Here is a 107313-nt window from a genome sequence, read left to right on the forward strand (position 1 = left end):
AGTGGGCGTCGTCCGGATTCGAACAGGCGACCACGCGAAGCCCCGCGACGTGCGCGAACAGCGACTCGGGGGACTCGCTGTGGTGCTCGACCGCCCCGATCCCGCCGCCGAACGGGATCCGCACGACCACCGGCATGGGCACCTTGCCCTGCGACCGGAACCGCACCTTGGCCAGCTGGGAGACGATCTGGTCGTAGCCGGGGAAGACGAACCCGTCGAACTGGATCTCGCACACCGGCCGGAAGCCGCGGATCGCCAGCCCCACCGCGGTGCCGATGATCCCGCTCTCGGACAGCGGGGTGTCCAGCACGCGCTGGTCGCCGAAGTCCTTGGCCAACCCGTCGGTGACCCGGAAGACCCCGCCCAGCTTGCCGACGTCCTCCCCCATCACCAGGACCTTCGGGTCCTCCTCCATCGCAGCGCGCAGCCCGGAGTTCAGCGCCTTGGCGAGCGTCATCGTCGTCATCTCACGCCTCCGATCCGAAGGACGCGTGGTACTCGAGGTACGCCGCCTGCTGCGCCTCCAGCTGGGGCGAGAGCTCCGCGTAGACCTCGGAGAACATCCGCTCCGGACCCGGCGTGGGCATCGCCAGGCAGAAGGACCGGAAGCGGGCGGCCAGCTCGTCCGACTCCTGCTGCACCGACTCGAAGAACCCCGGCTCGACGCCGAGCTCTCGGACCAGGTGCACCCGCACCCGTTCGATCGGGTCCTTCAGCTTCCACAGCTCCAGCTCGTCCGCGAGTCGGTACCGCGACGGATCGTCCGACGTCGTGTGGGCGTCCATCCGGTACGTGTACGCCTCGATCAGCACCGGCCCGTTGCCCGTGCGGCACTCCTCGAGGGCCCAGCGGGACACGGCCAGGCAGGCGAGCACGTCGTTGCCGTCCACCCGGACGCCGGGGAAGCCGTAGCCGCGGGCCCGCTGGTAGAGCGGCACGCGGGTCTGGCGCTCCAGGGGCACCGAGATCGCCCACTGGTTGTTCTGGCAGTAGAAGACGACGGGCGCGTCGTACGCAGCGGCCCAGACGAAGCCCTCGTGGACGTCCCCCTGCGAGGTGGCGCCGTCCCCGAAGAAGCACATCGTGGCCTCGGCGTCCTCCCCGTCACCGACCTTGCCCTCGAACTTCTGGCCCATCGCGTAGCCTGCGGCGTTGAGGCACTGATTGCCGATGACGATCGTGTAGAGGTGGAACCGGGCCTCGATGGGGTCCCAGGAGCCGTGGTCGGTGCCCCGGAAGATGCCCAGCAGGTCCGTGGGGTCGATGCCGCGGGCCCACGCCACTCCGTGCTCGCGGTAGCTCGGGAACGCCATGTCCCGCGCGGCCAACGCCCGCCCGGCCCCGATCTGGGCGGCCTCCTGGCCGAGCAGCGGGACCCAGATGCCGAGCTGGCCCTGGCGCTGCAGCGCGTTGCCCTCCCGGTCGAACCGGCGGACCAGGACCATGTCCCGGTAGTAGCCCTTGAGCTCCTCGACGCCGACGTCCGCCGCCCAGCCGCCGAACCGCTCGTCCGGCACCCGCACGCCCTCGGGGGTGAGCAGCTGGACCAGCTCGGCGCCGCCCTCGTCCAGGCCCTTCAGGCCGGACAGGACGTGCTCGCGGGTCGGAACCGACCGGGGATCGGTGGGGACCCAACTCTGTGGACTGGACACCCAGACCTCCTCGTGCTCGCTCGGCACAGGGGTGGCGTGCCGATCGACGCCCGCGACGGCCCACTCGGGTGGGTGGCCCGCCCTGCACCGGGCGTCTTCGCTCCCGCCGATAGTGGCACGGGACACGTCCGGGCGGGGACCGTGCGGGACCACACGATCGACGCGTCGGTTCTGCGGGCGGCAACACGATCATTCGGCGTCCGATGCTCGGAGCGCCGACCTGCGGACCACCGACCTCGCGACGGACGACGGGCCCGGCCCCCGCGTGGGGGACCGGGCCCGGGCCGGGTTCGTCAGTAGCCGCGGTTCGGGGCGGTCGGCGGCTCGCCGTAGCCCCGCCGGATGCCCGCGGCGTTCTTCGCCTTGTCCGTGGCGCCCTTGATCTGGCCCGAGTACTTGCCCTTCGTCTGCTTGTCGACGAACCCGGCCGCCTGGTCCAGATACTTCGCCGCCTGGTCCGGGTTCTTCTGCGCGTAGCGGCGCGCGGCCTCGGCCGCACCCGCCAGCACGGCCAGCTTCTTGAACATGCCCGCCATCTCGCGTTCCCTTCGTCAGGCTGTCGTCCCGTCAACGCACGGGGGATGTGTCCTGGTTCCCCGGCGGTTGGTGAGCCAACCATGTGACTGTCGCGTAACGGGCATCCGTTCCAGGATGTCGAGGTCGCACGGGGATGGCAGCATCCCGGAATCCGCGCCACCGCGCGGCGCTCGAGTAGTCCAGGAGGTACCGCACGTGTCCGTCCGAACCCGATCGATCCCCGCGGCACTGGCGGCCGCCACCCTCGCCGTCGTGCTGGCAGGCTGCGGCGCGGGTGGCGACGGCTCCGGTGGTGCCGCCGGGCCCAGCGCCTCGGCCGTGCCCGCCCCCACCAAGGACGACGCGCTCGCCGCCATGGTCCCGGCGGCCGTCTCCGCGGACGGCAAGCTCGTCTTCGGCACGGACGCCTCGTACCCGCCGAACGAGTTCACCGACACCGACGGCACCACCGTCATCGGCATGGACGTGGACCTGGGCACCGCGGTCGCGCAGAAGCTCGGGCTCACCGCGCAGTTCGAGAACAGCCAGTTCTCCGGGATCATCCCGGGCATCGACGGCGCCCGCTACGAGGCGGGCATCTCCTCGTTCTCCATCACCCCGGAGCGCACCGCGACCGTCGACATGGTCAGCTACTTCACCGCCGGGACCAGCCTCGCGGTCAAGGCGGGCAACCCGGACGGGCTCGATCCCGAGCGGCTCTGCGGCCGCGCGATCGGCGTGCAGGCCGGCACCACGCAGGCGGACGAGATCACCCAGCGCCAGGCGGACTGCGCGGCGCAGGGCCAGCCGCCGATCCAGGTGACCGAGCTCCAGCAGCAGACGGACGTCACGCTCGCGCTGACCTCGAACCGCATCGTCGGGATGCTGGCGGACTCTCCGGTCGCGGCGTACGCGGTGACCACGACCTCGAATGCCGTCGAAGTCGTGGGCGACCCCTACGACACCGCCCCGTACGGCGTGGTGATCAAGAAGAACTCGGGGCAGTTCGCGCAGGCCGTGCAGGGCGCGATCCAGTCGCTGATCGCGGACGGCACCTACAAGTCCATCCTCGACAAGTGGAACGTGGCCAACGGCGCCATCCCCACCTCGCAGATCAACGCGTAGATGCCGGAACGTCCCCCACCGCTGAACGCCGTCCCGGTCCGGCACCCGGGCCGGTGGGTCGCCGTCGCCGTGCTGGCGGTGCTCGCCGCCATGCTGGTGCACAGCGTGCTGACCAACGACGGGTTCCGCTGGCCCGTCGTCGGGCAGTACCTGTTCTCCGGCCCGGTGCTCAACGGGCTCAAGAACACGCTGCTGCTCACGGTCCTGTCCATGGTGATCGGCATCGTCGGCGGGATCCTGCTCGCGATCATGCGGCTGTCGCCCAACCCCATCCTGAGCTGGGTGGCGGCGCTCTACATCTGGGTGTTCCGCGGCACCCCGCTGATCGCGCAGCTGCTGTTCTGGAACTTCCTCTCCGCGCTGTACCCCCGGCTCTCGCTGGGGGTCCCGTTCGGCCCGGAGCTCGTCTCGTTCGACACCAACGTGCTGATCAACCAGTTCGCGGCCTGCCTGCTCGGGCTGGGGCTCAACGAGGCCGCGTACATGGCGGAGATCGTCCGCGGCGGCATCGCGTCCGTGGACCACGGGCAGACCGAGGCGGCGGGCGCGCTGGGCATGTCCCGGGCGCAGACGCTGCGCCGGATCGTGCTGCCGCAGGCCATGCGGGTGATCATCCCGCCCACCGGCAACGAGACGATCTCCATGCTCAAGACGTCCTCGCTGGTCGTGGTGATCGGCTACTTCGAGCTGCTCACCTCCGTGCAGCGGATCTACTCGACGAACTTCCAGACGATCCCGCTGCTCATCGTGGCCGCGCTCTGGTACCTGGCGCTGACCTCGGTGCTGTCGGTGGGGCAGGGCTTCATCGAGCGGCGGTACGGGCGCGGCCTGGCGACCGGGCCGCCGGGTCCGTCCCTGCTGGGCTTCCTGCGACGGGAGAAGGCGACGACATGACGCCGATGGTCGAGGCCCTGGCCATCCACAAGCGCTTCGGCAGCACCGAGGTGTTGCGCGGAGTGGACCTGGTCGTGGGGCCCGGGGCGGTGAGCTGCGTGATCGGGCCGTCCGGCTCGGGCAAGTCCACGCTGCTGCGCTGCATCAACCACCTCGAGCGGATCGACTCCGGCAGCCTGCGGGTCGATGGGCACCTGGTCGGCTACCGGGAGCGCGGCGGGAAGCTCTACGAGATGCGCGAGAGCGAGGTCGCGCAGCAGCGTCGGGACATCGGCATGGTGTTCCAGCGGTTCAACCTGTTCCCGCACAAGACGGCGCTGGAGAACGTCATGGAGGCGCCGCTGGTCGTCCGGCGGCACGCCCGCGGCAAGGCGCGGGACCGGGCGGTCGAGCTGCTGGACCGGGTGGGGCTGGCGGACCGGCGGGACAACTATCCCGCCCAGCTCTCCGGCGGGCAGCAGCAGCGGGTGGCCATCGCCCGGGCGCTGGCCATGGACCCGCGCCTGATGCTGTTCGACGAGCCCACCTCGGCGCTGGACCCCGAGCTCGTCGGCGAGGTGCTCGACGTGATGCGCGGGCTCGCGCGGGAGGGCATGACCATGGTCGTGGTCACCCACGAGATGGGCTTCGCCCGCGAGGTCGGGGACGACCTGGTGTTCATGGACGAGGGCGTGATCGTGGAGCAGGGCGACCCGCGCGAGGTGCTCGCGGCGCCGCGGCACGAGCGGACGAAGGCGTTCCTGTCGAAGGTGCTGTGAACCGGCCGAAACGGACATGACACGATCGGGTCCGTGCGAGTCCGCGGCGTGATCCCCCTGGTCCTGGCCGGGGCGGTGCTCGCCGGGTGCGCGGGCGCCGCGCCCCCGCCGCTCGGTGTGGTGTAGCCCGACCCGCCCGCGGTGGCCGCGGATCCCGCCGTCGCCGGAGCTCGCCCCGCCGGAGCTCGCGCGCCCGAGATCGTCCCCGTGACGGGCGCGGTCGGCGCCGCCCGCCTGCTGCTCGACGGCAGCGACGACGACGGCATCGGCTGCGAGTAGCCCGGTCAGCCGCGGGGCAGCCGGCCCATGAGGAAGAACTCCGCGTTGGGCTTCAGCGCGGTCAGATGCGCCATGCGGTTGGAGAGGGCGAAGAGGGCGGTGATGGCGCCGACGTCCCAGATCTCGTCCTCGGTGAGGCCCGCGGCGCGGGCGTCGTCCAGCTCGTTGTCGGTCAGCGCGGAGGACTCCGTGGCGATCAGCAGGGCGAGGTCGACGATCGCGCGCTCGCGGGGGCTCAGCTCCACGCCGTAGGGGTTGGTGGCGACCCGGTCGGCGATCTCCGCGTCCTTCGTGCGGACCCGCAGGATCGCCCCGTGCGCCACGACGCAGTACGTGCAGTGGTTCGCCCCGGACGTCGCGACCACGACGAGCTCGCGCTCGGCCTTGCTCAGGCCGTCGTCGGAGTCCATCAGCGCGTCGTGGTAGTCGAGGAACGCCCGCAGCTCGCGCGGGCGGCGGGCCAGCGCGAGGAACACGTTCGGGACGAAACCGGACCGCTCGGCGATCGCGCCGATGCGCTGCTGCAGGTCCGCGGGCATGTCCGCGACCTCGACGTGCCCGAAGCGGCTGATCCTGTCCTGTGCCATGCCCGGGACGTTACAGCTCGGCCGCAGCCCTTCCACCCGGCGAACGGGCGCGCCATCATCCCCGGGTATGGCCGTGCCTGCGGAGATTCGTACCCGGGTGACCGACTGGTGCGCGCAGTGTCTGCCCGCCGAGGAGCGGGAGCGGCGCCGGATCGCGTTCACCGCGGTGGGCGACACCCTGACCATCCTCGACCGGCGCCCGCCCGCCTTCCCGGAGCTGGGCGCGGTGTGGTCCTCGGTGCCGCTCGCACGGCTGCGCGCCGAGCAGGACCGGTGGGTGCTGTTCGTGCCCTCGGTCGGCGGCGAGCGCTGGGAGCGCCGGGAACCCGCCGCGGCGGACCCCCTCGAGCTGCTCGCGAGGATCGAGCCCGCGGTCCGCGGCGCGGGATGATCAGGCGCTGTTCTCCGACGGGCGCCGGGCCGTGGGAAGCGTGACGAGCCGACCCGCCGGGCCTCGCGCCGACCGGAGCCGCGGGGCCGCGGCACGCTGCAGGGCGCCGAGCAGGGTCCCGTCGCCCGGGTGGGACTCCCACTCCGCGACCGCCAGCAGCCGCGGGGCCGCGGCGGCGACGAGGAGACGTTCGGCGGCGAGCTCCGCGGCGTCGAGGACGATCACCGCGTCCAGCTGGTCGGGGCCGGGCAGGCGGGTGAGCAGGGCCTCCAGCGGGACCGTCCAGACGAACCCGCGGGCGCCCTCGTCCCACGACCGGGCGAGACCCGCGTCCGCGGACCGCAGGGCGGCCAGCAGCGCATCGCAGCGCGCCTGGTCCACGGCCTGACGACGGGCGGGCACCAGCGCGGCCAGCGCCTCCGCGTAGGCCGCCGGGTCCCGGTCCCGCAGCGCGTCGACCGCGGCGCGCAGCTCGGCGGGCAGCGCCTCCGCCGGACCGGAGCCCTCGAGGGCGGTGGCGTAGGAGTCCAGCCGGGCGGCGGCCTCCGGGGCGGAGCCGTGTTCGGCGACGTCCCCGATCCCCTCGGCGATCTGCTCGGCGGCCTCCAGGTCCGGCACCTGCACGGGCGAGCTGGGGTGCAGGAACAGCACGTCGTGGCGGAGCCTGCCGACCGTGCGGACGGCGTGGTCGACCCGCTCCAGCCCGTCGACCAGTGCGCGCAGGTCCCCGACCGCGTGCGGGGTCGGGACGAGCAGGGCGCGGCAGCCCTCGTCCACAGCGGTGAGCGCCGCGGCCAGCTCCAGGTGCAGCACGACCGCGCGGACGGCCTGCGGGTCGCCCGGCACCGCGCCGCCCACCCGGACGAGGTCCAGGACGGGCGCCACGTCCCGACGGAACCGGCGCGGGACCCGGCCGCCGCCGTCGAGGTGCGCGCGGTACTCGGTGAGCAGGGCGACGGCCCCCGGCGGCAGCTCGCCGCCGAGGGTGACCCGGGGCAGGTCCCGGGAGGCGTCGGCGAGGGAGAGGCTGTGGCCTGCGGCGACCCGCAGCGCGTCGAAATCCTGCCTGCGCAGGCCGTGCACCAGGTCCGCGACCAGCGGCCAGGCCCACGAGTCGGCGCGGGGGCCGAGGTGGTCCAGCGCGGTGCGGGTCTCCCTGGCCACCGCGGCGACGGCGGCGAACCGCTCCTCGTCCAGGGTGTTCAGCACGTCCCGCAGCACGTCCGGACCGCGCGAGACGCGGTGGCCGCCGCTGCCCGCGTGGGCGCAGAGGGCCGCCACGTCGGCGGGGGAGGGCAACAGGGGCGCCGGCGGCAGGGTCTGGCCCGACCGGGCGGTGCGTTCGGGGGTGGCGGTGGCCAGCAGCAGCCGCAGCTCGCGCTGTTCGGCGCCGCTGAGCCCCGGGAGCCCCCCGACGGTCGCGGGCACGGCGTCCAGCCGCGCGGCGTCCGCCGCCGTGACCGCGACCCGGAGACCGGCCCCGGCCAGCGCGGACGCGGCGGCCGCGACCTCCTCCGGGCCGTACCCGTCCAGGATCAGGAAGGACTCGCTGCGGGCGGCGGCCACGACGTCCGCGGGCGCAGCGTCCTCCTCCCCGCGGGGCGCCGGGGTCTCGGGCTGCTCGGCCACGGCCTCCGCGAGCGCCCGCAGCCCGACGGGTGCGGCGCCGGCGTCGATCCACGTGCGGACCTGCTCGGCCGCGGCGGCGGTGGCCGGGTCGGTATGCGGGGCCGGCTCGGGATCGGGCGCGCGCTCGGCCAGCCGCTCGACGAACTCGCCGAGGTCGGTGACCTCGCCGCCGGCATCGTCCTCCGGCTCGGAGCGTTCGTGGGCCGCGGCCCCGACGTCCACCTGCACCGCACTCACCTCCATCCGGCCACCGCTCCCGATCGACGGTCACCGGATGTATCGGTCGCGCGGGCCCGATGTTCCACCCCGAACGAGTGGCACTGCAACCGATGGCGCGCGAATCACCACACTCTGCGCTCGAACGGCGGCACGAACGCGTGAACGGGCGTCTGTGTGGGTGTCGGGCGGACCGCCCTCGGTCCCGACCTTCCCGCAGGTCGGGACCGGGGTGGTCACGCTGAGCAGTCGCCCTCAGCTCACGGGCGTCTCGGCCATGGGCTTGATCCGCGTCGAGTCCTCGTCGGCGTGGTAGTCGGCGCCGTCGGTGGCGTCCGTGCCGGGCGCGACCTCGGCCGCGTGCAGCGCGACGGACACGAGCACGGCCACGATCAGGTTGAGCACCAGCGCCACGAACCCGACGTAGATCTGCACGGTGGAGCCCGCGAACGGGTGCCAGCCGAAGACCGTCAGCTTGTCCAGGGTCAGCGCGGACCCGCCGAAGTGGGCCTTGCCCGCGGCGGGGTTCGGGATCAGGTAGAGCAGGTACATCCCGTACCCCATGCCGACGACCCAGCCCGCCACCAGCGCCCAGCGGTGCAGCCAGCGGGTGTAGAGCGCGATCGCCACGGCGGGCAGCGTCTGCAGGATGATCACGCCGCCGATGAGCTGCAGGTCGATGGAGAACTGCGGGTCCACGAACAGCACGAACGCGACCGCGCCGAACTTCACCACGAGCGAGGCGAGCTTGGCCTGCCGCGCCTCCTGACCGGGCGTCGCCGACTTGTGCAGGTACTCCTTGTAGATGTTGCGCGTCCACAGGTTCGCGGCGGCGATGGACATGATCGCCGCGGGCACCAGGGCCCCGATGCCGATGGCGGCGTAGGCGATGCCTGCGAACCAGTCCGGGAACTGGCCGTCGAACAGCACCGGGACGATCGTGTTGGTGTCCGGCCTGCCGGTGGCGTTGTTGGTGATGGGCTTGCTGCCCGCCGCGATCGCGACGAAGCCCAGCAACGCCAGCAGGCCCAGCAGCAGCGAGTACGCGGGAAGCGCCACCATGTTCTTCTTCAGCACGTCCCGGCCGCGGGAGGCGAGCACCCCGGTGAGCGAGTGCGGGTAGAGGAACAGCGCGAGCGCCGACCCGAGGGCCAGGGTGATGTACTGCAGCTGGTTGTTGCCGGTCAGCAGGATCGAGCCCTGCGGGTTGCCGGTGGTCGGGTTGGGCTGGGCCAGCTTCTGCTCCGCGGCCCCGAAGATCGCGGACCAGCCGCCGAGCCTCGTCGGCAGGTAGATCACCGCGACCAGGATGACCAGGTAGATCAGGATGTCCTTGACGAAGGCGATCAACGCCGGCGCGCGCAGCCCGGACTGGTAGGTGTAGACCGCCAGGATCACGAACGCGACGAGCAGGGGCAGGTGCCCGGCGATGCCGGTCCCGTTGAGCCCCATGGTGCGCAGCACGGCCTCGAGCCCGACGAGCTGCAGCGCGATGTACGGCATCGTCGCGACGATCCCGGTGATGGCCACGATGAAGGCCAGCAGCGAGCTGCCGTAGCGACCGCGCACGAAGTCCGCAGGCGTGACGTACCCGTGCACCCGGGAGACCGACCACAACCGCAGCACCGGCAGGAAGACGATCGGGTACAGCACCACCGTGTAGGGCAGGGCGTAGAAGCCGAGCGCGCCCGCGCCGAACATCAGCGCCGGGACCGCGACGAAGGTGTAGGCGGTGTAGAGGTCACCACCGACGAGGAACCAGGTGATCCAGGCGCCGAACTTGCGCCCGCCCAGGCCCCACTCGTCGAGGTGGTCCAGGCCCGCGCCGCTGCTCTGCCAGCGGGACGCGACGAACCCCAGGACGGTGACCACCAGGAACAGCACGCCGAAGACGATGAGCTCGGTCCACTGGATCATCGCCGGGCCCCCTCGTCCAGGTCGTCGACCTGCGGGTCGGCGTCCGGCGCGGGCACGCCGTCGTCCCTCGTCTTGAGGTAGACGACGAGCACGCAGACCACGCCGACCGGCACCCACAGGAACTGGGACCAGTAGAAGAACGGCATTCCCCACACCACCGGTTCCTTGGAGTTGAACCAGGGCGTGACGAGCATGAGCAGCGGAACCAGCAAGAGCAGGTTCCACGGGCTCCAACGTAAGCCCGATCGGTCGGCCATGACCCCTCCCCCGAGTAGGTGGCTGCGGGAAGGGTAGGCGTTCACAGCCGAAACGCACGACGACCCGCCCCGGAAAGACCGGGACGGGTCGTCGTGGCGGTTCTCAGAGACCCAGGCGCTGCTTCAGGGCCTCGAGCTCGTCCCGCATCGACGTGGGGAGCTTGTCGCCGACCTTGGCGAACCACTCCTCGATCAGCGGGATCTCCTGCTTCCACTCCTCGACGTCCACGGCCAGGGCCGCGGCGACGTCCTCGGCCGTGGCGTCCACGCCCTCGAGGTCCATCTGGTCCGGGGTGGGGACGTAGCCGATCGGGGTCTCGACCGCGGCGGCCTTGCCCTCGATCCGCTCGATGATCCACTTCAGCACGCGGCTGTTCTCACCGAACCCGGGCCACAGGAAGCGGCCGTCCGCGCCACGGCGGAACCAGTTGACGTAGTAGATCGCGGGCAGCTGGTGGGCGTTGGCGCCCTTGCCGACGTTCACCCAGTGCTGGAAGTAGTCGCCGACGTTGTAGCCCAGGAAGGGCAGCATCGCCATCGGGTCGCGGCGGACCTGGCCGAGGCCACCGGCCGCGGCGGCGGTCTTCTCGCTCGACATGGTCGCGCCGAGGAAGGTGCCGTGCTGCCAGTCGCGGGCCTCGGAGACCAGCGGGACGGTGGTCTTGCGCCGCCCGCCGAACAGGATCGCCGAGATCGGCACGCCCTGCGGGTCCTGCCACTCGGGCGCGACGACCGGGCACTGCGAGATCGGCACGGTGTAGCGCGAGTTCGGGTGCGCGGCCGGGGTGCCCGACTCGGGCGTCCAGTCGTTGCCCTTCCAGTCGGTGAGGTGCTGGGGGTCTCCCTCCAGGTCCTCCCACCAGACGTCCCCGTCGTCCGTCAGCGCGACGTTGGTGAACAGGGCGTTGCCCGCCTCCATCGTGCGCATGGCGTTGGGGTTGGTCTTCCAGTTGGTGCCCGGCGCGACGCCGAAGAACCCGAACTCCGGGTTGACGGCGTAGAGCCGCCCGTCCGCCCCGAAGCGCATCCAGGCGATGTCGTCCCCGACGGTCTCGGCGCGCCAGCCCGGGATCGTGGGCTGGAGCATCGCGAGGTTGGTCTTGCCACAGGCGCTCGGGAAGGCTGCGGCGACGTAGTACGCCTTGTCCTCCGGGCTGATCAGCTTGAGGATCAGCATGTGCTCGGCGAGCCAGCCCTCGTCGTGCGCGATGGCGGAGGCGATCCGCAGCGCGTAGCACTTCTTGCCCAGCAGCGCGTTGCCGCCGTATCCGGAGCCGAAGCTCCAGATCTCCCGGGTCTCCGGGTAGTGGACGATGTACTTCGTCTCGTTGCAGGGCCAGGGGACGTCCGCCTGGCCCTCCGCCAGGGGCGCACCGACCGAGTGCACCGCGGGGACGAACTTGTCACCGGCCGGGCCGTCCAGCAGCGGCAGGACCGAGGCACCCATGCGGGTCATGATCTTCATCGAGACCACGACGTACTCGGAGTCGGTGATCTCGACGCCGAGCATCGGCTCGTCGGCGTCCAGCGGGCCCATGCAGAAGGGCACCACGTACATCGTGCGGCCGCGCATCGAGCCTGCGAACAGGGGCTTCAGCGTCTCGCGCATCTCGGCCGGGTCGGCCCAGTTGTTCGTCGGTCCGGCACCGTCCTCGGTGGCGGAGCAGATGAAGGTGCGCTCCTCGACCCGCGCGACGTCGTCCGGGTCCGAGGCGGCGTAGAAGCTGTTCGGCTTCTTCTCCTCGTTCAGCTTCGTGAAGGTGCCCGCCTCGACCAGCTTGCTGGTCAGTCGGTCCCACTCGGCGTCCGAGCCGTCCGCCCACACGACCGCGTCCGGCTGGGTCAGCTCGGCGATCTCACGCACCCATGACAGCAGGCGCGCGTTGGTCGTGGGCGCATCGTCGATCCCTGGAACGGTCGCTGCGGTCATCCGTGTCTCCTGCCCGGCCGGCCCCCGTCAACCGGCCCGCGGAAATGCTGGCTCAACCTCGCCTGGTCGGGACGAGGCTGTAACGGGGAAAGATGACTACGGAGGTTACCGGTCGAATCCGAACACTGACATGGGCGCGAACTGTCGATCGGCTCACAACACCGATCATGGAATCGATACAGATTGTGCGGACAAACCCACTCACCACCGTCTTCGCAGCTCAGTATCGGTCCGGCCCGGCGACGGGGCAGTCGGTCGCGGAGGTGCGGGTGGGTCCTCGGTGCGACGTGACCATGACGGCGGTGTGAAATCGGACATCGCACTTATGAATTCGAAATACGCAACCATGCCCGCCGGAACAGCAATTGCCGCCCTCTTCAGGCCGACCGTAACACTCCCGATCGGACGTTCGAACGCGCGGGAGCGTGCGCGATCGCGGGCAGCAGGATCGGCAGCCGGTGCGCCTGCACCTGCCAGAAACGGGTCTCCGGCTCGACCGCACGCCAGGCGTCGGCGAGCCGGGCCGCGGCGTCCGGGTCGGTGATCCGGCGCGGCCGCGGGCGCATCCCGCAACGGAGCCGGATCTCGGCGTCGAGGGCCTGCCAGGCGGCATCGGCGGAGCTGTGGACCTGCACGTCGGCAGGGCCGTCCTCGTCACCGATCACCAGTGTGTACGCGCTCACGGCGTCCAGGGACACGGTCCGACCTCCTCGCACTCTTCGCCCGCGACGCCGGTGGCGCGGCCTGCTCGTTGAACTTCGTCCGACCGAGGTTCAACGGACATGGTGCTGGCCCCGGTGCGCCCGGCCCGGCGCGACGCGCCGGGCGGACCCCCTCACACGACGGCCGGATGCGCCGAACGGAGGTTTCGACACCCGACGAGCGGGGTAGTCGGATCGGTTCCGTGCTGCCCCTTCGCGCGAGCACCGCCGGGCACCCTCATGAGGACTTGGTGACCGAGCCCACGGGCGAGCAGGGTGATCACGACTCCCTGACGCAGGTCACCTGCGGGTGCGGAGGCCTCGGACCACGGTCAGCGCCACCAGGAGCAGGGCCGCGGTGCCGACGCCCGCGGTGACGTCCACGCCCAGCGCGAAGGCTTCGCGGGCGGAGCCGAGCAGCGCCTCACCCACCGGGCCGGGCAGCCCGGCGGCGACGTCGGCCGCGCCGCCGAGGGTCTGCGTCGCGGTCTCCCGCGCGTCGGCTCCGAGTGCCACACCCGGCGCGGCGTCGGCGGGTACCACCACGGCAGCCCGGTAGACCGCGCTCAGCACGCTGCCCAGCACGGCCGTGCCCAGCACCGCGCCGAGCTCGTACGCCGTCTCGGAGACCGCGGACGCCGCCCCGGCCCGGTCGGCGGGCGCCGCGGCGAGGATCGCGTCGTTGGTGATCGTCTCCGACAGGCCGATGCCCGCGCCGATCAGCACCGCGGCGACGAGCAACACCGCCTCGGCCGACCCGACGCCGAGCTGCGTGCACAGCAGGTACCCGGCAGCGGTGATGCCGAGTCCGGCGGGTACCAGCGCCCGCAGCGGGAAGCGGCGCGCCAGGGCGGCGGCGCCCAGGCCGGACACGATCGTCGCGACCATCCCCGGCACCAGCACGAGCCCGGCCTGCAGCGGCGAGCGCCCGAGCACGAGCTGCAGGTACTGCGCGGAGAAGAACAGCAGACCGGTGAAGGCGAACATCGTGGTGGCGTTGGCGAGCACCGACACCCGCACGACCGGCGTCGCGAACAGCGAGAGGTCGATCAGCGGCTGCCTGCCCGCCGCGGCCAGGGTCCGACACCGGCGCACGAACAGCGCGCCCGCCGCCGCCGCGACCGTCGCCGAGACGATCGAGCAGACGGCGAACCCGTGCTCGCCCACCAGCTTGATCGCCAGTACGCCGGGCACGGCGGCGAGCAGCGACAGCAGCACGCCGAGGAGGTCGAGCCTGCCGGGCGCCGGCATCCGCGACTCCGGCAGCACCAGCGGGACGGCCACCAGCACGATGGCGACGACCGGCACGTTCACCAGGAACACCGAGCCCCACCGGAAATGCTGCAGCAGCAGGCCGCCGACGATCGGGCCGAGCGCGGCCCCCGCGGCGAACGCGGTGGCCCACACCGCCAGGGCGAGCCTGCGCTGGGTGCGGTCGACGAAGACCGTGCGCAGGATCGCCAGCACCGACGGCATCAGCATGGCCCCGAAGAGGCCCAGGGCGGCGCGGGCGGCGACGAGCTGGACGCCGTCGGTCGCGAAGGCCGCCGCCGCGGACACCGCGCCGAACCCGACCAGCCCGACGGCCAGCAGCCTGCGGCGCCCGATCCGGTCGCCGAGGGTGCCCATGGTGACCAGCAGGCCTGCCAGCACGAGGGCGTAGGCGTCGACGATCCACAGCAGGGTGGTCGCCTCGGGTCGCAGGGTGCGGCTGATCGCGGGGAGCGCGAAGCCGAGCACGGTGTTGTCCATGGCGACCAGCAGCGTCGGGAGGAACAGCACGGCGAGCGCGAGCCAGGCGCGGACGCCCGCGCGCTCCGGGGCCGGAGCGACGGTGCGGGTCGTGGGGAGGGTGGCGGTCATGGGAATTCGTCCTTGCGCGCGCCGCATCGGCGCGATCGAGCGTGAATGGGTCAACCGTCCGGACGGTCAAGTAAACCGTCCAGACGGTACAGTAATCCAGGCGTGCCGACGACGCCGGCTTTTCCCGGGGTGAGCCCGCGCACGGCGGATAGGGTGCGGCCGTGTCGACCGCCCGCGATCGCGTCCTGGACGCCTACGAGACGCTGCTGATCGACGAGGGTCCGGCGAGCGCCACGCTCGAGGCGGTCGCCGCCGCCGCAGAGGTCTCGAAGGGCGGACTGCTCTACCACTTCGGCAGCAAGGACGCGCTGGCCGAGGGCCTGCTGGGCAGGTTGCGCGAGCGCAGCGCCACGGACGTCGCACTCATGCGCGAGGACCCCGGCGGCGCGGTGGCCTACTACCTCAAGACGTCCGTGCCCGGCGCCGAGTCGCCCGCGGGCCTGACCCGCACGTACCTCGCCACCCTGCGGATCGCCGACGGCAGCACCACCGGCGAGGCGGCCCGCCGCGCCCTCGCCGGGGTGGACGCCGACGGCCTCGCCGCCCTGCGCACGCAGATCGACGACCCGGTGCTGGCCTGGCTCGTGCAGCTGGTCGGCGACGGGCTCTACCTGCGCACCCTCACCGGCGCCCCGCTGACCGGCGACGCCCGGGTGGACGACCTGCTCGACCGGCTCAACGACCTGCTGGGTTAACGGCACCCGAACGCCTCACGAACCCCCAGCCCGGGGGGTTCACGAGGAATGGTGCTGGTGAGACGGGGTGTCGTCGAGGTCGACATGGACCGCGAGGGCGCAGGCCCGCCGGTCCTGCTGCTCGGCGGGGCCGCACGGGGATGGTTGTGGTCCGGGCTGACCGCCCGGTTGGCCGACCGCTACCGGGTGCTGACCCTGGACGTGCACGGCCAGGGGGACACCCCGGCGTGGCCCGCCGGGCTGCGGCAGACGCTCAGCCACCAGGTCCGGCTGGTGCACGCCCTGACCGCGGGCCACGAGGAGCGGATCGGGGTCGTGGGGCACTCGCTCGGCGGGGCCATAGCGCTGCGCGCGGCCGTGGAGCTCGACGAGCGCGTGGCCGCCCTCGTGGTCCTGGAGCCGACCCCGTTCGCCCTGCTCGAGCAGGCCGGGCGCACCGCGGCCTGGGAGGTCGTCGTGGCCGAGCGGGAGCGGCTGCGCGCCAGCCTCGCCGCGGGGGACGACGAGGAGGCGGCGCGGGGCGCGGCGGACTTCTGGTTGGGCCCGGGGACCTGGGCCGGGATGGGACCCGAGGACCGCGCGCGCGTCCGGTTCGGCCTGGAGAGCAGGATCGCGGAGTGGGAGGCCATGACCGATCCGGGCCTGACCCTGGCGGAGGTGGCCACCGCGCCCGCCCCCACCCTGCTGGCGGTCGACCCGGACACCCTGCCACCGGTGCGCGAGGTCGCGGACCTGCTGAGCGCGGCCCGCCCCGACTGGCGCCGCGTCGAGCTCCCGGGCGCCGGGCACCTGGCCCCGTACACCCGGCCCGACCTGGTCGGCCCGCTCGTCGAGGACTTCCTCGACGAGCACCTCGGCCGCCGCCGTTAGCGGCCCAGCGACACCGAGCTCATGCGGAAGTCCGGCACCCGCATCGGCGGGAAGCGACACCGGGTGAACCAGTCCTTCCACTCCCGCGGCAGTGCGGGCGCCGTGGCACCGACCTCGGTGGCCCGGCGCAGCATGTCCAGCGGGGAGTAGTTGAACCGGAAGTTGTGGTCGACCTCCGCGGTGACCTCGCCGTTCTCCACGAGGTACACGCCGTCTCGGGTCAGCCCGGTGAGCAGCAGCGTGGCCGGGTCCACCTCGCGGATGTACCAGAGGCAGGTCAACAGCAGACCGCGCTCGGTGCCCGCCACCATCTCCTCGACCGACGCCGCGGACCCGCCGGTGAGCAGCATGTTGTCCCCACCGGGGGTGAACGTCGTGCCGAACTCCGCGGCCTCCGCGCGGGTGTACTGCAGCTCGTGCACCACGCCCTCGCGGATCCAGTCCACCCGACGGGTGGGGGCGCCGTTGTCGAACACCGAGGTGCCGCCGCCCGCGATCACCACCGGCTCGTACTCCAGCCCCGGTTCCGCCGGGTCCGAGTAGAGCGTGAGCGGCAGGTCGGTGAGCCGCTCGCCCACCGCCGCCTTCCCGGTGAAGGCGCTGTGCCCCTCCTGCGCGGCCCGCCCCTCCATGGACCAGCCCAGGTAGACGAGCATGTCCGACACCGCCGACGGCGGCAGGAGGGTCTCGTACCGGCCGGGCTCGAGCGTGACCTTCCGACCACCCCAGGCCAGCCGCTGCTCGGCCTCCGCCGCCAGCGCGCGGATGTCGACGTCCGCGTAGTCCACGGTGGCCTTGCCCGTCCACGCCGAGGAGTCGGCGGACTTCGCGTTCAGCTCCACCGAGCCGGTCGGCTGCACCCAGCGCCGCCGCACGCCCGTGGACGTGCCCAGCCAGCTGGTGGTCAGCGAGTGGTCGGCGAACCCGAAGTGCCGCACCGGGCCCGCGAGCACCTCCGCCAAGCCCTCGGCGAGGTCCGCGTAGACCGCGATCGAGGTGCGCGCGCCGGGCTCCGCCCACGCCGGGTCGGTGTCGACGGGCTCGGGCAGCGGGGCGGAGTCCTTGGCGGGCCCGGCCTCGCGGGCACTGCGCTCGGCCGCCGCGACGAGGTCGGCGAGCCGGGCGGGATCCGCGACGAGCTCGCCGAGCCGCACCGTGCCCGCCGCGAGACCCTCCGGCAGGTCGACGAACGCCACCACGGTGACGGCCGAGGACAGGCTGAGCCCGTTGGTGGTCATCGTGGAGTTGGCCCAGCGCACCACCGCCTCGCTGGTCTCGGTGACGATCACCACGCACCCGGCGAGGTGGCCCGCCGCGGCGAGCGTGCGCTCCACGATCTCCTGGGGCGTCATTCGCCTTCCTCCTGCGTGTTGAGCACCGAGATCCCGTGGAAGAGGGCGCTGGGGCAGCCGTGGCTGACCGGGGCGATCTGGCCGGGTTGGGCCTTGCCGCAGTTCATCGCGCCGCCCAGGCGCCAGGTGGACGGACCGCCGATGCCGGCGAGCGACCCCCAGAAGTCCGTGGTCGTGGCCTGGTACGCGACGTCTCGCAGCTGGCCCGCCAGCCGCCCGCCCTCGATCCGGAAGAACCGCTGCCCCGTGAACTGGAAGTTGTAGCGCTGCATGTCGATGGACCAGGACCGGTCGCCGACGACGTAGATCCCCCGGTCGACCTGGGAGATCAGCTCCGCGGTCGTGGTGTCCCGCACCGGGTCCGGCGCCAGCGAGACGTTCGCCATGCGCTGGATCGGCACGTGGTGCGGGGAGTCGGCGAAGGCGCAGCCGTTCGACCGGTCCAGGCCCAGTCGGGGCGCGAACGTGCGGTCCAGCTGGTAGCCGACGAGGGTGCCGCCGCGGACGAGGTCCCACTCCCGGGTGGCCACACCGTCGTCGTCGAAGCCGATGGTGGCCAACCCGTGCGGGACGGTCCGGTCCCCGGTGACGTGCATGAGCTCCGAGCCGTACCGCAGTGTGCCGAGCAGGTCCGGCGTGGCGAACGAGCCGCCGGCGTAGGCCGCCTCGTAGCCGATCGCGCGGTCGTACTCCGTGGCGTGCCCGACGGACTCGTGGATGGTGAGCCACAGGTTCGTGGGATCGATCACCAGGTCGTAGACGCCGGCCTCCACCGAGGGCGCCTTCGTCTTCTCCGCCAACAGCTCCGGGAGCTCGGCGAGCTCGGCCTCCCAGTCCCAGGCGGTCCCGGTGAGGTACTCCCAGCCGCGGCCCGCGGGCGGGGCCAGCGTGCTCATGGTCTCGAAGGTGCCCGCGCCGGGATCGACGGTGGTGACGGTGAGCCCCGGCTCGATCCGGACCCGCTGCTGCAGCGTGGTCGTGCCCGCGGTGTCCGCGTAGAACTTGCACTCCCGCACCTGCGTGACGCCCGCCTGCACGTGGTCGATCCTGTCGCTCGCCAGCAGCCGCCGGGACCGCTCGGTGAGCAGCTCCACCTTGTCCCGGGTGGGCACGGTGAACGGGTCGAGCTCGTAGGCCGAGACCCACTCCGCACCCGCGTGCACGGGCTCGGCGGCGCGCTCCACCCGCTCCCGCGCGACGGGCGCGAGCGTGCGCGCAACCTCCACGGCCCGGGCCGCGGTGGCCTCGGCCTGCCGCGGGGTGGGCTCGACGTGCGAGGCGAAGCCCCACACCCCGTCCACCAGCACGCGGACCGCGAGGCCGGTGCTCACCCCGTCCGACACGCCGGTGACCTCACCGTCCCGCAGCGAGATGCGCTGGGACACCAGCCGCTCGACCCGCAGGTCGGCGTGCTCGGCGCCCAGCGCGCGGGCGCGGGTGAGCGCCGCCTCGGCCAGCGCGGCGAGCGGCAGGGCCCGGAACTCGGGATCGACCTGGGGAGCGGACACGGACGACACCGTAGCGACGCCGACCGACCCGCCGGCCCCCGAAGGGCCGGAGACCGCCGGGTCGTCCACAGGTCAGTCGTCGCCGAACCACGTCCAGGGAGCCCACCAGTGCACCTCGCGCGGGGCGAGGGTCGCGGGCCCCAGGCGCAGGGTGCGGTCGGCGAGGCCGTCCCCGTCCAGGTCGGTGTGCAGCACCAGGTCCGGCCCCTCGACGACGGCGACGGTGTCCGGCACCCCGTCGGCGTCCGTGTCCAGGTCCTCCGGCCCGATCCCGCGCCGCACCACCGGCTCCGAGTCCACCGGGCCCACCGGTCCGGGCGCCACGGGCTCGACCCACACCGGCTCGGACCCTCCCGGCGCGGACGTCACCAGCGCGGACGTCACCGGCGCGGACACAGCCGGTCCGGGGCCCGTGGCCCGGAGGGGTGACGGGTGGTCAGGGCGCATCGAGGCCTCCCAGGGCACGCAGTTCCGTGGTGATCGCCGCCCGCCGCGCCGCGGCGGCGTCCGCGAGGAGCCGCGCCGACCGCTGTTCCAGGGTGATCAGCGCGGTGTCCAGCTCCGCCCGCACCGCCGCGGCCGTGGCGTCGAGCACGGCGTCCACCCAACGCGCCCACCGCTCCCGCTCCACCGCCGCCCGTCGGTGCCGGGCCAGCACCGCCACGGCGACCAGGGCCATCCCGACGGCCAACGGCAGCAGCATCCGACCGCCGGCGACGGTGAGCCCCAGGGCGGGCGCCCCCGCGGCGAGCACCAGCGCCACCCGCACCGCCCCACCTCCGCCGGACCGTACGACGGCCTCCACCCACCCCACCGGCCGCGGCGGGCGGGGCAGCGCGCCGACGACACGGTGATCACGGTGTGCCGCATCGGAGACCAGCTCCGCGGGCAGTGGTTCGGGCCCACACACCCCACCCGCCACCCGACACACCGCTGCGGCGGCCTCGGCGAGGGCGGACCCGATGAGCCGCACCCGCATCCGCTCGAGGGCGGGCGCCAGCGCGGCGGGCAGCGCGGCCCTACCGATCCACGGCCCGCACCGGTCCCGCTGCCGCCGCAGCGCCGCGGCGACCTCGCCCCGGGAGCCCACCGCGACCAGCGCGAGCTCGGCGCGCAGGGCGGCCCGCCAGCCGTCGAGCGCGCGGAGCTCGGAGCCGAGCTCGGATCGCCTGGCGGACAAGGCCTCCGCGTACCGCGCGGCCGGGTCGACGAGAGCGGTCACCGGGGCAGCATCGCGGCGGACGCCGACGTGCGGGCCCGATCCACCGAGACCGTTCACGATCGTGAACGCGACGGTCACGCCGCGCCGACCCCGCACGCCTCCGGGTGATCCCCGGACCACCCGAGCGTCGGGATCGTGCGACCCGAGACTCGCCCCGCGGCGGCCGGTGCGTCAGAGTGGTGGGTCGGACCGGGGCAGGCGTGAGGGGGTGGCGGCGGTGGAGCTCGAGGCGGCCGTCGATCCCGCGGCCTGGACGCCGCTGGACCCCCGGACGGTGCCCGTGTCGGCGGTACTGGCCACGGTGACCGTCGCGGTCGCGGGCGCCGCGGCCGTCGTGACGGTCGCGGCGCGGGAGCCCGCGGCCGCGGGCACCGCCGCGCTGGGGACCCTCGCCGCGGCGATCGCCCTGGTCACGGTCACGGTGCTGGTCTCGTGGGCGCGCTGGCGCTGCTGTGCGTACCGGGTCACCGCGGACCGCGTGGAGCTGCGGACCGGCGTGCTGGTGCAGCGCAGGCGGAGCATGCCGCTGGAGCGCGCCCGTGCCGTCGACGTGACCGCGGGCCCGGTACTGCGGGCGTTCGGGCTGGTGGCGCTGCGGATCGGCACCGGGCAGCAGCGCGGCCGCGGCGAGGCCACTCTCGCCCTGCGTCCGGTTGACCGGATGGACGCCGAGCGGCTGCGCACGCTGCTGCTCGACCGGATGCGGTCCGCGGGTGGGCCGCCCGCCGGCCCGGCGGACGGCCGGATCGCCGAGCTGGACCCCCGGTGGCTGCGCTACGGCCCGCTGTCGCTCGCCACCCCCGTCCTCGGGCTCGGCCTGACCGCCGTGCTCGTCGGGCTGCTGGACCCGCCGGTGTGGGTCGCCGCGGTGGCGGTCCTGCCGGTGGGCGCGCTGGTCGCGGTGCTGCTCTACGTCGAGACCTGGAGTGGTTTCCGGCTCGACCGCGAGCCCGGGGACGTGCTGCGGGTCCGCCGCGGCGGGCTCGTCACCCGGTCGATCTCGCTGGAGGAGCGCAGGCTGGTCGGGATCGAGCTGGTCGAACCGCTGGGGGTGCGGCTGTCCGGGGCCGCCCGGGTGGACGCCGTCGCGACGGGCCTGCTGGTCGGCGGCACCGAGAGCACCGAGCACCGCACCCTGTTGCCGACGGCCCCGCGCAGGCTCGCCGAGCGCGTCGCGGCCGTGGTGCTGGGCCAGTCCCCGGCGCCCACCGCCGCCCCGCTGACCGGCCATCCGCGGGCCGCGCGCGACCGCAGGCTGCGACGGGGGGCGCTCGCCGCCGTCGGGCCCGCGGCGGTCCTGGTCGTGGTCGGCGTGCTCACCGGGATCGACGCGCTGCTGCTCGCCGGGATCGGAGTGCTCGTCCTCGGGGTGCCGGTCGGGGTGCTCTGGGCCCTGGACACCTACCGGGGGCTGGGCCACGGGCAGGCGGGGGAGTACCTCGTCGTCCGGGCGGGCTCGCTGCGGCGCAGCACCGTCGCCCTGCACCGGGACGGGGTGATCGGCTGGACCGTGCGCCAGTCGGTGCTGCAGCGGCGCCGCGGGCTCGCCACGGTCGTCGCGACCACGGCCGCGGGCCGGGGCGCCTTCCAGGCCCGGGACGTCGACGCGGGCACCGGACTGCGCTGGGCCGCGACCGCCACTCCGGGCCTAGTGGGCCCGTTCGCGGCGCGCGACGAGCCGGGCGTACCGGCTGCCCGCCGCGAGCAGCACCAGCCCGGCGCCCAGGAACGCCCCGACCCGGGCGAGCCCGTCCAGCGCCACCAGGTCGAAGAGCACGAGCTTGCCGACGGCGGCCGCCACCAGCACCAGGCCCGCCACCCGTAGCGCGGGGCGGGCCAGCCCGCGGGCGAGCAGCACCAGCGCCGCGACCGTCCAGGAGACGGTGACCAGGGCATGGCCCGCGAGGAACCCGGTCCGGGTGTCCGAGACGAGCAGGGCCGCGGCCACGACGGTGCCGGTCGCGCCGTAGAGCGCGACCAGGGCGAGCGGCGCCCAGATCAGCGCGGTGCCCGCGTCGGCGCGGACCAGGCCGACCCGCCCCGCACCGACCAGCGCGGCGACGGCGGCGGCCAGCAGCAGTACGCCCGCCGCGAGCCCGGCGGGCAGGTCGGCGAAGCGACCGGCCCGGACCAGCGCCTCGACGGGCAGCTCGTCGGCCAGCACGGCGATCAGCCCGACCAGCCCGATCGCGCCCCCGACGGCGAGCAGCGGCCGGTTCCGCAGGCCCGCGGCGGCGGTGAGCAGGACGACCCCCTCGCCGAGCAGCACCAGGTGCTGGGCCGTGCCGTCCAGCGCGGTGACGGTCGCGACCAGCAGGCTCAGCCCCGCCAGCGCGACCGCGGTGGCCCGGACCCCGCCCGCGAGCCGACGCCACCCGGCGAACCCGGCCGTGACCACGGCCGCGGCCAGGGCGGGCCATACGAGGTCCTCGCCCCCGGCCACGGCGAGCGCGGGCAGCGGGGCACCGGCCAGGATCGCGGCGACCGGGGCCACCCGGACCCGGCCGAACGACGCCCCCAGCGCGGCCGCCGAGCCGACGACCAGCGCCGCGAGGCCGACGGCGAGGAGCTCCGGCCACGCCTCGGCCGAGTTCGCGGCCGCCCCCGCACCGAACAACGCCGCCCACACCGCGGCGACCACCCCCGGCGCGGCCCAGCCCCGGCGGAGCAGGACGGGCACCACCGCGAGCTGCAGGGCGAGGACGAGGGCCGCGGCGAACGCCGTCGGGCCGTCGGCGACGACGGGGGTGAGCAGACCCGCGCCGACCACCGCCCCGACGGCCAGCGGCTGCGACCCCCACCGGTCCGCGACGGCGAGCGCGGCGCAGGCGACGACCAGGGCGAGAACGCCGCCGAGCAGGTCCGGCAGCAGGGCGTAGAGGGCGGTGCCCGCCGCGACGGACAGGAACAGCGCGGCGAACCCGGTGGCCGCCAACGCCTGCGCGCCCACCTGCTGGTCGCGGCGGCGCAGCCACGCCCCCAGCCCGACGAGCACGATCCCGAGCGCCGCGCCCGCGGCGACCCGCGCCTCGGGTCCGAACCAGCCGCGCGAGGCGGCGAGCACGAGCAGCAGCACGACGCCGAGCAGCGTCACCGCACCGCCGATCGTCGCCAGCAGGGCCGCGCTCGACACCGTGCGGAGCCGGTCCACCCAGGTGGGCCTGCGCGGGCCGATCGGGAAGGCGTGGGGGAGGCCGCCGGGTGGCGCGGGCCATGCCGCCGGCGTCGGGGGCGCGTCCGACACGCGCGGTGGGACCGGCGGTCGTGTGGGGTCGACGGACGGTCCGACCGGCACCCCGACGGCTCCTGCCGAGCGCTCGGCGGCGGCGTCCGCAGCTCCGGGACGCAGCTCTCCGACCAGCGCGTTCAAGGTCATCGAGAGGGTGCCGACCCGGTCGCCGAGCCAGCGCAGCTCGGCGGCCACGGCGGCCACCCGTTCGTCGACGGCGGGCGGACGACCGGTCGGAGAGGACATACCGGTGAGACTGCCGTCCGGAGGCCCGTGCAGGATGCGTACGACTACGAGCATCGAATCACGAAACGGTCACGCTCCCCGCAGGCCGCGACCCCGATCGGGTGAGTTCGCTCCTCACTCGTCGCCCCCGTCGCGGCCGATCGTTGATCCGGTGCAGCGGACCTGTCTGTGTGGAGGTTGTGTGAGCGCCGTAACGCCCGCCCGTTCGGGCCCGCCCCACGGGGCCGGACCGACCACGCAGCCGTACCGTGGCCCGCGGCCCGGCGGCCCCGGGCAGCAGCCGTACCCGCCACAGGGCCCGCCGCCCGCGCCGTACGGCCCCCCGCCCGCCGGCTACCGGCCGGGCCCGCCCGCCGCGATGCCGCCGGTCCCGGGCCTCGGGACGCGGCCCACGCCGCCCCCGCCGCCGGACCTGGAGCGCAGGCCCCGGCCGCGGCACGCGCCGCGCCGCTCGGGCAACCCCGCGGTCACCGTGGTGGTGCCGACCCGCAACGAGGCACGCAACCTCGAGGTCGTGCTGCCGCTGATCGCGGCCGTGCGCCCCGCGGTGCACGAGATCATCGTCGTGGACGGCAACTCCACGGACGGCACGATCGAGACGGCCCGCCGGACGCTGCCCTGGGTCCGCTGCATCACCCAGACCCGCAAGGGCAAGGGCAACGCCATGGCCTGCGGGTTCGCCGCGGCCACCGGCGACGTCATCGTCATGTTCGACGCGGACGGCTCGGCCGACCCCGGAGAGATCCCGGCCTTCGTCTCGGCGCTGGTCGCGGGCGCCGACTTCGCCAAGGGCAGCCGGTTCGCCAAGGGCGGCGGCAGCGAGGACATCACGCTGCTGCGCAAGACCGGCAACGCCGGGCTGAACACGGTCGCCAACGCGCTGTTCGGCACGACCTACACCGACCTCTGCTACGGCTACAACGCCTTCTGGGCGGACCTGGTCCCGATGCTGGAGCTGCCGGACCCGAGCATCCCGCAGCCCGAGGACGGCACCATGGTCTGGGGCGACGGGTTCGAGATCGAGACCGTGCTCAACTGCCGGATCGCCGCGGCGGGCCTCAAGATCACCGAGGTGCCGTCGGTCGAGAAGGAGCGCATGTTCGGCGAGACGAACCTGAGGACCTTCGCGGACGGCACGAGGGTGTTGCGTACGCTGCTGTCGGAGCACCGGCGCGCCGACAAGCGGAAGTAGCCCGCCTCGGCGCATCCAGGAGGGACCCCCGCCCCGTGAACCTGTTCGAGCCGACCGTCGAGCCCCCGGTCACCGCGACGGTGGTGGTGTGCGTCTACACGGACAAGCGCTGGGCGGACATCGTCGCCGCCGTGGAGTCCGTGCGGACGCAGGACGTCCTGCCGGTCGAGACGATCGTCGTCGTCGACCACAACGAGGCGCTGTACGAGCGCTGCCGGGCCGAGCTCGCGGGCGTCACCGTCCTGCCGAACGCGCACAAGCAGGGCCTGTCCGGTGCACGGAACACCGCGATCGAGGTCGCCACCGGCGAGGTCGTCGTCTTCCTGGACGACGACGCGACCGCCCGCCCCGGCTGGCTGCGCGCCCTGCTCACCCCGTACGCCGATCCCGACGTCATCGGCGTCGGCGGCATCGCGCACCCGCGCTGGCCGGTCTCGCGCACCGCGATCCACGACTCCGGCCGCCCGTCCACGCTGCCCGGCGGGACCACCCGGGACGCCACCGGCGAGCTGGACTGGATCGTCGGCTGCACCTACACCGGCCAGCCCACCGAGCAGGCCGAGATCCGCAACCTCATGGGCTGCAACATGTCCCTGCGCGCCGAGGTGTTCAAGCGGGTCGGCGGGTTCGCCGAGGACATCGGCCGGATCGGCAGGAACCCGCTGGGCTGCGAGGAGACCGAGCTCTGCATCCGCGCCCGCCAGGCGTACAAGGCGGACGGGCGTGAGGTGCGGATCCTCTTCGAGCCCGCCGCCGCCGTCGACCACCGGGTGTCGGACGACCGCGTCGACTGGTCCTACCTGCGCCGCCGCAGCTGGGCGGAGGGGCTGTCGAAGGCCGCCGTGTCCAAGCTGGTCGGACAGGGGGACGCGCTGTCCACCGAGTCCAAGTACGTCGCGACGGTGCTGCCGAAGGCGCTGCTGCGCGAGGTCAAGGCGAAGCGACCGGCCTCCGCGGCCGCCGTCGTCACGGCGCTGGGGTTCACCGCGGCCGGGTACGTCCGCGGCAAGCTCCCCGGCGCGACCGCCCACGTGCAGCTCCCCGCCGAGTCGACGGCCGGCTCCGCGAGCTCCGTCTCCCACGATGGGGCCTGACACCCGCATCCGGTCGTTCGTCCCGCAGCGGGTCCGGCTCACCGAGGGCCAGCAGAACGCCTGGGACGCACTCTGGCCACGGTTCGGCGCGGACGTCGAGTCGGTCGACCGGCTCGAGATCCCGGGTCCGACGGTCCTGGAGATCGGCTCCGGCAACGGCGAGGCCACCGCGCTCATGGCCGCCGCGGCGCCGGAGGTCCACCACGTCGCCGTCGAGGTCTACGAGCCCGGCCTGGCGCACCTGCTGATCCGGCTGCGCGCGGCGGAGCTGGAGAACCTGCGGCTGCTGCGCGGGGATGCCGTGGACCTGCTCGAGCGAGCCGTGCCGGAGCGGTCGCTGGAGGGCATCCGGATCTTCTTCCCGGACCCCTGGCCGAAGCGTCGGCACCACAAGAGACGGCTGGTGCAGCCCGCCTTCGTCGCGCTCGCGGCCTCCCGGCTGCGGCCCGGCGGATGGCTGCACCTGGCCACCGACTGGGCGCACTACGCGGACCAGATGCTCGCGGTGTGCGAGGCGAGCCCGGCGCTGACCCGGGACCCGGCGTCCGATCCCTGGTACCCCCGTCCGGACTCCCGCCCGCTGACCAAGTTCGAGGAACGGGCCGTGCGCGAGGGTCGGGAGATCCGGGACCTGCGCTACACCGCGTAGGGCGGCGGCAGGTTCGGGACGGCCCGGGAGCGGCCGCGGAACTCGGCCACGACCTCGGCGCCCGAGGAGGGGGAGCCCGCGGACCCGACCCTCGACGCGGTCACCGTGACGTCGTAGATCCCCGACCGTCCGGACAGCGCGGTCTCGCGGGCCTCGGCCACGAGCTCGTCGCCCAGCCGGGCCGCCCGCAGGAAGGCGATGTCCCCGCCCGCGGCCACGGTGGACACCCCGTGGCTGTTGCAGGCGAAGGAGAACGCCGCGTCGGCGAGGAAGAACAGGTAGCCGCCGTGGGCGATCCCGTGCCCGTTGACGTGGGCGGCGGTCACGGTCAACGCCGTCCGCGCGCGGCCAGGGCCGATGTCGACCAACCGGATCCCCGCGTCCCGGATCGCCCGGTCGTGTTCGGTCATGGCCGCACCGACGCGGTCCGCCGTCTCCTGGTCGTTCACCGCCCCAGTGTCCGGGATAGGGTTCGCGGTTGTGACGTCGCCCGGCCCGCTGCCACGCGTACTCCTCGTGTGGGACGCGCCCAACATGGACATGAGCCTCGGCTCCCTGCTGGGCGCCCGGCCCACCTCGGCGTTCCGGCCGCGGTTCGACGCCGTCGGTCGCTGGCTGCTGGACCTCGCCGGTCCGGACGCCGTCGCCGAGGCCTGTGTGTTCACCAACGTGGCCCCCTCCTCGGCGGACGTGATCCGGCCGTGGGTCGAGGCGCTGCGGAACGTCGGCTTCGCCGTCTTCGCCAAACCCAAGATCTCCGAAGACAGCGACATCGATGACGACATGCTCGCCCACATCCGGATGCGGGAGCAGGAGGGGCACCTGCGCCACGTCGTCGTCGCCTCCGGGGACGGGCGGGCGTTCCGCGAGCCGCTCGAGAAGCTGATCGACGACCACATCGACGTCACGGTGATCGGCTTCCGGGAGTACGCGAACTTCGCGCTGAACTCCGAGACGATCTCCTTCCTCGACCTCGAGGACATGGACGGGGTGTTCCGCGAGCCGCTGCCGCGGATGACGCTGGAGACGCTGCCGGACGAGGGCGCGTGGCTGCCGCCGTTTCGGTCGTTGCGGTCGCTGCTCGACTCCCGCAGGTGAGGTTCACCGCCCCCGTCGTCCTGACCTGCGGAGACGGGTTCCCGGTCGTGCGGGACGGGGTCGTGGACGTCCTCGGCTCGGGTCGCCTGGGCTACGTGGGGCCCCGCGCGGGGGCGCCCGCGTGGGACGGGCCGGTGCAGGCGCTGTCCGGCCTGCTCATGCCCGGTCTGGTCAACACGCACTGCCACACCCCGATGGCGCCGCTGCGCGGGATGGGCGGGGACCTGCCGCTGCTGTCCTGGCTGCAGGACGTCATGTGGCCCGCCGAGGGCAGGCTGGAGTCGGAGGACGTCCGGGTCGCCATGACCGCGGGTGCGGTCGAGCTGTTGCGCACCGGCTGCACCACCAGCGTGGAGATGTACTTCTTCACCGACGCCGTGCTGTCCGCCGTGGACGCCGTCGGGTCGCGGGTGGTGCTGACCCCGGGGATCATCGCCGCGCCCGGCTGGGACCGGCTCGGCTCCTGGGAGGAGATGCGAGACGACGTCTCCGCCCGCATCGACGCCGACGGCCTCGTCTTCGGTCCCCACGACCGCTTCGAGCTGGGCTACGGCCCGCACTCCGCGTACACCCTGTCCCCGGAGGCGCTGCGGTCGATCGCCGCCGCCGCCCGGGAGCGGGGGGCGTTGATGCACGTCCACGTCGCGGAGTCGCGGCAGGAGGATCTCGCGGTGCGCGCCGCGCACGGGTCGGTGCCCGCGCTGCTGGACTCGCTGGGCGCGCTGTCCGGGCGGGTGCTGGCCGCGCACTCCATCCAGCTCTCGGACGCCGACGTCGCGCTGTTCGCGCGGGCGGGCGTCGCGGTGGCGCACTGCCCCGGCTCGAACGCTAAGCTCGCGGCCGGGGTCGCGCGGGTCTCGGACCTGCGGCGCTCCGGCGTGCGGGTGGGTCTGGGCACCGACGGCCCCGCATCGGGGGACGATCTCGACCTCTGGCACCAGGCCCGGCTCGCCGCGCTCCTGGCCCGGGTCCGGGAGGACGACGCGGCGGCCCTCACGGCGGCGGACGTGATCCTGATGGCCACCAGGGACGGCGCCGCCGCGATCGACCGCGCCGACCTCGGCGTCCTGGAGACCGGCCGCTGGGCCGACCTCGTGCACGTCGACCTGGAGGACCAGGCCTTCGTCAACCCCGCGGACGACGCGACACTGCTGTCCAACCTGGTCTGGGCCGGCGGGTCACGCCTGGTCCAGGACGTGTGGGTGGCGGGCGAACGGGTGCTCGAGGACCGGGTGCCGGTCCTGGTGGACGCCGAACGCACGAGAGCCGACCTGCGCACCGTCGCGGCCCGCCTCACCCGCTGACCCTGCCCGGCCCGGCACGTTTCGTGCCGTCAGCGCGGCATGATCACCGTTCCGTTCACCCGCTGACCCTGCCCGGCCCGGCACGTTTCGTGCCGTCAGCGCGGCATGATCACCGTTTCCGTGCGCAGAGGGCTCTCCCGGCAGCGCTGGACGCACGAGACGTGCACGGGACCGCGGGCGGCGGCGGACGGACCGGGACCATAGGGTCGAGGGGATGTGGACGAACTGGTCGGGCGGGCAGCAGTGCCGGCCCCAGCGCACCGACCGCCCCCTCGACGAGGCCGGGGTGGCGTCGGCGGTCCGGCGCGCGGCGGAGCGCGGCCTCACCGTGCGACCGGTCGGCGCCGGGTACTCGGACAGCACCCTCGCGCTGACCGGTGACGTCCACCTCGACTGCTCCGCGCTCACCGGGATCGTCGGGCTGAAGGACGACGTGGTGCGCGTCCGGGCGGGCGCCCGGCTCGCCGAGGTGCACACCGCACTGGCCGCCCAGGGCCGCGCGCTGGCGACCGTCCCCCACGGACCCGCCGCGACGGTCGCCGGCGCGATCGCGACGGGTGTCCACGGCGGGTCGCGGCGCGGCGGGTCGCTCTCGGCGCAGGTCGTCGGGGCGCGGTTCGTGGACGGCCACGGGGTCCTGCGCGTCGCCGACGACGCCGAGCTGGACGCGCTGCGCTGCCATCTCGGGGTGCTCGGCGTCCTCACCGTCGTCGCGCTGCGGACCGTCCCCGCCGAGCGGATCGACGCGCACGAGGAGGTAGTCGACATCGCCGAGGCGGTCGCGCCCGGCGGGCCGCTCGACACCCGTCCCTGGGCCACCCTCGAGCTCCACCAGCCCAGCGGGGAGGCGCTGCTGCGGTGGGCGGGCCCCGCCGAGCACCGGGTGCCCGCGGTGGAGGCGACGGGCCCGCTGGAGGCGATCGGACGCGTCGTCACGCGGGTGGGGCACTCGGCGTCGGCCCAGTGGTCGGCGCAGCGGTCCCGGCCCACGCCGCGCTGGGAGGGCGTGCCGACGGGTGCGCCCTACGAGCTGCTCCCGGGTCCCGACCCGAGCCGAGCCGCGTACACGGAGTGGGCCGTCCCCCGGGAGGCGCTGCCCGCGGCGCTGCGCGAGCTCGGCTCGGCGGCGGCCGCCCGCGAGCTGGAGATCCGGCGGCCGGTCGAGGTGCGGGTGGGGCCCGCGGAGAGCGGGTGGCTGCATCCGGCGTACGGCCGGGAGACCGGGTGGATCGCCGTGCGCAGCCCGCGGGGGGACGGGCACGGGCCCTTGTTCCGGCTGGTCGGCTCGGTGCTCGAGGGGATGGGCGGGCGGCCGCACTGGGCCGGGCGGCACGACTGGACGGCCGCGGACATCACCGTCGCCTACCCGCGGTTCGCCGACTTCCGCGCGGTGCGGGACCGGCTCGATCCCGACCGCCTGTTCGCCGGGGCCCACATCGAGGAGCTCCTCGGCCCCTGAGCGGGGGTCCGGAGGGTCGCGGGTACGACGAAGGGCCGGTGGTTCCGCGGTCCGGTCACTCCCCCGGACCCCGGGCCACCGGCCCCTGGTCGACGCCTCTCGACTCCCCAGCCGATCGACGTCGTCCCGCGACCCGAAGCTGCCGCAGGTCGTTTCCTTACCCTTCCCCGGGACTCCCCAGCCCCGGGAAAACCATGACCCCCTAGAACGAGAGGTGGTGGTGCCCCGACCCCGAGCCGACGGCGCGGCGGTGGTGGCGGCCCTGGTGCGAGGACAGCTCGCCCAGCGCCTGCGGTCCGGTGTCGGTCAACGACGTGTAGGCCGGTGCGGCGGGGGCGTACGCGGGCACGTGCGCCGCGTACAGCGGAGCGTGCGACGGCCCTCCGGAGTACTCCGGCGTGGTCCGCGACGCGGCGGCCGGAGTCGCCTGCGGCGCGGCCTGAGCGCTCGCGGGTAGGGCGGGGGCCGGGGTGAGGGCCGGGGTGAGGGAGCTGTAGGCCTGGACCGGGATGGGCGCGGTCAGCGGGTCCCGACGGAACTCGTCGAGCGCCTCCGCCGACCGCCGGGGCGGACGCGGGTTCTCGCGACGGCCCTCGCGGGCACTCGGCTCGTGCTGCCTGCTACGCCACCCGCCGACCGTCAGCGCGTGGAAGATCGGCGTCTCCGCCGCGATCTCGGTGCGGCTCGCGTGCCGCCCGGGGAACGGCCCGGTGTCCTCGACGCCACGCACTCTCACCGTGCTGTTCCGTCGTCTACCCGCCGCCCCGTCGAGGGCTCGCTCCCTGTCGCTCACTCCCCGCACCTCCGTCTCTCGTCCGTCGTGTGCGGCGAGATGGTGCCATCGGACCTATCCGCACAGGGCCGTTCGGCCGCACACACCACCCACAACGGGGTCACCTGCTCGGGGAAACGGGTCCGGCGGCCCCGTTACGCGGATTCGGGCGAGGTCAAGCCATTCGAGTGGTGTAGCTGTGCCGCCGTGAGCGCGTTGTCGCTCTCCGCAGCCAGCCACGACACTTTCGAGACGCTCCGTGACCTGTCGACCAGGCCTCGGGAGGCGTTCCGGCGCCGACGGAGGCCATCCGACATGCAGTCGCACCGACTCCTCACCCGAACGGGAGGAGGCCGCGCGCGGCCCCCGCCGACGCCCTCCCGAGCACCCTGCAGCGGATCTTGTCCGACGGCAGGATCCGACCCTCTCGCCCAGGTCACAGGCATGTCACGGCGTCCCGGTCCCCACTCTTTCGGGGGCGATGGACCCGCCTCGGCGTGTTCCGCGCGGGCCGGCGCCGACGGGCTCACTACTGTCGCCCGCAACAACAGAAGATCATCGGATGTCACCGATCGTCACCGACCTGCCCCCCCGGCGTGCACCTGCACCCTCAGGCGATGGTCAACTACATGAGTGTCATTCGACTACGAGTGATCGCACTGCTCCGTCTCGGTGGCCTCCGCGCGGCCGGCTCACCGCAACGGAGCAGCGCGATCACCTCGGCCGTTCGCGGACGCCGAGCTGTCCCGTTCGCCGAGGGGACTCGACCGCCGCGGTGTCCGACTCGCAGGCGGGGATGTCCGACTCGCGGGCGGGGATGTCTCACTCGCGGGCGGGGGTGGCGGGATGTGCGGGCGGGGAGGGGCTGGTGGGGCTACCGTGCCCGGGTGAGCGACGATCCCGAGGCCGGAGCCGCCCCGGATCCGGCGGCCCCGATCGTGCCCGAGCAGGGCGCGCACCACGCGGCACCCCCGCCCACCCCGCCGGACCGGGACGCGGTCGTGCATGCGGCCGACCGGGAGACCCGGGCGGCGGCCGCCATCCCGACGGCCCTGCGGGTGACCTCGGAGGTCTGCGCGCGGGCGCTGATCATCGCCGCCGCCCTGGGCCTGCTGGTGTTCCTGATCATCCAGCTGCGGGTGGTCGTGGTGCCGGTGGCGATCTCGCTGCTGGTCTCCGCGCTGCTGGCGCCCGTCGTGGCGCTGCTGGCGCGCAACCGGGTGCCCCGCGGGGTGGCGGTGGCGATCACCATGATCGGCGGGCTCGCGCTGCTCGGGGGCCTGCTGTCGTTCGTCGTCAACACCTTCATCGGCGGCTTCCCGGACCTGCAGCGCCAGCTCACCTCCAGCCTGCAGGCCATCCAGCAGTTCCTGGCCGCGCCGCCGTTCAACCTGACGTCGGAGCAGCTGCGCGACCTACCCGCCCAGATCGGCCAGGCGATCACGAACAGCCAGGACGCGCTGACGTCCGGGGTGCTCACCACCGCCGCGACCGTCACCGAGGTCGGCGCGGGCCTCGCGCTGACCGTCTTCACGTTGATCTTCTTCCTCTACGACGGCGCGCGGATCTGGCGGTTCCTGCTCAAGGCGGCGCCCCGTCGTCGTCGGGAGGAGGTGGACGTCGCGGGGCGGCGGGCGTTCGCGACGCTCGTCGGGTACACCCGGGCGACGGTGCTGGTCGCCTTCGTCGACGCCATCGGCATCGGCATCGGGCTCTGGGCGGTCGGTGTCCCGCTGGTCATCCCGCTGTCCGCGCTGGTGTTCCTGGGTGCGTTCATCCCCACCGTCGGCGCCGTCGTGTCAGGTGCGGTCGCCGTGCTGATCGCCCTGGTCGCCAACGGGCTGATCCCCGCGTTGATCATCCTGGCCGTCGTCATCGGCGTGCAGCAGCTCGAGGGACACGTGCTGCAGCCGCTGCTGCTCGGTCGGGCCGTGAAGCTGCACCCGCTCGCCGTGGTGCTGGCCGTGGCCGGGGGCGTCGTCATCGGCGGGATCCCCGGGGCGCTGCTGGCGGTGCCGCTCCTCGCGGTGGTCAGCGCGGCCGTGCGCTCACTGGTCCGGGACGACGAACCGCCGCCGCACACCATCGACCCGGTCGACCCGCACGAGGGCAACCCGGACGTCGCCCGTCGGATCAAGGTGCCGTCCTGGTGGTCGAGGCTGTTCCGCCGAGGTGCCGAAAGGTCGCGCTGACGGGAGGATCGGCGGGGTGCGATACCTGATCACCGGCGCCACCGGGTACATCGGCGGCCGACTGGCCCCCCGCCTCGTCGACAAGGGCGAGGGCGACACGGTGCGCTGCCTCGTCCGCGACCCGGGCAAGCTGCGGGACGTCCCGTGGGCCGCGCACGCGGAGATCGTCCAGGGCGACCTGCTCGACCCGGAGAGCGTGCGGGCGGCCTGCCGGGACGTCGACGTCGTCTACTTCCTGGTGCACTCCCTGTCCGACAAGGGGTTCGCGGGCCTGGACCGCAGGGCCGCGCTGATCCTCGCGGAGGCCGCCCGCGAGGCGGGTGTGACGCGGATTGTCTACCTCGGCGGGCTGCACCCGGACGGGCCGCTGTCGGAGCACCTGGCCTCGCGCGCGGAGGTGGGGGAGATCCTGCTCCGCAGCGGCGTCCCGACGGCGGCGCTGCAGGCGGCGGTCATCCTCGGCTCCGGCTCGGCGAGCTTCGAGATGCTGCGCTACCTCACCGAGCGGCTGCCGGTGATGCTCACCCCGAGCTGGGTGCGCAACCGCATCCAGCCGATCGCCGTGCGGGACGTACTGCGCTACCTCGTCGCCGCCGCCGAGCTGCCCCCGGAGGTCAACCGCACCTTCGACATCGGCGGTCCGGACGTTCTGACCTATGTGGACATGATGCAGCGCTACGCGGCCGTCGCACGGCTGCCGCGGCGGCGGGTCGTGGCCGTGCCGGTGCTGACGCCGCGGCTGTCGGCGCACTGGGTCAACGTGGTGACGCCGGTGCCGAAGGGCATCGCCGCCCCGCTGATCGAATCGCTGGTGCACGAGGTGGTGTGCCGCGAGAACGACATCCTGGAGTACGTGCCGGGGGACTGCCTGGGATACGAGCGGGCCGTCGAGCTGGCGCTGGCCCGGATCACCGACGGGGAGGTCGAGACCCACTGGTCCGGCGCGGCCGTCGCCGGGGCGCCCTCGGACCCGCTGCCGAGCGACCCGGACTGGTCCGGCGGCACGGTCTACACCGACGACCGGGAGCAGCAGTGCACCGCGCCGGCGGCGGACCTGTGGAAGGTCGTGACCGGGATCGGCGGCGAGCGCGGGTGGTACTCGTTCCCGCTGGCCTGGTCGGTGCGCGGGTGGATGGACCGGCTGGTCGGCGGGGTCGGGCTGGCGCGCGGGCGGCGCGACCCGGACCGGCTGCACGTGGGGGACGCGCTGGACTGGTGGCGCGTCGAGACCCTCGAGGAGGGGACCCTGCTCCGCCTGCGCGCGGAGATGAAGGTCCCCGGGCTCGCCTGGTTGGAGATGCGGGTGGAACCCGCCCCGAGTGGGTCGCGGTACACCCAGCGCGCCGTCTTCGTGCCGCACGGGCTCGGCGGCCACCTCTACTGGTGGTCGGTGGCGCCCTTCCACGGCATCGTGTTCGGCGGGATGGTCCGCAACATCACCCGCACCGCGGAGCGCGCGCGGACCGAGCCGGTCAGAGCGCCGTCAGCACCTCGTCGAGCGAGCTGATCTCGGCGAGGGTGAGCTCCAGCTCGGCGGCGTGGCAGTTGTCCTCGAGGTGGCCGAGGTCCGAGGTGCCCGGGATCGGCAGCATCACCGACGAGCGCTGCAGCAGCCACGCGAGCGCGACCTGGGTCGTGCTGACCCCGTGCGCCCACGCGATCTCCGAGACGACGCCCGGGGCGCTCGCGGTACCGTCCGCCACCGGCCGCCACGGCAGGAAGCCGATGCCGTTCTCGGTGCAGTAGCGGAGCACGTCGTCGCTCGCGCGGTCGACGAGGTTGTAGCGGTTCTGCACCGTGGCGATCTCGACGATCCCGCGGGCCTGCTCGATCGTCTCGACCGAGACCTCGGACAGCCCCACGTGCGCGACCTTGCCCTCGGCCTGCAGCTCGGCGAGCACGCCGAACTGGTCCGCGGCGGGCACGGTCGGGTCCACGCGGTGCAGCTGGAACAGGTTGATCCGCTCGACGTCCAGCCTGCGCAGGGACAGCTCGCACTGCTGGCGCAGGTAGTCCGGTCGCCCGCAGGGCGTCCACCTGCCCGGCCCCGGGCGGAGCTGGCCCGCCTTGGTGGCGACGGTCAGCCCGTCGTACGGGTGCAGTGCCTCGCGGATCAGCTCCTCGGAGGTGCCCGGGCCGTAGGAGTCCGCGGTGTCGATCAGGTCCACGCCGAGCTCGACGGCGCGGCGGAGCACCTCCACCGCCGCCTTCGGGTCGGCGGGCGGGCCCCAGACGCCGGGACCGGTGATCCGCATCGCGCCGAAGCCGAGCCGGCGGACCTCCGGGCCCTCCCCGATCCGGAAGGTGCCCGCGGCGGCCGCCGGGCCTGCCGAGTGGGTGATGGCGCTGCTCATGGCACGAGCGTGACACCGTCGGTGCCCGCGTCGCCGCCGATCGTGACCAGTACCGCACGCCGGTAACGTTCCGCGCGTGGCCGACGCGGACGACGTGCGGCGCCTCGCCCTGGCGCTCGCGGATGTCGTGGAGATCGACAGCGACGGGTTCGACTTCCGGGTCGGGGGGCGGGGCTTCGTCTGGTCCTATCCGGACCGCAGCAGCGGCCGTCGGGTCCTCCGTACCGACGTCGCCGTGCTCTACGTGGGCGACGAGGCCGAGAAGCAGGCGCTGCTGCTCGGCGAGCCCGCGCTGTTCTTCACCACGCCGAGCTACGACGGGCTGGCGTTCGTCCTGGTCCGGCTGCCCGAGGTGTCCGTGGCGCGGCTCGAGGAGCTGGTGACCGACGCGTGGCGGATGCGGGGGGAGGACTAGGGTTCCCCCTGATCCGCACTGCCTCGGCCGCTCGGCCACCTCAGCGCGAGGTCAGCGGAGCTGACCGGTGAAGAACATGGGCTCGTTGAAGCTGTCCGTGACGGCGATCTGCAGCGCCCCCGTCGTGCCCTTCGGGACCTTGAAGTGGAAGGGGATCGCGAGGGACTGGCCCGGGGCAATCTGTTGGGTCGCGAACGAGGCCTGGCTGTAGACCTCGGCTGCTGGTGCCCCGGCGACGGTGGCGGTGATGCTGATCAGCGCGGCGCCGACCGGGTCCTTCGTGCCGTTCGTGACGGTCACAGTCGACTCATAGCCCTGCTCGTTCCGGCCGACCTCGAACTCGTTGTCGGCTTTCCACGGGGCCGGGACCGAGGCGGAGATGCCGAGGCCGGACGCGTACGTGAGGGTCTGACCGACCGCGGTGGTCCCGCCCGTGCGGGCGTTGTCGATGGCGGTGGCCGCGCCGCCGAGCAGGGCCATGCACCCGCCCATGAACAGGACGGGCACGAGGACGAGCGCGCCCACGATCCACGGCCACTTCCTCCGCTTCGGCTTCGGCAGTTGGGCAGGCACGTTGGTGGGGTGCGGTTGGCGCTGCTGCGGCGCGAACCCGAACTCCTGGTGCGCCTGCTGCTGGGGCGCCCACTGCTGGCCATACTGCTGGGGCTGAGGCTGCTGCTGGTAGGGGCCGGGCTGCTGTTGGCCGTAGGGGTTCTGGCCCCCATAGGGCTGAAACGGCGACTGCTGCGACATGGGGAAGCTCCTGCTTTCGTGCTCTTCAGGTCATGGGGTAGTGGGGTCCCGCTCGGCCTCAGCCGGCCGTCGAACCGGTGACCTCGATGTTCGTGATCAGCAGCATCGGCACCGTGGTCTTCCCGCCGATCTGCGTGTCGTAGGAGTACGAACCGACCACGGTCACCTCAGCCTTGAAGAGGTCGTCCTGCACCACCTCGGCCAGTGACACCCCCGTCCCTGCGCCGAGCACGGTGTTCGTCTCGTAGTTCGCGTAGCCGTACTTCACCGGGTGCACCACACCATCGACGTTCGCCCGGAACCCGGACGGGCCAGTCGCCGAGTCGAACTGCCTGACCTCGCCGTAGACGATGACCCGCTCGCCCTGGTGCGCGTCCGGGTCCTTCGCGATGAGCAGCCACTCCCGCGCGGTGATCGCCTTCGCGGGGCCGGACGCGACCACCGCGGTCGTGGTCGGTGCAGCGGTCGTCACCACCCCGGTCTGCGACGCCCAGGTACGGGATGGGCAGAAGTACTGCACCGCCGCCGTCACGATGGTTCCAGCCGCTCCGGTGCTGATGCTGCGGTAGGACGCCATGTCCGTGATCAGCAGCTGTCGGCTCTGGGAAGACGGCTGGCTGCACACCGCCCGGCCGATCGTCGCCAGCGTCGGGTCGTCGAACTTCGACAGCTCGGGGGCAACGGCCCGGACGGTCTGGAGGTAGCCGGCCTCCCCGACTGCTGGCGCACTCGCCGGGGCAGCAACCGTGGTCGAGTCCCCGCTCGTGGTGAGGACGGCGAGGACGGTCACAACGGCGATCACGGCCAGGACGGCGACGACCGGAATCCACCACCGCTTCCGCCGGGGCGGCTCGGGCTGCCGCTGCTGCGGTATGCCGGTGCCGTACCCCGGTGCACCCTGGTACGGGAACCCGGCGGTCGGGCCGTACGCGCCGATCTGCTGAGTCCCGTACGGCTGTTGCTGGGGCGGCTGCGTCACGCCCCAGGATCGGCGGCTCGATTCGTCCCGTTACGGAGGCTCACCATTTCTGATGATCGCCTCGGCGCGGTCGAGAGTCCGCTCCCGGGAGGTCGGGACGGCGGGCCGCCCAGCCGAGCACGGCGAGCCCGACTCCAGAAGGATCGCGACAGGGCCCTCCCTCACGATCACGCCGCGGCGAACTGATCCGGGAGTCCTTCGGTGCCGCCTGGCCGAGGTCGGTGACCGGCTCACCGCCGAGCATCACCCGACCCGCGCGGTGGTACTGCTCCAGCCGGCTTGGTGACGTCCGGCGCAGCCCTCTCACCTGCGGACGGTCCCGGGTCGGCACCGCGAACCTCGACTTCGCCCTGACCCGTACCTCGTCGTGACGGGGCGGTCCCGGGTCGGGAACGTGCGGGTGCGCTCCTCGACCACTACCGTCCCGCCCATGGCCACGATCTCGGCGCTGGCCGACGCCCTCGACGCGCTGGTGCGGAACGGGTCCGAGGTCGCCTGGGAGGGCGCGCCGGTCGCAGTTGCCACGGTCCTCGCCCGCCGCCGGGTGCGGGACCTCACTCTCGTCGCGCTGAACCCGGGGATCTCCGGTGACCTGCTGGTGGGGGCCGGCTGCGTCGCGCGGCTGGTGACCTCGGCGGTCGCCGGGCCGGACGGGGCCGTGCTGCCGCGGATCGCCGCGGCGGACGTCGAGCGGGAGGACCACACCGCCACCGGCCTCGCCACCGCGTACGACGCAGGCGCGGCCGGATTGCCGTTCGGCGTCCTGCGCGGGTACGTCGGCACCGACCTCGCGACGGTCACCCGGGTCGCGACCGTGCGCTGCCCGTTCACCGGCGAGGATCTCGCGGCGGTGCCCGCGATCGCGCCGGACGTCGCGATCGTGCACGCGCGACGGGCCGACCGGGCGGGCAACGTCGACGGGCTGGTCGGGGTCGGGCGGGACGCGGTGTACGCGGCGCGCCGGGCCCTGGTCACCGTGTCCGAGACGGTCGAGGAGCTGCCCCGCACCGAGCTGCCGGGGGTGGCCGGGCTGCTGGTCGCGGAGGTGCCCGAGTCGCCTGTGCCCGCGGACTTCGCGGCGTGGCTGGCGGAGGTGCGGGCGTGACCGCCGGGACCTCTCCGATGATGCTGCTGGCCGCCGCCCGCCTGCTCCGCGGCGGGATCTGCGTGAGCGATCCCGGCGCGCCGACCGCCGCCGCGCTGCTGGCCCGGGCGACCCACGCGCCCTCCCTCGAGCTGCTGGACCCGCGCACACCCGGGTTCCTGCGGCACGGGCTGCGCCGGGTCGAGGTCGGGCTCGTCACCGCCGCGCAGGTGGACGCCTACGGCAACCTCAACACCAGCGTCCTGGGCGAGTACGACGAACCCACCGAGCGGCTCACCGGCGCCGGGATCCTGCCCGAGCTCGCGGCGGGCGCGGCGCTCGTCGTGCTGCTGCCGCACCGGCTGCGGTCCTTCGTGGAACGCGTCGACTTCGTGACGGCGGCGGGCGGGCTCTCCGGGCCGCTGGACCGGGCTCGGGTGGGGCTGTTCGGGACCGGTCCAGTCGCCGTCGTGACGGACCTGGGGGTGCTGCGGCCGGACCCGGCCACCGCCGAGCTCGTCCTCACCGACCTGCACCCCGGGGTGACGGTCGAACAGGTCCGTGCGGAGACGGGCTGGCCACTGGAGGTGTCCGACGAGCTCGTCGCCACCGAGCCCGCGACCGACGCCGAGCGCGCGGCTTTGACAGGATCGGGGCCATGAGCGACCTGCTGCACTCCCGGATCGACGGCCCCGACGACGCCCCGCCGCTGGTCCTGCTCGGTTCGCTGGGCAGCACCCTCGCCATGTGGGAGCCGAACGTCTCGGCCCTGGCCGCCCGGTTCCGCGTGGTCCGGCTGGACAACCTGGGCCACGGTGGCTCGCCCGTCCCCGCCGGGCCGTACTCGATGGCCGGGCTCGCCGACGCCGCGCTCGCGACCCTGGACTCGCTGGGGCTCGACCGCGTCTCCTGGGCGGGGCTGTCGCTCGGCGGCATGGTCGGGATGTACCTGGCCGCCGAGCACCCGGAGCGGATCTCGGCCCTGGCGCTGTGCTGCACCACCGCGTACTTCCCGGACAAGACCCCCTGGCTGCAGCGGATCGAGACGGTGCGCGAGCAGGGCACCGGCGCGATCGCGGAACCGGTGGCCGCGCGCTGGTTCACCCCGGAGTGGTCCGCCGAGCACCCGGATGTGCTGAAGACCGCCGTCGGCTGGATCGCGGGCATCTCGGACGCGGGCTACGCGGCCTCCTGCGAGGCCATCGTGGAGTGGGACCACCGGGAGCGGCTGTCGGCGATCCAGGCGCCCACGCTCGTCCTGGGCGGCGCGGACGACCTCGCCACGCCGGTCGACCCGCACGCGCGCACGCTGGCCGACGGCATCCCGGGCGCGCGGCTGGAGATCGTGCCGGGCGGGCACGTGGCGACGTTCGAGAGCGCGGAGGCGGCGAACCGCCTCCTGCTGGAGCACCTGGTCTAAGCGGTGTCGGGGCGGGTGCGCTGCGGGGTGGTGAGGGCGAGGCCGAGCGCGGCCATGGCCATCAGGATCCCGGTGACGACGATCGGCACCGCCGCGGCCGCCCCGCCCACGACGAGCAGCACCAGTCCGCCCGCCAGGAGCACGGTCGGGATGGCGCCTGCGGCGTGCATGCTGCGCGCGGAGCGCCGGACCGGGACACCGCGCCGCAGCCGCCTGCCCAGCGCGCTGCACCGGGACACGAAGAGCGGGTCCGCCGCGAGGAGACTCTGCTCGATGAGGCTGAACTGGCTGCGTTCACGGTCGCTCAGCATGGACGGCACCCCTCGGGATTCGCACTCGGTCTCGCACACACGGCCGCCCGCTCGCCGTTGACCCGGGAAGGCGCTGACTCGTCGTCGGAGTCTACGTGACCGAATCGTGATCCTGTGCGAGATGTGACCCGAACCGGCCGAGTGAGGGCGCCCTACCCTTTACATGCACAACCACGCATAGGTACGGTCGGGCCATGGGAACGGGGCACGGACACGGCCATGCCGACCACGGCGGCCACGGCCACTCGGCGGCGGGTGACCGTCGACGCCTGGTCGTCGCGCTCGTCGTCACGCTCGCCTGCGCCCTGCTCGGCGGCGTCGGAGCCCTGCTCACCGGGTCGCTGGCCCTGCTGGCCGACCTCGGCCACCTCCTCACGGACGCCGGGGCACTCGTCGGGGCCGTGATCGCCGCCGCGGTGGCCACCCGCCCCGCGACCGACCGCCGGACCTTCGGGCTCGGGCGGGTCGAGGTCCTGGTCGCCGGGATCAACGCGGCGGTGCTGATCGCCGTCGTGGTGTGGGTCGTGGTCGAGGGGGTGGCGCGGCTGTTCACCCCCGCCGAGATCCCCGGGCTGCCGCTGCTGGTCCTCGGCGCGGCCGGACTCGTCGGCAACGTGATCTCGCTGGTGGTCCTGGCCGGAGGCGACCGCGGCAACATGAACATGCGCGGCGCCATGCTGCACGTGCTGGGGGACGCGCTGGGCTCGGTCGGCGTCATGGGGGCGGCGGTCGTACTGCTCACCACCGGCTGGCCCTACGCGGACACCGTCGCGTCGCTGCTCATCGCGGTGCTCATCCTGCCGCGGGCGGTCGCGCTGCTGCGCGAGGTGTGGCACGTGCTGCTGGAGGGCGCGCCCGCCGGGATCGCGGTGGATGCGGTGCGCACCACCCTGCTCGGCGTCCCCGGGGTGCAGGAGGTGCACGACCTGCACGTCTGGGCGATCAACGACCGCACCCCGTCGATGTCCGCACACCTCGTGGTGTCCGACGAGGCCGAGACCGGCTGCGGCGAGACCGTGCTGGACCGGGCGGGCCAGGCGCTCCGCGAGCACCACGGCCTGACCCACAGCACGCTGCAGCTCGAGCACCACGCGCACGTGGGGCACGAGGACACCTGCGACTAGCCGTGCGCCAGGTCCGCGAAGCGGCTGTAGTGCAGCTGGTGGGCCACGACGATGTTCGCGGTGGGCCCGTTACGGTTCTTGGCCAGGATCAGGTCGGCCTCGCCCGCGCGCGGGTCGTCCCGCTCGAACGCGTCCGGCCGGTGCAGCAGGATGACCATGTCCGCGTCCTGCTCGATCGAGCCGGACTCACGCAGGTCGGAGATCATCGGCCGCTTGTCCGTGCGCTGCTCGGGACCACGGTTGAGCTGCGAGATCGCCACCACCGGCACCTCGAGCTCCTTGGCCAGCAGCTTGATCTGCCGGGAGAACTCCGAGACCTCCTGCTGGCGTGACTCGACCTTGCGCCCGGACGTCATCAGCTGCAGGTAGTCCAGGATGACCAGCTTGAGGTCGTTGCGCTGCTTGAGCCGCCGCGCCTTGGCCCGGATCTCCATCAGGGTGAGGTTCGGGGAGTCGTCCACGAACAGCGGCGCCTCCGAGATCTCGCTCATCCGGCGCGCCATCCGGGTCCAGTCGTCGTCGCTCATCCGGCCCGCGCGCATGTCCGCCAGCCGGATCCGCGCCTCCGCCGACAGCAGCCGCATGACGATCTCGGACTTACTCATCTCCAGCGAGAACACCGCGGAGGTCATCCCGTGCTTGATCGAGCAGCTCCGCGCGAAGTCCAGCCCGAGCGTGGACTTGCCCAGACCGGGCCGGGCCGCGACGACGACCATCTGGCCCGGGTGCAGCCCGTTGGTCGCCTCGTCCAGGTCGGTGAAGCCGGTGGGCACGCCGTTGGACACGCCGCCGCGGGAGGCGATGGCGTCGATCTCGTCCATCGTGGGCTGCAGCAGCTCCTCGAGGACGATGTAGTCCTCGCTGGTGGAACGCTCGGTGACCTCGTAGATCGCCGCCTGCGCCCGGTCGACGACCTCGTCCACCTCCGCGCCCTCGGCCCCGTGGTAGCCCAGCTGCACGATCCGGGTGCCCGCCTCGACCAACCGCCGCAGCGTGGCCTTCTCCGCGACGATCTCGGCGTAGTACGCCGCGTTCGCCGCCGTGGGCACCGTGGCGATCAGCGTGTGCAGGTACGGCGCGCCACCGAGCCGGATCAGCTCACCGCGCCGCTGCAGCTCCGCGGACACCGTCACCGCGTCCGCGGGCTCACCGCGACCGTAGAGGTCCAGGATGCAGTCGTAGACGGTCTGGTGCGCCGGACGGTAGAAGTCATCCGGCCGCAGCACCTCCACCACGTCCGCGATCGCGTCCTTGCTCAGCAACATGCCGCCCAGCACCGACTGCTCGGCGGTGAGGTCCTGCGGGGGCTGACGGTCGAACGGGCTCGGACCGGACTCCCCACCGCCCGCGCCGTAGCCGTGCTGGTCCGACGAGCTCTGGCGGCCCTCGCCGTCGCGGACCGCACGCGGCCGATTGGGTCGGTCGTCCGTCACCGCCATACCCGGCGTCACCCCCAGTAACCTCTTGCGGCCATCCTATCGAACTACTGTTCGATACGCACCCGTCGGGAGTCCGGCTGCGGAGGGCGCACCTCGTCCCGTCCACCGCCCGTCCGGGCGACCACCCCAAGGGGCCGCGACGAACGGTCGTCCGGGCCGCCGCGAACGCACACGGGGCCCGGGCACGTGACGCTAGCCCCGTGCGGCGGCATGCCCAAACGACCATGTGGACAGACCTGGGGAGTCCCTGGGGACGGTTCGGGGACAGAGCAGGCCACCGCTCCCCACCGCCCTGTGGACAATATGGGGACAACCCCAGTTCAGAGCGCTTCTTCGCAGATCAGCACTGGTGTGGGCGGTGTGGACAACTTCGGTGTCCCAGGCCACGGCGAGTCCGCTCTTCGGCGTGTCGCGCGCGCCCGGCGAGCCTCCACCCGGCGCTCCCGCGGCGTCACTGAGCGACACGGCCGTCACCTCCGCGTGTCGTTCCCACGCGCCGGACGGTCGGTGTGCGCACCGCCCGCCGACGGCCACCGGACCCACCCTCGCACGGACCCGCCGAGATCGCCACGACGCGCGTCCGGACTCCCGGAACGCGACGAGGGCGGGCCCTCGGTCGTGGAGACCGTGGACCCGCCCTCGTGACGGAGCGTGATCGGGGCTCGTGCTCAGCCGCGCCCGACCCCGGTGTCAGCTCGCGACGACCGACACCTGCAGCGCCGCGGAGACCTCCGGGTGCAGCCGCACCGTGACGGGGTGGCTGCCGACCGACTTGATCTGCTCGTCGATCTCGATGGCGTGCCGGTCCAGAACCGGGCCGCCCGCCTTCTTCACGGCCTCCGCGATCTGCGCGGTGGTGACCGAGCCGAAGAGCCGGCCCGTGTCGCCCGCGGCCTTGGCGGTCACGCTGACGGACAGCTGTCCGAGCTGGTTCGCGACCTCCTTGGCGTGCCCCAGGTCGCGGATCTGGCGCGCCTTCTGGGCCCGCTGGATCTGCGCGACCTGCTTCTCCGCACCCTTGGTCGCGACGATCGCGAACTGGCGCGGGAGCAGGTAGTTGCGGCCGTAGCCGTCCTTGACCTCGACGATGTCCCCGGGCGCACCCAGGTTCGGCACATCGGCGGTGAGGATGAGCTTCATGTGTGGTCCTTCCTCAGCGCGCGGTCGAGGTGTAGGGGAGCAGGGCGACCTCGCGGCTGTTCTTGACCGCGACGGCGACGTCCCGCTGGTGCTGCCGGCAGTTGCCGGAGACCCGACGCGCGCGGATCTTGCCGCGGTCGGAGATGAACTTGCGCAGGAGACCGGTGTCCTTGTAGTCGATGTCCTGAGCCTTGTCCTTGCAGAATGCGCAGACCTTCTTCTTCGGTTTGCGCAGCACTGGCTTGGGCATTGCTGTTGCTCCTGGATGTACCTCCCGCGCTCGGAGCGCGGGTCGTGGGAAGGATCAGAAGGGGGGCTCGTCGTCCGCCGCCGGGCCACTGCCCGCGGCCGGGGCCGAACCCCAGGGGTCGTCGTAGCCGCCGCCGCGCTGGCCGCCGCCGTTGCCGCCGCCACCGCCCGTGCCGCCGCCACCGAAGCCGCCGCCACCGCCGCCGAAGTCGGACCCGCCGGAGCGGGCGACCCGGTTGACCTTCGCGGTGGCGTACCGCAGCGAGGGGCCGACCTCGTCGACCTCCATCTCGATGACGGTGCGCTTCTCCCCCTCGCGGGTCTCGAAGGAGCGCTGGCGCAGCCGGCCCTGCACGATGACGCGGGCGCCTCGGGTCAGCGTCTCGGCGACGTTCTCCGCGGGCTGGCGCCAGACGTTGCAACGCAGGAACAGCGCCTCGCCGTCCTTCCACTCGCCGGACTGGCGGTCGAAGGTGCGGGGCGTGGACGCCACCGTGAAGTTGGCGACGGCCGCCCCGGACGGGGTGAACCGAAGCTCCGGATCGGCGGTCAGGTTGCCGACCACGGTGATGACGGTCTCGCCGGCCATGCGGCCTCCTCGTTGCTAGCGGCTACGAGCGGTCAGCTCGCGGTCGGGGCGGGCGTGCGCTTGACGTCCTTGCGCAGCACCTTGGTGCGCAGGACCGACTCGTTCAGACCCAGCTGGCGGTCGAGCTCGGCGACGGTGGCCGGCTCGGCCTCGACCTCGAGCACCGCGTAGATGCCCTCGGCGTTCTTCTTGATCTCGAAGGAGAGGCGACGCTTGCCCCACACCTCGATCTTCTCCACGGAACCGCCGTCGGAGCGGACGACGTTCAGGAAGGTCTCCAGCGACGGCTGCACCGTGCGCTCGTCGAGACTGGGGTCCAGAATGACCATGATCTCGTAGTGACGCATGAGAACCACTCACCTCCTGTGGACTGGAACGGCCGCGGCGCTTCCGCGGCAGGAGGTTCTCACCCCACCCCGACAGAACCGGGCCACCCGCGAAGGGGGCTCGTCGTGCGGCGCCCGGGAGGGCGCCGGCCGGAGCGGTTGCGCACGAGATTACCAGCGCGTTTCCGCCGGTCCGCGTGGGGGCGGGCGGGCACGGCCCGGGTTGTCGGGGGTGGGCTCTACCCTCGGGGCATGCTCATCGGTGCCCACGTCCGGGACGACGACCCGCTGGCCGCGGCGGCCGAGCGCGGGGCGGAGATCGTCCAGTTCTTCCTCGCGGACCCGCAGGGGTGGAAGGAGCCCCAGCCGCACCCGCACGCCGAGGCCCTCGCGGCGTCGGACGTCGTCACGGTGGTGCACTCGCCGTACGTCGTGAACGTCGCCTCGCCGAACAACCGCATCAGGATCCCCTCCCGGAAGCTGGTCACCCAGCACGCCGAGGCGGCCGCAGAGGTCGGCGCGATCGGGCTGGTCGTGCACGGCGGGCACGTCACGAAGGACGAGGACCCCGCCGTCGGCGTGGACAACTGGCGCAAGTTCGTCGAGCGGCAGGCGGGCGAGGGCGGGTTCGCCGTCCCGGTGTTCATCGAGAACACCGCCGGCGGGGACAACGCGATGGCCCGCAAGTTCGACGCGCTGGCCCGCCTGTGGGACGCGGTGGGCGAGTTCGGCGTCGGGTTCTGCCTCGACACGTGCCACGCGTTCGCCGCGGGCGAGGAGCTCGTCGGCGTGGTCGAGCGGGCCAAGGCCATCACCGGCCGGATCGACCTGGTGCACCTGAACAACTCGCGGGACGAGTTCGACTCCGCGCGGGACCGCCACGCGAACGTCGAGGACGGGACGATCGAGCCCGAGGTGCTCGCCGCCGTCGTCGCCGCGGCCGGCGCGCCGGTGGTCGTCGAGACGCCGGCGGAGGGCCAGGCCGCGGACATCGCCTACCTGCGCGCGAAGGCGTGACCGAGGGCCGGACCGCGCGGTCCGGCGCCGCCGACCCGTCGAGGGCGGACCGACCCGGGTGCGCCCGAACGGGGACCGGCCGGGCGAGCCGGTTCGGCGCGCCGGTCCTGCTGCTGATCGTCGCGCTCACCGGCCTGACCCTGCTGCTCGGCTACGCCAACAAGGCCCGCTGCCTGGGCCCGGGGTTCGACGCCTCGGGCCGCTCCCAGCCGGACTACGGCACCCGGCAGAACCGGGACGTCTGCTACTCGGACATCCAGTACCTGTGGATCGGCCGGGACATCGACGAGCACGTCTTCCCGTACGTGGACGGCGGCATCACCCCCGAGGGGCAGCTGTACGGCGGCTCCGTCGAGTATCCGGTGCTGACCGGCGTGCTGATCTGGGTCGGTGCGCTCGGGGCCTCCACGGACGCGGGGTTCCTGCTCGGTTCCGCCCTGTTGCTCGCGCCGTTCGGCCTGCTCACCGGCTGGATGCTCGGCAGGCTGGCCCGCTGGCGGGCGCTGGTGTGGGCGCTCGGCCCACCGCTGGTGCTCTACGCCTTCCACAACTGGGACCTGCCCGCCGTCGCCGCCGCCGTCGCCGCCGTCTTCGTCATGCACGGCACCCGCTGGAGCCTCACCACCCGCTCCACCGTCGCCGCGGTGCTGCTCGGGCTCGGCTTCACGCTCAAGCTCTACCCGGGGGCGTTCCTGCTCCCGCTGGCCCTGTACGTCCTCAGCCGGGGCCGCGACTGGCGGGGCGCGCTGCGGGTCTGTGTCGCGGGCGTCGCCACCGTGGTGCTGGTGAACCTGCCGTTCGTGCTCGTCGGCTACCCGGGGTGGAAGGCGTCGTTCACCTTCCAGCAGCTGCGCGCGGTGGACATCAGCACCAACTCGATCTGGTACTGGGGCCTGCGGCCGATCATGGCGGACCTGGGCGCCGAGGACGACTTCGCGCCGCTGGTGGACGTGCTCTCCCCACTGCTCGTCCTGGCCTCCTTCGCGCTGGCCGCGGGCCTGGGCTGGTGGCGCTACCGGCGCACCGGGGTCTACCCCTGGATCGGGGTCAGCGCCGCGATGCTGTGCGGGTTCCTGCTGCTGCACAAGGTGCACTCCCCGCAGTACACCCTCTGGCTGCTGCCCTTCTTCGTGCTCCTGCGGCTCCGCTGGGGCTGGGTCGCCGGCTACCTCGCTGCGGACCTGATGATGGGGATCGGCATCTTCCGCTGGTTCTACGCGCTCAACGGCGGCGGGGACGGCGGCATCGCGGGCGGGCTGTCCGCGCAGATGGTGGTGCTCGGGGTGTGGGGGCGCGCGGTGTTGCTGGTGGTCCTCTTCGGGCTGTTCCTGCGCGCGCCGGACGCGGTCACCGCCAGGCGAACACCGGCTGCTCCAGATGGTCCACCCGCGTCGGCCGACCGTGCAGCAACAGCTCCCGCACCTGGTACAGCACCGCACCCGTCGGCGCGTGCACGAACCGGTCGAACAGCGGCACCTGGATGACCGGCGCGTCGGACTCCGGGATGGCGAGGAACCGGGGCTCGACGTCGATCTGCGCCAGCGGGATGCGGTACAGGTGCGCCACCTCCTCCGGGTTCGGGGTGAGCTCGCCGACCTCGCCCGCCCACAGCACCACCGGGGTGATCACGTACCCGGAGCGGGTGGGGTAGTCGTCGAGCAGGCCGAGCACGGCGTCCTCGCCGAGCTCCAGGCCGACCTCCTCGGACAGCTCGCGGCGGGCGGCCTGGGTGATCGTCTCCTCGCCGTCCGCGCGCCCGCCCGGCAACGCCCACTGCCCGGCGTGCTTGCGGAGCGTGGAGGCCCGCCGGGTGAGCAGGAAGGCCAGCCCCTCCGCCACACCCTCGGAACCGGTCGTGACCAGCGTGATCGTGACGGCGGAGCGCTTGAGGTCCGGCCGGTCCACCCCGCGTCGCTCGAACCGGGCCAACCGGTCCTCGACGACCTCCCGAAGCGCCTCACCCATGTTTCGGACTCTGCCCCACCGCGACCCGGGGGGCAGCGTGCTGTGACGGGCGTCGCATCGGCCAGTCCGGATCGGCGGCCGCCGTGGCCGCCCGCAGCGGATCGGTCGCGGGCCGCAGCACCGTCCGCACGACGAGCACGCAGAGCAGGACCACCATCGCGTCCCGCAGCAGAACGGCCCCGAGGAACCAGTCCGGCGGCAACCCCTTCGCGCCGGGCCCGACGTAGTAGAACATCCGCGGCACCCAGACCAGCGCGTCCACGGCCATCCAGGCGAGCAGCAGCCGCCACCGCGGCAGGGCCAGCACCGCCAGCGGCACCAGCCAGAGCGAGTACTGCGGGCTCCACACCTTGTTGACCAGCAGGAACGCCGCCACCACCAGGAAGGCCAGTGACGCCAGCCGGGGCGGGCGGGGGGCCTTGGCCGCCAGGACCACGAGCCCTGCGCAGGCCACGATCAACAGGGCGGCGCTCACCGCGTTCAGCGTGTTCGGTGCCTCGTCCGCCCGCAGCGGCCCGTCGAACCCGCTCCAGCCGGTGAAGTAGGACAGCGCGTAGTACAGCGAGTCCGGGTCCGCGGGGCGGATGCGGTTGAGCCGGACGAACTCCCACCAGCCGTCCGACCAGGCCAGCGCCACCGGCAGGTTGACCGCCAGCCACGCCACGGCCGCCGCGACGAGCACGCGCACCGCCGGACCGACGTCTCGCCTGCGCACCGCCACCAGCACCACCGGCAGCAGCAGGAGCAGCGGATAGAGCTTGGCCGCGCCGCCGAGCCCCAGCAGGATCCCGGCGAGCACCGGCCTGCGCCGCTGCAGGGCCAGCATCCCGCCGCAGGCCAGGGCGACGGCGAGGGCGTCGAAGTTGGTGAAGGCGTGCACGGCGACCAGCGGGGAGACGGCCACCAGCGCCGCGTCCCAGGGCCGGTCCGGGCGCAGCCGCACCACGCTCCAGACCGCGACGAGCCAGCACAGCGCCAACCCGACGGCCACGAGGTCGAAGTAGACGACGACGGGCAGGGCTGACGGCAGCGGCAGGCTCTGCCACACGTCCGTCAGGCGGGCGGCGCCCCACTGGTAGAAGCCGGTGAGCACGGGGTACTCCATGAAATGCTGGGCCCCGTCGCCGTCCACCCAGGCGTCCCGGTAGGGGATCGCGGTGGGATCGTCCAGCCGCTCGATGCCGTAGAGCGGGACGGTGTCCGAGTAGCACATCGCCACGTACTGGCGGTTGTTCTGCCAGTCCAGCGCGAGCGTGCCGTCCGCGGCGCGGTACTGCTGCAGGCAGGGCGCCTTGGCGAACCAACCCACCGCGAGCGTGACGACCGCGAGCAGCAGCACCACCCGCAGTGGCGTCCAGAACCGGGCCCGACCGACCAGCGCGTGCCTGCCCAGCGGCCCGCCGACCAGCCTGCTCGCCGACGCGACAAGGGGCTCGGTCCAGCTGGGGACCACACGCCCCCGGGCCGGGCCGGTCGTCACCCGTTCCGTGGCCGGATCAGGTCGAAGGCGGCGTTGTCGGCGTTGCCGTTCCCGCCGCCGTTCCCACCGTTCCCGCCGCCGCCGTTGTCCCCGCCGTTGCCGTTCCCGCCGTTGCCGTTGCCGTTGCCGCCGTTGTCGGTCGCGCCCTGCTGACCGCCGCCGTCGCCCTGCTGCTCGTGCGGGTCGACCTGGCCGTTGCCGTCCTGGTCCTGGCCGGTGCCCTGCTGTCCGCCCTGGTCCTGCCCCGCGGTGTCCGAGACGGGTGCCTGGCCGAGCGGCGTGAACTTGGAGAACTGCTCGCTCGGGGTGCCGCGCAGCGCCGCGGTCATGAACTCCTGCCAGATCGAGCCGGGCAGCATGCGCCCGTAGATCGGCCTGCCCGCGGAGTTCTTGATCGGCGAGTTGTCGTCCGTGCCGACCCAGACCGCCGTGGACACCGACGGCGTGTAGCCGACGGTCCAGGCATCGTTGTTCTGCCCCTCGACGTTGCTCTGCACGGTGCCGGTCTTCGCGGCGACCGGGCGGCCGCCGAGGCCGATCCGGGAGGCGCTCGCGACGTCCGTCATCGACTCGGTGACGTTGCGGGCGACCTGCTGGCTGAAGGCCTGGACGCCGGCGTCCGTCGTGCCCTGGTCGAAGATGATCCGCCCGTCGCTGGTCGTGACCTTCTTGACCATGAACGGGTCGTGCCGGACCCCGTCCGCGGCGAACGTGGCGTAGGCCGCGGCCATGTCCTCGGTGGTGACGTTCTTGTCGCCCAGCGCGATGCCGCCGGTCGGGTTCTTCAGGCTGGCGGCCGGGATGCCCGCGGCCGCGGCGGCGTCCGCCACCTTCTGCGGGCCGACCTCGAGCGCCATCCGGTAGAACACGGTGTTGATCGACTGCGTCATCGCGGTCTTCACCGAGCACTGCCCGCAGCTCACGCCCTCGGAGTTCGACACCTTGACCCCGGCGAGGGTCTGCGGCGAGGAACCGTCGAACTGGGTGCCCAGCCCGATCGGGTCCGGCTCCTGCAGGCCCGCGGCGAACACGAACGGCTTGAACGACGAACCCGGCTGCTTCGACGCCTGCGCGTAGTCCAGCCCGACGCCGTCGTTCCCGCCGAAGTAGGCGAGCACGGCCCCCGTCTTGGGGTCGACCGAGACCAGCGCCGTGCGCAGGTTCTGCGGCTGGCCGTCCATGATGTCGTCCGCCGCCTCGACGGCGGCCTTCTGCATCTTCGGGTCGATCGTGGTCTCGACGGTCAGGCCCTCGGTGTTGATCTCCGCCTCGGAGATCCCGTTCTGCTCCAGCTCGGCGCGCACCTGGTTGTAGATGTGGCCGTTCGCGTCCCCGGGGATGCCGCCGTCCGAGCCGCTGGGCTGCTTCCACTCCGGGAAGACCTGCCGGGCGCGGTCGGCGGGTGTCATCCAACCCTGGGCGACCATCCCGTCGAGCACGAAGGCCCAGCGCTGCTGCGACTTATCGAGGGTCTTGGCCGGGTCCCAGCGCGACGGCGACTGGATCAGGCCCGCGATCATCGCGCCCTCGGAGGGGGTCAGCTGCGAGACGGGCTTGCCGAAGTAGGCCTGGCTCGCCGCCTGGATGCCGTACGCGCCGCGGCCGAGGTAGATCGCGTTGAGGTAGTTCTCGAGGATCTGTTCCTTCGTCTGCTCCTTGGAGATCTTCGCGGCGAGCACGATCTCCTTGTACTTGCGGAACAGCGTGGCCTCGTCCTGCCCCGTGGTCACCTTGATGTACTGCTGGGTGATCGTGGAGCCGCCGCCGATGCCGCCGGTCAGCTGGCTCCACACGGCCCGGCCGATGCCGGACACGTCGAAGCCCGGGTTGGAGAAGAAGGACCGGTCCTCCGCGGACAGCACGGCCTGCTGGACGTGCTGCGGGACCTGGTCGAGCGTGACGTTCGTGCGGTTGATGTTGTTCGGCCGGACGGTGGCCAGCGGGCTGCCGTCGGCGAAGGTGAACGTGGCGACCTGGGTGTTCGCGACGTCCTCGGCCGTGGGTACCTGGAAGAGCATCCAGCCGACGGCGAACGCGAGGAACGGCGCGAGGACCAGCGCCCCGAGCGACCAGAAGACGATGCGCTTCACCCGACGCCTCCGACCCTTCGGCGCCCCGCCGTCGTCTCCGCCGCCACCGCCGCGGCGTCGGGGCGGCACGGGCGGCGGACCCGGCGGCTCGGCGACCGCGAGGGCGGTCGGCCGGTCGTCCGGGCCCGAGGTGCCCGCGTCGTGGGTGAGCAGCCGAGGGTCCCGTGGGACCGGCGGCGGACCGTACCGCCGCGGAGCGGGCCGCACCGGGGGCGGCGGGCCGTACCCCGCGGGCGGTGGGCCCTGCGGGCGCGGCGGGCGGGCGCCCCGGCCCTGCCACGGCTCACGGGGCGGCGGGCCCTGATGCGGCCCCACGTTCCACACGTCGGGCACCGGGGCGCGCGGGGGCACGCCTGACCGGCTGGGGTCGCTGCGCTGATCGGTCACCGCGGGCTCCGTGCTTCTCCGGCCGCCAGCGGGGAGCGTGGGCGGGCCGGGATGGGGAACGGGGAGCGGGGGGCTGGGCTCACGAGAGGCTCATGGGTCGTCGGGGCGTCACTCGGCGGCGGACCGCCGTCGACGCGGGCGGGTGGGCTGGGCGCCGGTGCCCAGCACGGACGATTGGACCAGATGGTTCCAGCCGCACGTGCGGCACACCTCCACGAGGTACACGGAGAACTCGTCATGGCGACCGGCGAGCTCCTCGAGCTCCTCCGGACCGCGCGCCGATCCCGAGACCTGTCGCAGCTGTTCCCCGAACACCCACCAGACCAGCGTGAGCCTCTCCTTGCGGCAGACGGGGCACTGCTGCTCACCGGGCCTGCCGTGGAACCGTGCCGCCCGCATCAGGTACGGGCTCGCGTCGCAGACCTCCTCCGTGCCGACCCGGCCGGCGTAGACGTCCGCGAGCAGCGCACGGCGCTGCAACGCGTAGTCGACGACCTGCCGATGGGTGGGCACCGGACCAGGGTACTCACCCGCTCGTGCCGCGCGGTCCCCGAACCGCCCGCCGCGCCGTCACCCGGCCTGGTCCGGACCGGGGTGATGCACGTCTCGGTACAGCGGGCGGATGTATCGCACCGATATAGTGACGACATCGATCGCCGGGGACAGCGGGGTCTTCGGTCCGGGCTCGGGGAGGAGGCGGCGGTGCTCGAGTTCGCGATCCTCGGCCTGCTCGCCGAGAACCCGATGCACGGCTACGAGCTGCGCAAGCAGCTCGGCGTGCGGCTCGGCGGCTTCCGCGTCTTCTCCTACGGCTCGCTGTACCCGGCCCTGCGCCGGCTGCTGCGGGCCGGGCTCATCGCCGAGGACGAGGCGGACGCCGAGACGGGCTGGTCCAAGCGTTCGCGGCGGACCTACCGGATCACCGCGGAGGGCAAAGAGCGGTTCGCCGAGCAGCTGGCCGAGTCCGGCCCGCAGTCCTGGGACGACGAGGGCTTCGGCGTCCACGTCGCCTTCTTCTCCCGCACGCCCGCCGAGACCAGGATGCGGATCCTGGAGGGGCGGAGGCGGGCGGTGGAGGAGCGGCGCGAGGGCCTGCGGGCGGCGTTGGCCAGGGCGGGCGAGCAGATCGATCGCTACACCCGCGAGCTGCACGAGCTGGGGCTGGACACCACCGAACGCGAGGTGCGCTGGCTGAACGAGCTGATCGAGCGGGAACGTCATCCCGGCGACGAGGCCGGAACCACCGGAGCAAAGGGAGAACCTGCATGAGTGAGGTGCGAGTCGCCGTCGTCGGCGTCGGCAACTGCGCGGCGTCGCTGGTCCAGGGCGTGGAGTACTACAAGGACGCCGACCCGACCGTGCGTGTCCCCGGGCTGATGCACGTCGACTTCGGCGGGTACCACGTCCGTGACGTCACGTTCGTCGCCGCGTTCGACGTGGACGCGAAGAAGGTCGGGACCGACCTGGCCGACGCCATCAGGGCCAGCGAGAACAACACCATCAAGATCGCCGACGTGCCGCCCACCGGCGTCACCGTCCAGCGTGGACACACACTCGACGGGCTCGGCCGCTTCTACCGCGAGACGATCACCGAGTCGGACGAGGAGCCGGTGGACGTCGCGCAGGTCCTGCGGGACACGAAGGCGGACGTGCTCGTCTCCTACCTGCCCGTGGGCAGCGAGGCGGCGGATCGGCACTACGCGCAGGCGGCGATCGACGCGAAGGTGGCGTTCGTCAACGCGCTGCCCGTGTTCATCGCCTCCGACCCGGTGTGGGCGCAGAAGTTCACCGACGCCGGCGTGCCGATCGTCGGTGACGACATCAAGTCCCAGGTCGGCGCGACCATCACCCACCGGGTGCTGGCCAGGCTGTTCGAGGACCGCGGGGTGCAGCTGGACCGCACCATGCAGCTCAACGTGGGCGGGAACATGGACTTCCTGAACATGAAGGAGCTCGAGCGGCTCGAGTCGAAGAAGGTGTCCAAGACCCAGTCGGTGACCAGCCAGGTCGACCGGGACATGGGCAAGGACAACGTCCACATCGGCCCGTCGGACTACGTGGCCTGGCTGGACGACCGCAAGTGGGCCTACGTGCGGCTCGAGGGCCGCGCGTTCGGCGACGTCCCGCTGAACCTGGAGTACAAGCTCGAGGTCTGGGACTCCCCGAACTCGGCGGGCATCATCATCGACGCGGTGCGGGCCGCGAAGATCGCCCTCGACCGGGGCATCGGCGGCCCGATCCTGTCGGCGTCGAGCTACTTCATGAAGTCCCCGCCGGAGCAGTACGACGACTCAACGGCGCGTGAGGCCGTGGAGGCGTTCATCCGGGGCGACGCCTGATCGTCCCCGCCCCCGTCGGGCCTCGACCGGTGACTCCGGTCGGGGCCCGATTTTCTTTGTGGAGTGGAAATGTTCGGCGTCGTTCCAGACCGGAAGGGGTTTCACTCGGGTGGCGCAATAACAGAGGGATAACGGCGACGGTGCGCGCTCCGGTCACCTGCATCGGGCAGCTCTGGTGCCGGATCACATGAATATCACGTGTGTGGTTCCACCGAATGAGTGGTCACGGGAGTGAGCGGCCTCACCCGATTCACTACCGCAGAATGCGATATGCGTCATAGCAACCTGCTTAATGCGTTCGTAATTTGGCGGACGGCCCCGAGACATCGGGCACCACTCCGGTGCCCGGGATCGGGGTCACCGCCCGGACGGGCGGGTGCCGTTCCCCGCCCGGGCTCCCCAGATCCGGCGGGTGACATCCCCACCGCACCCGCTACGTGGGACCCACGCTCTCCCCCGAGCACGGACCTGCGGTCGACCGGCGGTGCGACCAGAGGATTCACCCAGTGCCCACGCACAAACCCGCGCTCCTGCGCACCACCGTCGTCGCCGCCACCGCGGCGGCAGCGGCCTTCTTCACCCTCACCCCGGCCGCCACCCAGGCCGCTCCCGCTCCGTCCGTCGCCCAGGCCGCCCCCGTCGAGGTGGCCACCCGGACGGTCTCCCTCGCCGCTCCCGCGAACGTCGTCGCCGCGGCCGCCCAGACCGCCTCGCCCGCCGCGACGCGCGCCGCGGCCCTGCAGACGGCGATGGCCCAGATCGGCAAGCCGTACCGCTACGGCGCCACGGGCCCCTCGGCCTTCGACTGCTCGGGGCTGACCTCGTTCGCGTTCAAGAACGCGGGCGTCTCGATCCCGCGGACCAGCCGCGCCCAGTCGACCGTCGGCACGCCCGTCTCGCGGGCCGACCTGCAGCCCGGCGACCTGGTCTTCTTCTACAAGCCGGTCAGCCACGTCGGTATCTACATCGGCAACGGCCAGGTCGTGCACGCGAGCACGAGCGGGCAGCCGGTGAAGATCGGCAGCGTCGACAAGATGCCGTTCAGCGGCGCCCGCCGGGTCTGACCTCCCCTCGCTGGTTCGGCGCACCCGGATCGGGTTCGCTCCCGCAGTCGCCTGCGCGAGGGTCTGATGATCACGGTTCGTGGTGATCATCGGACCCTGAGGCGGATCCGATCATGAAGACACCTGTGTGAGGGTCCGTTGATCGCCGGAACGCGTGATCAGCAGGCCCTGACGCGGGCTCGTAGGGTGCGGCCATGACCTCCCGGCCGCTCGCCCTCGTCACCGGCGCCTCCCGCGGGATCGGTGCCGCCACCGCCCGCGCCCTCGCGCCCACCCACGACCTCCTGCTGGATGGGCGGGACGCGGTCGCGCTGGAGACCCTGGCCGGCGAGCTGCCCGGGGCGTCCGCCTGGCCCGTCGACCTCACCGACGACGGTTCGGTGGTCGCCGCGGTCACGGCGTTGGGCATCGAGCGGCTGGACGTCCTGGTCCACTCGGCCGGGGTGGGCCTGCTCGGCACCGTCGCGGAGACCTCACCGGAGACCTGGCGGCGGCAGTTCGACGTCAACGTCGTCGCGGTCGCCTCGCTCACCCGGATCCTGCTGCCCGCGCTCCGGGCCGCGCGCGGGGATGTCGTGCTCGTCAACTCGGGCGCCGGCTACACCGCCCGCCCAGGCTGGGGCTCGTACGCCGCGAGCAAGTTCGCCCTGCGCGCCTTCGGTGACGCCCTGCGCGCCGAGGAGCCCGACCTGCGCGTGACGTCCGTCCATCCCGGACGGGTCGACACCGAGATGCAGCAGGCGGTCGTCGCGCACGAGGGCGGGGAGTACGACGGCTCGACGTACCTCCGCCCCGGGTCCGTGGCGGCCGCGATCGTCGGCGCGGTGCAGGCGACCCCCGAGGCGCTCGTCCAGGAGATCGTCCTGCGCCCGCGCTAGACCCCTCGTCGAGACCGGGCGGCCGCGCACCGGCTGTGGTGCCCGGTGTCGCGATACGCTCGAACGATCAGGGCTCCGCCGTGACACGACGGCTCACGGCGGCGCCGACGTGTCACGGTCGGACGGATCCCGGGTCAGCGGACGACATTGACCAGCCGCCCCGGTACCACGATGACCTTCTTCGGGGCCGCACCCTCGAGCGCCGCGACGATCTTCTCGTCCACCAGCGCCGCCGCCTCGACCGCGGCCCGGTCCGCGTCCGCGGGGACCGTCATGCGGGAGCGGACCTTGCCGTTGACCTGGATCGGGTACTCGACGGTGTCCTGCACCAGGAACCGCTCGTCCGCGACGGGGAAGTCGGTGTAGGCCAACGTCTCCGCGTGGCCGAGGATCGACCACAGTTCCTCGCTGATGTGCGGGGCCAGCGGCGCCAGCATCAGGACCAGCGGCTCCGCCACCGACCGCGGCGCCCCACCGGGGTACGCCTTGGTCAGGTGGTTGTTCAGCTCGATCAGCTTCGCGGCGGCGGTGTTGTAGTGCAGGGCGGGGTAGTCCTCGCGGACTCCGGCGATCGCCTTGTGCAGGGCACGCAGGGTCTCGGCGCCGGGCTCGTCGTCCGTGACCCGCGCCTCACCCGTCTCCTCGTCGACGATGTTGCGCCACACGCGCTGTAGGAACCGCTGCGGTCCGACGACGTCCCGGGTCGACCAGGGACGCGAGGCTTCCATCGGGCCGGTGTACATCTCGTAGAGCCGGAAGGTGTCCGCGCCGTAGCGGTCGCACATCTCGTCCGGCGTCACGACGTTCTTGAGGGACTTGCCCATCTTCCCGTACTCACGGGTGACCGGCTCACCGTTCCACGTGAAACCACCGTCCGGTCCCTCGACGACCTCCTCGGCCGTCACGTACAGCCCGCGCGCGTCGGTGTAGGCGTAGGCCTGGATGTAGCCCTGGTTGAACAGCTTGCGGAAGGGCTCCTCGCTGGTCACGTGACCCAGGTCGAACAGCACCTTGTGCCAGAACCGCGAGTACAGCAGGTGCAGCACCGCGTGCTCGACGCCGCCGATGTACAGGTCCACGCCGCCCGGGTCGACCGGCGAGATCGCCGGGTCCTTGCCGATCCAGTACTTCTCCGCCTCGACGCCGACGAACCGCTCGGAGTTCTCCGGGTCCAGGTAGCGCAGGTAGTACCAGCAGGAACCGGCCCACTGCGGCATCGTGTTGGTCTCGCGGCGGTACTTCTTCGGCCCGTCGCCCAGGTCGAGCTCGACCTCCACCCACTCCTCCGCGCGGCCCAGCGGCGGCTCGGGCTCGGTGTCCGCGGCGTCCGGGGCGTAGGTCTTGGGGGAGTAGTCGTCCACGTCCGGCAGGACGACGGGCAGCTGCGCGTCCGGCACCGACAGGGGCCCGTACTCGTCCCAGACGATGGGGAACGGCTCGCCCCAGTAGCGCTGCCGCGAGAACAGCCAGTCCCGCAGCTTGTACTGGACGACGCTGTCGCCCGAGCCCTTCGCCGCCAGCCAGTCGATGATCGCGCGCTTGGCCTCCGCCACGCCCAGCCCGTTCAGGCTGATCTCGGCGTTGGCGGAGTTGATCGCGGGCCCGTCGCCGGTGAAGGCCGCACCCTCCCAGCCCTCGCCCGGGTCGACCGTGCGCACGATCGGCAGGCCGAACGCCGTCGCGAAGTCCCAGTCCCGCTGGTCCTGCGCGGGAACGGCCATGATGGCGCCGGTGCCGTAGCCCATCAGCACGTAGTCGGCGACGAAGACCGGGATGGACTCGCCGTTGACCGGGTTGACGGCGAACGCCCCCGTGAAGACGCCGGTCTTCTCCTTGTTCTCCTGGCGGTCCAGCTCGGACTTCCGCGCCGCGGCGGCCCGGTAGGCGGCGACCGCCTCGGCCGGGGTCGCAGCGCCGCCGGTCCAGCGGGAGTCGGTGTCCGCGGGCCAGTCGGCGGGGGTCAGTGCGTCCACCAGCGGGTGCTCGGGCGCCAGGACCATGTAGGTCGCGCCGAACAGCGTGTCCGGACGGGTGGTGAAGACCTCGATGTCCGCGGGGTGGGTGGGAGACGGCACGGCGAAGCGCACGGCGGCGCCCTCGGAGCGCCCGATCCAGTTGCGCTGCATGGCCTTCACCGACTCGGGCCAGTCGACCCGGTCCAGGTCGGCGGCCAGCCGGTCGGAGTACGCGGTGATCCGCATCATCCACTGCTTGAGGTTGCGGCGGAACACGGGATAGTTGCCGCGCTCGGAGCGGCCGTCCGCGGTGACCTCCTCGTTCGCCAGCACCGTGCCCAGGCCGGGACACCAGTTGACCGGGGCCTCGGAGATGTAGGCCAGCCGGTGCGAGTCGATCAGCGCGCGGCGCTCGCCCTCGAGCAGCTCGGCGTAGGGGCGACCGTCCGGCGTGGGGCGGGCGCCGGACTCGAACTCCGCGACCAGGTCCGCGATGGGCCGAGCGCGGTCCACGGACGTGTCGTACCAGGACTCGAAGATCTGCGTGAAGATCCACTGGGTCCACCGGTAGAAGGTGACGTCCGTGGTCGCGATGGAGCGGCGCGGGTCGTGGGCCAGGCCCAGCTGGCGCAGCTGCTCCTTGTACCGGGCGATGTTCGCCTCGGTCGTGATGCGCGGGTGCGTGCCGGTCTGCACCGCGTACTGCTCGGCGGGCAGGCCGAAGGAGTCGAAGCCCATGGGGTGCAGCACGTTGTGGCCGGTCATGCGCAGGTAGCGGCCCAGCACGTCCGTGCCGATGAAGCCCAGCGGGTGCCCGACGTGCAGCCCCGAGCCCGAGGGGTACGGGAACATGTCCATCACGTAGGCCTTGGGCTTCTCCGAGCCCGGCTCGCCCGGGTTGGGCGCGTGGAACGTGCCCTCGGCCTCCCAGCGGTCCTGCCAGCGGCGCTCGATCGCGGTGGCGAGCGCGGCGTCGTACCGGTACGGCGGGGAGGCGGATGCCTCGCCGGGTGCGACCGTCGTGCTGTCCGTGCTCATCGCTCACCTCGAGGAGGAGCCGCGTCGCCGCGGCTCGGCTGATGGACCTGACGCACCGGCCCCCGTCACCACCTCGGACCGCGTCGACGCGGCAGGGGTGCGGACGTGCCTGCGACGGGCCGCGGAGCGCACCTCCCAGGGTAACGCCGCTGGCCGACGGGCCGCGAAGGGGTTGCGGCCGAGCGAACACCTGCCCCTCCCGCTTCCCCGGGTCGCCGTCGGGCGACTGCCGGCGAGTGCACGTTTCGTGCTGTCAGGGCGCCCAGAACAGTGACAGCACACCCCGAGGCCGCTCCACGTGGCCTGCGACTCTCGCTCGACGGGCCGGTTCGCGCGTTGTCTACGCTGGTCCCGTGCCCACGACCCTGCGCCTCGTGCTCGCCGTGCTGTTCCTGCTCGCCGGGATCGCGCTCGTCGCGGTCGCGGTGCTCGGGGCGCGGTCGCGGCTGCGGCGCAACGGCTGGATCGGCGTGCGCACCGCGGCGACGCTGGACTCCGCGCCCGCCTGGGTCTCCGCGAACCGGGTCGCGGCGCCGCCGCTCGGCGCGGCCGGTGCCGTGGCCCTGCTCGCCGGGCTCACCCTGGTCGCGGGCCCCGCTCCGGTCCTGGCCTGGATCGTGACCGGCGTGGGTGTGGTCGGGTCTCTGGTACTCACCGGGATCGGCGGGGCGCTGGGCGACCGGGCGGCCCAGCTCGAGACCGCCTCGCGTGCCGAGGCGCCGCAGCCCGCTGGCTGCGCGGGCACCTGCGCCGGGTGCGATCTCGTCGCGGGCTGCCGTCCCCAGCCCTGAGGCGCCCTACACCTCGGCGGTCTGCCCCAGCTCCGAACCGCACTCCCACTTCATCTATACGTACGTCTGAGACGATCGTCAGAACGGCTGGCCGATCCGGTAGTCGCCAGCCGCGTCGAGCACGGTCACCGGGATGGACCGCACCCGGCCCGCGCCCACGACCTGGCAGAACAGCACCGTCCTGGGGTCGATCACGACCCGCGGCGGGCACTCGACGCTCGCCAGGGCCAGCGGGGCGGTGGCCGGGTCGGAGGCCAGGAAGTCCCGGACCTCCTGCTCCAGCCGGGCGCCGTCGATGGTCGGCTGCGGCTCCGCCTGTGCCGTCCCCGAGACGGGGACCGCACAGGCGACGGACAGCGCCGCCACGGCCCCGACGACGATCGCGTGGACCAGCGAACGCGGCATGGCGGCCTCCGGGGGGTCGGCGGGACCCCAGGATCTCACCAACCCCAGCTTCCCGGACCCCCCTTGAACGGCCCGACGACGTCCGCGGTGACCCAGCCCCCGTAGAACCCGCCGGGCTGCGGCACGACCCGCTCGTCGTCGAGCAGGATCTCGTCGAAGGGCGCGGCGTAGAGCGCCACCCGGTCGGTGACCTCGGGGTACCGCACGTCCGGCCGGGGGTACCACCAGCCCACGGCGCGCAGCGGGTCCGCACCCGGCACCACGACGTCGACGTACCGGGCGGTGCCCTTCCACTCACAGAAGGTGGTCCGGTCGTCCGGGCGCAGGACGCCCTCGGCGAACGCGGCCCGCGACAGGTAGTACGTCGGCGGGTGGCTGGTCTCCAGGACCCGCACCACGTCCGCGGTGTCGACGACGACCGTGCCCGCATGCCGCACGACCACCCGCCGCGCGACCGCCTCGGCCCGCGGTGGGCGGGGGTAGTCCCAGACCGACTCCTGGCCGGGTCCGGGCGTCACGGGGGTGGCGCGCATCGGCTCACGCTACGCGTCATACGTCTGTCCTAGACGTACGTATGAATCAGTTGAGGCCCATCTCGACGGGGAACGTGGCGAGGAGGGCGAGCGGCGGTCCCTGCCTGCGGAGCACCCGGCCCCAGAGATCGGCGTGCCTGCCGGAGGTGACGTCGTCCGGCAGGCCGGGGACGACGAACCAGTCCCCACGGGAGATCTCCCCGTCCAGCTGCCCGGCGTCCCACCCCGAGTACCCGGCGAACACCCGGAGCCCGCGGATCCGGGGACGCAGCGGCGCGGGATCGCTGTCGAGGTCGACCAGCGCGACGGGGCCGTTCACCGACACGACGCCGGTCAGCCCGTCCGGCCGCTCGCCGGGCTTGAGGACGGCGAGGCACAGCGCGGTGGTGCCGTCCACGGGACCACCGACGTACACACTGCCCGGCGCGGCCGCGAGAGCCGACCACGCGGGCAGCACCTCCTGCACCGACGCCTCCGACGGCCGGTTCAGCACCACGCCCAGGCTGCCCTGGCTGCGGTGCTCGACGACGTACACCACCGTGCGGGAGAAGTTCGGGTCGCTCAGGCCCGGAGCCGCCACGAGAAGGGTGCCGGGGCCGACCGGGGTGGCGGCCTGCCGGCCGGGGCGCTCGTCCCTCACGCGCCCATGTTCGCACCCCGGTCGGGGGACGTACGCTCCACCCGTGTCCCGCCCCGAGCCGGCCCTCGCCGCCGCCGTCCAGACGGCGGGGAGGAGCAAGGTCGGGGTGCGGGCCCTGGTGCGCGGGCGCGGGTTCCGGCGGCTGCTGGCCGTCCGGGTCCCGGCGCAGTGGGGGGACGGGTTCTTCCAGGCCGCGCTCGGCGGGGCGGTGCTGTTCAACCCCGAACGGCAGGCGGATCCGCTCGCCGTCGCCGCGGGGCTGGCGGTGATGCTCCTGCCGTACTCGTTCATCGGGCCGTTCGCGGGCGCGCTGCTGGACCGCTGGGACCGCCGCCGCGTGCTGCTCGTGGCCAACCTGCTGCGCGGGGTGCTGATCCTGCTCACCGCGGCGGCCGTCGCGGGCGGGGTGGACGGTCCGCTGCTCTACCTCGGTGCGTTGGCCGTGGTCGGGGTGAGCAGGTTCGTCGGGGCGGGGCTGTCGGCCGCGTTGCCGCACGTCGTCGAGCCGCGGAACCTGGTCGAGGCGAACGTCGTCGCCGCCACCGCCGGGGCGGCCTCCGCCGCGATCGGCGGCGCGACGGCGATCGGGGTGCGCGAGCTCGTCGGCGCCGGCAACGCGGGCTCGGGCCTGACGGCGTCGGTCGCCGTCCTCGGGTCGGTGGTCGCCGCCGTCGTCGCGGCCGGGTTCGCGCGGCGCGCCCTGGGCCCGGACGCCACCCCGCCGGACTCGCGCGCCGTCCTGTGGGACTCGCAAGCGGTGGGGTCGGACTCGCGGGCTGTGGAGGCGGACTCGCGGGCGGGCGGGCGGCGGCGGGATCTGACCGCCGTGGCGCACGGGTGGGCGGACGGGGCGCGCGCGGTCCTGCGCGTGCCGACGGTCGGCGCGGCGTTCTGCGCGGTCGGCGCCCACCGGCTGGCGTTCGGGATGAGCACGCTGCTGTCGCTGTTGCTGTTCCGGTACGCCTTCCAGGACGTCGGACCGTTCAAGGCGGGGCTGGCGGGCGTGGGGCAGGTCGTCGTCGCGGCGGGGGCGGGGCTCGGCCTGGCCGCGCTGCTGACCCCGTGGCTGACCCACCGCCTGGGCCGCGCGACGACGATCCGGGTCGGCCTGGTCACCGCCGCCGTCACCCAGGTGACCGTCGCCTGCTTCACCACCGTGCCCACGGTCCTGGCCTGCGCGTTCGTGCTCAGCACGGCGGGTCAGATCGTGAAGCTGTGCGCGGACGCGGCGATCCAGGAGGAGACCGCGGACGAGATGCGCGGGCGGGTCTTCGCCCTCTACGACGCGCTGTTCAACACCTGCTACGTCCTCGCCGTCGGCACCGCGGCGCTGCTCAGCCCGCCGGACGGGGACTCGCCGTGGCTGCTGGGCTCCGCCGCGGGCCTCTACCTGCTGGGCCTGCTCGGCCACGACCTGGAGCTGCGGCGACGAGCACGCCGTTCATGATCAGAGGTTCTCGGCCGCCCAGCTGCGCAGCTCCGCCTCCGCCTGCTCCCGGGTCAGCGGGCCCCGGTCCATGCGGACCGCGAGCAGGTGCTTGTACGCCTTCCCGACCTGCGGACCCGGCGGGACGCCCAGGATCTCCATGATCGCGTTGCCGTCCAGGTCCGGCCGGATCGAGTCCAGCTCCTCCTGCTTGCGCAGCTCGGCGATGCGGTTCTCGAGCGAGTCGTAGGACCGCTGCAGGGCCGAGGCGCGGCGCCGGTTGCGGGTGGTGCAGTCCGAGCGGACGAGGCTGTGCAGCCGGTCCAGCAGCGGCCCGGCGTCGGTCACGTACCGGCGCACGGCGGAGTCCGTCCACTCGCCCTTGCCGTAGCCGTGGAACCGCAGGTGCAGGTAGACGAGCTGCGCGACCTCGTCGATCACGTGCTTGGGGTAGCGCAGCTCGCGCAGCCGCTTGCGCACCATCTTCGCGCCGACGACCTCGTGGTGGTGGAAGCTGACGCGCCCGTCCGCCTCCTTGCGCCGGGTCGGCGGCTTGCCGACGTCGTGCAGCAGCGCGGCGAGCCGCAGCACGAGGTCCGGCCCGTCCGTCTCGCGGTCGATCGCCTGCTCCATGACGACCAGCGAGTGCGTGTAGACGTCCTTGTGCTGCATGTGCTCGTCGATCGCGAGCCGCATGGCGGGCACCTCGGGCACCACGTGCTCGGCCAGCCCCGTGTCCACGAGCAGCTCGATCCCGCGCCGCGGGTGGTCCCCGAGCAGCAGCTTGGAGAACTCCGCCTGCACCCGCTCGCGGGTGATCCGGGTGAGCTCGCCGGACATCGCGGTCATCGCCTCGACCACCCGGTCGGCCGGGGTGAACCCCAGCTGCGAGACGAACCGGGCGGCCCGCAGCATGCGCAGCGGATCGTCCGCGAAGGACTCCTCCGGCGCGGCGGGGGTGTCCAGGACGCCCGCGGCCAGCGCGGCCAACCCGCCGTAGGGGTCGACGAAACGCCGCGCGCCGGGCTCGGTGTGCACCTCGACGGCCATCGCGTTGACCGTGAAGTCCCGCCGCACGAGATCGCCCTCGAGGGTGTCCCCGAACCGCACGACCGGGTTGCGGGACTGCCGGTCGTAGGCGTCCGCGCGGAAGGTCGTGATCTCCAGCGTGTCGTCCGCGCGGCGGACGCCGACGGTGCCGAACGCGATCCCGGTGTCCCAGGTCGCGTCCGCCCAGCCCGCGACGATGTCCAGGATCGCCTCGGGTCGCGCGTCGGTGGTGAAGTCCAGGTCCGTCCCACCGCGGCGGAGCAGCGCGTCCCGCACGCTGCCGCCCACCAGGTAGAGCGCGTACCCGGCGGCGCGGAAGCGGTCGCCGAGCTCCGCGGCGACGGCGGGGATGTCGAGCAGCTCCACGAGGGCATTCTCCTGGGCACGGCGGAGCGCGGCCGGGTCCGCGTCCACTGAGGGCGCGGCGATCACGAGCGGGGAAGACACGGCGGGCCAGTGTACGGGCGTGGTCGCATCGCTCGCGCGAGGGCGCGTGACGCACCGGGTTCGCGCGGAACCCGCCCGCGCGCCCCCGGCTCGTTACCATCGCCGCATGTCCTCCTCCCGCGGTCGCTCCGGAGGGCGCCGCGCGGGACGGCCCACCGAGCGACGCCGTCGTCTGCGCACGGTGGACGAGACGTCGGCGGGCGGGCTCGTCGTCGACCGCGAACTGGGTCGCGCGGCGGTGATCGGCAGGTTGGACCGGCGCGGACGGCTGCTCTGGTCCCTGCCGAAGGGCCACATCGAGGCCGGTGAGACGGCGGAACAGGCGGCGGTGCGCGAGGTCGAGGAGGAGACCGGCATCATCGGGCGCGTGGTCGCACCCCTGGGCACGATCGACTTCTGGTTCGTCGCGGAGGACCGCCGCGTGCACAAGACCGTGCACCACTTCCTGATGCGGGCCCTCGGCGGCGACCTGTGCGACGACGACGTCGAGGTCGCCGAGGTCGCCTGGGTCCCGTTGGGCGAGCTGGAGGCCCGCCTGGCCTACGCGGACGAACGCCGCTTGATCCGGCGGGCCACCGAACTGCTGGAGGAGACCGCGTGAGAGCGGCCGCGGCGCTGCTCGCGGTGCTCGCGGTCCTCCTGCTGGGCGCGGCCCCCGCCGCGGCGGAGCCGGAGGCCCCGGTCGCCGAGCGGGACACCGGCCTGCGGCTCGACGTGACCGGGGTCGGTCCCCGGATCGTCACCGCGGACTCGTCGACGCTGGTGGTGACCGGGCAGCTCACCAACACCGGTCCCAGCGCCGTCTCCGCGATCGGGGTGCGGGTGCAGCGCAGTGACCCGCTGCGCACCGAGGCCGCCGTGCGGGACGCGCTCGCCGGCGACGACGCGGCGGACGCCGTCACGCCGGACTTCACCGACCTGCCCGACCTGGCCCCGGGTGCGTCCGCCCCGGTCACCCTCTCGGTCCCGCTCACCGGCCCGGCGGCGTCGACCCTCGCGCTGACCCGGGTCGGGGTGCACGCGCTGTTGGTCAACGTCAACGCCACCCGGGACGGGGTCCGCTCCCGGATGGCCGCGGTGCGGATGCTGCTGCCCGTGCTCGGGCTGCCGGGGCAGCCGGGCGCCCCCGACCCGCACCCGACCACGGTGCTCTACCCGCTGGTCGACCCGCCGCGCAGGCTCCCGACCGTGCCCGGCGAGCCGGTCACCCTCACCGACGACGACCTGGCGGCATCCTTCGCCCCCGGCGGCAGGCTGGACGGCCTGGTGGACGCCCTGGCCACGCGCGCACCCGTCGGGTCGCCGCTGCGGGCCGGGGTGTGCGTCGCGGTGGATCCCGAGCTCGTCGAGACCGCGTCCCAGATGTCCGGCGGCTACCAGGTGCGCGCGGCGGAAGGCACCCTCACGCCGGGCGCGGGGGCGGACGCCGCCCGGGCCTGGCTCGCCAAGACGTCCACCACGCTGCGCGGCAGCTGCGTGCTGGCCCTCCCGCAGAGCGACGCCGACCTGGTCGCCCTGGTCCGCTCCGGTGCGTCGGACCTCGCCGCCCGCGCCGTCGCGGACGGGCGCCGGATCGCGGGCCAGCTGCTGGGCACGCCCGTCCTCGCCGACACCGTCTGGCCGGTCGCGGGGGCGCTGGACGAGCCCACCCTGCAGGACGTCGCCACGGCCGAGGACGGCTCGTCGGCCGTCGTCCTCGCGGCGGACGCGCTCGACCAGGGCGGCGCGGCCAGGACCGCCGGGGTGCTGCCGATCGCGGGCCCGGACCGGAACACCACCACGACCGCCGTGCTCACCGATCCGCTGCTCACCGAGGCCGCGACCGGGGCCGGGGACACCACGGCCAGCCGCAGCCCCGCGGGCGGCCCGGGGCCGTTGGGCGCGCAGGACGCCCTCGGCGCCCTCGCCTTCCGTGCGCTCACCGCCGACCCCGCCGCGGGCCCGCTCGTGCTCGCCCCGCCGCACGAGTGGCGGATCGACGGGCAGGGCGCCGCGGCGCTGCTGGAGGGCGTCGGCAGGCTCATCTCGACGGGCGCGGTGGAGCCGCGCGCGCTCGGCGCCTCGGTCGCGGCGGGGCCTGCCCCGGAGGCGGACCGCGAACGGCTGGTCTACCCGCTCCGGATCGGCGCGCAGGAGATCCCGCCCGCCGTCGTGCGGAACCTGACCGCCGCCCGGGACGATGTCGAGCGGCTGCGCGCGGCGTCGGACTACGAGGTCGGGGTCGGCGCGCCGCCCGATCAGGTCTTCGATCCGCTGCTGCGCGGGCTGCTCCGCGGCGCGTCGGCACAGTGGCGCGGCCGACCGGCGGAGGCCGCCGCACAGGCCGACCTCGTCTCGGCCCGGATCGGCGAGCTCGTCGGGTCCGTGCGGGTGCTGCAGCCCCCCGGGCCGTTCTCGCTGGGCACCCGGGACGCGCCGGTGCCGCTGACCGTGGCCAACGGGCTCCCCATCACGATGACTGTTCGCGTCGAACTGACGAGTACCGCCGGTCTGCGGGTCGCGCCGATCCCGGTGCAGCGCGTCCCCCCGCTGGGGCGGGTGCAGGTCCGGGTGAACGCGGAGGTCCTGCGAGCCGGGCAGTTCACCGTCGAGGCGGCCGTCCGCACCCCGGACGGGGGAGCGCTGGGCGAGCCCACGCGGCTGCAGGTCCGCTCCACGGTCTACGGCACGGTCACGATCTGGCTGACGGCCGCGGCGGGCGCCCTGCTGGTCCTCCTCGCCGGTCGACGGATCTGGCGGCGCATCCGCGGGGACCGCTCCGGGTCAGGACCGGACGGGGGAACGGGTGGAGGGCCGTCCGGACCCTCCGGGCCCGACGGGCCGCCACCGCCGCCCGCCCGCCCCGCTCCGCCGATGGCCGTCGGGCCGCCACACGACTCATCGACGCAGGTCCGCCGGGTCATGCACCCGGCGGGTCCCGGTCCCGGTGACCGGGAGGTGCCCGCCGTGGGGCCGCACGTGACGCGGCGCGGGATGTCGTCCGCGGACGGTGATCTGCCGTAGGCTGGCCGGCGCGGGGGTGGCGGTTCCGCACGAGGGGGACGAGACGTGAGCGGGCAGGCGGGGGAGAAGGCCGTGTCCGGCGCGGGGATCACCGTGCCGACCGGCGCGCCGCCGATCCCGAGCCCCGCCGTCGCACCGGACGACACGCCCCGCGCGAGCGCCCCCGGGCGCCCCAGCCCGGTCCGGTCCACCGCGGGCAGCGGCGCGGGCACCGTGCTCGCGGGCCGCTACCGGCTCGTCGCGCGGGTCGGGTCCGACCTCAGCGCGGGAGCCGAGTTCTGGCGGGCCGAGGACACCGTGCTGCAGCGGGACGTCGGGCTCACCGTGCTGCGCCGCAGGCCCGCCGACGAGGGGCAGGACGATCCCGAGGGCACCGCGCGGGCCGCGGAGATGATCGTCCGGGCGCTGCGCTCCGGGGGCTTCGAGCACCAGGGCTGCGCCCGCCTGCTGGACGTCCTGGCCGCCAACTCGCCGGGCGTCCCGCCGGACGTGCTCGGCGCGGCCGTGACCGAGTGGGTGGCGGACCGCAGCCTCACCGAGGCCGTCGCGGACGGGCTGATCAAGCCGCACCGCGCCGCCCGGATGGTCGCGCAGCTCGCCGCCGCCGCCGAGGAGGCGCACGGGCGCGGGCTGGTGCTCGGCACCGACCACCCCCAGCGGATCCGGGTCACCGGGGACGGGCGGGCGCAGGTCGCGTTCGTGCTGCCGCGCCCCGGCGTCGAGCCCGAGGACGACGTCCGCGGCCTGGGCGCCGTTCTCTACACGCTGCTGACCTCGCGCTGGCCGCTCTCCGGGTCGGACGCCGCCCGGGCGGGCCTGCCCTCGCCGACGCGGGAGGAGGACGGCTCGCCGGTCCCGCCCTCCGCGCTGCGGCCCGGGGTCCCGGTCGAGCTGGACGCCGTGTGCGGGGCCGCGCTGGCGGTCACGCCGCCGAGCGGCGTCGGTCGGGTGCACACCGCGGCCGCCGTGCGTCGGATGATCGACGAGGTGGTGGCCGAGGACGAGCGCGCCGCCCTGTTCCCCCCGGAGCACGACGGGGTCGCGGTCGGGCCGGACGACGTCTGGCAGGCCAGGACCCGCAGGACCGAGAACCGGGACCCGCGGCGGCGGCGCAAGCTCGCGATCGGGCTGGGTGTGCTGGCCGCGGCGGTGCTGGCCGTGCTCGGCTACCTCGGCGTGCAGATCGGGTCGCTGTTCGGCGAACCGTCCGCGCCCGCGATCGTGGTCGGCGAGCAGAGCACCGCCAGTGCGGTGCCCGGCGGGCCCGCGGAGAGCGTCCCGATCACCGGGGTGTCGATGGAGGTCGTGGACGACCAGGGCGACCGGGACAACGCCGACCAGGTCGACCGGGCCGTCGACGGCGACCCGCGCACCGCATGGGCGACCTACACCTACCGGCAGCAGCTGCCCGCGCTCAAGCCCGGCGTGGGGCTGATGGCGTCGTTCGCGAGCGTCGAGCAGCTGTCCCGGATCATGATCACCTCGCCCAGCGCGGGCACGGTGGTCGAGGTCCGGTCGGCCCCCAGCGCCACGGCCGACCTCGCCGACACCACGCTGCTCACCCGGAAGACCCTCGACTCCGGCGAGACCATGATCTCCCTGGCGGACAGCCAGCCCGTACAGCACCTGCTCGTGTGGGTCACGAAGCTGAGCGGGAGCGGCGAGGCCTACGTCAGCCAGGTGGACGAGATCGTCTTCTACCGCGCGGGCAGCTGATTCGCAGAAGTGAACGGTTCCGGCCGTTCGGCGCCGGACTCGGAGGCGCGCTCCTAGCGTCCGCCGGGTGCCCCTGCTCGACGCCCGTTCCGACCGCGCGTTGCTCGCCGCGTTCCGGGCGGGGGAGCGCCAGGCGTTCGACGAGCTGGTCCGCCGCCACGGCGACCGGCTGTGGTCCGTGGCGCTGCGTGTCCTGCGGGACCCGGACGACGCGGCGGACGTCGTCCAGGACGCGCTGCTCTCCGCCTACCGCCGGGCCGCGGGCTACCGCGGGGAGGCGGAGGTGAGCACCTGGCTGCACCGGATCGTGGTGAACCGGTGCATCGACCGGATCCGCCACGAGCGGGCACGCCCGCACGTGACGCTCGGCCGCAGGCACCACCTCCTGCACGCGGCGGGAGACCCTGCGGAGCGGACCACGACCCGCCTCGCGGTGGTGGACGCGCTGGGTCACCTGCCCGTCGAGCAGCGGCTGGCGGTCGTTCTCGTCGATGTGGAGGGATATCCGGTGGCGGAGGCGGCGGCCATCCTGGAGGTGCCGGTGGGGACGGTCAAGAGCCGCTGCGCCAGGGGTCGGATCCGGCTCGCGGCGCTGCTGGGGCACCTGCGGGAGCAGGCATGACGACGGGGGGCGGGCTCACCCGGATCGCCGAGGCGGCGGCCGGGCTGCCGGACGAGGAGTCCGCCGCGCGCGTCCTGGCCGCAGGGGAACCGGACACGGCTCGGGTGCTGCGGGCCCTGGCGGCGACCCGTGCCGACCTCGCCGCGGTGCCGCGGGAGCGGCTGCCCGCCGCCGTCGCCGGGGCACTCGCGACGGGGTTCGACGCGATCGACCGGGGGGCGGCCGGTTCCACTCCGGCGCCGGTGGACGCGACCGGACGCCGGGCCGTCCCGCCCACCGGTCGCCGACGACGGCGCGGTCTGCTGCTCACGGCCGCGGCGGCCGCCCTCGTGGGAGTGGCGCTGACCGGGCCCCCACCGTCGGCACCACCGACCGATCTCCGCTCCGCCGCGAGCCGTGTTCTCGCCGAGCGGACGCGGGACGTCGGCACCCTCGCCGACCCGCCCGCGTTGGTGTCCTGCCTGCTCAGGGCGGGTGCCTCCGCGCCGACCGGACCGTTGCTCGCCGGGCGCCCGGTGCGGCTCGGGGGCACCGACGGCGTCCTTCTCGTCATAGGGACGGGAATACGCGGGGTGGTCCGCGCGGTCGTCCCGACACCGGGCTGCGACCGGATCCTGGCCGATCTCACCGTGGGTGGGTGACACGCCCCACACCACCGCGAGGGGCCGGGGAATGCCCGCTTCTAGGATCGTGTTGAGCAGGCCAGCACGTCGGACGAGGAGTGAGGCACCGGTGACCACCGAGCAGAAGATCCACGACCTGATCATCATCGGGTCCGGTCCGGCGGGGTACACCGCCGCGGTGTACGCCGCGCGCGCCCAGCTCTCCCCGTTGGTGTTCGAGGGCAGCCAGTTCGGCGGCGCCCTGATGACCACCACCGAGGTCGAGAACTTCCCCGGTTTCACCGACGGGATCATGGGCCCCGAGCTCATGGAGCAGATGCGTGGCCAGGCCAAGCGGTTCGGCGCGGACCTGCGCTCCGAGGACGTCGAGTCCGTGCAGCTCGAGGGCACGGTCAAGGAGGTCACCGCCAACGGCGTGACCTACCGGTCCCGCGCGGTGATCCTGGCGATGGGCGCCGCAGCACGCTACCTGGGCATCCCCGGTGAGCAGGAGCTGCTCGGCCGCGGCGTCTCCGCCTGTGCGACCTGTGACGGCTTCTTCTTCCGCGACAAGGACATCGCCGTGATCGGCGGTGGCGACTCCGCGATGGAGGAGGCCACCTTCCTCACCCGCTTCGGACGGACGGTCACCGTCGTGCACCGGCGCGACGAGTTCCGCTCGTCGAAGATCATGCTGGAGCGCGCGCAGAACGACCCGAAGATCCACTGGCAGCTGAACAAGGCCGTGGAGGAGGTCGTCGGCGAGAACGGGGTCACCGCGCTCAAGCTCAAGGACACGGTCACCGGCGAGGAGTCGCTGCTCGAGGTGTCCGGCATGTTCGTCGCGATCGGCCACGACCCGCGCAGCGCGCTGGTCCGCGGCCAGGTCGAGCTGGACGAGGAGGGCTACGTGAAGACGCAGGCCCCCACGACCTACACCAATGTCCCCGGCGTCTTCGCCGCAGGCGACCTCGTCGACCACACCTACCGCCAGGCGATCACCGCGGCCGGCTCCGGCTGTTCCGCGGCCATCGACGCCGAGCGCTGGCTGGCGGACGCCCCGATCGACGCCGAGCTCGCGGGCGGCGGCTACGGCTCCGACACCGCCGACGTCGCCGCGGCAGTGCGCTGAGACCCCCAGAGAAGGAGACATCGCAGATGGGCAACAACACCGTGGACGTCACCGACGCCACGTTCGAGAACGACGTCCTCAAGAGCGGCAAGACCGTCCTCGTGGACTTCTGGGCCACGTGGTGCGGGCCGTGCAAGATGGTCGCCCCGGTGCTGGACGAGATCGCCGGTGAGCACAAGGACGACCTGACCGTCGCGAAGCTGGACATCGACGCGAACGGCAAGACCGCCCAGCAGTACCAGGTCATGTCCATCCCGACGATGATCCTGTTCAAGGACGGCAAGCCGGTGAAGACGATCGTCGGCGCCAAGCCGAAGGCCGCTCTGCTCAGCGACCTCTCGGACTACCTGGGCTGATCTTCCGCCCTTTCGGGGGTCGTCGGGGGCCGAGCCTTCGCGGGTTGCCCGGGGCGGAGCCCCCGACTGTGAGGATACGGCCGGTCGCCGATCTCCTCGCACGCCCGGCGATCATCCTTCCGGCGGCGCGGCCGTCCGGCGCGTGTCCCCGCCGTTCACGGCGGGGACACGCCCATGCCGGGGCCGCTGTCCCCCGTCCGGGGCCGCGCGGTGCAGAATGGTCGGCGGCCTGGACCGGGAAACCGGTCCGCGACGTCGAGACCGAGCGAGGGGTGCATGCAGCTGCTCCGCCGCGGTGACCGTGGAACAGCGGTCGTCGAGATCAGGGACACGCTGCGTCGGTTCGGCCTGGTGGCCGCCGCACCCGGCCCCACCGCGCCCGACCTGTTCGACGCCGAGCTGGAGCGTGCCGTGCAGGCCTTCCAGCAGCGCCGTGGGCTCATCACGGACGGGATCGTCGGGCCGGACACCTACCGCGCGCTGCGCGAGGCGGGCTGGAGCCTGGGGGACCGGATGCTGGCCCTGCTCGTGTCGTCGCCGATGAGCGGGGACGACGTCGGGCAGCTGCAGACCCGGCTGCTCGAGCTGGGCTACGACCCCGGCCGTCCCTCCGGGGTGTTCGACGAGCAGACCGAGGCCGCGCTGCGCCGCTTCCAGCGGGAGTACGGCTTGGCCGCGGACGGGGTCTGCGGTCCCGCGACGCTGCGCGCCCTGCGCCAGCTCGGCCGCAAGGTGACCGGCGGCAGCCCCGGCCTGCTCCGGGAGCAGGAGCTCCTACGGCGGGCCGGACCGCGGATGCGCGGCAAGCGGATCGTGGTCGACCCGGGTCACGGCGGCCTGGACCGCGGTGTGCAGGCCTCCGGGGTCTGCGAGGCGGACCTGATGTGGGACCTCGGGCGCAGGCTCGTCGGGCGCATGTCGGCGACCGGGATGGAGGCGCTGCTCTCCCGTCGGGAGGACACCTGCCCCACGGACGCCGAGCGGGCGGGCTTCGCCAACGAGGCCAACGCGGACCTCGTACTTTCTCTTCACTCTGACGCGAATCAGAGCATGCACGCCCAGGGCCTCGCGACCTTCCACTTCGGGAACGGCTCCGGCGCCACCTCCACGGTCGGCGAGGCGCTCGCGGGACTGATCCAGCGTGAGCTGCTCACCCGCACCGCGATGTTGGACTGCGGCAGCCAGGGGCGGACGTGGGAGCTGCTGCGGCTCACCCGCATGCCGACGGTCCGGGTCGAGCTCGGCTACCTCACGCACATCGGGGACCGACAGAAGCTGCTGGACCCCGGGTTCCGGGACGTCGTCGCGGAGGGGATCCTCGTCGCCGTCAAGCGGTTGTACCTGCTCGGGCAGAACGACCAGCCGACGGGGACGTTCACGTTCTCGGACGTGCTCGCCCACGAGCTGCGGAACCAGGCGCAGGCCATCTAGAGCTCAGCGACCTTCTCAGGGCCGGGAATCGGTAGTTCCGGCCTCCCCGCGCCCCTTACTCACACCGATGTGTTTCAGCCGCTCAGCGGGCGCTACAGCAAGCCCTCAGATCGCCTGTACGCGCGCGGGAATCCGCTGCGCGGGCGGAGCCGCGGGCTGCATCGGAATCGTGATCGTGCCGAGGAGTTGCTCGAGCGCGTGCTCGACGTCCTCCTTCCACGTGATCCCCGACCGCAGCTCCATCCGCAGCCGCGGCCACCGCGGGTGTGGACGGACGGTCTTGAACCCGACGCTGCGCAGGAAGTCCGCCGGGACGATGCAGCCGGGCTCACCGCCGGGCTTCGCCTCGCCGAACGCCTCAACCGCCTTGACCCCACGACGGGTGAGGTCCTTGACGACGGCCTGCGCCAGCATCCGCCCCAGCCCCTCGCCCGCGAACTCGGGCATGACCTGGAGGGTGGTCAGCAGCACGGCGTCCGCGCTCACCGGGCCGGTCGGCATCTCGGTGGCGCGCGGGACGGCCGACGGCGGCGCGTACATCACGTACCCCGCGGGCGCGCCCCGCACGTAGACGATCTTCCCGCAGGAGCCCCACTCGAGGAGGATCTCCGAGACCCACGCCTCCTTCTCCAGCTCGGTGGTGCCGAAGTCCTCCGCCTGCTTCGCGAGGTGCGGGGCGAGCTCCCAGAACACGCAGGAGCGACAGCGCTTGGGGAGATCCCCCAGGTTGTCGAGGTTGACCGCCGTGACGTGCCAGGACAACGTGCTACCTCCGGCGGGTCCCGGTGGGGACCGCTCCAGTTCGTGGGCCCCCGTGTGATCACGAGGGACGTCTGATGGTAGGTCGGCGAGCGGGCGTCCGACACCCCGTCGGCGACGACCGGTCAACCGGCCTCGCCGAAGGGCGGGCCGTACACCCTTCCTGGTTACACTCAAGTGCTTCTTCCCGGCGCCCCAATGGCGCTCCGATGTCGATCTGGAGGATCCCTCGTGACGATCCCGCCGTCCCCGAACCGCCGCGACGACGTCGAGCGGGCCGCGGCGGCAGCGGCGCCGGTCCCTCCGACCGAGCGGTTCGCAGCACGGACGTCCGGGATGGTCGCCTCCGAGATCCGTGCGCTGTTCGCCGTCGCCAGCAGGCCCGAGGTCGTCTCGCTCGCCGGTGGGATGCCCAACCTCGCCGCGCTCCCGCTGGAGACGCTGTCCGAGGAGATCGGCGACCTGGTCGCCCGCGAGGGGCAGGTCGCGCTGCAGTACGGGTCCGCCCAGGGCGTGCCCGCGCTGCGCGACCAGATCTGCGACGTGATGCGCGAGGAGGGCATCGAGGCGGACCCGAACGACGTCGTGGTGACCGTCGGCTCGCAGATGGCGCTCGACCTCGTCACCCGGCTGTTCTGCGACCCCGGTGACGTCGTGCTGGCCGAGGGGCCGTCGTACGTCGGCGCGCTGGGCAGCTTCGCCGCGTACCAGGCGCAGGTGATCCACGTGGCGATGGACGCCGAAGGACTCGTGCCGGAGTTGCTCGAGGAGGCGCTGCGCACGCTCGCCGCCCGTGGGATCACCCCGAAGTTTCTCTACACGATCCCGAACTTCCACAACCCCGCAGGCGTGACCATGGCCGTGTCGCGGCGGCAGCGGGTGCTCGACCTGTGTGCCGAGTACGGGGTGGGGGTGGTCGAGGACAACCCCTACGGCCTGCTCGGCTTCAGCGGCACCCGGTACCCCGCGCTGCGGTCGCTGGACCGCTCGGTGATCTACCTCGGTTCGTTCTCCAAGACCTTCGCCTCCGGCCTGCGCGTGGGCTGGGCGCTCGTCCCTCCCGCCGTCCGGGACCGGCTGGTGCTGGCAGCCGAGTCCGCGACGCTGTGCCCGCCGAGCTTCACGCAGATGGTCGTCTCCCGGTACCTGGAGAAGCAGGACTGGCGCGCGCAGGTGAAGACCTTCACCGAGCAGTACCGCGAGCGCCGGGACGCGATGCTGACCGCACTGGAGACGCACCTGCCCGAGGGCTGCTCCTGGACGGTGCCGGACGGCGGCTTCTACGTCTGGGTCACCCTTCCCGAGGGCGTCGACGCCAAGGCGATGCTGCCCCGCGCCGTCACCGCCCGGGTCGCCTACGCCTCCGGCACCGGCTTCTACGCGGACGGGCTCGGCAGCCGCCAGCTCCGCCTGTCCTACTGCTATCCGACGCCGGAGCGCATCACCGAGGGCGTGCGACGGCTGGCCGGGGTCATCGAGGCCGAGTTGGACGTCCGCCGTACCTTCGGCCTCCCCGCCGCCCCGCCGCGGGAGCTGCGCCGGGGCTCGCACACCCCGTCACCCGACACGGCCTGACACCGCCCCGACGGATGTCTCGTGGCTGCGGGGCGTCCGTCCGGATTCGGTGTTTCACGTGAAACGGGGGTGCGGGCTCTCCGTGATCCAGCATCGAGGAGCGGAACGGTCGGGAATCGACCCCGCCTCTCCCCGGGAGTCGATCTCGGCACCGCGGGGTGGGCGGCAGCGACCCACAATCCGTTTCGACGGACGCGCGGGCGGCGGGTCCCAGGCATGAGAAGCGGGAAGCCTCTGCTTCCTCCACACACTAGCCGTCCGTCGCGAACCCCAGCCTTCTGATTGCGGCCCGCCTCGCGTCAGGCCCGCGTCAGGGCTGAAGTCCACTCTATCCACGCCGCGACAATCCCGGCTTCAGGCGCGCACCACGTCCGCTTCACCAGGCCGAGGTCAACGCCGCGCGACCGTACGCGCAGCCAACCCCTCGGCCGGCGCAGTCATCCGGTACACGCAGCGTCTTGGGCCTCACGTCAAACCAGACACGCTCATCAGCCGCTCCATCCCGCCACCCACCCGTTCCAGCAGCGGTCGTGCGTCACCAGCGACTCCGTCCAGCAGCCCCGCGTCCACCGCCGTCACGCTCACGAGCGGCCACGCTCAGGAGCTGCCACGCCCCACCAACCACCGCACCTCACCGACTGCCGTACCCACCAACTGCCGCACCCCACCAACCGCCGCGCCCGACGCGGGCGCGCCTCGCATTGCTGCACGTCGAACCAGGCCTCATCCCTCTCGCCACCAAGCACTCGATACGTGCTGGGTGAGCAAGTGGGCGGACACGCAACGGTGACCTGCCCACGCCTCCGACAACACGGCCACTGTGGGCGCCGCCATCCTGGCGAACCTGTGCCGACGAACCGCCGACCTGCCCAGGAAGACCTGAACCGACTCCGCTCCTGGCCGTTGCGCCGTGCGGGCGTTGCAGTCGCCGCGCAACGAGGTGGGCGACTCGCCCCAACACTGCCGCGGCCTCACACCCGCGAGTCAACCGCGTGCCGCGGACACGCGCCCCCGAGACCCGATCGCCCGCGTCGCGACGGATTCATCAGGGTTTCGTCTGGACTCGTCGCGACGTCGAGGGGAGTCAGCCCGGGGCAGGATGTAGACGCGCGGCCGGTCATCGTTCCACGTGAAACATCCCCGTCGAGGGCGTCCCTCCACCGTGGCGGAGAATGCCGGGGTGAGCGATCGAAGCGTGGCGGTGTTGGCGGGCGGACTCTCCCACGAGCGCGAGGTATCCCTCCGCTCCGGTCGACGTCTGGCCGGAGCGCTGCGCGCCAGCGGACTGGACGTCCGCGAGTGGGACGCCGACGCGACCCTGATCGAGCGCCTGCGCACCGAGCGTCCGGACGCCGCCATCGTGGCTCTACACGGGGGAGAGGGCGAGAACGGGGCCATCCACGCCGTGCTGGAGCTCCTCGGCGTTCCCTTCGTCGGCACTCCGTCCTCGGCCTGCCGACGCGCCTGGGACAAGCCGACGGCTAAGGCGGAGTTCGCGCGGGCCGGGCTCCACACTCCCGACTGGATCGCGCTTCCGCACACGACGTTCCGCGAGCTCGGGGCCCAGTCCGTCCTGGACGCGATGGTCGAGCGCCTCGGACTCCCGTTGATGCTCAAACCGGACCAGGGCGGTTCGGCGTTGGGCGCCCAGGTCGTGCGGGCCGCCGTCGATCTCCCCGCCGCCATGGTCAGCTGCCTCGCGTACGCCGACACCGTGCTCGCCGAGCGGTTCGTGATCGGAACCGAGGTCGCGGTCTCCGTCGTTCACGACCGCGCCGAGCCTCGGGCGCTGCCGCCGGTCGAGGTCGAGGCACCGGGCGGCGTCTACGACTACACCGCCCGCTACACCCAGGGGGCCACGACCTTTCACTGCCCGGCCCGCCTGTCCTCCGACACCATCGCCCTGCTGCAGAGAACCGCACTGGAGGCGCACGCCCTCCTCGGGCTCCGCGACCTCTCCCGCATGGACGCCGTCGTGGACGAGGAGGGGATGGTCCAGATCCTGGAGGTGAACGTGTCGCCGGGACTCACCGACACCTCCCTGCTCCCCACCGCGGTCGCCGCCGAGGGCAGCGATCTCGGCGCGGTGTTCGCTGCTCTGGTCGAGCGAGCGGTCGAGCGCGGCTGACCGCTTCACGTGGGCTCCCGCCGCTGGTCCGGGATCCCGGCGACCCCAAGGCCCTGGGCCCGGGCGCACGCACATCCTGCGCACCGACTCACGGACCTCCGCGGCGACGCTGCGCAGAGGCTTCGTGACCGCACCCACCGCGCCCACCGCACTCACTGCGGGAACCAGCGAGGATGCCCGAGCCTGCGCGTTCATCATCCAGTCCACCGCGCCAGCTCGAACCCACCGCACAAGCTCGAACCCACAATGCCACCCGAATCCATAACGGCAGCCCGAACCCACAACGCGCGTCCGGAACCCACGACGCGCACCCTCGATCCCGGCGCGTTCGCTTCCGAGCTCGGCAGCGCACGCCGCCCATCACGCGACGTCGGACGGGCCGGCTCCGTACCGCGTGCCCGGCGATCAGAGAGGCTCGGAGATTCCCGTCGACGCCACCCGTTTCACGTGGAACACCGCCACCAGGATCCACCCGGTCTCGACGTGCGACGTCCCACCGGCGTCTGGCGGCCGTCCGGATCACCCCGGAAGACGGTGCTGACCGAGGACGACGAGAGAGGTCGACGACGCGATAGAGGCGCACGCGGATGCCGAGGCGGATCACTCCGAGCAGTCGACGTGAGATCACAGGCCCCGGCGACGGCACGGCGGCCGCGCACACCCCGCACGGCGCGAGTCGCTCAGTCCGACTCGATCATCCGCGCGATCCGCTCGAAGTCCTCCGCGGATCCGAACTCCACGACGAGCCTGCCCTTGCGGGCACCCATCTCGACCTTGACCGTGGTGTCGAAGCGATCCGAGAGGCGGTCCGCCACCGCTGTCATGCCTTCACTGACCGACGGGCGTCCGCGCGGCTTCCGCTGCTTCGCCGAGGGTGCCTCGTTGCGCGCGAGGACCACGGCCTCCTCGGTCGCGCGGACCGACAGGCCCTCGGCGACGATCCGGGTGGCGAGCTCCTCCTGGGCGGCGGCGTCGTCCAGCCCCAGGAGGGCTCGAGCGTGTCCGGCGGACAGGACGCCTGCGGCGACCCGGCGCTGGACCGCGACCGGCAGTTTCAGCAGCCGGATCATGTTGGTGACGACCGGCCTGCTGCGACCGATCCGGTCGGCGAGCTCGGTCTGGGTCACGCCGAACTCCGCGAGCAGCTGCTCGTACGCGGCCGCCTCCTCCAACGGGTTCAGCTGGACGCGGTGGATGTTCTCCAGCAGCGCGTCCCGGAGCATCGCCTCGTCGCCGGTACTGCGCACGATGGCGGGCAGGACTTCGAGCCCGGCGCGTTGCGAGGCCCGCCAGCGCCGCTCGCCCATCACGAGCTCGAACAGGCCCTCACCCATGTCCCGGACGACGACCGGCTGCAGGAGCCCGAACTCGCGGATGGAGTGCTCGAGCTCGGCGAGGTGCTCGTCGTCGAACTGGGTGCGGGGCTGCCTGGGGTTGGGCCGGATCGCGCCGACGGGGATCTCGCGGTACACCGCGCCGACCTCCACCGGTGGGGTCACCGGAGTCGGCAGGGTCTGGTACAGATCCGTCGGCTGGGTCGACCCGTAGCCGTAGCCGAGGGTGGACGTCGGACTCGTGGGGATCAGCGCGGCCAGACCTCGACCCAATCCGCCCTTGCGCTCGGCCATCTACACCCCGTTCGTCTCCGCGCCGGCACCCATGTGCGAGCCGTACTCCGAGATCTCCCGAGCCGCATCGACGTAGCTCATCGCACCCCGAGAGCCGGGGTCGTACGCGAGCACGGTCTGGCTGTAGCCCGGTGCCTCGGAGACCTTCACGCTACGCGGGATCACCGTCCGCAGGACCGTATTGCCGAAATGCTGCCGAACTTCCGAGGTGACCTGGTCGGCCAGCTTCGTGCGGCCGTCGTACATGGTGAGCAGGATGGTCGACACGTGCAGCGCGGTGTTGAGGTGCGAGCGGACGAGGTCGATGTTGCTCAGCAGCTGCCCGAGACCCTCCAGCGCGTAGTACTCGCACTGGATCGGGATCAGGACCTCCTGCGCCGCGACGAGCGCGTTGACCGTCAGGAGGCCGAGGGAGGGCGGGCAGTCGATGAGGACGTAGTCGACACCCAGCTCGTCCAGCACCTCGTCCGAGAGGGCCTGCCGCAGCCGCGACTCCCGGGCCACCATGCTGACCAGCTCGATCTCAGCGCCCGCGAGATCGATCGTGGCGGGGACACAGAGCAGGTTCTCCGAGGCGGTGCTCGTCGCCGTGGCCTCGACCATGCTGATCTCACCCAGCAGGGCCTCGTAGACCGACGGCGTGCCGGCCCGGTGTTCGACGCCGAGCGCGGTACTGGCGTTGCCCTGCGGGTCGAGGTCGACGACCAGAACCTTCAGGCCGTGCATGGCGAGCGCGGCGGCCACGTTGACCGTGCTGGTCGTCTTGCCCACGCCGCCCTTCTGGTTCGCGACCGACAGGATCCGGCGGTGCGCGGGCTTGGGCATGCGGTGCCGATCGGGATGCCGCAGGCGGGCGGCTCGCTCCGCCTCCTCGGCGATCGGGGTCCAGCCGAGGCTCATCGCGGGGGACCTTCCTGACGCTGTTTCACGTGGAACGCTTCTTCCGGGACCGACCGGCGGGCCGGCCTTCGCGCTCGACCGCCACCACCGTGCTCGGCGGGTCGACGATGCCCGCGCCGCAGTGCTCGATCCACGGCGTACCGCCGCCGAGCCTGCGGACCTCCGCGGCATCGCGGTCGATCTCCTCGGGAGCCGAGGCGCCCTTGACGGCGAGCAGCCTGCCACCGGTGCGGAGCAGGGGGAGAGACCAGGCGGCGAGACGGGCGAGCGGAGCGACAGCACGAGCGGTGACCACGTCGGCCCCCTCCCATCGTCGCCGGATGACATTCTCCTCCGCCCTGCCGCGCTCGACCGTCAGCGACAGGCCGAGATCCTCGACGATCTCGACCAGCCACTCCACCCGACGGGCAAGCGGCTCGACGAGCACGATCCGGAGATCCGGTCGGGCCAGCGCCAACGGTATCCCGGGGAGGCCCGCTCCCGAGCCCACGTCCACGACTTTCGCGCTGTCCGGCACCAGATCCGCGACGACGGCGCAGTTCAGGACGTGCCGATCCCACAACCGGTCGGCTTCACGCGGCCCGATGAGCCCGCGTTCGACTCCCGAGGTCGCCAGGTGCTCGACGTAGCGGGCCGCCAGATCGAGCCGGTCACCGAAGACCTTACCGGCGCTCGCGGGTGGGGGGTGTTCCACGTGAAACCTCAAACTCGGAGAAGAGACAGCGACGCCCTCCGGTCCGAACAGGACACGGAGGGCGTGCTGCAGGGAGTCACTTGTCGCGGAAGACGACGACCTGCCTGCGCGGCTCCTCGCCCTCGCTCTCGCTGGAGACGCCCTTCACCGCGGCGACGGCGTCGTGCACGACCTTGCGCTCGAAGGGGGTCATCGGACGGAGTCGGGCCGGTTCGCCGGACTCCTTGACCTCCTCGGCGGTGCGGGTGCCGAGCTCGGTGAGCTCGTCTCGGCGGTTCTGTCGCCAGCCCGCGATGTCGAGCATCAGCCGGCTGCGGTTCCCCGAGGCCTGTTGCACCGCCAGCCGGGTCAGTTCCTGCAGGGACTCCAACGCCGAGCCCTTCTCCCCGACGAGCTTCGCGAGGTCCTCGCCACCGTCGATGCTGACGATCGCGCGGCCCGCCTCGACGTCCAGGTCGATGTCGCCGTCGTAGTCCAGGATGTCCAGGAGGCGTTCGAGGTAGTCCCCGGCGATGTCGCCTTCCTTGATCAGCTGATCCTCCGACCCGCCCTCCGCGGTCTTCGGCACGGTACGTCTCCTCTCCAGTCGCGAACCGTCCGGACCACCAACGGCGATCCGGACGACGTGAGCGAGGCGCACCCCGCTCGAAGGTCTGCTACCGGCGCTTCTTGCCCTTGCGGGCCTGCGTCCGGTTACCGCCGCCGTGCCCACCGGGCCGGTTCGCGGGTTTGCCGCCGACCGGCTTCGCGCCGGGCTTGGGCTTGTTCACGGGCTTGGCCCCGGGCTTCCGAGCCGGAGCGGAGTCGACGTCCTCGATCTCCTGCTCGACGACCTCGGGCTCGCTCGGAGTGGCGCCGTTGCGGTTGGGCTTCTGGCCGGGGCGGGGCGCCAGCGCGTTGCGCTGCTGGGACGCCTTCTCCTTCATCTCCCGCTCCTCGGCATCGATCTTCTTGTAGACGATGTACTGCTGGCCCAGCGTCCACAGGTTGTTCGACACCCAGTAGAAGAGGATCGCCAGCGGCAGGAACGGGCCACCGACGACCACGCCGATCGGGAACACGTAGAGCATCAGCTTCTGCATGATCGCGGTCTGCTGGTTCGCCATGGCGGCCGGGTTGGCGGCCTGCCGGGCGACCGAGTGCCGCGCCGTGATGTGGGTGAAGATGCCCGCGAGGATCATCAGCGGGATCATCACGATCAGCTGGTTGGTGAGGTTCCCACCGAGCTCGGCGAGGGTCGTCGTGGAGTACTGCGTATTGATGACCGTGGCGCCGAGCTTCGCCCCGAAGAAGCTCGAGTCGACGAACGACCGAACCTCGTCGGCGCCGAAGAAGTAGTTCTCCGTCTTGCCGGGCCGGAACTCGCGCAGCACGTGGAACAGGCCGATGAACACCGGGACCTGGACCAGGACGGGGAGACAGCCACCGAGCGGGTTGGCCCCGTTCTCCGACTGCAGCTTCTGCATCTCCTGCGCGAGCTTCTGCCGGTCGTTGGCGTACTTCTTCCGGAGCCGCTGCATCTCCGGCGCCATGTCCTGCATCTTGCGCATGGACCGGACCTGCCCGACGAAGGGCTTGTACAGGATCGCGCGCAGCGTGAAGACCAGGAAGATGACCGCCAGGACCCACGAGATCCCCGAGTCGGGGCCGAAGACGAAGCCGAACGCCTTGTGCCAGACCCACATGATGAACGACACGGGGTAGTAGATGAAGTTCAGCACGGCGCTTGCTCCTCGCACTTCTCAGTGCAGTGGTCGGGTCCGGGATCGGCGGCGGGTGCCCGGGGCGGCACCGGGTCCACACCGCCAGGGTGCCACGGGTGGCAGCGCAGCAGCCGTAGCAGCGCCAGCCAGGTGCCCTTCGCCGCGCCGTGCACCTGCACGGCCTCGAGGGCGTAGGCGCTGCAGCTGGGATAGAAGCGGCAGCTCGGCGGCAGGTTCGGGGAGATCCAACGCTGGTAGAAGCGCACGAGCCCGATGAGCACACGGGCCACGGGGGAGGGCTTCACCGGGCGCCCGCCTTGCGGAGCCCGGAGTCCAGATCGGCTCCGAGCTCGCGGGAGGTGGCCGTGGCGGCGGGCGGGAGCGCCCGCACGACGAGCATCGCGCCAGGGGGCAGTGCGTCCAGCCGGTCCGCGACGAGGTGCCGCAGCCGACGGGTGACCCGGTGCCGCACCACGGCGTTGCCGACGGCCTTGCTCACGACGAATCCGGCCCTCGGGGCGAGGACCGGATTCGGGTTCACGTCCAGATGCACGACGAGGCGGGTGCGCCCTGCGCGGCGACCGCGGCGGATCGTCGAGGCGAACTCGTCCCGCCGGGTCAGCCGGGCGCCGGCAGGCAGCACTCCGACGTCGAGGAGGTCAGGCCGAGAGCGCGGCGCGGCCCTTGCGGCGACGCCCCGAGAGGATGGCGCGGCCCGCGCGGGTGCGCATCCGGAGCCGGAAACCGTGCGTCTTGGCCCGGCGGCGGTTGTTCGGCTGAAAGGTGCGCTTGCTCACGGTCGTCTCTCCCGATCGACGAACCGCTGGTGGGGCCGTCGGTAGCTGCTCTGGTCGTGCGCACACCCGAGAACGGGGCGCGCCTGCGGTTCAGGGTACTTAAGCTCGCGAACGAGGGTCAAACCACCCCCGGACCGACCCCGAGCCGGGTGACGGCGAGATAGCTCCCCGTCATCGTCGCAGGTGGGAACGGGCGCCCCGAACAGGGTCCCACCTGCGCATCTTGTGGTCTCGGGCCGGTCGTTGTTAGCGTGCGGCCTTCACGTTCCATCCGGGGGGATCGGGACATCCGCTCCGCGCTTTCGGCTCGTCGAGGGCACCGCGGTCCGTCAGGTGAGGGTCGCCGGCGGCCCGGCGAGCTCCCCTGCGTACGGTCGTGCACATGTGTGGATAAGTCTGGGGATACCTCGGACTCCGCGCGCACGAGACGACTGATCAGACTGCGAAGCCGCCCCCAGCCGGCGACGCGAAGAGAGGGGCCCAGCGGTGGCCGAAGCAGGTGACCTCGCCCGGGTATGGGACCTGGTCATCGCCGACCTCGCCGCACCCCCGGACAACGGCGGGCCCGGCCTCTCGGCCCAGCAGCGCGCGTTCCTCCGCCTCACCCGCCCACTCGGTCTGTTGGACGGCACCGCGCTCCTGGCCGCGCCGAGCGAGTTCGCCAAGGACGCCATCGAGCGGATCCTGCGTCGCCACATCAGCGAGGCGATCGGCCGCCATCTCGGGGTCCAGGTCAACCTGGCCGTCGTCGTCGACCCCAACGCGGCGTCCGGCGGCACCGAGGTCCCGGACCCGCCGTCGCGCCGTCCGGTCGGGGCGCCGTCGTACGGGGCACCGTCGCTCGGGGCGATCGCGGAGTCCAACGCCCCCGGTCCGCTGCCGCTCGGGTCGGACGGCGCCACTGCGGACGTGCCCACCCCACCGGCGGGCATCCCGATCGACCCCGCGGACGCGGCCGCACTGCCGGAGCCCTCGGGCGTCGAGGGTGGCGCGCCGCCGCCGCTCGACGCGCGCCCCGAGCCGTGGCCCACCTACTCGGCCCCGCAGGCGAACGACTCGGTCGCGCCGCGGTCGCAGACACGGCTCAACGAGAAGTACATCTTCGACACCTTCGTCATCGGCGCGTCCAACCGCTTCAGCCACGCGGCCGCGGTCGCGGTGGCCGAGGCGCCCGCTCGCGCCTACAACCCCCTCTTCATCTGGGGGGAGTCCGGGCTCGGCAAGACCCACCTGTTGCACGCGGTGGGGCACTACGCCCAGCGGCTCTTCCCCGGCATGCGCGTCCGGTACGTCAGTACCGAGGAGTTCACGAACGACTTCATCAACTCCCTGCGCGACGACCGCAAGGTCGCCTTCCAGCGCCGCTACCGGGACGTCGACGTGCTCCTGGTCGACGACATCCAGTTCCTGGAGGGCAAGGAGGGGACCCAGGAGGAGTTCTTCCACACCTTCAACACCCTCCACAACGCGAACAAGCAGATCGTCGTCTCCTCCGACCGGCCGCCGAAGCGTCTCGAGACCCTCGAGGACCGCATGCGCACCCGGTTCGAGTGGGGGCTGATCACCGACATCCAGCCGCCCGAGCTGGAGACGCGGATCGCCATCCTCCGCAAGAAGGCGGCCCAGGACCGGCTCGCGGTGCCCGGGGACGTGCTGGAGTTCATCGCCGAGCGCATCGAGCGGAACATCCGCGAGCTCGAGGGCGCGCTCATCCGTGTCACGGCGTTCGCCTCGCTCAACCGCCAGCCCGTGGACACCCAGCTCGCCGAGATCGTGCTCCGGGACCTCATCCCGGACTCCGCGGCCTCCGAGATCACCGCGCCGACGATCATGGCCGTCACCGCCGAGTTCTTCGACGTGACGATGGAGGAGCTCTGCGGGCCGGGGAAGACGAAGGCGCTCGCGCAGGCCCGGCAGATCTCCATGTACCTGTGCCGCGAGCTGACCGACCTCTCCCTCCCGCGCATCGGCCAGACCTTCGGCGGCCGCGACCACACCACGGTCATGCACGCGGACAAGAAGATCCGCAACGAGATCTCCCTGCGCCGCAAGACCTTCGAGCAGGTCCAGGAGCTCACCGCGCGGATCAAGCAGCGCGCACGGCACTGAGCGCTTCCCGGCCGTCGCGCCGGGGGTGACGCGTCGGCGCTCGCCCGGACGTTCCCGGCACCGTCGGAACGATCATCCGCGGCCGGTGGTCCTGTCCCGGAGCGCCGTCCCGCGTCGAGTTGTCCCCAGCGCATCCACCCCCTTCCTCACTCCGAGGACACAACTCGCTCCGTCACCATGCTCACACCCACATGGAGCACGGGGCTCGGACCCCAGCGAGGCTCACCGACCCACCCGCGGGTCGCCTCGAAGATCGACAACGGCCCCGTGCGAGATCGACAACGCGGCCTCGTCGTCCACCACGCCGTTTCCGAATCGAGATCTCGGCAACCCGCGTGTCGCTCCCATACGAACCGTTCGTCGTCTGCTAATGAGCGTTCGCCGCACAGCCCGTCGATCGGGACCGCCGTCCCGTGACCGCTTCCGTCACGGACCGTTGCAGATCGTGTGCAGGGCGGGACTCCAGAGGGTCCGAGCGCCGTCACCGCGTCGCCGCGAGAACGCCGACCGGTCGCACAGCGTGGACGCATGGCCACGCTTCACCCACATCTGGGGACAACTCTGTGGATTGTCGCGCCGGGACCGGTGGACGGATGCCCCCGAGACGGTGGACAACTCGGCCCCGAGCCGGGGACAACCCAGGAACAACATCGCCCACGGCCGGGCTGTCCACCGCCCCGCCGATCCGTCCCCGCTCCGTCCGCAGGCTCCGTCCCCAGGACGCCGCACCGCCTGACCTGCGACGAAAGGCTCCATCCACACTGTGCACAGGCCCTATCTCTACGGCTGTATCTCTCTCCTTCGAAGAACTACAGAGAGACAACGCGGTGGATGGAGCCCCGGACGGGCGGCCGGGTCGGACGCACACCGCCGACGTGACACCCGGGCTCGGGAGGCTCTACGGTGAGTCGGCCGAACCCGGACTCCCGGAGCGTCGGTGGAGTCACTCCGGGACCGGCCGAGCCGCGAGGGGACGACCCGCCGCGAACCGTCCGAGATCCGGGCTCCTCACAGTCAGTTCTGTGTGCCCGCCTCCCGGTCACACCCAGTGGCCACCGGTGAAAGGTCCCCCTCGCATGAAGTTCCGGGTCGAACGCGACGTGCTCGCCGATGCCGCAGCCTGGGTCGCCCGCAGCCTGCCCGCGCGGCCGCCGGTGCCGGTCCTGGGCGGCGTCCTGGTCGACGCGGCGTCCGCCGAGGGCGGGGACCGGCTCACGGTCTCCGGTTTCGACTACGAGACCTCGGCCCGGGTGGAGCTGGACGCGACGATCGGCGATCCCGGCAAGGTGCTCGTCTCCGGCAGGCTCCTCGCGGACATCACCCGCGCCCTGCCGAACAAGCCGGTCGACCTGGTCGTCGACGGGTCCCGGGCCACGATCAACTGCGGCAACAGCCGCTTCTCGCTGCCGACCATGCCCGTCGAGGACTACCCGCAGCTGCCGTCGATGCCGCAGCGGGCGGGCGCGGTCGACGCGGCCGAGCTCGCGGGCGCGGTCGCCCAGGTCGCCGTCGCAGCGGGCCGAGACGACACGCTGCCGATGCTGACCGGTATCCGACTCGAGATCGAGGGCACCCGGCTGACCCTCGCCGCCACCGACCGGTTCCGGCTGGCCGTGCGCGAGCTGGACTGGCAGCCGGAGGACGCGAGCGGCTCCACCGCCGTCCTCATCCCGGCGAAGACCCTGTCGGACGTCGCGAAGACGCTCGCGGGTGCGGGCAGCGTCGAGATCTCCCTGTCCGCGGGGGACGGCATGCTCGGCCTCACCGGCGGCGGCCGCCGCGCCACCACCCGCCTGCTGGATGCGGAGTTCCCCCGCTTCCGGCAGCTGATCCCGGCCGAGCACACCACGGCCGCCGAGCTGGAGGTCGCCGCGCTCGTCGAGGCGATCAAGCGCGTGTCGCTGGTCGCCGACCGGGTCGCGCAGATCCGGATGGAGTTCGGCGAGGACGGGCTGCGGCTCGCGGCGGGCGGCGAGGACGTCGGGAGCGCCGAGGAGGAGCTGCCCTGCGCGCTCGACGGCGGCGCGCTGACCATCGCGTTCAACCCCGGCTACCTGCTCGACGCCCTGGGTGCCCTGCACACCGAGAAGGCGCAGCTGACCTTCACGACCCCGAACCGGCCCGCGCTCGTGCGCCCGGTCCTGCCCCCCGCGGACGGCTCGGAGACGGACGCGGCGCCCCCCGCCACCCCGGGCTACCTCCACCTGCTGATGCCGGTGCGCCTCCCGGGTTGATCGCCGGCACGATGAGTGTCGACGGGTAGACCCACGAGCGAGGAGCGGGACGTGCAACTCGGACTGATCGGCCTGGGCCGCATGGGCGGGAACATGCGGGACCGGGTGCGGGCGGCGGGCCACGAGGTCGTCGGGTACGACCCGCGGCCGGACGTCACGGACGTCCCGTCGCTCACCGATCTCGCCAAGGCGCTGTCCGCGCCCCGGGTGGTCTGGGTGATGGTCCCGTCCGGCGAGCCGACCCGCTCCACGGTGCGGTCACTGGCGGACATCCTCGAGCCGGGCGACCTGGTGATCGACGGCGGCAACTCCCGCTACACCGACGACGCCCCCAACGCGGAGTTGTTGCACGCCAAGGGGATCGGCTACGTCGACTGCGGCGTGTCCGGTGGCATCTGGGGCAAGGACAACGGCTACGGCCTGATGGCGGGCGGGGCGCAGGAGCACATCGACCTCGCCATGCCGATCTTCGACGCACTGCGCCCCGAGGGACCGCGCGAGGAGGGCTTCGCGCACGCGGGCCCCGTCGGCGCCGGGCACTTCTCGAAGATGGTGCACAACGGCATCGAGTACGGCCTGATGCAGGCCTACGCCGAGGGCTTCGAGCTGATGGAGGCCTCGCCGCTGGTGGAGAACGTGCCCGCGGTGATCGAGGCGTGGTCGCGCGGCACGGTCGTTCGCTCCTGGCTACTGGACCTGCTGGTCAACGCGCTCAAGGAGGACCCGCACCTGGCGGACCTCGAGGGCTACGTGGACGACTCCGGCGAGGGCCGCTGGACGATCGAGGAGGCCATCCAGCACGCCGTCCCGCTGCCGGTGATCTCCGCCGCCCTGTTCGCCCGGTTCGCCTCGCGCCAGGACGAGTCGCCGGCCATGAAGGCCGTTGCGGCACTGCGGAACCAGTTCGGCGGGCACGCGGTGAAGAAGATCGGTGCCGGACCGTCCGGCGCGCCGGGCGACCACGCGGGCCCCAGCTCGGGGACCGGCAGCACGCAGGGCTGATGCACCTGCGGCGACTGGCCGTCGAGGACTTCCGGTCCTGGGAGCGGGCCGAGCTCGACCTCGAGCCGGGGATCACGGTCCTGGTCGGGTCGAACGGCGTCGGCAAGACGAACCTCGTCGAGGCCGTCGGCTACGTCGCCACCCTGGGCTCGCACCGCGTCGCCAACGACGCCCCGCTGATCCGGCGGGGCGCCGAGCGCGCCATCGTGCGGGCGCAGGTGGTGCACCAGGGCCGCGAGCTGTTCGTCGAGTTGGAGATCACCGCGGGGCGGGCGAACCGGGCGCGGGTCAACCGCGCGCCGGTCCCGCGCCCCCGAGAGATCCTCGGGATCCTGCGTTGCGTGCTGTTCGCGCCCGAGGATCTCGCGCTGGTGCGCGGCGATCCCGGTGAGCGCAGGCGGTTCCTCGACGAGCTGCTCGTCGCGCGCTTCCCGCGCTACGCCGGCGTGCGCAGCGACTACGACCGCGTACTGAAGCAGCGGTCGGCGTTGCTGAAGACCGCACGGAACCGGCAGGCCGACCTCTCCACGCTCGAGGTGTGGGACGGACACCTCGCCCGGCACGGCGCCGCGCTGCTGGCCGGGCGGCTGGAGCTGGTCGAGGGGATCGCGCCCCACGCGGAGAAGGCGTTCTCCGAGGTGGCGCCCACGTCGGACCCGCTGACGCTGGGGTACAGGTGCTCCATCCCCGGCGAGCTGGACCGCCGGAACCTGGAGGTCATGCTGCTCGACGAGCTGGCCCAGGTCCGCCGCCAGGAGATCGAGCGTGGGGTGTGCCTCGTCGGCCCGCACCGAGACGACCTGCTGCTCAACCTCGGTGAGGGCCCGGCGAAGGGCTACGCCAGCCACGGCGAGTCCTGGGCGATCGCGTTGGCCCTGCGGCTGGCGTCCTACCGGCTGCTCAAGGCGGACGACGTCGAGCCGGTCCTGATCCTGGACGACGTCTTCGCCGAGCTGGACGCCCAACGCCGCCGCGCGTTGTGTGCGGTCGCCGCAGAGGCGGAACAGGTCATCGTGACCGCGGCCGTCGACGAGGACGTCCCGGCGCAGCTGCGCGGCACCCGGTTCGCGGTGGGTGGCGGCGCCGTGCGCCGGTCCGACCCGTCGAACTCGGCCTGACGTGCAGGGGTACGGACCATGACGAGAGCCCCCCGAACGGGGCGCTCCTGGGGACAAGGCTGTGGATACTGTGGATAACTCCCGCTCCTCTGGTGACTCCAGTCACAAGAAGCCGCCCAACGCCGCCCAGCGACCGTCGACCCCGCCGGCCACCCACAGCTCTGCCCACAGCCCTGGGGACAGCGCCGGGGACACCGCTCACCGCAGTCCGGCGGAGGGCGAGAAGCGGGGTGCGGACCTCGCTCGGGACGCCCTCGCCGCGGCCCGGGAGGCGAACGCGCAGAAGCGCAGGGAGCAGGCCGCCGAGCAGCGCGGCGAGCGTCCCAAGGGCACCCGGGGGCGGCGTCGGCGCTGGTCCGGGGCCGGTCCCGACAACCGGGACCCGCAGCCGTTCGGCCGGGTGGTGTCCCGGGTGGCGATGGACCGCGGCTGGTCCTCCCGGCTCACCGACGCGACTGTGCTCGGCCGGTGGAACTCCCTCGTCGGGCCGGACATCGCCGACCACTGCACGCCCGTCTCCCTGCGGGACGGCGAGCTGGTCCTGCAGGCCGAGTCCACGGCCTGGGCCACCCAGCTCCGCACACTGCAGCGGCAGCTGCTCCAGCAGCTGGCGAAGGCGGTCGGCCCGGACGTCGTGCGGCGGATCAGGGTCACGGGTCCCCAGGGGCCGAGCTGGCGCCACGGCCCGCGGCACGTCCGGGGTCGGGGCCCGCGAGACACCTACGGCTGAAGCCGGTTGATGATCCACTCTTCCGTGCTCTCAGCGCGGTGTCTGCAACCCTGAGAGCACGGAACCGGCGACCTCGCCGCGCTGACAGCACGAAACGTGCTCCCGTGCCGGGGCGGACCGGGCGCCCCTGGCCACTACCGGGTGACCGTTCGCGTCCGCCAGCGAGCCGCTGAGCGCCCCGTGATGGCGCGGGAGCGCCGTTCGACCCCCGTTTCGGCCGTCCGGACCCGATTCGGGCCCGGATCGGGCGGCTGTGACGGTTCTGGACGTGTCCTAGCCGTCTTTCTGCCGGAGCCGACCGGTAGAATCAAGACAGTGTGTCGGTCGGGCTGGTCCCGGCCGATCCCCCCAGCCGGTACCGGCCCCGCCTCCCGCGGGCTCGGGCGCCGGCTCACGTGGCGAGGAGCAGGCAGCCCAGTGGCGGAGAAGAAGAGCGGCTACAGCGCGTCGTCGATCCAGGTGCTCGAGGGTCTGGAAGCAGTCCGCAAGCGCCCCGGCATGTACATCGGATCCACCGGCGAGCGTGGCCTGCACCACCTCATCTGGGAGGTCGTGGACAACGCCGTCGACGAGGCGATGGCCGGGTACGCGACCAAGGTCGAGGTGACCCTCACGGCGGACGGCGGCGTCCGGGTCATCGACGACGGCCGCGGCATCCCCGTCGACATGCACCCCGTGGAGAAGAAGCCCGCCGTCGAGGTCGTGCTCACCGTGCTCCACGCGGGCGGCAAGTTCGACGGCAAGTCCTACGCGGTCTCCGGCGGTCTGCACGGCGTCGGCGTCTCCGTGGTGAACGCGCTGTCCAGCAGGCTGGACGTCGAGATCAACGTGGACGGGTTCGTCTGGACCCAGCGGTACGACCACTCCGTGCCCGGCGTGCTGCACAAGGGCGAGCCGTCCACGCGCACCGGCACCTCGATCACGTTCTGGGCGGACCCCACGATCTTCGAGACCACCACCTACAGCCTGGAGACGATCCAGCGCAGGCTGCAGGAGATGGCCTTCCTCAACAAGGGCCTCACGATCGTGCTGCGCGACGAGCGCAACCCGGAGTCGGACGCCGAGGAGGAGCCCGACGCGGAGGGCTTCGTCGCGAAGGTCAAGGAGCAGACCTTCCACTACCCGGGCGGCCTCGAGGACTTCGTCGCGTTCATCAACCGCAGCAAGGACGCGATCCACAAGAAGGTCATCGGCTACACCGGCGAGGGTCCCGGCCACCAGGTCGAGGTCGCGATGCAGTGGAACTCGGGCTATTCCGAGTCCGTCTACACCTTCGCCAACACGATCAACACCCACGAGGGCGGCACCCACGAGGAGGGCTTCCGCTCCGCGCTGACCACCACGGTCAACAAGTACGCGCGGGACAAGAAGCTGATCAAGGAGAAGGACCCGGCGCTGTCCGGGGACGACATCCGCGAGGGCCTCGCCGCGATCGTCAGCGTCAAGGTGGCAGAGCCGCAGTTCGAGGGCCAGACCAAGACCAAGCTCGGCAACACCGAGGTCAAGTCGTTCGTGCAGAAGATCAGCAACGAGTGGCTGGCGGACTGGTTCGAGCGCAACCCCGCCGAGGCCAAGATCATCGTCAACAAGGCGGTCTCGTCGGCGCAGGCGCGGCTCGCGGCGCGCAAGGCGCGTGAGCTCGTGCGGCGCAAGAGCGCCGGTGACATCGGCGGCCTGCCCGGCAAGCTGGCGGACTGCCGCTCCACGGACCCGATCAAGTCCGAGGTCTACATCGTGGAGGGCGACTCAGCGGGCGGCTCGGCCAAGTCCGGCCGGGACTCGATGTACCAGGCGATCCTGCCCATCCGCGGCAAGATCATCAACGTCGAGAAGGCCCGCATCGACCGCGTCCTCAAGAACACCGAGGTCCAGGCCATCATCACGGCCCTGGGCACCGGCATCCACGATGAGTTCGACCTCGAGAAGCTGCGCTACCACAAGATCGTGCTGATGGCGGACGCGGACGTGGACGGCCAGCACATCCGCACGCTGCTGCTCACCCTGCTGTTCCGCTTCATGCGGCCGTTGGTCGAGGCGGGGCACGTGTTCCTGGCCAACCCGCCGCTCTACAAGATCAAGTGGGGTGGTCGCGGCGCCGAGCCGGAGTTCGCCTACTCGGACGCCGAGCGGGACGGGCTCATCGCCGCGGGCCGCGAGGCGGGCAAGAAGCTGCCCAAGGACGAGGGCATCCAGCGCTACAAGGGCCTCGGCGAGATGAACGCCAAGGAGCTGTGGGAGACCACGATGGACCCGGCCCACCGGATGCTGTCGCGGGTCACCCTGGACGACGCCGCCACCGCGGACGAGCTGTTCTCGGTGCTGATGGGCGAGGACGTCGAGTCCCGCCGCTCCTTCATCACGCGGAACGCCAAGGACGTCCGGTTCCTCGACGTCTGACCGTCCGATACACACGTATAGATAGCGAGCTCTCGTGACAGACACCTTGGACCCGGCGCTCCCCGGCGCCGGCGGTGGCGACCGGATCGAGCCGGTCGACATCCAGCAGGAGATGCAGCGCTCCTACATCGACTACGCGATGAGCGTGATCGTCGGGCGCGCGCTGCCGCTCGTCGAGGACGGGCTCAAGCCGGTGCACCGGCGCGTCCTGTACTCGATGGGGGAGAACGGCTTCCGGCCGGACCGCTCCTACGTCAAGTGCGCCCGCGTCGTCGGCGAGGTGATGGGTAACTACCACCCGCACGGCGACAGCTCGATCTACGACGCGCTCGTCCGGCTCGCGCAGCCGTGGTCGATGCGCTACCCGCTGATCGACGGGCAGGGCAACTTCGGCTCCCGGGGCAACGACCCCGCGGCGGCGATGCGGTACACGGAGTGCAGGCTCACCCCCCTCGCGATGGCGATGTTGCAGGACATCGACGAGGAGACCGTCGACTTCACGGACAACTACGACGGCAAGACCCAGGAGCCGGACGTCCTGCCGGCCCGGGTGCCCAACCTGCTGATCAACGGCAGCTCGGGCATCGCCGTCGGGATGGCCACCAACATCCCGCCGCACAACCTGCGCGAGGTGGGTGCCGGCGTCGTCTGGGCGCTGGACAACTACGAGGCGTCGGACGAGGAGCTCCTCGAGGCGCTGATGGAGCGCATCAAGGGCCCGGACTTCCCGACCGCGGGCCTGATCGTGGGCCGGGACGGCATCGAGTCCGCCTACCGCACGGGCCGCGGCTCGGTGCGGATGCGCGCCGTCGTGGAGGTGGAGGAGGACGCCAAGGGGCGCTCGATCCTCGTCGTCACCGAGCTGCCGTACCAGGTCAACCCGGACAACCTCGTCGAGTCCATCGCCGGCATGGTGCGCGACGGCAAGATGACCGGCATCTCCGAGATCAACGACGAGTCCTCGGACCGCATCGGCATGCGGATCGTGTTCACGCTCAAGCGGGACGCCGTCGCCAAGGTCGTGCTGAACAACCTGTACAAGCACAGCCAGCTGCAGTACAGCTTCGGCGTCAACATGCTGGCGATCGTGGACGGCGTGCCCCGCACGCTGCGGCTGGACCAGGTCGTCCGGAACTACATCCGGCACCAGATCGAGGTCATCGTCCGGCGCACCCGCTTCCGGCTGCGCAAGGCCGAGGAGCGGGCCCACATCCTGCGTGGTCTGGTCAAGGCGCTGGACGCGCTGGACGAGGTCATCGCCCTCATCCGGGCGTCGGCGACGGTGGACGTCGCGCGCCAGGGTCTCATCGACCTCCTCGAGGTCGACGAGATCCAGGCGCAGGCCATCCTCGACATGCAGCTGCGTCGGCTGGCCGCGCTCGAGCGGCAGAAGATCATCGACGAGCTGGCCGAGATCGAGCTCGAGATCGCGGACTACCAGGACATCCTGGCCCGGCCCGAGCGGCAGCGGCAGATCGTCCGGGACGAGCTCAGCGAGATCGTCGAGAAGCACGGGGACGACCGGCGCACCCGGCTGGTGGCGGACGACGGGGACGTCACCAACGAGGACCTCATCGCCGTCGAGGACGTGGTCGTCACGATCACGCAGACCGGCTACGCGAAGCGCACCAAGACCGACCTCTACCGGGCGCAGAAGCGCGGCGGCAAGGGCGTGCAGGGCGCCACGCTGAAGCAGGACGACATCGTCGCCCACTTCTTCGTGTGCTCCACGCACGACTGGATGCTGTTCTTCACCAACAAGGGCCGGGTCTACCGGCTCAAGGCGTACGAGCTGCCCGAGGCGAACCGCAACGCCCGCGGCCAGCACGTCGCGAACCTGCTGGCCTTCCAGCCGGACGAGCACATCGCCCAGGTCATGCAGATCAAGGACTACCAGGCGGCGCCGTACCTGGTGCTGGCCACGAAGAACGGCCTGGTGAAGAAGTCCCGCCTGGAGGACTTCGACTCCAACCGCTCGGGCGGCCTGATCGGCATCAACCTCCGGGACGAGGACGAGCTGGTCGGCGCGGTGCTCTGCTCCGCCGAGGACGACCTGCTGCTGGTCTCGGCCGAGGGCCAGTCCATCCGGTTCACCGCGTCGGACGAGGTGCTCCGGCCGATGGGCCGCGCCACGTCGGGTGTGCTGGGCATGCGCTTCAACTCCGGCGACCAGCTGCTCTCGCTCGGCGTCGTCCAGAACGACAAGTTCGTCCTGGTCGCCACGGCGGGCGGGTACGCCAAGCGCACGCCGATCGAGGACTACCCGGTGCAGGGCCGCGGCGGTAAGGGAGTGTTGACCCTCCAGTACGACCGCAGGCGTGGCACGCTGGTCGGTGCGCTCATCGTCGGCATCGACGACGAGCTGTACGCGATCACGTCCACCGGTGGCGTCATCCGGACCTCGGCCCGCGAGGTGCGGAAGGCAGGCCGGCAGACCAAGGGAGTCCGTCTGATGAACCTCGGCGAGACCGCCACGCTGCTGGCCGTCGCGCGCAACGCCGAGGACGACGACGAGGCCCCGGAGGGAACCGGCTGACCGCCGGTCCCCGCCCTCCCTGCACGCCGACCGTCGAGGAGTGCTCCACCTCGTGAGCGACAACGAAGAGAACCCGCCGACGACGTCGGGGCCGAACGGCCGAGTGGCCACGGACGGCTACGTCCGTGAGCCACAGCTGCCCGCGGACGGTGCGCCCGAGGCCCCGGCGGACGCGTCCGAGATCGTCGAGGACCGCACCACGCCCGCCAACGGCGCAGTGCACCCCGGGGAGTCCGAGCAGGCGGGGGAACGCAACGGCTCCGCGGAGTCGGCTTCCGCCGCCGAGCCCGGTCCCGCCTCGGCGGAGCCGGAGTCCGGCTCCGCGGGTTCCCCGGCGCCGAACGAGACCGCCGTGTTCCCCCGGTCCGCCGCGCCCGCGCCCAGCCCGCTGCCGCGGCCCCGTCCGGACGTGTCGTCGTCGAACCCGGTCGCCCGCGAGGAGGAGCCGGTCACCCAGGCCTTCCAGCCCGGCTCGGTGCCCACCCCGCCCCCTTGGCGACGGGCCTCGGGCACCCCGGAGGTCACCGAGACCGCGACCTCGCGTCCGACCCCGCGCCAGGCCCCGGTGGACTCGCTGCTCAGCGAGGCCCCCACGGCCTACCTGGACCGTGGGGGCGCACCCTCCTCCGGTCAGGCGTCGTTCGGCGGTCTGCGGGCGGACGTGCACGCCGAGGTCCCGGCCGTCGGGGAGCGGGCGCCGCGACAGGCCCTGCTGCAGGTCAAGCGGTTCGACCCGTGGTCGGTGCTCAAGCTGGCGCTGGTCCTGGCCGTGGTGCTGTTCTTCATCTGGCTGGTCGCGGTCGGCGTGCTGTACGGCGTGCTGGACGGCATGGGCGTCTGGGACCGCCTCAACGGCACCTACGCCGACCTCGTCTCCGGCGGGGAGCAGAGCGGCGGCGGCTCGCTGATCAGCGCGGGCAGCGTGTTCGGCATCGCCGCGGTGATCGGTGCGGTCAACAGCCTGCTGTTCGCCGTGGCCATGACCGTGGGCGCCTTCGTCTACAACGTCTCCGCCGACCTGGTCGGCGGGGTCGAGGTCACGCTCTCCGAGCGGGACTGACCCCCCGCGGAACGGCGTGCGGGGCTGCTGTAAAGTTCTGCACGCCGCAGGGGCCTATAGCTCAGTTGGTTAGAGCGCATCGCTGATAACGATGAGGTCGCTGGTTCAAATCCAGCTAGGCCCACTCCACCGGCTTCGAGGTGATCGACGTGAAGAAGCTCCTCGCGGTTCTCGCCGCGGCCGGCGCCGCGATCCTGGTAGCCCTCTCGCTGAGGTCCCGTACCGACACGGATCCCTGGCACGAGGCCACCACCCGGTAGGCTTGGCTCCACGGGGACGTAGCTCAATTGGCAGAGCACCGCCTTTGCAAGGCGGGGGTTAGGGGTTCGATTCCCCTCGTCTCCACCACCGCTCACCAGCAGATTCGCTGAGGAGCCCGCTCGCGGATCGGCCGAGTGTTGCCAACCGTGTAGCCACAGCACTCCTCAGTCCTCCCCGAAGGCCCGGTCCATCGCGTCCGCGGCGGTGTGGAGCTGGCCGTCGAGCACGTGGGCGTAGGTGTCCATCGTGAGCCGGAACGTCGAGTGTCCGAGCACCTCCATCACGGTCCGCAGGTCGACGCCCTCGGCGATCAGGTAAGTCCCGCAGGCGTGGCGGAGATCGTGCAGATGCAGCCAGTCGAGCCCTGCCGCGTGCCGGATCTGGTCGAAGCGCCGGTTCAGGTTTCGGGGCTCCGTCGGCGTGCCGATCTGCGAGGCGAACACCCAGCCCTGGTCCTGCCAGGCCGAGCCCGCCGCGAGCCGTTCCTTGGCCTGCCGGATGCGCTGGCGCTCGAACGCGCGGACGGCGCTCTGCGAGAGGCGGATGCGCCGAGCCGACCTGCGCGTCTTCGGCTCGGCCACACGCAGCTGACCTCCCGACCGTTGAATCGTTGTCCGGACGACGAGAAAGCGATTCTCCAGGTCGACGTCGGTCCAACGGAGCCCGAGCAGCTCACCACGCCGGAGTCCCAGCAGGACCGCCAGCCGGAAGACCTCGCCGAGCCGATCGCCCTCCGCGGCCGTGAACAGCTGCCGGATCTCCTCGGGTGTCGGAACCCGTCGCTCCGCCGCAGCGCTGCTCGGGAGCTTGACCGACTTCGCCACGTTCCGGCTGACCAGCTCAAACCGCACGGCGTCCGAGAGGGCGGCCCGGAGCACCGCGTGGATCTTCGCGACGCCGCCGGGGGAGGAGGTCTCGCCCTTCGCGGTCAGGAAGCGTTGGACGTCTCGCACCGTCAGCTTGTCCACGCGGATCTTGCCGAGCGCGGGCACGAGGTCCAGGCGGACGACGAGCCGGTAGCGGTCGAGCGTCGAGGGCCGCGTCCCGTCCTTCGCCTTGATGTCGTTCAGCCACTCGTCGAGCCACTCCGCGAGCGTCCGCGGCTTGGCAGCCAGGTTGACGCCGTCCTCCTGGGCGCGGTGCAGCTCTTTGAGTTTCGCGGCGACCTCGGCCCTCGTCTTGCCGTAGACCGCGCGTCGGCGGCGCTTGCCGTTCTCCCAGCCGAGATCCAGCATCGCGACCCACTTGCCGTCCGCGCGGCGGTAGATCGAGCCCTCACCGCTTCCGCGGCGCCGCCCGGTCATGCGGCCTCACCGACCATCTGCCGGATGAATTCCTCGACGGCCGACACGGGCACGCGCCGAAGCCGCCCGATCTTGATCGACTGGAGCTGGCCCGCATAGATCAGCTCGTAGACGCGCGTCCGGCCGATGTGCAGGACCTCGGCGACCTCCTCGGCCGTCAACAGCTGCCGTTCCATCTACGCCACCTCCCCTCGGGTCTCGGTTGCCGGAAGTCCTGCCCGTGCTCGCTCGTACTGCTCGCGCCATCGCCGTCGTTCGGAGATCGAGCGCATGAGCAGCTCGACGCGGTCGGGTTGGTCGGGGTCGGTGGGCCGGATCGGCGTCCAGACGTACCGGTCGCCGGGGTCGTCCTCGGTGGCTTGCCGCGGGGTGATCCCGACGGCGCCGAGGGCGCGGAGGACGTGGTCGCGGCGGTCGGTGCGGTGCTCGGTGAGGTTCTTGCCGGACCACTTGCGGGAGACGAGGCAGCGGCGGCCGGCGTAGCCGAGGTGTTCGGGCTTGTGGGCCTTGCCCTTGCACCGTCCGGGGATCAGCCCGGCCTTGGCGCCCTCGGGCTGCACGCCGTAGAGCAGCCAGTTCGCGCATTTCTCGGAGCAGGGCTCATACCGGAGGGCCTGGACGAACCGCTCGACGTGCACGGCCTGGCGGTCGGTCTCGGCGGTGTGGCATTCGTCGATGGACTTGGTCAGGTACTTCACGAGGTAGCCGAGGCACTCGCCCGCCTTGTCGCTGCCGCCGAGCACGCCTTGAACGTCGACCTGTGTCCCGAGCCGCACGACGTGGGCGGGCGGCAGGTCGGGGTCGTCGTCGATGTCGTCGAGGGCCTGGTCGAACGTGCGCAGCGGCTCTCCCGTGGTGGGGTCGACGTAGCAGGGCTCGGGGCGGGTCTCGTCCCAGACCGGTAGCGCGTCGGCGGAGTAGACGGGCTGGTCGTGCTGGGGCCACCACACCTGGTGGTAGGTCGCGGCGGCGACCTGACGGAGCAGTGCCCGCGGGATGGTGCCGCGGATGGCGGCGTGCAGGTGTGGTGCTCCGCGGCGCTGGGGTTCGACGGTGGCGAAGTACTGCACGTTCCACCCGCAGGCCCGTCGGAGGTTCTGCCAGAACCGGTCGATGAGCAGCCCGAAGTGGATCGCGTCGCGGGCGGCGCGGCGGTAGTCGTAGCGGTTCGGGTCGACCGGGGTCCCGTCGGCGTGGACGCGGCCGTAGGAGGGCATCGTGAGCGTGAGGAACGTCGAGGGCTGGAAGGTGCGCCCGTCGCGGCCCTCGAAGGTCCGGCCGGTGGTGCGGGCCGAGACCCGACGCCGCGGGAGATCCGGGACGTCCTGACGTCGACGGGTGGAGCGCACACGGCGGCGGGGCTTGTCGTCGTCGGGATGGCGGCGCGGGAGGCTGCCGCGGATGCCTTCGCCGCGGAGCAGGGTCTCGCAGTCGTCGATGGCGCGGTCCAGCTCGGTGACTTGGTGGCGGTCGTCGGCCTCGAGGGCGGCGGTGCGGGCGGACTCGAGGTCGGCTCGGTATCCGATGAGAGCCATCTGTTCCTGGGTGGGCTCGGCGGTCTCGACCCGGGGCTCTTCGGTGAGGTGCCAGCCTTCTCGTGCCTGCCAGACCCGCAGCTTCCGTGCCCGGTCTGCACAGGATGGGCATTTGGAGGCGCGGGTCGTGCCGCATGGGATAGGTACGACGGTCGTGGCGCCGGTGGTGGTGTCGGTGCGGCGCACGGCGAGAGGGCGCACGCAGGCGCCGACCTCGGTGGCCATGGTCTCGGCGAGCTGGCGGGCGAGCGGGGCGAGCAGCTTGCCCACGGGCGCCGGGGTCTCGATCTCGGTCACGCGGCATCCCTCCGATCGGTGGTGGTGTGCCAGTGCCGGGTGTCGATGTGGCGCGCAGGGGTGGGCTCGTTGCGGATCGCATCGAGGCGGCGGCGGATGCGCAGCTCCCGCCGGACGAGGGCGATGACGATCCACAGCGCGCCGGCGCCGAGACCGACGAAGACGGCCGAGTTGAACCAGGCTTCGAACGCGGGGACGACCGCGGCGACCCCGGCGGCGAGCGTGACCACGATGACCACGACATGGATCAGCGTCGCTTCGGTGGAGCGGTGCAGCGCTGACATCAGCTCTCACCTGCCTCGGCGCGCAGCTCGGCGGCGTAGGCGGCGATCATGGTGATGGTGGGGTCGTCGAGGTAGGCGCAGCGGATCCGGCGCGGGAGTCCGCCCTCGGCGAGCAGCCATCCGACGCCGCGGTCGGCCGGGTCGATGAGTGAGGCGTCGGCGCCGCGGGTGGCCCAGCCGTGGCCGAGGACGATGTCGGAGCTGGTCTCGGTGGTGCACCGGAACGCCAGCCGGTACCCGAACAGGTCCCGCAGCGACGTGGGGATGATGTCGTGCGAGGGCCGCTGCGTGGCGGCGACGGTGATGATCCCGGCGGCGCGGCCGCGGGCGACGACGTCACGCAGGAGCATGGCGAAGGCGTCGCGCTGTTTGCGGTCGCCGGTGGTGGCCGAGTAGTAGGCGACCTCGTCGACGACCAGGACGATCAGCGGCTCCCCACCGGGGGTGATCTTCCGGGCGCCGGCGGCGTCGAGGTCGTCGTATCGGCGGTCCATCTCGACCTGTAGAGCGGTGAGGGTGTCGAGGGCCTCGGCGATGTCCGCGCCGACGAACCGGTCCGCGCAGGAGCGCCACAGGCCGAGCTCGACGCGCTTGCCGTCCATCAGCCACAGCCGACAGTCCAGCGACAGTGCGGCGTGGGCGACGATGTTGTTCAGGCCGCCGGACTTGCCCGAGCCGGGCTCTCCGGCCAGCAGGATGTTGCGGTAGGCGAGCCCGATCCGCACGGGCGTGGAGTTCTCGTCGATGCCGAGCGCGACCGGGTCGAACATCGACAGCCCGCCGGGAGTCGGCGCGGGTCGCGGGGTGAAGCGGGACAGGACACTCATGTTCAGGCCCCTTCCAGGACGGGCACCGGCGCAGGCACGACATGCGGGATCGGCGAGACGACCGCGGGGCCAGCGGAGAGCGGGTCGCGGCGCACGACGTCGACGACCACCAGCGCGGTCATCGAGCGGCGAGCCTCCGCACGGGCAGCCCTGCCCCAGCAGCCCGAGGCGATGTAGTCGAGGTTGCGCTCGACGTCGCCCAGCTCGATCCCGGCCCGCAGGACCAGCCACACCCGCTCACCCACGGCGGTGGGGCGCGCCCAAACGATGACGGGCAGGTTCCCGGTGTAGTTCATGACCCGACGCTCGACGAACACCGCCCGCAGCCGATGCCGCGACATCACCGCCCACCCGCGACGGACCACGAACCGACGCGACCGCGGCACCACGAACACGACCCCGACGAGCACAGCGACCACGAGCGCGGACAGCAGCAGCCCGCCGACGGTGGCCGACCCGGTGTCGTCCGGGGTGTCGGGCGGGCCGGTGATCAGCTCCCCGAAGGCCGCGGCGACCGGCCAGGTATCGACCAGGCCGGCGAGCCAGAGCCAGACGATCAGCAGGACGGCGGCGGTGATGATCTCGGCGCGCAGCCGAAGCACGAGACCGGCGATCCGGGCGGGCAGGGAGCGCTGGGGGCGGGTGAAGACCTCGAACGGCTCGGCCCGGTTGTTCCGGGTGTCGCTCGGGCGGACGATCATGCGACGGGACATCAGAGGTACCTCCTCGCCGGGACGAGACCGGCGGTCAGTCGGGCACAGCAGTGGTGGCGGTGGGTGGCGGTGCGCCGGGCGATCTGCCGGTCACACAGGGCGCAGCGCTCCGGGGCGCGGCGGGGACGGGTGCGGCGCATCAGGCCTCCCGCATCCGCAGGTGCAGCCGCTGCCGCTCGACCGGGGACAGCCCGCCGACGACGCCGTAACGGCGCGAGGGCCGCTCCCAGGCCATGACGTCGGCCAGGCAGGCTGTGCGGACCGGGCAGCCCCGACAGACCCGCTTGGCCGCCTGGACCCGCAGGTTCGCGTCCGGGGCGGAGTCGACGAAGAACGCCTCCGAGCCGAGGTCCCGGCAGGCGGCGGCCTGGTGCCAGGCGGGGACACCGGCGCCGTCGAACAGCAGCGCGCGCAGCGTCGAGCGGGTGCCGCCGGGGCCGAGGCGCTCCAGGCCTGCGGTGCCGACGACCTTCCGGACGCGAGCGAGGACACGATCGGTGCTCATGCCGACCACCTCGCGGCGTCCGCCTCATCGGCCGTCGCGCCGTTGGCGCGGGCGGTCCAGAAGGCGGCGGTCTCGTTCCAGAAGATCGCGTCCCCACGGGCCTTGGCCGTCGCCTCGATGACCGCCTGCCGGTAGGGCCACGCGACTTCCGAGGAGCTGTGCCGCGTCAGCACCTCCCACCAGCGACGTTCACGGCCGAACAGCTCCGCGATCGTGCGGGCACGGGCCGCAGACTGCGCGGGCGTGTCGTACGGCATCCGGAACGCGGCAGTCTTGGCCCGCCAGAGTCGGGTGAGGGCACGGTCTACGAGGACGGAAGCGGGGATCACGGTCGGGGCGCTCATGCCGCGTTCTCCTGGCTCGGCGCCGGGCGCTCGTTGGTCCTCGGCGCCCGGATGCCTGAAGCCCGCACCGAGTAGGCGACCTTGGCCCGGCAGCGGTGACGGCGGCCCGGCTCAGCCGGCGTGCACGCCTTGTCGTCCATGTACGGGACGACGACCAGCCCCTCCAGGTACACCGGCCGGAACGGGGTGCCGGGCATGACCGGCGGTAGCTCCGGCTGGCGCTCGGCGACGACCTTCACCTTCAACCGGTGCAGCCAGGCCGGGGCGTTCTCCAGGTCCCCGGACTGCACCGTGACCATCCACAGCGGCAGCCCGGTGTCCTTGTCCCTGGCCTGCACGAACTCGTCCGGACCGCGCCCGGACGCGTCGAAGTCCTTGATCGGCTCGACACCCGAGACGAGCCACGCCCCGAAGGGCATCAGCTGCTCCATCGAGCTGGGGAACTTGTTGTAGCCGGCGTACGTGTTGCCCTGCATCACAGGTGACTCCGTGAGGTCCGCGGACCCGGCCGACCCGGTGTCCGTCGGCTACTCACTCTCCGCAGATTCCGCGGACGGCTTCACCACACGGCTGGACAAGTAAGGACGTCTGAGGGACGATAAGTCGTCCCTGAAGTCGTCCCTCGGGAGTGGCAGTGGCGAACGAACGGCTGCGCGACGCACTGCTCAGCGCCGGCCTCAGCACCGCCGATGCGGCCGAGAAGATCGGCGTCGACCCCAAGACGGTCGAGCGGTGGATGACTCAGGATCGCACGCCGTACCCCAAGCACCGCAACGCCTTAGCCGCTGTGCTGGCGCAGCCGGAGTCGTACCTGTGGCCCGCCGCGCTGCCACCCGAGCGTCAGGCCAGCATCGCCGCGTCCGAGATCGTCGGGGCCTACCCGCACCGCAACGCCGTCCCGCTCGACCTGTGGGACCACCTGCTCGCCGAGGCCCGCGACCGCATAGACGTCCTCGTGCACGCCGGTCAGTTCCTCGTCGAGCGACCCAACTTCATCCGCACCCTGTCCGAGAAGGCCGCCGCGGGCGTCACCATCCGGATCAACTTCGGGGACCCGGCCTGCCGCGCGGTGACCCTGCGCAGCGAGGAGGAGCAGCTCGGCAAGGGCGTCCTCGCCGCCCGCATCCGCTACGGCCTCGCCGCCTACAAGCCCCTGCTCGACACCCCCGGCATCGAGTTCCGCTTCCACAAGACCACGCTCTACAACTCGATCTTCCGCTTCGACGAGCAGATGATCGTCAACGCCCACGTCTACGGCGTCCCCGGAGCCCACGCCCCCGCCCTGCACCTGCGCAAACTCGGCGCCGGCGACCTGTTCGACACCTACGCCACCAGCTTCGTCGACGTCTGGACGCTGTCGAAGCCCGCCACATGGTGAACCATTGAGTCCGTGACCCGGACCGACTATCTCGACGACCCCGACGCACCCAAGCCCAACAGCATCGTCATCGCCCTGTCCGCGCTCGTCCGCGACGACGCCGGGCGGCTGCTCATGATCCGCCGCACCGACAACGACAAGCACGCCATCCCCGGCGGCCGCCATGAGCTCGGCGAGACCATGACCGAAGCCGTCATCCGCGAGACCATCGAGGAAACCGGCATCACCGTCGAGGTCACCGGCCTGATCGGCATCTACTCCAACCCCCACCATGTCATGGCCTACGACGACGGTGAGGTCCGCCAGGAGTTCTCCATCTGCTTCCGCGCCCGCCCCATCAGTGGCGAGCCGCGCACGAGCGACGAGTCCTCCGAGGTCCGCTGGGTCGACCCCGCCCAGCTCGACGAGCTGGACATCCACCCCTCCATCCGGCTCCGCATCGACCACGGACTCCAGGAACGGACCGAGCCCTTCTACACCTGACCGGCCAGCCCCACCGAGGCGATCCACGCCTCCGCGCGCTCGACCGCGCCCACCCGCTCGGCCATGCCGCGGTCGAGGGCTTGCGTGACGTAGTGGTCCGGGCCGTAGCGAGCCCGCACGTCGTCCATCCGCTCCTCGAAGGTCATGCACTGCCCGTCCGGGCCGATGGTCATGTCGCACCACCACAGCAGATCCCGCGTCAGCGTCCGCTCGTCGGTGAACTCCCCGAGCTGGTCCGCCACCCCGAACAGCTCCGCTTCCGCGGCCGCCGAAGAGTGCATCGCGACCAGGCCGACGAGCCGACTCGGGACGTCTTCGGTCCTGAGATACCGAGCCCCGTCGAGCGGATGAAACCCGGTCGTCGCCAGCTCTGGGGCGTAGCCAACATCGTGGAGCCACGCAGCAGCGTGCAGCAGCTCCCCATCCTCGCCCAGCGGCGGCGAGAGCTGCCCGGCCCGCCGAGCCACCGCCTGCACATGCGACCACCGACGCGGCAACGCCTCCGCCAGACGATCACGGGCCGTCTCCTCGGCCCACTCCACGAGCTGCACTGGGTGACCCTATGGGCGAGCTCGAAGCAGAGCAGGCCGGCCCTTCAGTAGCCGAAGACGCACAGGCCCCGGACGTTGGTGTAGTTCCGCGGGACGAAGAACGACGCCATGCGCTTGACCACGGTGTTGAACTCTCGCCGAGGCGACATCGTGGCGTTTTGGCGCAGCTCCTGCGGGACCATCAAGAACAGGTAGTTCGCGTGCTCACACAGGTGGCACTTCCAGAAGTCGAGCAGGTCCATGTTGTTGATCGTCGTCTTGCCCCGCTCGACTTCGAGCAGGATGCCGTTCGCGCCGACGGGCAGGTAGTAGTCCGGCCGGAGCGCGCGGTTCTCGTAGCTGTCGAACAGTCCTCTGGACTCGTCGACGAAGCCCAGGTCGCGGGCGAACTCGGCGAACGTGGCCTGCACGAGCGCGCTGGACTGGCCCGGCATGTTCGCAACCGCGAGCTGCTCCAACGCCTCCGGCTCGTTCAGGTGCGCGAGCAGCTTCTCCGCGACACCGTGCACGGTCGCCCACTCGGCTCCGTCCGCCACACCCTGCTGTACGAACGCCCGCATCGCCACGGCCACCGTCGCACCTTATGGCCAGCCCACCGGGCTGGGGCGGCCGCACTGCCGGATAGGACTCTCTTGGATCAAGGCGCCGCCTCCGGCGGCGCGGGCCGGCTACGCCAGCACCACCCGGCTCGCTCGCTCCTGCCTCCGGCCCGCTCACGGCCGGTGGCACTGGCTACCCGGCCCAGCCGCTGTGGTGTCGATTTGATCAGAGCTGCATCCTGTAGATGACCAGCCCATCCTTGTCGCGGCCGTCTTCGAAGAAACCAGCCGATCGGGCAACTGCACGGCTGGCCCGATTGTCGGGCTCTACAGTCGCGATAAGCGCGCGAGCGCTACACAACGGCTCCACGGTCGTCAGCAGCTCGATGATCTTCCGTGAGTGTCCGCGGCCCCGCCACGACTCGAATACCGCCATCGCCATCGAGACCGTGCCACCGTCGCGCTCCGCGTCGACGTAACCGATTACCTCTTCGTCGGAGATTACCAGCCAACCAAAGCGGTCCGCGTCTGTGGACACGAGCCGCCACCACGTGGCATGTGGCATTCCTAGCCGCCGCTTCCACTCCACGTCAGCTGCTGTGAGCATCTCCAGCCCAGGCACGTCATCACCTCGCAGCGGCCGGAGCGTCAGCACCGCTCCATCATCGAGTGACAATGGTGACGAGACAAGAACCGGGCTCCGCCCGAACCCGGCACCGCTCAGACATCCCATGGCGTAGCGGTGTCAAGCGGCGGCGGTGACGCGGTGGGCCCA

At 72.6% G+C, this 107313-nt stretch carries 104 protein-coding genes, 2 tRNA genes and 2 pseudogenes (1 of these 108 cut by a window edge); 52 read left to right on the forward strand and 56 right to left on the reverse strand.

Annotated features, from left to right (window positions below):
- The 3 genes from ABD993_RS07925 to ABD993_RS07935 form a co-directional block, all read right to left on the reverse strand.
- Positions 1-466: the start of an alpha-ketoacid dehydrogenase subunit beta gene (locus tag ABD993_RS07925; protein ID WP_345414249.1), read on the reverse strand. 506 nt of this gene lie to the left of the window's left edge; only the first 466 of its 972 coding nucleotides appear in the window; it begins with the start codon at positions 464-466; its stop codon lies off the left edge, out of view.
- A gap of 1 nt (position 467) precedes the next feature.
- Positions 468-1652: a thiamine pyrophosphate-dependent dehydrogenase E1 component subunit alpha gene (locus tag ABD993_RS07930; RefSeq protein WP_345414251.1), complete on the reverse strand. Its 1185-nt coding sequence runs from the start codon at positions 1650-1652 to the stop codon at positions 468-470.
- A 293-nt stretch (positions 1653-1945) separates the two neighbouring features.
- Complete coding sequence (locus ABD993_RS07935) at positions 1946-2188, reverse strand: antitoxin (protein WP_345414252.1); 243 nt, start codon at positions 2186-2188, stop codon at positions 1946-1948.
- A gap of 196 nt (positions 2189-2384) precedes the next feature.
- Between ABD993_RS07935 and ABD993_RS07940 the strand changes: the two genes are divergently transcribed.
- The 4 genes from ABD993_RS07940 (at position 2385) to ABD993_RS07955 (ending at position 5224) form a co-directional block, all read left to right on the forward strand.
- Positions 2385-3293 (forward strand): ABC transporter substrate-binding protein, encoded by a 909-nt coding sequence (locus ABD993_RS07940; RefSeq protein WP_345414253.1) that lies wholly within the window; start codon positions 2385-2387, stop codon positions 3291-3293.
- Positions 3294-4187, forward strand: a complete 894-nt coding sequence (locus ABD993_RS07945) for an amino acid ABC transporter permease (RefSeq protein WP_345414255.1) — start codon at positions 3294-3296, stop codon at positions 4185-4187.
- The gene (locus ABD993_RS07950; RefSeq protein ID WP_345414257.1) at positions 4184-4945 is read left to right on the forward strand and encodes an amino acid ABC transporter ATP-binding protein; all 762 of its coding nucleotides are present in this window, start codon (positions 4184-4186) and stop codon (positions 4943-4945) included. The genes ABD993_RS07945 and ABD993_RS07950 overlap by 4 nt, the downstream gene beginning before the upstream one ends.
- 141 nt (positions 4946-5086) lie before the next feature.
- Positions 5087-5224: a hypothetical protein gene (locus ABD993_RS07955; RefSeq protein WP_345414258.1), complete on the forward strand. Its 138-nt coding sequence runs from the start codon at positions 5087-5089 to the stop codon at positions 5222-5224.
- Between the two features lie 5 nt (positions 5225-5229).
- On the opposite strand, the gene ABD993_RS07960 is transcribed toward ABD993_RS07955, so the two are convergent.
- The gene (locus ABD993_RS07960; protein ID WP_345414260.1) at positions 5230-5811 is read right to left on the reverse strand and encodes a peroxidase-related enzyme; all 582 of its coding nucleotides are present in this window, start codon (positions 5809-5811) and stop codon (positions 5230-5232) included.
- 67 nt (positions 5812-5878) lie between these two features.
- On the opposite strand from ABD993_RS07960, the gene ABD993_RS07965 reads away from it, so the two are divergent.
- Complete coding sequence (locus ABD993_RS07965; protein ID WP_345414262.1) at positions 5879-6202, forward strand: DUF3024 domain-containing protein; 324 nt, start codon at positions 5879-5881, stop codon at positions 6200-6202.
- On the opposite strand, the gene ABD993_RS07970 is transcribed toward ABD993_RS07965, so the two are convergent.
- From ABD993_RS07970 to ABD993_RS07995, 6 genes are all read right to left on the reverse strand, one after another.
- A complete protein-coding gene (locus ABD993_RS07970) occupies positions 6203-8074 on the reverse strand; it encodes a hypothetical protein (RefSeq protein ID WP_345414264.1) in 1872 nt (623 codons plus the stop codon).
- Positions 8075-8302: 228 nt separating this feature from the next.
- Positions 8303-9964: a monocarboxylate uptake permease MctP gene (gene mctP, locus ABD993_RS07975; protein ID WP_345414265.1), complete on the reverse strand. Its 1662-nt coding sequence runs from the start codon at positions 9962-9964 to the stop codon at positions 8303-8305.
- On the reverse strand, positions 9961-10221 hold the full coding sequence (locus tag ABD993_RS07980; RefSeq protein WP_345414267.1) for a DUF3311 domain-containing protein: 261 nt from the start codon (positions 10219-10221) through the stop codon (positions 9961-9963). The genes mctP and ABD993_RS07980 overlap by 4 nt, the downstream gene beginning before the upstream one ends.
- A gap of 103 nt (positions 10222-10324) precedes the next feature.
- Positions 10325-12151: a phosphoenolpyruvate carboxykinase (GTP) gene (locus tag ABD993_RS07985; protein ID WP_345414269.1), complete on the reverse strand. Its 1827-nt coding sequence runs from the start codon at positions 12149-12151 to the stop codon at positions 10325-10327.
- A 377-nt stretch (positions 12152-12528) separates the two neighbouring features.
- Positions 12529-12849 carry a hypothetical protein gene (locus ABD993_RS07990; RefSeq protein WP_345414270.1) on the reverse strand — a complete coding sequence of 107 codons (321 nt, stop codon included), beginning with the start codon at positions 12847-12849 and terminating at the stop codon, positions 12529-12531.
- Between the two features lie 303 nt (positions 12850-13152).
- Positions 13153-14715, reverse strand: a complete 1563-nt coding sequence (locus ABD993_RS07995) for an MFS transporter (protein ID WP_345414271.1) — start codon at positions 14713-14715, stop codon at positions 13153-13155.
- Positions 14716-14876: 161 nt separating this feature from the next.
- On the opposite strand from ABD993_RS07995, the gene ABD993_RS08000 reads away from it, so the two are divergent.
- Together ABD993_RS08000 and ABD993_RS08005 are read left to right on the forward strand one after the other, a co-directional pair.
- Positions 14877-15410 carry a TetR/AcrR family transcriptional regulator gene (locus tag ABD993_RS08000; RefSeq protein ID WP_345414272.1) on the forward strand — a complete coding sequence of 178 codons (534 nt, stop codon included), beginning with the start codon at positions 14877-14879 and terminating at the stop codon, positions 15408-15410.
- 57 nt (positions 15411-15467) lie between these two features.
- Positions 15468-16280, forward strand: coding sequence for an alpha/beta fold hydrolase (locus ABD993_RS08005; RefSeq protein ID WP_345414274.1), 813 nt, complete (start codon positions 15468-15470; stop codon positions 16278-16280).
- Here the strand turns inward: ABD993_RS08005 and ABD993_RS08010 are convergent.
- The 4 genes from ABD993_RS08010 to ABD993_RS08025 all read right to left on the reverse strand — a co-directional run bounded on the left by ABD993_RS08010 (position 16277) and on the right by ABD993_RS08025 (position 20362).
- Entirely contained in the window at positions 16277-17632 is a 1356-nt protein-coding gene (locus ABD993_RS08010; RefSeq protein WP_345414276.1) for a metallopeptidase TldD-related protein, read from the reverse strand. The two genes, ABD993_RS08005 and ABD993_RS08010, sit on opposite strands and share 4 nt — an antisense overlap.
- Entirely contained in the window at positions 17629-19140 is a 1512-nt protein-coding gene (locus tag ABD993_RS08015; RefSeq protein ID WP_345414278.1) for a TldD/PmbA family protein, read from the reverse strand. Before ABD993_RS08015 ends, ABD993_RS08010 begins: the two co-directional genes overlap by 4 nt.
- A 72-nt stretch (positions 19141-19212) precedes the next feature.
- Positions 19213-19536 (reverse strand): hypothetical protein, encoded by a 324-nt coding sequence (locus ABD993_RS08020; RefSeq protein ID WP_345414280.1) that lies wholly within the window; start codon positions 19534-19536, stop codon positions 19213-19215.
- Positions 19537-19576: 40 nt separating this feature from the next.
- Positions 19577-20362 carry a hypothetical protein gene (locus tag ABD993_RS08025; protein WP_345414282.1) on the reverse strand — a complete coding sequence of 262 codons (786 nt, stop codon included), beginning with the start codon at positions 20360-20362 and terminating at the stop codon, positions 19577-19579.
- A gap of 217 nt (positions 20363-20579) precedes the next feature.
- Here ABD993_RS08025 and ABD993_RS08030 point away from each other — a divergent pair, with 217 nt between their 5' ends.
- On the forward strand, positions 20580-22187 hold the full coding sequence (locus ABD993_RS08030) for a PH domain-containing protein (protein WP_345414284.1): 1608 nt from the start codon (positions 20580-20582) through the stop codon (positions 22185-22187).
- Here the strand turns inward: ABD993_RS08030 and ABD993_RS08035 are convergent.
- Positions 22101-23891 (reverse strand): annotated as a pseudogene (locus ABD993_RS08035) (DUF2339 domain-containing protein); the annotation flags it as partial. The gene ABD993_RS08030 and the pseudogene ABD993_RS08035 overlap by 87 nt on opposite strands.
- A gap of 127 nt (positions 23892-24018) precedes the next feature.
- Between ABD993_RS08035 and ABD993_RS08040 the strand changes: the two are divergent.
- Genes ABD993_RS08040 through trmB form a run of 3 tightly spaced genes read left to right on the forward strand, consistent with a single transcriptional unit; the run spans position 24019 to position 26772 of the window.
- Positions 24019-25029 (forward strand): glycosyltransferase family 2 protein, encoded by a 1011-nt coding sequence (locus tag ABD993_RS08040; protein ID WP_345414286.1) that lies wholly within the window; start codon positions 24019-24021, stop codon positions 25027-25029.
- 35 nt (positions 25030-25064) lie between these two features.
- The gene (locus tag ABD993_RS08045) at positions 25065-26123 is read left to right on the forward strand and encodes a glycosyltransferase family 2 protein (protein WP_345414288.1); all 1059 of its coding nucleotides are present in this window, start codon (positions 25065-25067) and stop codon (positions 26121-26123) included.
- Entirely contained in the window at positions 26113-26772 is a 660-nt protein-coding gene (gene trmB / locus ABD993_RS08050) for a tRNA (guanosine(46)-N7)-methyltransferase TrmB (protein WP_345414290.1), read from the forward strand. The genes ABD993_RS08045 and trmB overlap by 11 nt, the downstream gene beginning before the upstream one ends.
- Here trmB and paaI read toward each other — a convergent pair.
- Positions 26760-27182, reverse strand: coding sequence for a hydroxyphenylacetyl-CoA thioesterase PaaI (paaI, locus tag ABD993_RS08055; RefSeq protein WP_345414430.1), 423 nt, complete (start codon positions 27180-27182; stop codon positions 26760-26762). The two genes, trmB and paaI, sit on opposite strands and share 13 nt — an antisense overlap.
- Before the next feature lie 70 nt (positions 27183-27252).
- Here paaI and ABD993_RS08060 point away from each other — a divergent pair, with 70 nt between their 5' ends.
- The 3 genes from ABD993_RS08060 (at position 27253) to ABD993_RS08070 (ending at position 30633) form a co-directional block, all read left to right on the forward strand.
- Positions 27253-27870, forward strand: a complete 618-nt coding sequence (locus ABD993_RS08060) for an NYN domain-containing protein (protein ID WP_345414292.1) — start codon at positions 27253-27255, stop codon at positions 27868-27870.
- Entirely contained in the window at positions 27867-29174 is a 1308-nt protein-coding gene (locus ABD993_RS08065; RefSeq protein WP_345414294.1) for an amidohydrolase family protein, read from the forward strand. Before ABD993_RS08060 ends, ABD993_RS08065 begins: the two co-directional genes overlap by 4 nt.
- A 214-nt stretch (positions 29175-29388) precedes the next feature.
- Positions 29389-30633 (forward strand): D-arabinono-1,4-lactone oxidase, encoded by a 1245-nt coding sequence (locus tag ABD993_RS08070; RefSeq protein ID WP_345414296.1) that lies wholly within the window; start codon positions 29389-29391, stop codon positions 30631-30633.
- A 202-nt stretch (positions 30634-30835) separates the two neighbouring features.
- Here the strand turns inward: ABD993_RS08070 and ABD993_RS08075 are convergent, their stop codons facing one another.
- On the reverse strand, positions 30836-31369 hold the full coding sequence (locus ABD993_RS08075) for a hypothetical protein (protein WP_345414298.1): 534 nt from the start codon (positions 31367-31369) through the stop codon (positions 30836-30838).
- A gap of 923 nt (positions 31370-32292) precedes the next feature.
- Here ABD993_RS08075 and ABD993_RS08080 point away from each other — a divergent pair.
- Both ABD993_RS08080 and ABD993_RS08085 read left to right on the forward strand, forming a co-directional pair.
- Positions 32293-33597, forward strand: coding sequence for an AI-2E family transporter (locus ABD993_RS08080; RefSeq protein ID WP_345414300.1), 1305 nt, complete (start codon positions 32293-32295; stop codon positions 33595-33597).
- Positions 33598-33613: 16 nt separating this feature from the next.
- The gene (locus ABD993_RS08085; protein ID WP_345414302.1) at positions 33614-35104 is read left to right on the forward strand and encodes an SDR family oxidoreductase; all 1491 of its coding nucleotides are present in this window, start codon (positions 33614-33616) and stop codon (positions 35102-35104) included.
- On the opposite strand, the gene ABD993_RS08090 is transcribed toward ABD993_RS08085, so the two are convergent.
- Positions 35070-35951 (reverse strand): aldo/keto reductase, encoded by an 882-nt coding sequence (locus ABD993_RS08090; protein ID WP_345414304.1) that lies wholly within the window; start codon positions 35949-35951, stop codon positions 35070-35072. The genes ABD993_RS08085 and ABD993_RS08090 overlap by 35 nt on opposite strands.
- Before the next feature lie 76 nt (positions 35952-36027).
- Between ABD993_RS08090 and ABD993_RS08095 the strand changes: the two genes are divergently transcribed.
- Positions 36028-36366 carry an MmcQ/YjbR family DNA-binding protein gene (locus tag ABD993_RS08095; RefSeq protein WP_345414306.1) on the forward strand — a complete coding sequence of 113 codons (339 nt, stop codon included), beginning with the start codon at positions 36028-36030 and terminating at the stop codon, positions 36364-36366.
- A gap of 51 nt (positions 36367-36417) precedes the next feature.
- Here the strand turns inward: ABD993_RS08095 and ABD993_RS08100 are convergent, their stop codons facing one another.
- Together ABD993_RS08100 and ABD993_RS08105 are read right to left on the reverse strand one after the other, a co-directional pair.
- The gene (locus ABD993_RS08100; protein ID WP_345414308.1) at positions 36418-37119 is read right to left on the reverse strand and encodes a hypothetical protein; all 702 of its coding nucleotides are present in this window, start codon (positions 37117-37119) and stop codon (positions 36418-36420) included.
- 58 nt (positions 37120-37177) lie between these two features.
- Positions 37178-38098, reverse strand: coding sequence for a DUF732 domain-containing protein (locus ABD993_RS08105; protein WP_345414310.1), 921 nt, complete (start codon positions 38096-38098; stop codon positions 37178-37180).
- Positions 38099-38528: 430 nt separating this feature from the next.
- On the opposite strand from ABD993_RS08105, the gene ABD993_RS08110 reads away from it, so the two are divergent.
- From ABD993_RS08110 to pcaD, 3 genes are read left to right on the forward strand one after another with little or no spacing between them, the layout of a single operon-like run.
- Entirely contained in the window at positions 38529-39203 is a 675-nt protein-coding gene (locus ABD993_RS08110; RefSeq protein ID WP_345414312.1) for a CoA transferase subunit A, read from the forward strand.
- Positions 39200-39844, forward strand: a complete 645-nt coding sequence (locus ABD993_RS08115) for a CoA-transferase (protein ID WP_345414314.1) — start codon at positions 39200-39202, stop codon at positions 39842-39844. Before ABD993_RS08110 ends, ABD993_RS08115 begins: the two co-directional genes overlap by 4 nt.
- Entirely contained in the window at positions 39841-40602 is a 762-nt protein-coding gene (pcaD, locus tag ABD993_RS08120; protein WP_345414316.1) for a 3-oxoadipate enol-lactonase, read from the forward strand. Before ABD993_RS08115 ends, pcaD begins: the two co-directional genes overlap by 4 nt.
- On the opposite strand, the gene ABD993_RS08125 is transcribed toward pcaD, so the two are convergent.
- Positions 40599-40913 carry a DUF3040 domain-containing protein gene (locus tag ABD993_RS08125; protein WP_345414317.1) on the reverse strand — a complete coding sequence of 105 codons (315 nt, stop codon included), beginning with the start codon at positions 40911-40913 and terminating at the stop codon, positions 40599-40601. The genes pcaD and ABD993_RS08125 overlap by 4 nt on opposite strands.
- Positions 40914-41107: 194 nt before the next feature.
- Here ABD993_RS08125 and ABD993_RS08130 point away from each other — a divergent pair, with 194 nt between their 5' ends.
- Complete coding sequence (locus ABD993_RS08130) at positions 41108-42037, forward strand: cation diffusion facilitator family transporter (RefSeq protein ID WP_345414318.1); 930 nt, start codon at positions 41108-41110, stop codon at positions 42035-42037.
- On the opposite strand, the gene dnaB is transcribed toward ABD993_RS08130, so the two are convergent.
- The 5 genes from dnaB to rpsF form a co-directional block, all read right to left on the reverse strand.
- Positions 42034-43476 carry a replicative DNA helicase gene (gene dnaB / locus ABD993_RS08135; protein WP_345414320.1) on the reverse strand — a complete coding sequence of 481 codons (1443 nt, stop codon included), beginning with the start codon at positions 43474-43476 and terminating at the stop codon, positions 42034-42036. The two genes, ABD993_RS08130 and dnaB, sit on opposite strands and share 4 nt — an antisense overlap.
- A gap of 690 nt (positions 43477-44166) precedes the next feature.
- Positions 44167-44616: a 50S ribosomal protein L9 gene (rplI, locus tag ABD993_RS08140; protein WP_345414322.1), complete on the reverse strand. Its 450-nt coding sequence runs from the start codon at positions 44614-44616 to the stop codon at positions 44167-44169.
- Positions 44617-44629: 13 nt separating this feature from the next.
- Positions 44630-44866: a 30S ribosomal protein S18 gene (rpsR, locus tag ABD993_RS08145; RefSeq protein ID WP_345414324.1), complete on the reverse strand. Its 237-nt coding sequence runs from the start codon at positions 44864-44866 to the stop codon at positions 44630-44632.
- A 54-nt stretch (positions 44867-44920) separates the two neighbouring features.
- On the reverse strand, positions 44921-45454 hold the full coding sequence (locus ABD993_RS08150) for a single-stranded DNA-binding protein (RefSeq protein WP_345414326.1): 534 nt from the start codon (positions 45452-45454) through the stop codon (positions 44921-44923).
- A 32-nt stretch (positions 45455-45486) separates the two neighbouring features.
- Positions 45487-45801 carry a 30S ribosomal protein S6 gene (gene rpsF / locus ABD993_RS08155; RefSeq protein WP_345414328.1) on the reverse strand — a complete coding sequence of 105 codons (315 nt, stop codon included), beginning with the start codon at positions 45799-45801 and terminating at the stop codon, positions 45487-45489.
- Positions 45802-46032: 231 nt separating this feature from the next.
- On the opposite strand from rpsF, the gene ABD993_RS08160 reads away from it, so the two are divergent.
- Positions 46033-46797 (forward strand): deoxyribonuclease IV, encoded by a 765-nt coding sequence (locus ABD993_RS08160; protein WP_345414330.1) that lies wholly within the window; start codon positions 46033-46035, stop codon positions 46795-46797.
- Positions 46794-48281: a glycosyltransferase family 87 protein gene (locus ABD993_RS08165; protein WP_425568914.1), complete on the forward strand. Its 1488-nt coding sequence runs from the start codon at positions 46794-46796 to the stop codon at positions 48279-48281. The genes ABD993_RS08160 and ABD993_RS08165 overlap by 4 nt, the downstream gene beginning before the upstream one ends.
- A gap of 52 nt (positions 48282-48333) precedes the next feature.
- On the opposite strand, the pseudogene ABD993_RS08170 reads toward ABD993_RS08165, so the two are convergent.
- From ABD993_RS08170 to ABD993_RS08185, 4 genes and pseudogenes are all read right to left on the reverse strand, one after another.
- A pseudogene (locus ABD993_RS08170) lies at positions 48334-48762 on the reverse strand (NUDIX hydrolase); the annotation flags it as partial.
- On the reverse strand, positions 48755-50242 hold the full coding sequence (locus ABD993_RS08175; protein WP_345414332.1) for a glycosyltransferase family 87 protein: 1488 nt from the start codon (positions 50240-50242) through the stop codon (positions 48755-48757). The pseudogene ABD993_RS08170 and the gene ABD993_RS08175, both read right to left, overlap by 8 nt.
- On the reverse strand, positions 50239-52719 hold the full coding sequence (locus tag ABD993_RS08180) for a transglycosylase domain-containing protein (protein ID WP_345414334.1): 2481 nt from the start codon (positions 52717-52719) through the stop codon (positions 50239-50241). Before ABD993_RS08180 ends, ABD993_RS08175 begins: the two co-directional genes overlap by 4 nt.
- Before the next feature lie 108 nt (positions 52720-52827).
- Positions 52828-53232, reverse strand: a complete 405-nt coding sequence (locus ABD993_RS08185) for a DUF5318 family protein (protein WP_345414336.1) — start codon at positions 53230-53232, stop codon at positions 52828-52830.
- A 189-nt stretch (positions 53233-53421) separates the two neighbouring features.
- Between ABD993_RS08185 and ABD993_RS08190 the strand changes: the two genes are divergently transcribed.
- The 4 genes from ABD993_RS08190 (at position 53422) to ABD993_RS08205 (ending at position 57000) form a co-directional block, all read left to right on the forward strand.
- A complete protein-coding gene (locus tag ABD993_RS08190) occupies positions 53422-53988 on the forward strand; it encodes a PadR family transcriptional regulator (protein WP_345414338.1) in 567 nt (188 codons plus the stop codon).
- Positions 53985-55058 (forward strand): inositol-3-phosphate synthase, encoded by a 1074-nt coding sequence (locus ABD993_RS08195; RefSeq protein WP_345414340.1) that lies wholly within the window; start codon positions 53985-53987, stop codon positions 55056-55058. Before ABD993_RS08190 ends, ABD993_RS08195 begins: the two co-directional genes overlap by 4 nt.
- Before the next feature lie 506 nt (positions 55059-55564).
- On the forward strand, positions 55565-56122 hold the full coding sequence (locus tag ABD993_RS36640) for a C40 family peptidase (RefSeq protein WP_425568915.1): 558 nt from the start codon (positions 55565-55567) through the stop codon (positions 56120-56122).
- A gap of 194 nt (positions 56123-56316) precedes the next feature.
- Positions 56317-57000, forward strand: a complete 684-nt coding sequence (locus ABD993_RS08205) for an SDR family oxidoreductase (RefSeq protein WP_345414342.1) — start codon at positions 56317-56319, stop codon at positions 56998-57000.
- Between the two features lie 134 nt (positions 57001-57134).
- Here ABD993_RS08205 and leuS read toward each other — a convergent pair whose 3' ends face one another.
- Positions 57135-59993: a leucine--tRNA ligase gene (leuS, locus tag ABD993_RS08210; RefSeq protein ID WP_345414344.1), complete on the reverse strand. Its 2859-nt coding sequence runs from the start codon at positions 59991-59993 to the stop codon at positions 57135-57137.
- A gap of 353 nt (positions 59994-60346) precedes the next feature.
- Here leuS and ABD993_RS08215 point away from each other — a divergent pair, with 353 nt between their 5' ends.
- A complete protein-coding gene (locus ABD993_RS08215) occupies positions 60347-60784 on the forward strand; it encodes an SdpI family protein (RefSeq protein WP_345414346.1) in 438 nt (145 codons plus the stop codon).
- A gap of 78 nt (positions 60785-60862) precedes the next feature.
- Here the strand turns inward: ABD993_RS08215 and ABD993_RS08220 are convergent, their stop codons facing one another.
- From ABD993_RS08220 to ABD993_RS08230, 3 genes are read right to left on the reverse strand one after another with little or no spacing between them, the layout of a single operon-like run.
- The gene (locus ABD993_RS08220) at positions 60863-61189 is read right to left on the reverse strand and encodes a hypothetical protein (protein ID WP_345414347.1); all 327 of its coding nucleotides are present in this window, start codon (positions 61187-61189) and stop codon (positions 60863-60865) included.
- 35 nt (positions 61190-61224) lie between these two features.
- Entirely contained in the window at positions 61225-61722 is a 498-nt protein-coding gene (locus ABD993_RS08225) for a DUF427 domain-containing protein (protein ID WP_345414349.1), read from the reverse strand.
- A 46-nt stretch (positions 61723-61768) separates the two neighbouring features.
- The gene (locus ABD993_RS08230) at positions 61769-62362 is read right to left on the reverse strand and encodes a YqgE/AlgH family protein (protein ID WP_345414351.1); all 594 of its coding nucleotides are present in this window, start codon (positions 62360-62362) and stop codon (positions 61769-61771) included.
- Positions 62363-62405: 43 nt separating this feature from the next.
- Here ABD993_RS08230 and ABD993_RS08235 point away from each other — a divergent pair, with 43 nt between their 5' ends.
- Complete coding sequence (locus ABD993_RS08235; RefSeq protein ID WP_345414353.1) at positions 62406-63809, forward strand: MFS transporter; 1404 nt, start codon at positions 62406-62408, stop codon at positions 63807-63809.
- On the opposite strand, the gene ABD993_RS08240 is transcribed toward ABD993_RS08235, so the two are convergent.
- A complete protein-coding gene (locus tag ABD993_RS08240) occupies positions 63810-65285 on the reverse strand; it encodes a CCA tRNA nucleotidyltransferase (protein WP_425568916.1) in 1476 nt (491 codons plus the stop codon).
- 106 nt (positions 65286-65391) lie between these two features.
- On the opposite strand from ABD993_RS08240, the gene ABD993_RS08245 reads away from it, so the two are divergent.
- From ABD993_RS08245 to ABD993_RS08280, 8 genes are all read left to right on the forward strand, one after another.
- Positions 65392-65886, forward strand: a complete 495-nt coding sequence (locus tag ABD993_RS08245) for an NUDIX hydrolase (RefSeq protein WP_345414355.1) — start codon at positions 65392-65394, stop codon at positions 65884-65886.
- A complete protein-coding gene (locus tag ABD993_RS08250; protein ID WP_345414357.1) occupies positions 65883-68288 on the forward strand; it encodes a DUF6049 family protein in 2406 nt (801 codons plus the stop codon). The genes ABD993_RS08245 and ABD993_RS08250 overlap by 4 nt, the downstream gene beginning before the upstream one ends.
- A 45-nt stretch (positions 68289-68333) precedes the next feature.
- Positions 68334-70004, forward strand: coding sequence for a protein kinase family protein (locus tag ABD993_RS08255; protein ID WP_345414359.1), 1671 nt, complete (start codon positions 68334-68336; stop codon positions 70002-70004).
- Positions 70005-70071: 67 nt separating this feature from the next.
- Positions 70072-70626 carry an RNA polymerase sigma factor SigM gene (sigM, locus tag ABD993_RS08260; RefSeq protein WP_345414361.1) on the forward strand — a complete coding sequence of 185 codons (555 nt, stop codon included), beginning with the start codon at positions 70072-70074 and terminating at the stop codon, positions 70624-70626.
- Positions 70623-71267 (forward strand): hypothetical protein, encoded by a 645-nt coding sequence (locus ABD993_RS08265; protein ID WP_345414363.1) that lies wholly within the window; start codon positions 70623-70625, stop codon positions 71265-71267. The genes sigM and ABD993_RS08265 overlap by 4 nt, the downstream gene beginning before the upstream one ends.
- Positions 71268-71358: 91 nt before the next feature.
- A complete protein-coding gene (gene trxB, locus ABD993_RS08270; protein ID WP_345414365.1) occupies positions 71359-72360 on the forward strand; it encodes a thioredoxin-disulfide reductase in 1002 nt (333 codons plus the stop codon).
- Between the two features lie 26 nt (positions 72361-72386).
- Positions 72387-72716, forward strand: a complete 330-nt coding sequence (gene trxA, locus ABD993_RS08275) for a thioredoxin (protein ID WP_345414367.1) — start codon at positions 72387-72389, stop codon at positions 72714-72716.
- A gap of 276 nt (positions 72717-72992) precedes the next feature.
- Positions 72993-74147, forward strand: a complete 1155-nt coding sequence (locus ABD993_RS08280) for an N-acetylmuramoyl-L-alanine amidase (protein ID WP_345414369.1) — start codon at positions 72993-72995, stop codon at positions 74145-74147.
- Between the two features lie 105 nt (positions 74148-74252).
- Here the strand turns inward: ABD993_RS08280 and ABD993_RS08285 are convergent, their stop codons facing one another.
- A complete protein-coding gene (locus ABD993_RS08285; protein WP_345414371.1) occupies positions 74253-74909 on the reverse strand; it encodes a GNAT family N-acetyltransferase in 657 nt (218 codons plus the stop codon).
- A 228-nt stretch (positions 74910-75137) separates the two neighbouring features.
- Here ABD993_RS08285 and ABD993_RS08290 point away from each other — a divergent pair, with 228 nt between their 5' ends.
- Both ABD993_RS08290 and ABD993_RS08295 read left to right on the forward strand, forming a co-directional pair.
- Positions 75138-76481, forward strand: a complete 1344-nt coding sequence (locus ABD993_RS08290; protein ID WP_425568917.1) for an aminotransferase-like domain-containing protein — start codon at positions 75138-75140, stop codon at positions 76479-76481.
- A gap of 1180 nt (positions 76482-77661) precedes the next feature.
- Positions 77662-78609 (forward strand): D-alanine--D-alanine ligase family protein, encoded by a 948-nt coding sequence (locus ABD993_RS08295; protein WP_345414373.1) that lies wholly within the window; start codon positions 77662-77664, stop codon positions 78607-78609.
- Between the two features lie 680 nt (positions 78610-79289).
- On the opposite strand, the gene ABD993_RS08300 is transcribed toward ABD993_RS08295, so the two are convergent.
- The 8 genes from ABD993_RS08300 to rpmH all read right to left on the reverse strand — a co-directional run bounded on the left by ABD993_RS08300 (position 79290) and on the right by rpmH (position 84331).
- Positions 79290-80237, reverse strand: a complete 948-nt coding sequence (locus tag ABD993_RS08300; protein WP_345414375.1) for a ParB/RepB/Spo0J family partition protein — start codon at positions 80235-80237, stop codon at positions 79290-79292.
- A complete protein-coding gene (locus ABD993_RS08305) occupies positions 80238-81137 on the reverse strand; it encodes a ParA family protein (protein ID WP_345414377.1) in 900 nt (299 codons plus the stop codon).
- A 25-nt stretch (positions 81138-81162) separates the two neighbouring features.
- A complete protein-coding gene (rsmG, locus tag ABD993_RS08310) occupies positions 81163-81831 on the reverse strand; it encodes a 16S rRNA (guanine(527)-N(7))-methyltransferase RsmG (protein WP_345414379.1) in 669 nt (222 codons plus the stop codon).
- A gap of 76 nt (positions 81832-81907) precedes the next feature.
- Complete coding sequence (locus ABD993_RS08315) at positions 81908-82399, reverse strand: Jag family protein (protein ID WP_345414381.1); 492 nt, start codon at positions 82397-82399, stop codon at positions 81908-81910.
- A gap of 88 nt (positions 82400-82487) precedes the next feature.
- A complete protein-coding gene (gene yidC / locus ABD993_RS08320) occupies positions 82488-83552 on the reverse strand; it encodes a membrane protein insertase YidC (protein ID WP_345414383.1) in 1065 nt (354 codons plus the stop codon).
- Positions 83546-83839, reverse strand: coding sequence for a membrane protein insertion efficiency factor YidD (yidD, locus tag ABD993_RS08325; RefSeq protein WP_345414385.1), 294 nt, complete (start codon positions 83837-83839; stop codon positions 83546-83548). The genes yidC and yidD overlap by 7 nt, the downstream gene beginning before the upstream one ends.
- Positions 83836-84177, reverse strand: a complete 342-nt coding sequence (gene rnpA, locus ABD993_RS08330) for a ribonuclease P protein component (protein ID WP_345414387.1) — start codon at positions 84175-84177, stop codon at positions 83836-83838. Before rnpA ends, yidD begins: the two co-directional genes overlap by 4 nt.
- A gap of 16 nt (positions 84178-84193) precedes the next feature.
- A complete protein-coding gene (rpmH, locus tag ABD993_RS08335) occupies positions 84194-84331 on the reverse strand; it encodes a 50S ribosomal protein L34 (protein ID WP_345414390.1) in 138 nt (45 codons plus the stop codon).
- A gap of 486 nt (positions 84332-84817) precedes the next feature.
- Here rpmH and dnaA point away from each other — a divergent pair, with 486 nt between their 5' ends.
- The 11 genes from dnaA to ABD993_RS08390 all read left to right on the forward strand — a co-directional run bounded on the left by dnaA (position 84818) and on the right by ABD993_RS08390 (position 97865).
- A complete protein-coding gene (dnaA, locus tag ABD993_RS08340; RefSeq protein WP_425568918.1) occupies positions 84818-86440 on the forward strand; it encodes a chromosomal replication initiator protein DnaA in 1623 nt (540 codons plus the stop codon).
- Between the two features lie 1076 nt (positions 86441-87516).
- Complete coding sequence (gene dnaN, locus ABD993_RS08345; RefSeq protein ID WP_345414392.1) at positions 87517-88674, forward strand: DNA polymerase III subunit beta; 1158 nt, start codon at positions 87517-87519, stop codon at positions 88672-88674.
- Between the two features lie 15 nt (positions 88675-88689).
- Positions 88690-89676 carry a phosphogluconate dehydrogenase (NAD(+)-dependent, decarboxylating) gene (gene gnd / locus ABD993_RS08350; RefSeq protein ID WP_425568919.1) on the forward strand — a complete coding sequence of 329 codons (987 nt, stop codon included), beginning with the start codon at positions 88690-88692 and terminating at the stop codon, positions 89674-89676.
- Complete coding sequence (recF, locus tag ABD993_RS08355; RefSeq protein WP_345414396.1) at positions 89676-90794, forward strand: DNA replication/repair protein RecF; 1119 nt, start codon at positions 89676-89678, stop codon at positions 90792-90794. The genes gnd and recF overlap by 1 nt, the downstream gene beginning before the upstream one ends.
- A 61-nt stretch (positions 90795-90855) precedes the next feature.
- Positions 90856-91524, forward strand: coding sequence for a DciA family protein (locus ABD993_RS08360; protein ID WP_345414398.1), 669 nt, complete (start codon positions 90856-90858; stop codon positions 91522-91524).
- A gap of 417 nt (positions 91525-91941) precedes the next feature.
- Positions 91942-93921 carry a DNA topoisomerase (ATP-hydrolyzing) subunit B gene (gyrB, locus tag ABD993_RS08365; RefSeq protein WP_345414400.1) on the forward strand — a complete coding sequence of 660 codons (1980 nt, stop codon included), beginning with the start codon at positions 91942-91944 and terminating at the stop codon, positions 93919-93921.
- 34 nt (positions 93922-93955) lie between these two features.
- Complete coding sequence (gene gyrA, locus ABD993_RS08370) at positions 93956-96457, forward strand: DNA gyrase subunit A (protein ID WP_345414402.1); 2502 nt, start codon at positions 93956-93958, stop codon at positions 96455-96457.
- Positions 96458-96509: 52 nt separating this feature from the next.
- Complete coding sequence (locus ABD993_RS36645; protein WP_425568920.1) at positions 96510-97517, forward strand: DUF3566 domain-containing protein; 1008 nt, start codon at positions 96510-96512, stop codon at positions 97515-97517.
- Between the two features lie 50 nt (positions 97518-97567).
- Positions 97568-97641: transfer RNA gene (locus ABD993_RS08380), tRNA-Ile, on the forward strand.
- 25 nt (positions 97642-97666) lie between these two features.
- Entirely contained in the window at positions 97667-97777 is a 111-nt protein-coding gene (locus ABD993_RS08385; RefSeq protein WP_345414403.1) for a DLW-39 family protein, read from the forward strand.
- Between the two features lie 12 nt (positions 97778-97789).
- Positions 97790-97865 (forward strand) — tRNA-Ala (locus ABD993_RS08390).
- Between the two features lie 77 nt (positions 97866-97942).
- Here the strand turns inward: ABD993_RS08390 and ABD993_RS08395 are convergent.
- The 9 genes from ABD993_RS08395 to ABD993_RS08435 all read right to left on the reverse strand — a co-directional run bounded on the left by ABD993_RS08395 (position 97943) and on the right by ABD993_RS08435 (position 104063).
- Complete coding sequence (locus ABD993_RS08395; protein WP_345414404.1) at positions 97943-99082, reverse strand: tyrosine-type recombinase/integrase; 1140 nt, start codon at positions 99080-99082, stop codon at positions 97943-97945.
- Positions 99079-99258 (reverse strand): helix-turn-helix domain-containing protein, encoded by a 180-nt coding sequence (locus ABD993_RS08400; protein ID WP_181781923.1) that lies wholly within the window; start codon positions 99256-99258, stop codon positions 99079-99081. Before ABD993_RS08400 ends, ABD993_RS08395 begins: the two co-directional genes overlap by 4 nt.
- Positions 99259-100914, reverse strand: coding sequence for a replication initiator (locus tag ABD993_RS08405; protein ID WP_345414408.1), 1656 nt, complete (start codon positions 100912-100914; stop codon positions 99259-99261).
- Positions 100911-101198, reverse strand: coding sequence for a hypothetical protein (locus tag ABD993_RS08410; RefSeq protein ID WP_345414409.1), 288 nt, complete (start codon positions 101196-101198; stop codon positions 100911-100913). Before ABD993_RS08410 ends, ABD993_RS08405 begins: the two co-directional genes overlap by 4 nt.
- A complete protein-coding gene (locus tag ABD993_RS08415; protein WP_345414410.1) occupies positions 101198-102025 on the reverse strand; it encodes an FtsK/SpoIIIE domain-containing protein in 828 nt (275 codons plus the stop codon). The genes ABD993_RS08410 and ABD993_RS08415 overlap by 1 nt, the downstream gene beginning before the upstream one ends.
- Positions 102026-102027: 2 nt before the next feature.
- Positions 102028-102738, reverse strand: a complete 711-nt coding sequence (locus ABD993_RS08420; RefSeq protein ID WP_345414412.1) for a hypothetical protein — start codon at positions 102736-102738, stop codon at positions 102028-102030.
- 139 nt (positions 102739-102877) lie between these two features.
- Positions 102878-103243 (reverse strand): WhiB family transcriptional regulator, encoded by a 366-nt coding sequence (locus ABD993_RS08425; protein WP_345414413.1) that lies wholly within the window; start codon positions 103241-103243, stop codon positions 102878-102880.
- A complete protein-coding gene (locus tag ABD993_RS08430) occupies positions 103240-103587 on the reverse strand; it encodes a hypothetical protein (protein WP_345414415.1) in 348 nt (115 codons plus the stop codon). The genes ABD993_RS08425 and ABD993_RS08430 overlap by 4 nt, the downstream gene beginning before the upstream one ends.
- Positions 103584-104063 (reverse strand): plasmid replication, integration and excision activator, encoded by a 480-nt coding sequence (locus tag ABD993_RS08435; protein WP_345414417.1) that lies wholly within the window; start codon positions 104061-104063, stop codon positions 103584-103586. Before ABD993_RS08435 ends, ABD993_RS08430 begins: the two co-directional genes overlap by 4 nt.
- 158 nt (positions 104064-104221) lie before the next feature.
- Between ABD993_RS08435 and ABD993_RS08440 the strand changes: the two genes are divergently transcribed.
- Positions 104222-104965 carry a helix-turn-helix domain-containing protein gene (locus ABD993_RS08440; RefSeq protein ID WP_345414419.1) on the forward strand — a complete coding sequence of 248 codons (744 nt, stop codon included), beginning with the start codon at positions 104222-104224 and terminating at the stop codon, positions 104963-104965.
- Positions 104966-104977: 12 nt separating this feature from the next.
- The gene (locus tag ABD993_RS08445; RefSeq protein ID WP_345414420.1) at positions 104978-105448 is read left to right on the forward strand and encodes an NUDIX hydrolase; all 471 of its coding nucleotides are present in this window, start codon (positions 104978-104980) and stop codon (positions 105446-105448) included.
- Here the strand turns inward: ABD993_RS08445 and ABD993_RS08450 are convergent.
- The 3 genes from ABD993_RS08450 to ABD993_RS08460 all read right to left on the reverse strand — a co-directional run bounded on the left by ABD993_RS08450 (position 105439) and on the right by ABD993_RS08460 (position 107193).
- Entirely contained in the window at positions 105439-105999 is a 561-nt protein-coding gene (locus ABD993_RS08450) for an HDIG domain-containing metalloprotein (protein WP_345414422.1), read from the reverse strand. The two genes, ABD993_RS08445 and ABD993_RS08450, sit on opposite strands and share 10 nt — an antisense overlap.
- A gap of 44 nt (positions 106000-106043) precedes the next feature.
- Complete coding sequence (locus ABD993_RS08455; protein WP_345414424.1) at positions 106044-106571, reverse strand: hypothetical protein; 528 nt, start codon at positions 106569-106571, stop codon at positions 106044-106046.
- A 193-nt stretch (positions 106572-106764) separates the two neighbouring features.
- Positions 106765-107193 (reverse strand): GNAT family N-acetyltransferase, encoded by a 429-nt coding sequence (locus ABD993_RS08460; RefSeq protein ID WP_345414426.1) that lies wholly within the window; start codon positions 107191-107193, stop codon positions 106765-106767.
- Positions 107194-107313: the final 120 nt, after the last annotated feature.

It is taken from the genome of Pseudonocardia xishanensis (assembly GCF_039541715.1).
Classification (GTDB): Bacteria; Actinomycetota; Actinomycetes; order Mycobacteriales; family Pseudonocardiaceae; genus Pseudonocardia; species Pseudonocardia xishanensis.

What these genes read in the sequence shown, in the direction of transcription:
- ABD993_RS07935 (WP_345414252.1), bottom strand. Translation starts at nt 2,188, where the DNA reads ATGGCGGGCATGTTCAAGAAGCTGGCCGTGCTGGCGGGTGCGGCCGAG.
- ABD993_RS07945 (WP_345414255.1), top strand. Translation starts at nt 3,294, where the DNA reads ATGCCGGAACGTCCCCCACCGCTGAACGCCGTCCCGGTCCGGCACCCG.
- ABD993_RS07950 (WP_345414257.1), top strand. Translation starts at nt 4,184, where the DNA reads ATGACGCCGATGGTCGAGGCCCTGGCCATCCACAAGCGCTTCGGCAGC.
- ABD993_RS07960 (WP_345414260.1), bottom strand. Translation starts at nt 5,811, where the DNA reads ATGGCACAGGACAGGATCAGCCGCTTCGGGCACGTCGAGGTCGCGGAC.
- ABD993_RS07965 (WP_345414262.1), top strand. Translation starts at nt 5,879, where the DNA reads ATGGCCGTGCCTGCGGAGATTCGTACCCGGGTGACCGACTGGTGCGCG.
- ABD993_RS07970 (WP_345414264.1), bottom strand. Translation starts at nt 8,074, where the DNA reads ATGGAGGTGAGTGCGGTGCAGGTGGACGTCGGGGCCGCGGCCCACGAA.
- mctP (WP_345414265.1), bottom strand. Translation starts at nt 9,964, where the DNA reads ATGATCCAGTGGACCGAGCTCATCGTCTTCGGCGTGCTGTTCCTGGTG.
- ABD993_RS07980 (WP_345414267.1), bottom strand. Translation starts at nt 10,221, where the DNA reads ATGGCCGACCGATCGGGCTTACGTTGGAGCCCGTGGAACCTGCTCTTG.
- ABD993_RS07985 (WP_345414269.1), bottom strand. Translation starts at nt 12,151, where the DNA reads ATGACCGCAGCGACCGTTCCAGGGATCGACGATGCGCCCACGACCAAC.
- ABD993_RS07995 (WP_345414271.1), bottom strand. Translation starts at nt 14,715, where the DNA reads ATGACCGCCACCCTCCCCACGACCCGCACCGTCGCTCCGGCCCCGGAG.
- ABD993_RS08010 (WP_345414276.1), bottom strand. Translation starts at nt 17,632, where the DNA reads ATGACGCCCCAGGAGATCGTGGAGCGCACGCTCGCCGCGGCGGGCCAC.
- trmB (WP_345414290.1), top strand. Translation starts at nt 26,113, where the DNA reads ATGGGGCCTGACACCCGCATCCGGTCGTTCGTCCCGCAGCGGGTCCGG.
- paaI (WP_345414430.1), bottom strand. Translation starts at nt 27,182, where the DNA reads ATGACCGAACACGACCGGGCGATCCGGGACGCGGGGATCCGGTTGGTC.
- ABD993_RS08070 (WP_345414296.1), top strand. Translation starts at nt 29,389, where the DNA reads ATGTGGACGAACTGGTCGGGCGGGCAGCAGTGCCGGCCCCAGCGCACC.
- ABD993_RS08090 (WP_345414304.1), bottom strand. Translation starts at nt 35,951, where the DNA reads ATGAGCAGCGCCATCACCCACTCGGCAGGCCCGGCGGCCGCCGCGGGC.
- ABD993_RS08100 (WP_345414308.1), bottom strand. Translation starts at nt 37,119, where the DNA reads ATGTCGCAGCAGTCGCCGTTTCAGCCCTATGGGGGCCAGAACCCCTAC.
- ABD993_RS08110 (WP_345414312.1), top strand. Translation starts at nt 38,529, where the DNA reads ATGGCCACGATCTCGGCGCTGGCCGACGCCCTCGACGCGCTGGTGCGG.
- pcaD (WP_345414316.1), top strand. Translation starts at nt 39,841, where the DNA reads ATGAGCGACCTGCTGCACTCCCGGATCGACGGCCCCGACGACGCCCCG.
- ABD993_RS08125 (WP_345414317.1), bottom strand. Translation starts at nt 40,913, where the DNA reads ATGCTGAGCGACCGTGAACGCAGCCAGTTCAGCCTCATCGAGCAGAGT.
- ABD993_RS08130 (WP_345414318.1), top strand. Translation starts at nt 41,108, where the DNA reads ATGGGAACGGGGCACGGACACGGCCATGCCGACCACGGCGGCCACGGC.
- dnaB (WP_345414320.1), bottom strand. Translation starts at nt 43,476, where the DNA reads ATGGCGGTGACGGACGACCGACCCAATCGGCCGCGTGCGGTCCGCGAC.
- rplI (WP_345414322.1), bottom strand. Translation starts at nt 44,616, where the DNA reads ATGAAGCTCATCCTCACCGCCGATGTGCCGAACCTGGGTGCGCCCGGG.
- rpsR (WP_345414324.1), bottom strand. Translation starts at nt 44,866, where the DNA reads ATGCCCAAGCCAGTGCTGCGCAAACCGAAGAAGAAGGTCTGCGCATTC.
- ABD993_RS08150 (WP_345414326.1), bottom strand. Translation starts at nt 45,454, where the DNA reads ATGGCCGGCGAGACCGTCATCACCGTGGTCGGCAACCTGACCGCCGAT.
- rpsF (WP_345414328.1), bottom strand. Translation starts at nt 45,801, where the DNA reads ATGCGTCACTACGAGATCATGGTCATTCTGGACCCCAGTCTCGACGAG.
- ABD993_RS08160 (WP_345414330.1), top strand. Translation starts at nt 46,033, where the DNA reads ATGCTCATCGGTGCCCACGTCCGGGACGACGACCCGCTGGCCGCGGCG.
- ABD993_RS08195 (WP_345414340.1), top strand. Translation starts at nt 53,985, where the DNA reads ATGAGTGAGGTGCGAGTCGCCGTCGTCGGCGTCGGCAACTGCGCGGCG.
- ABD993_RS08205 (WP_345414342.1), top strand. Translation starts at nt 56,317, where the DNA reads ATGACCTCCCGGCCGCTCGCCCTCGTCACCGGCGCCTCCCGCGGGATC.
- leuS (WP_345414344.1), bottom strand. Translation starts at nt 59,993, where the DNA reads ATGAGCACGGACAGCACGACGGTCGCACCCGGCGAGGCATCCGCCTCC.
- ABD993_RS08220 (WP_345414347.1), bottom strand. Translation starts at nt 61,189, where the DNA reads ATGCCGCGTTCGCTGGTCCACGCGATCGTCGTCGGGGCCGTGGCGGCG.
- ABD993_RS08225 (WP_345414349.1), bottom strand. Translation starts at nt 61,722, where the DNA reads ATGCGCGCCACCCCCGTGACGCCCGGACCCGGCCAGGAGTCGGTCTGG.
- ABD993_RS08245 (WP_345414355.1), top strand. Translation starts at nt 65,392, where the DNA reads ATGTCCTCCTCCCGCGGTCGCTCCGGAGGGCGCCGCGCGGGACGGCCC.
- ABD993_RS08265 (WP_345414363.1), top strand. Translation starts at nt 70,623, where the DNA reads ATGACGACGGGGGGCGGGCTCACCCGGATCGCCGAGGCGGCGGCCGGG.
- trxA (WP_345414367.1), top strand. Translation starts at nt 72,387, where the DNA reads ATGGGCAACAACACCGTGGACGTCACCGACGCCACGTTCGAGAACGAC.
- ABD993_RS08280 (WP_345414369.1), top strand. Translation starts at nt 72,993, where the DNA reads ATGCAGCTGCTCCGCCGCGGTGACCGTGGAACAGCGGTCGTCGAGATC.
- ABD993_RS08300 (WP_345414375.1), bottom strand. Translation starts at nt 80,237, where the DNA reads ATGGCCGAGCGCAAGGGCGGATTGGGTCGAGGTCTGGCCGCGCTGATC.
- ABD993_RS08305 (WP_345414377.1), bottom strand. Translation starts at nt 81,137, where the DNA reads ATGAGCCTCGGCTGGACCCCGATCGCCGAGGAGGCGGAGCGAGCCGCC.
- dnaN (WP_345414392.1), top strand. Translation starts at nt 87,517, where the DNA reads ATGAAGTTCCGGGTCGAACGCGACGTGCTCGCCGATGCCGCAGCCTGG.
- recF (WP_345414396.1), top strand. Translation starts at nt 89,676, where the DNA reads ATGCACCTGCGGCGACTGGCCGTCGAGGACTTCCGGTCCTGGGAGCGG.
- ABD993_RS08395 (WP_345414404.1), bottom strand. Translation starts at nt 99,082, where the DNA reads ATGACCGGGCGGCGCCGCGGAAGCGGTGAGGGCTCGATCTACCGCCGC.
- ABD993_RS08400 (WP_181781923.1), bottom strand. Translation starts at nt 99,258, where the DNA reads ATGGAACGGCAGCTGTTGACGGCCGAGGAGGTCGCCGAGGTCCTGCAC.
- ABD993_RS08410 (WP_345414409.1), bottom strand. Translation starts at nt 101,198, where the DNA reads ATGTCAGCGCTGCACCGCTCCACCGAAGCGACGCTGATCCATGTCGTG.
- ABD993_RS08415 (WP_345414410.1), bottom strand. Translation starts at nt 102,025, where the DNA reads ATGAGTGTCCTGTCCCGCTTCACCCCGCGACCCGCGCCGACTCCCGGC.
- ABD993_RS08420 (WP_345414412.1), bottom strand. Translation starts at nt 102,738, where the DNA reads ATGTCCCGTCGCATGATCGTCCGCCCGAGCGACACCCGGAACAACCGG.
- ABD993_RS08425 (WP_345414413.1), bottom strand. Translation starts at nt 103,243, where the DNA reads ATGAGCACCGATCGTGTCCTCGCTCGCGTCCGGAAGGTCGTCGGCACC.
- ABD993_RS08430 (WP_345414415.1), bottom strand. Translation starts at nt 103,587, where the DNA reads ATGAGCGCCCCGACCGTGATCCCCGCTTCCGTCCTCGTAGACCGTGCC.
- ABD993_RS08435 (WP_345414417.1), bottom strand. Translation starts at nt 104,063, where the DNA reads ATGCAGGGCAACACGTACGCCGGCTACAACAAGTTCCCCAGCTCGATG.